Source organism: Paenibacillus sp. sgz302191 (genome assembly GCF_057749925.1).
This window is the reverse complement of record NZ_JBYLHY010000001.1, coordinates 519,382-604,222: the sequence shown is the minus strand read 5'-3', so window position 1 is coordinate 604,222 and position 84,841 is coordinate 519,382. Positions and strand designations below refer to the sequence as shown.

General features: G+C 50.2%; 75 protein-coding genes and 2 pseudogenes (1 of these 77 cut by a window edge). 42 read left to right on the top strand and 35 right to left on the bottom strand.

Annotated features, from left to right (window positions below; all coding sequences use genetic code 11):
• Positions 1 to 476: 476 nt before the first annotated feature.
• The 8 genes from AC3G2T_RS02650 (at position 477) to AC3G2T_RS02615 (ending at position 4,743) form a co-directional block, all read left to right on the top strand.
• Positions 477 to 896: a GNAT family N-acetyltransferase gene (locus AC3G2T_RS02650; RefSeq protein ID WP_488434417.1), complete on the top strand. Its 420-nt coding sequence runs from the start codon at positions 477 to 479 to the stop codon at positions 894 to 896.
• A 48-nt stretch (positions 897 to 944) separates the two neighbouring features.
• Positions 945 to 1,424, top strand: a complete 480-nt coding sequence (locus AC3G2T_RS02645) for a YfbM family protein (RefSeq protein ID WP_488434416.1) — start codon at positions 945 to 947, stop codon at positions 1,422 to 1,424.
• Positions 1,425 to 1,547: 123 nt separating this feature from the next.
• Positions 1,548 to 1,907: a VOC family protein gene (locus AC3G2T_RS02640; protein ID WP_488434415.1), complete on the top strand. Its 360-nt coding sequence runs from the start codon at positions 1,548 to 1,550 to the stop codon at positions 1,905 to 1,907.
• A 484-nt stretch (positions 1,908 to 2,391) separates the two neighbouring features.
• A complete protein-coding gene (locus AC3G2T_RS02635; RefSeq protein WP_488434414.1) occupies positions 2,392 to 2,625 on the top strand; it encodes a hypothetical protein in 234 nt (77 codons plus the stop codon).
• A 64-nt stretch (positions 2,626 to 2,689) separates the two neighbouring features.
• Positions 2,690 to 2,962, top strand: a complete 273-nt coding sequence (locus tag AC3G2T_RS02630; RefSeq protein WP_488434413.1) for a hypothetical protein — start codon at positions 2,690 to 2,692, stop codon at positions 2,960 to 2,962.
• A 35-nt stretch (positions 2,963 to 2,997) separates the two neighbouring features.
• Positions 2,998 to 3,330 (top strand): low molecular weight protein tyrosine phosphatase family protein, encoded by a 333-nt coding sequence (locus tag AC3G2T_RS02625; protein ID WP_488434412.1) that lies wholly within the window; start codon positions 2,998 to 3,000, stop codon positions 3,328 to 3,330.
• A 73-nt stretch (positions 3,331 to 3,403) separates the two neighbouring features.
• The gene (locus tag AC3G2T_RS02620; protein WP_488434411.1) at positions 3,404 to 4,153 is read left to right on the top strand and encodes a GNAT family N-acetyltransferase; all 750 of its coding nucleotides are present in this window, start codon (positions 3,404 to 3,406) and stop codon (positions 4,151 to 4,153) included.
• A 419-nt stretch (positions 4,154 to 4,572) separates the two neighbouring features.
• On the top strand, positions 4,573 to 4,743 hold the full coding sequence (locus tag AC3G2T_RS02615; RefSeq protein WP_474684107.1) for a hypothetical protein: 171 nt from the start codon (positions 4,573 to 4,575) through the stop codon (positions 4,741 to 4,743).
• A gap of 158 nt (positions 4,744 to 4,901) precedes the next feature.
• Here AC3G2T_RS02615 and AC3G2T_RS02610 read toward each other — a convergent pair whose 3' ends face one another.
• Positions 4,902 to 5,111 (bottom strand): hypothetical protein, encoded by a 210-nt coding sequence (locus tag AC3G2T_RS02610; RefSeq protein WP_474684106.1) that lies wholly within the window; start codon positions 5,109 to 5,111, stop codon positions 4,902 to 4,904.
• Between the two features lie 163 nt (positions 5,112 to 5,274).
• Here AC3G2T_RS02610 and AC3G2T_RS02605 point away from each other — a divergent pair, with 163 nt between their 5' ends.
• The 16 genes from AC3G2T_RS02605 to AC3G2T_RS02530 all read left to right on the top strand — a co-directional run bounded on the left by AC3G2T_RS02605 (position 5,275) and on the right by AC3G2T_RS02530 (position 24,672).
• Complete coding sequence (locus AC3G2T_RS02605; protein WP_488434410.1) at positions 5,275 to 5,604, top strand: HIT domain-containing protein; 330 nt, start codon at positions 5,275 to 5,277, stop codon at positions 5,602 to 5,604.
• 204 nt (positions 5,605 to 5,808) lie between these two features.
• A complete protein-coding gene (locus AC3G2T_RS02600) occupies positions 5,809 to 6,684 on the top strand; it encodes a serine/threonine-protein kinase (protein ID WP_488434409.1) in 876 nt (291 codons plus the stop codon).
• Positions 6,685 to 6,958: 274 nt separating this feature from the next.
• Entirely contained in the window at positions 6,959 to 8,107 is a 1,149-nt protein-coding gene (locus tag AC3G2T_RS02595; protein WP_488434408.1) for a response regulator, read from the top strand.
• Positions 8,104 to 11,151 carry an ATP-binding protein gene (locus AC3G2T_RS02590; RefSeq protein WP_488434407.1) on the top strand — a complete coding sequence of 1,016 codons (3,048 nt, stop codon included), beginning with the start codon at positions 8,104 to 8,106 and terminating at the stop codon, positions 11,149 to 11,151. The genes AC3G2T_RS02595 and AC3G2T_RS02590 overlap by 4 nt, the downstream gene beginning before the upstream one ends.
• 176 nt (positions 11,152 to 11,327) lie before the next feature.
• The gene (locus AC3G2T_RS02585; protein WP_488434406.1) at positions 11,328 to 16,586 is read left to right on the top strand and encodes an S-layer homology domain-containing protein; all 5,259 of its coding nucleotides are present in this window, start codon (positions 11,328 to 11,330) and stop codon (positions 16,584 to 16,586) included.
• Positions 16,587 to 16,939: 353 nt separating this feature from the next.
• A complete protein-coding gene (locus AC3G2T_RS02580) occupies positions 16,940 to 17,581 on the top strand; it encodes a hypothetical protein (RefSeq protein WP_488434405.1) in 642 nt (213 codons plus the stop codon).
• A 399-nt stretch (positions 17,582 to 17,980) separates the two neighbouring features.
• A complete protein-coding gene (locus AC3G2T_RS02575; RefSeq protein WP_488434425.1) occupies positions 17,981 to 18,145 on the top strand; it encodes an SEC-C metal-binding domain-containing protein in 165 nt (54 codons plus the stop codon).
• Positions 18,146 to 18,659: 514 nt separating this feature from the next.
• Positions 18,660 to 18,752: a putative holin-like toxin gene (locus AC3G2T_RS02570; RefSeq protein WP_474684101.1), complete on the top strand. Its 93-nt coding sequence runs from the start codon at positions 18,660 to 18,662 to the stop codon at positions 18,750 to 18,752.
• Positions 18,753 to 18,986: 234 nt separating this feature from the next.
• Complete coding sequence (gene ybiA / locus AC3G2T_RS02565) at positions 18,987 to 19,865, top strand: riboflavin biosynthesis intermediates N-glycosidase (RefSeq protein WP_488434404.1); 879 nt, start codon at positions 18,987 to 18,989, stop codon at positions 19,863 to 19,865.
• A complete protein-coding gene (locus AC3G2T_RS02560; protein WP_488434403.1) occupies positions 19,858 to 20,154 on the top strand; it encodes a hypothetical protein in 297 nt (98 codons plus the stop codon). The genes ybiA and AC3G2T_RS02560 overlap by 8 nt, the downstream gene beginning before the upstream one ends.
• A 467-nt stretch (positions 20,155 to 20,621) precedes the next feature.
• The gene (locus AC3G2T_RS02555; protein ID WP_474684099.1) at positions 20,622 to 21,047 is read left to right on the top strand and encodes a GTP pyrophosphokinase; all 426 of its coding nucleotides are present in this window, start codon (positions 20,622 to 20,624) and stop codon (positions 21,045 to 21,047) included.
• 25 nt (positions 21,048 to 21,072) lie between these two features.
• A complete protein-coding gene (locus AC3G2T_RS02550; protein ID WP_474684098.1) occupies positions 21,073 to 21,666 on the top strand; it encodes a GNAT family N-acetyltransferase in 594 nt (197 codons plus the stop codon).
• Positions 21,650 to 22,378 (top strand): ATP-grasp domain-containing protein, encoded by a 729-nt coding sequence (locus tag AC3G2T_RS02545; RefSeq protein WP_474684097.1) that lies wholly within the window; start codon positions 21,650 to 21,652, stop codon positions 22,376 to 22,378. Before AC3G2T_RS02550 ends, AC3G2T_RS02545 begins: the two co-directional genes overlap by 17 nt.
• Positions 22,379 to 22,396: 18 nt before the next feature.
• Positions 22,397 to 22,924, top strand: a complete 528-nt coding sequence (locus AC3G2T_RS02540; protein ID WP_488434402.1) for a DinB family protein — start codon at positions 22,397 to 22,399, stop codon at positions 22,922 to 22,924.
• A gap of 248 nt (positions 22,925 to 23,172) precedes the next feature.
• On the top strand, positions 23,173 to 24,459 hold the full coding sequence (locus tag AC3G2T_RS02535; protein WP_488434401.1) for a VWA domain-containing protein: 1,287 nt from the start codon (positions 23,173 to 23,175) through the stop codon (positions 24,457 to 24,459).
• A gap of 21 nt (positions 24,460 to 24,480) precedes the next feature.
• Entirely contained in the window at positions 24,481 to 24,672 is a 192-nt protein-coding gene (locus AC3G2T_RS02530) for a hypothetical protein (RefSeq protein ID WP_488434400.1), read from the top strand.
• A gap of 27 nt (positions 24,673 to 24,699) precedes the next feature.
• Here AC3G2T_RS02530 and AC3G2T_RS02525 read toward each other — a convergent pair.
• Positions 24,700 to 25,575: pseudogene (locus tag AC3G2T_RS02525) on the bottom strand (NAD(P)-dependent oxidoreductase); the annotation flags it as partial.
• Between the two features lie 60 nt (positions 25,576 to 25,635).
• Positions 25,636 to 26,232, bottom strand: coding sequence for a TetR/AcrR family transcriptional regulator (locus AC3G2T_RS02520; protein WP_474684093.1), 597 nt, complete (start codon positions 26,230 to 26,232; stop codon positions 25,636 to 25,638).
• A 146-nt stretch (positions 26,233 to 26,378) separates the two neighbouring features.
• Between AC3G2T_RS02520 and AC3G2T_RS02515 the strand changes: the two genes are divergently transcribed.
• Positions 26,379 to 26,786 carry a DUF6855 family protein gene (locus AC3G2T_RS02515; RefSeq protein WP_474684092.1) on the top strand — a complete coding sequence of 136 codons (408 nt, stop codon included), beginning with the start codon at positions 26,379 to 26,381 and terminating at the stop codon, positions 26,784 to 26,786.
• Here AC3G2T_RS02515 and AC3G2T_RS02510 read toward each other — a convergent pair.
• The 6 genes from AC3G2T_RS02510 to AC3G2T_RS02485 all read right to left on the bottom strand — a co-directional run bounded on the left by AC3G2T_RS02510 (position 26,781) and on the right by AC3G2T_RS02485 (position 39,090).
• Positions 26,781 to 27,419 (bottom strand): GNAT family N-acetyltransferase, encoded by a 639-nt coding sequence (locus tag AC3G2T_RS02510; RefSeq protein WP_488434399.1) that lies wholly within the window; start codon positions 27,417 to 27,419, stop codon positions 26,781 to 26,783. The two genes, AC3G2T_RS02515 and AC3G2T_RS02510, sit on opposite strands and share 6 nt — an antisense overlap.
• Before the next feature lie 3 nt (positions 27,420 to 27,422).
• Positions 27,423 to 27,977, bottom strand: coding sequence for a hypothetical protein (locus tag AC3G2T_RS02505; protein ID WP_488434398.1), 555 nt, complete (start codon positions 27,975 to 27,977; stop codon positions 27,423 to 27,425).
• Positions 27,978 to 28,083: 106 nt separating this feature from the next.
• Positions 28,084 to 28,686 (bottom strand): TetR/AcrR family transcriptional regulator, encoded by a 603-nt coding sequence (locus AC3G2T_RS02500; RefSeq protein WP_474684089.1) that lies wholly within the window; start codon positions 28,684 to 28,686, stop codon positions 28,084 to 28,086.
• 467 nt (positions 28,687 to 29,153) lie between these two features.
• The gene (locus AC3G2T_RS02495) at positions 29,154 to 34,364 is read right to left on the bottom strand and encodes an S-layer homology domain-containing protein (RefSeq protein WP_488434397.1); all 5,211 of its coding nucleotides are present in this window, start codon (positions 34,362 to 34,364) and stop codon (positions 29,154 to 29,156) included.
• Positions 34,365 to 34,886: 522 nt separating this feature from the next.
• Complete coding sequence (locus tag AC3G2T_RS02490) at positions 34,887 to 36,008, bottom strand: response regulator (RefSeq protein WP_474684087.1); 1,122 nt, start codon at positions 36,006 to 36,008, stop codon at positions 34,887 to 34,889.
• Positions 35,983 to 39,090 carry a hybrid sensor histidine kinase/response regulator gene (locus AC3G2T_RS02485; protein WP_488434396.1) on the bottom strand — a complete coding sequence of 1,036 codons (3,108 nt, stop codon included), beginning with the start codon at positions 39,088 to 39,090 and terminating at the stop codon, positions 35,983 to 35,985. Before AC3G2T_RS02485 ends, AC3G2T_RS02490 begins: the two co-directional genes overlap by 26 nt.
• Before the next feature lie 165 nt (positions 39,091 to 39,255).
• On the opposite strand from AC3G2T_RS02485, the gene AC3G2T_RS02480 reads away from it, so the two are divergent.
• Complete coding sequence (locus AC3G2T_RS02480) at positions 39,256 to 39,393, top strand: hypothetical protein (protein WP_474684085.1); 138 nt, start codon at positions 39,256 to 39,258, stop codon at positions 39,391 to 39,393.
• A gap of 54 nt (positions 39,394 to 39,447) precedes the next feature.
• Here AC3G2T_RS02480 and AC3G2T_RS02475 read toward each other — a convergent pair whose 3' ends face one another.
• The 3 genes from AC3G2T_RS02475 to AC3G2T_RS02465 are packed head-to-tail and all read right to left on the bottom strand — an operon-like array spanning position 39,448 to position 44,663.
• Complete coding sequence (locus tag AC3G2T_RS02475) at positions 39,448 to 39,672, bottom strand: hypothetical protein (RefSeq protein ID WP_474684084.1); 225 nt, start codon at positions 39,670 to 39,672, stop codon at positions 39,448 to 39,450.
• 13 nt (positions 39,673 to 39,685) lie between these two features.
• Positions 39,686 to 39,949, bottom strand: a complete 264-nt coding sequence (locus AC3G2T_RS02470; RefSeq protein ID WP_474684083.1) for a DUF5132 domain-containing protein — start codon at positions 39,947 to 39,949, stop codon at positions 39,686 to 39,688.
• 43 nt (positions 39,950 to 39,992) lie between these two features.
• Positions 39,993 to 44,663: a cation-translocating P-type ATPase gene (locus AC3G2T_RS02465; protein WP_488434395.1), complete on the bottom strand. Its 4,671-nt coding sequence runs from the start codon at positions 44,661 to 44,663 to the stop codon at positions 39,993 to 39,995.
• 170 nt (positions 44,664 to 44,833) lie between these two features.
• Between AC3G2T_RS02465 and AC3G2T_RS02460 the strand changes: the two genes are divergently transcribed.
• From AC3G2T_RS02460 to ppk1, 3 genes are all read left to right on the top strand, one after another.
• The gene (locus tag AC3G2T_RS02460; protein ID WP_474684081.1) at positions 44,834 to 45,043 is read left to right on the top strand and encodes a hypothetical protein; all 210 of its coding nucleotides are present in this window, start codon (positions 44,834 to 44,836) and stop codon (positions 45,041 to 45,043) included.
• Positions 45,044 to 45,154: 111 nt separating this feature from the next.
• Complete coding sequence (locus AC3G2T_RS02455) at positions 45,155 to 45,559, top strand: hypothetical protein (protein ID WP_474684080.1); 405 nt, start codon at positions 45,155 to 45,157, stop codon at positions 45,557 to 45,559.
• A 207-nt stretch (positions 45,560 to 45,766) separates the two neighbouring features.
• Positions 45,767 to 47,890 (top strand): polyphosphate kinase 1, encoded by a 2,124-nt coding sequence (gene ppk1 / locus AC3G2T_RS02450; RefSeq protein ID WP_488434394.1) that lies wholly within the window; start codon positions 45,767 to 45,769, stop codon positions 47,888 to 47,890.
• Here the strand turns inward: ppk1 and ytfJ are convergent.
• On the bottom strand, positions 47,884 to 48,288 hold the full coding sequence (gene ytfJ / locus AC3G2T_RS02445; protein ID WP_474684078.1) for a GerW family sporulation protein: 405 nt from the start codon (positions 48,286 to 48,288) through the stop codon (positions 47,884 to 47,886). The genes ppk1 and ytfJ overlap by 7 nt on opposite strands.
• A gap of 170 nt (positions 48,289 to 48,458) precedes the next feature.
• Here ytfJ and AC3G2T_RS02440 point away from each other — a divergent pair, with 170 nt between their 5' ends.
• Positions 48,459 to 48,563, top strand: coding sequence for a YjcZ family sporulation protein (locus tag AC3G2T_RS02440; protein WP_474684077.1), 105 nt, complete (start codon positions 48,459 to 48,461; stop codon positions 48,561 to 48,563).
• A gap of 56 nt (positions 48,564 to 48,619) precedes the next feature.
• On the opposite strand, the gene AC3G2T_RS02435 is transcribed toward AC3G2T_RS02440, so the two are convergent.
• Positions 48,620 to 49,879: a mannosyltransferase family protein gene (locus AC3G2T_RS02435; protein WP_488434393.1), complete on the bottom strand. Its 1,260-nt coding sequence runs from the start codon at positions 49,877 to 49,879 to the stop codon at positions 48,620 to 48,622.
• Between the two features lie 232 nt (positions 49,880 to 50,111).
• Between AC3G2T_RS02435 and AC3G2T_RS02430 the strand changes: the two genes are divergently transcribed.
• The 8 genes from AC3G2T_RS02430 (at position 50,112) to AC3G2T_RS02395 (ending at position 55,642) form a co-directional block, all read left to right on the top strand.
• Entirely contained in the window at positions 50,112 to 51,161 is a 1,050-nt protein-coding gene (locus tag AC3G2T_RS02430) for a glycosyltransferase family 2 protein (RefSeq protein ID WP_488434392.1), read from the top strand.
• The gene (locus AC3G2T_RS02425) at positions 51,158 to 51,607 is read left to right on the top strand and encodes a GtrA family protein (protein WP_488434391.1); all 450 of its coding nucleotides are present in this window, start codon (positions 51,158 to 51,160) and stop codon (positions 51,605 to 51,607) included. Before AC3G2T_RS02430 ends, AC3G2T_RS02425 begins: the two co-directional genes overlap by 4 nt.
• Before the next feature lie 2 nt (positions 51,608 to 51,609).
• A complete protein-coding gene (gene wsfD / locus AC3G2T_RS02420) occupies positions 51,610 to 53,037 on the top strand; it encodes a glycan biosynthesis hexose transferase WsfD (protein WP_474684073.1) in 1,428 nt (475 codons plus the stop codon).
• A gap of 148 nt (positions 53,038 to 53,185) precedes the next feature.
• Positions 53,186 to 53,479, top strand: a complete 294-nt coding sequence (locus AC3G2T_RS02415; protein ID WP_474684119.1) for an alpha/beta-type small acid-soluble spore protein — start codon at positions 53,186 to 53,188, stop codon at positions 53,477 to 53,479.
• A gap of 134 nt (positions 53,480 to 53,613) precedes the next feature.
• On the top strand, positions 53,614 to 54,060 hold the full coding sequence (locus AC3G2T_RS02410) for an Hsp20/alpha crystallin family protein (protein WP_474684072.1): 447 nt from the start codon (positions 53,614 to 53,616) through the stop codon (positions 54,058 to 54,060).
• Between the two features lie 107 nt (positions 54,061 to 54,167).
• Entirely contained in the window at positions 54,168 to 54,386 is a 219-nt protein-coding gene (locus tag AC3G2T_RS02405) for a hypothetical protein (protein WP_474684071.1), read from the top strand.
• Between the two features lie 5 nt (positions 54,387 to 54,391).
• Entirely contained in the window at positions 54,392 to 55,291 is a 900-nt protein-coding gene (locus AC3G2T_RS02400; protein WP_488434390.1) for a hypothetical protein, read from the top strand.
• Between the two features lie 3 nt (positions 55,292 to 55,294).
• Entirely contained in the window at positions 55,295 to 55,642 is a 348-nt protein-coding gene (locus tag AC3G2T_RS02395) for a hypothetical protein (protein WP_474684069.1), read from the top strand.
• Positions 55,643 to 55,748: 106 nt separating this feature from the next.
• On the opposite strand, the gene AC3G2T_RS02390 is transcribed toward AC3G2T_RS02395, so the two are convergent.
• The 5 genes from AC3G2T_RS02390 to AC3G2T_RS02370 form a co-directional block, all read right to left on the bottom strand.
• Positions 55,749 to 56,015 (bottom strand): hypothetical protein, encoded by a 267-nt coding sequence (locus tag AC3G2T_RS02390; protein WP_474684068.1) that lies wholly within the window; start codon positions 56,013 to 56,015, stop codon positions 55,749 to 55,751.
• Between the two features lie 11 nt (positions 56,016 to 56,026).
• Complete coding sequence (locus AC3G2T_RS02385) at positions 56,027 to 56,269, bottom strand: spore germination protein (protein WP_474684067.1); 243 nt, start codon at positions 56,267 to 56,269, stop codon at positions 56,027 to 56,029.
• A gap of 756 nt (positions 56,270 to 57,025) precedes the next feature.
• Positions 57,026 to 57,319: a hypothetical protein gene (locus AC3G2T_RS02380; RefSeq protein WP_474684065.1), complete on the bottom strand. Its 294-nt coding sequence runs from the start codon at positions 57,317 to 57,319 to the stop codon at positions 57,026 to 57,028.
• 190 nt (positions 57,320 to 57,509) lie between these two features.
• Complete coding sequence (locus AC3G2T_RS02375) at positions 57,510 to 57,734, bottom strand: DUF1128 domain-containing protein (RefSeq protein WP_488434389.1); 225 nt, start codon at positions 57,732 to 57,734, stop codon at positions 57,510 to 57,512.
• 94 nt (positions 57,735 to 57,828) lie between these two features.
• Positions 57,829 to 58,149 (bottom strand): hypothetical protein, encoded by a 321-nt coding sequence (locus AC3G2T_RS02370; protein ID WP_474684063.1) that lies wholly within the window; start codon positions 58,147 to 58,149, stop codon positions 57,829 to 57,831.
• On the opposite strand from AC3G2T_RS02370, the pseudogene AC3G2T_RS02365 reads away from it, so the two are divergent.
• Positions 58,125 to 58,582: pseudogene (locus tag AC3G2T_RS02365) on the top strand (glycosyltransferase); the annotation flags it as partial. The gene AC3G2T_RS02370 and the pseudogene AC3G2T_RS02365 overlap by 25 nt on opposite strands.
• Positions 58,583 to 58,692: 110 nt before the next feature.
• Here the strand turns inward: AC3G2T_RS02365 and AC3G2T_RS02360 are convergent.
• The 6 genes from AC3G2T_RS02360 to AC3G2T_RS02335 form a co-directional block, all read right to left on the bottom strand.
• The gene (locus AC3G2T_RS02360; protein WP_488434388.1) at positions 58,693 to 60,864 is read right to left on the bottom strand and encodes a CBM35 domain-containing protein; all 2,172 of its coding nucleotides are present in this window, start codon (positions 60,862 to 60,864) and stop codon (positions 58,693 to 58,695) included.
• Between the two features lie 135 nt (positions 60,865 to 60,999).
• Positions 61,000 to 62,487: a response regulator gene (locus AC3G2T_RS02355; RefSeq protein WP_488434387.1), complete on the bottom strand. Its 1,488-nt coding sequence runs from the start codon at positions 62,485 to 62,487 to the stop codon at positions 61,000 to 61,002.
• Complete coding sequence (locus tag AC3G2T_RS02350; RefSeq protein ID WP_488434386.1) at positions 62,475 to 64,229, bottom strand: cache domain-containing sensor histidine kinase; 1,755 nt, start codon at positions 64,227 to 64,229, stop codon at positions 62,475 to 62,477. Before AC3G2T_RS02350 ends, AC3G2T_RS02355 begins: the two co-directional genes overlap by 13 nt.
• A gap of 73 nt (positions 64,230 to 64,302) precedes the next feature.
• Positions 64,303 to 65,118 (bottom strand): carbohydrate ABC transporter permease, encoded by an 816-nt coding sequence (locus tag AC3G2T_RS02345; RefSeq protein WP_474684059.1) that lies wholly within the window; start codon positions 65,116 to 65,118, stop codon positions 64,303 to 64,305.
• The gene (locus tag AC3G2T_RS02340) at positions 65,118 to 66,032 is read right to left on the bottom strand and encodes a carbohydrate ABC transporter permease (RefSeq protein WP_474684118.1); all 915 of its coding nucleotides are present in this window, start codon (positions 66,030 to 66,032) and stop codon (positions 65,118 to 65,120) included. The genes AC3G2T_RS02345 and AC3G2T_RS02340 overlap by 1 nt, the downstream gene beginning before the upstream one ends.
• Positions 66,033 to 66,133: 101 nt before the next feature.
• Positions 66,134 to 67,459: an ABC transporter substrate-binding protein gene (locus AC3G2T_RS02335; RefSeq protein WP_488434385.1), complete on the bottom strand. Its 1,326-nt coding sequence runs from the start codon at positions 67,457 to 67,459 to the stop codon at positions 66,134 to 66,136.
• Between the two features lie 449 nt (positions 67,460 to 67,908).
• Here AC3G2T_RS02335 and AC3G2T_RS02330 point away from each other — a divergent pair, with 449 nt between their 5' ends.
• Entirely contained in the window at positions 67,909 to 68,424 is a 516-nt protein-coding gene (locus AC3G2T_RS02330; protein ID WP_488434384.1) for a YfiT family bacillithiol transferase, read from the top strand.
• Between the two features lie 1,146 nt (positions 68,425 to 69,570).
• Here the strand turns inward: AC3G2T_RS02330 and AC3G2T_RS02325 are convergent.
• The 3 genes from AC3G2T_RS02325 to AC3G2T_RS02315 form a co-directional block, all read right to left on the bottom strand.
• Positions 69,571 to 70,209, bottom strand: a complete 639-nt coding sequence (locus tag AC3G2T_RS02325) for a TetR/AcrR family transcriptional regulator (RefSeq protein ID WP_474684056.1) — start codon at positions 70,207 to 70,209, stop codon at positions 69,571 to 69,573.
• Between the two features lie 66 nt (positions 70,210 to 70,275).
• The gene (locus AC3G2T_RS02320; protein ID WP_488434383.1) at positions 70,276 to 70,914 is read right to left on the bottom strand and encodes a YigZ family protein; all 639 of its coding nucleotides are present in this window, start codon (positions 70,912 to 70,914) and stop codon (positions 70,276 to 70,278) included.
• Between the two features lie 157 nt (positions 70,915 to 71,071).
• Positions 71,072 to 72,427 (bottom strand): glucose-6-phosphate isomerase, encoded by a 1,356-nt coding sequence (locus AC3G2T_RS02315; protein WP_474684054.1) that lies wholly within the window; start codon positions 72,425 to 72,427, stop codon positions 71,072 to 71,074.
• A 136-nt stretch (positions 72,428 to 72,563) separates the two neighbouring features.
• Between AC3G2T_RS02315 and AC3G2T_RS02310 the strand changes: the two genes are divergently transcribed.
• Positions 72,564 to 73,856: an NAD(P)-binding domain-containing protein gene (locus tag AC3G2T_RS02310; protein ID WP_488434382.1), complete on the top strand. Its 1,293-nt coding sequence runs from the start codon at positions 72,564 to 72,566 to the stop codon at positions 73,854 to 73,856.
• A 48-nt stretch (positions 73,857 to 73,904) separates the two neighbouring features.
• Here the strand turns inward: AC3G2T_RS02310 and AC3G2T_RS02305 are convergent, their stop codons facing one another.
• The 7 genes from AC3G2T_RS02305 to tkt all read right to left on the bottom strand — a co-directional run bounded on the left by AC3G2T_RS02305 (position 73,905) and on the right by tkt (position 84,065).
• Positions 73,905 to 75,620, bottom strand: a complete 1,716-nt coding sequence (locus AC3G2T_RS02305) for a glycoside hydrolase family 2 protein (RefSeq protein WP_488434381.1) — start codon at positions 75,618 to 75,620, stop codon at positions 73,905 to 73,907.
• Positions 75,621 to 75,647: 27 nt separating this feature from the next.
• Positions 75,648 to 77,975, bottom strand: a complete 2,328-nt coding sequence (locus AC3G2T_RS02300; protein WP_488434380.1) for an AraC family transcriptional regulator — start codon at positions 77,973 to 77,975, stop codon at positions 75,648 to 75,650.
• Positions 77,976 to 78,056: 81 nt separating this feature from the next.
• On the bottom strand, positions 78,057 to 79,595 hold the full coding sequence (locus AC3G2T_RS02295; RefSeq protein WP_488434379.1) for an extracellular solute-binding protein: 1,539 nt from the start codon (positions 79,593 to 79,595) through the stop codon (positions 78,057 to 78,059).
• Positions 79,596 to 79,627: 32 nt separating this feature from the next.
• Complete coding sequence (locus AC3G2T_RS02290) at positions 79,628 to 80,515, bottom strand: carbohydrate ABC transporter permease (protein ID WP_488434378.1); 888 nt, start codon at positions 80,513 to 80,515, stop codon at positions 79,628 to 79,630.
• The gene (locus AC3G2T_RS02285; RefSeq protein WP_474684117.1) at positions 80,515 to 81,387 is read right to left on the bottom strand and encodes an ABC transporter permease; all 873 of its coding nucleotides are present in this window, start codon (positions 81,385 to 81,387) and stop codon (positions 80,515 to 80,517) included. Before AC3G2T_RS02285 ends, AC3G2T_RS02290 begins: the two co-directional genes overlap by 1 nt.
• Positions 81,388 to 81,658: 271 nt before the next feature.
• A complete protein-coding gene (gene ppnP / locus AC3G2T_RS02280; RefSeq protein ID WP_474684048.1) occupies positions 81,659 to 81,976 on the bottom strand; it encodes a pyrimidine/purine nucleoside phosphorylase in 318 nt (105 codons plus the stop codon).
• Positions 81,977 to 82,043: 67 nt separating this feature from the next.
• Positions 82,044 to 84,065: a transketolase gene (gene tkt / locus AC3G2T_RS02275; RefSeq protein WP_474684047.1), complete on the bottom strand. Its 2,022-nt coding sequence runs from the start codon at positions 84,063 to 84,065 to the stop codon at positions 82,044 to 82,046.
• Between the two features lie 259 nt (positions 84,066 to 84,324).
• Between tkt and AC3G2T_RS02270 the strand changes: the two genes are divergently transcribed.
• Positions 84,325 to 84,841 carry the beginning of a DUF1800 domain-containing protein gene (locus AC3G2T_RS02270; RefSeq protein ID WP_488434377.1) on the top strand. 788 nt of this gene lie beyond the right edge of the window, so the window shows 517 of its 1,305 coding nt (coding positions 1-517); it begins with the start codon at positions 84,325 to 84,327; its stop codon lies beyond the right edge, outside the window.

Here is an 84,841-nt window from a genome sequence, read left to right as displayed (position 1 = left end):
CTTCTTTTGTTCATCAGGAGTTAATTGGACGGCATACTCTCGTTTTTTCATAGTCGATTCCTCTTTTTTCTTCGACTATATCATAATTTCCACATATTGACTATTTTAAATCTGATGCTGTACTAGTCCTGCCTGTGATCATGGCAGTAACTTGTTATAACTTCGCTCTTGAGAAAAGACTTTATAATTACGCTCCCTACTTTATTATGTTCATACTAGTGGCTTATTTAGGTCAGTTTAAAAGTTATGAATTTTTTGATCAATTGCTTGGAAATAATATCAGTGACCCTGAAGATAATCTCTGGGCAAGTTCTGTTTTTCAGTTCAATTTAGTTTTTTTTATTTTATTAGCTAGTGTCGCTCAGATCTCTTTATTTAGAGAATACCGAAATTCAAAAAGTTTATAACAGAATTAACTATGGGGTCAACAAATTAATTAAAAGCACGAATTTATCCTAAGGGAGAAGGAATAATGGATGATTATTGAAATGGCACCGTCCAAGGATTTAGATAAGATTTGTAGTATTGATTTCATAGTTATTGGGAATCGAAGTCGGACAGAGTACCTGGCGAAGTCAATCGAAAATAAAACATGTCTTATTGCGTCAATTAATGAAAATAGAGCAGGGTTTGCAATATTTGATACTTCGTTTTTTGGCCATTACTTTATTTCATTAGTAATTGTAAACCCAGAATACAGAAGACGGGGAGTCGCAAAAAGCCTTATAGAATACATAGAAAATATTTGTCCAAAAGAGAAATTATTCACATCGACTAATGAATCAAATAAAGTAATGCAGTTGGTCTGCGAATCGCTTGGATATGTAAAAAGTGGCATTATTGAGAACCTCGATGAAGGTGACCCAGAAATAATTTACTTCAAACGTATGCGATAAGGCTTATAAAAGAGCAATTTAAAACAGGTTTCAAGGAGGAAAAGGACAATGTCTATGATAGGAAATTTCAAACAAGTATCATCTGAGTTTTTGGAGGAAATAAAAAAAGATCCTTCAATATTAGAATCAATAGTTTATTCAGCTGAAGAGGATAATAATGATTCAAATATCGATAAGGCTTGGCATGGAATACATTATTTGCTTACTGGTACTGCATGGGAGGGTGAACCTCCATTAGCTAATGCAATAATGGGGGGAACTGAAATTGGTGAAGATTTGGGATATGGAGCAGTTCGTTATTTAATACCTGATGAAGTGAGAGAAGTAACAGAAGCCTTATTGAAGATTTCAGATGAGGATTTGAAAAATAGATTTAAGCCAGAGGAAATGAATAAACTAGAGATTTATCCATCAATTGACTGGGTAGAGGAAGAATTTGGTTATTTATTAGGTTATTTTGAAGAACTTGTAGCTTATTATAATGACGCTTGTGATAAAGGAAATGTAATGCTCATTTATATAACTTGATTCTTTTACATAAAACATGGAATTTATAGTATGTAAACCTTAATTAACTGGATGAATTTGGTATAGCATATAGAACATAGGTTCCTACGATTATTTTCCTTAATTTGAAAGGTGATGATATTAATGTGGAAGAAAATTGAATGCGTAGCAATTTATACAGAGAGCATTGAAAAGTCAATAGAGTTCTACCAATCGTTAGGTTTAATAAAGACTTGGGAGACATTCTCAGATGAAGGAAAGAGTTACAAACTTATTGGTATGAGGTATCCTGACGGAAATTCTGAGTTGGTTCTAAAGAATGACCCGAATCGTAAATTTGCTGAAACAGAGATTATGGTTGATGATGTTCTTGTGACCTATGAATCACTAAAATCAAATCCAGAAGTGCAATGGATTCGCACCCCATTCCGTAACCCTGTTGGGGGACACGTAGCTGTAATGCAAGCACCAGACGGGAATGTATTCGTATTAGTTGGGAAATAAAATCAGCACAAACGGAGGTAGCTAAATCCAATAAAAGAGAAGTTTCATTAATCGAAGACTCTTTCTGGGCCTACTGTAGGAGTCATGAGAATTGCTTGCATTCGTTCAAGCAAAACAATGCAGGAGGACTTTATGAATAATAAAAATATAATATTTTACGGCTGCTGCTGTAGGGGATATCAAATATATATGGTGATTCATTTAAATTGAAGGGTTTCAAAAATAACTTTTCAAATTGGGGAATAGTACATAAACCCATTTATTCATTGGCCTATGTTTTTTTTAATGTTTCAGTATATAGTATTTTTGATCTGAAAAGCCGCAAGTTTCCCCGATTTTGGAAATATTTTAAATTAACTTATCATTTTGAGATACCAGTTACTTGGCTTGACGATCCAATCAATATGAACATGATATTAATTTATAAAGCAAAGCATGAAAAGGTATTGAAAAGATAATTTCATGTGCGTGGAGTGAAAAGAGAGTGGATGAGTGGACTACTAAGGTTGAAATAGATAAAATTATTTATACGATTACTGCGAATCGCGTATATTGCCCAACAATTGATGATTTTTATTTTGAGGTCAAGATTAGAATTATTTCTGAGATTTTCTACACTTCTGAAAAAAATCTTTATTCAAAAAATGAAGTTGAGAATTGGATCAGGGAAATATTAAATTGTGAAGGAAGAGAGTTTGATTGGGTAGCTAGTACATAAAATAAATTGTTGCCGCGGCCTACGAAGTGAGGGTGCGATGATAATTTTATGGGAGAAGAAAGTAATGAATAATAAATGTAATTTAAAATGGGCTGATTTAAGCGATTCAGTTAAAACGATAATAGAACACATTGATATTAATTGTTGTGATGAAGATTTTCAAGTTGGAACTAAGTTAAATATACCGTATTTTAAAGGGAGATTAACTCAAGAAATGGCAGATGCAATTCTCGAATATCAATATTCAACTGAATATTTAAACGAAAACTGTTATTCTGCCGAGCTACAAGATGGTGTAATGATGATAAAGTTCGTTAAGATTTCAGAGAGACAATGAAACAAATATTTTATTGGAAGCATGGGACGGTATAGATGGTAAAACTACTCTTTCTTTGCAGTAGAAATAAGTGGCGCAGTTTGACTGCCGAAAAGATTTTTCAGGGAATTAGTGGATACGATGTTAGATCAGCAGGAACAGAAGAAAATGCACGAATTAAAGTTACAAGTGGACATGTCGGTTGGGCTGATATTATCTTTGTAATGGAGAAGAAGCATGTTCGCAGGTTAAGAGATAAATTCTACAATGAAATCTCTAGTAAGAAATTAATCTGTTTAGATATACCTGATGATTATCAATTTATGGATGAAGAACTTATTGAAATTCTTAAGTCTAGAGTATCGGAATACATCGATGTTCCAGATTGATTGAGATAAAATAATACTTTCATTGTTTAACGAGCAGGTGAATGATAAAGGATTGATCAAGGAGGTGTGTAGAATGAGTTTTATGGAAATAACAAAACAAAATATTGATCGAGAACACATTTGTTGTGCATTAGGAGCCAGCCAGTACGAAAAAGCCGTGCTTGAAAAGAAACAGTGGCTTAAGGATCGGATGGAAGAAGGGTTAACGTTTTATCGTTTAAATGAACGTGCAAAGGTATTTATAGAGTACCTTCCAGCGGAAAAAGCGTGGATACCAATCAAGGCACCTAACTACATGTATATCAATTGTTTATGGGTTTCTGGAAGATATAAGAACAGAGGATATGGAAAACAATTATTAAATAAATGCAAGGAAGATGCAATGGCGTCTGGAATGGATGGCATTGTACATATTGTTGGGAAGAAGAAACTTCCTTTTTTAAGTGATAAGCGATACTTTGAATACATGGGTTTTGAAGTGGTGGATGAATCAGAGCCTTACTTTGATTTAATGGCATTGAGATGGAATGATTCTGCCGCTACCCCATCATTCAACATCTTTTCACAAGCTTCTATTACCAATGGAGTTCTGATCTACTATACAGCACAATGTCCATTTGCTGTTGGCGTATTAGAAGAACTAAAGGAAGTTGCAACTAATGGAGGAATTAATTTTTATACTTACTGTTTCCAAACTAGGGAAGAGGCTCAAAAGGCACCAAGTGCATGGACAACTTTTAGTGTTTTCTATAATGGAAGATTCATCACACACGAGATATTGAGTCCTAAAAAATTTGAAAACCTTTTAAAAGAATTAAAGTAAGTTATTTTGAACAGGTGCAACATTTTAGTGATAAAACAATTCTTTTATCATATAAAAGTGAGATGGCTTCAATGAGACACATGTCGAGTGCGTGGTAAGGATATATTGGGAAGATTAACTGAATAGACTATTAGGTTGTGAAGCACTCTTGATCGCAGAGAGGGCTATATTGAGGGGGTTAAATAGTAGTTTATTAAACTTCACTCCAAGCGAGTTGACACTCTCTTGGGACTTCTTTTATCCGCCGCTGTACCTCACTACAATGGAAATAACCGCTAGTAATGTTTTCGGTGATAGTACCCCATGCAAAATATCCATTCGCCTGACCTTGAGAAAATGGACAAAGGTGTCACGCTGTCTAAGGACGATTTGGTTACACAGCGGGATTTGTTAAAAATACAATATTGGAGGAATCTGTGTTGAAAGTTTATATCTATTGCGATAAATGTAACTATAAGACCAAAGAGCATGATGTAATGTTCTTGGCAATAGCAGAGGCTATTAAACAAGGGGCAACATATACTTACAAACATAACAATGATCGCTGTCCAAAATGTGGAGCGAAAAATTCATTAAAACAATCAAATTAATTTGACCCTAGCATACCATATTTACTCAGCCCTCCTGATCACAGAGAGGGTTATTTTCTATTCGCAAACGAGAAGATCACCCTTCTCTCGCCGGCGCATTTTGTTTTACCCTGAAAAGCGGACTGGAGATTGAGGAAATCATCGAGTAGTCTACAGTCTCAAGCAGCCGATTGCTGATATTGAACAGCCTCCTCCCATTCCATCACTATCACTAAAGCAGATTCATCTACTTGGCTTTTCAAATTCGGCAGTAATTTCGATGATTTCTCGATTATTGGAATAATGTGTTCCTGCTGCTCAACGATGAGCGATACATCATCAAACCTCTGACGCAAACCTTTAACAATCCATCCCAGCCAATCTTCCATGTGCCTCTCCCCTTCCCTTCTTCGAGTGTGTGTATGTTAACTCTAACGGGAGGGGATGACAAGTTCATTTTAATTCGATACTAAAGCATTTTTCGTTGGATTTAATGGTATAATGTACCAAGTTGGATTATGAGGGAAATGCTCATCGCTTGGAGGTTGATGTATGTCTGAGGACTTTTATTGTGAAAAGGTATTGAACGGCAAAACAGAAGTTGAGAAGGTTTTAGAGACGGATCATGTACTTGCTTATCATCATACTCGCCCTTATTACCCTGTTCATATCGTAGTAATTCCGAAAAAGCATATTCCATCATTAATTGCGCTTGAAGATAGTGATAATGCTCTTTTGTTAGAGTTGTTGGAGGTAATCAAAAAAGTGGCGGCAGATGTAACAAGCAAAAATGGTGCTTGTCGTGTGCTAACTAACCTTGGTAAGTATCAAGATTCCAAGCATTTGCATTTTCATATAGCTTTCGGGGAGCCATTAAGATAGCAACGAAAGAATGATTTTAATTGAATGAGGACTTGATTTGAATGTCTTTTTCGTATTTTCAATAATATGAGAGTATATTAATGCACTAAATGAAAGCATGAATTTATATAACAGGAAAGTTCATTTAAACATAAAGTCCCCATAGGAAGCAGCCAAAAAATCCAATAAAATGGAAATGTTGAATACTAAAATTGGGGGTAAATAATGAGTTCAACTACAATCAGTATAGATAATGTGTCTTTCCGCCTGAAAGAAAATCATGATTTTGATTGGCTGGCATCACTTGGCGAAGTATTTACCGTATTTGACGAACAAGATTCAGGGAATATATGCTTTGGTGTCAAAAGACACGGTATAAAAAAGTTTGTTAAATATGCCGGTGCAAGAACATTAGAGTATTCTGGCGAACCGCAAGAAGCAATTGAACGCCTAAAACATGCAACTTCTCTTTACCGGGAATTAAATCATGAAAACTTAGTCAAATTATTTGACTTCTTTGAAGTAGGAGATGGCTGCGCTGCTATTTATGAATGGTTTGACGGGGAATGCCTCCACCCGCATTGGTCTTTTCCGCCACCTGCAAAGTATGTTCATCCCGAGTCCCCTTTTTTTCGTTACAAACAATTACCAATTGAACTACGATTACGATCTTTAGATAGCATTTTTTCTTTTCATGTTCATGTTGAATCCAAAGATTTTGTTGCGGTTGATTTTTACGACGGCAGCTTGTTATACGATTTTAAAAACAACATAACGAAAATTTGTGATATAGATTTATATCAGAGAAAGCCATATATAAATTCAATGGGTAGGCTTTGGGGTTCGTCAAGATTTATGTCGCCAGAAGAATTTGAACTAAATGCAGTAATTGATTCAAAGACGAATGTTTTTAATATGGGTGCCGTAGCTTTCTGTCTTTTAGGTGGGGAATTAGATCGCTCATTTGAAAAATGGGAAGCAGGGAAAGAACTTTATGACGTAGTAGTACAGGCAGTGGAAACAAGTAGAGATAAGAGGTATTCATCCATTTCTGAATTCTATTCTGCGTGGGAATATGCACTTAAAAATCGAAATAGATAAAAGAGCAATTTTATAAATACGGGAGCAAACCAAATATGTTTAAATCCATTTAGTTGGCGATCACCTGGGAACAGCTCGCCCTAGTAAATAGCATGCGGAAACTAAGAATTGGCGGCGCTTGGGAAGACTATCCCTGCACCGCCATTTCACGTTTTCGATCCCATAATAGATTTTTGACGACAGAGATCAAAGGAATCGAATCGATCTTTGTCGAAAGTAAAAACTAGATTGGTGTCGATTTTCGGCGAATGAACAAATAAGGAGAAGAGTCCTGATGATTCGTGTGCTTCTTATAGATGATGAAGAAGATGCGCTGGATTTATTGGAAATTTTGCTTGAACAAATAGGAAATGTCAGGGTCGTCGGTAAGTATATCAATCCGATTGAGGCGATTGAAGCTTTAGGTAAATCTCCAGTCGATGCCCTGTTCCTCGATAATCAGATGCCGGGGATGAAGGGGACGGAAGCGGCAAGGAAAATCAGGCAAACGATGCCGCAAATGCCGATCGTGTTCACAACGGCGTATGCGGAGTACGCAGTAGAGGCGTTTGATATTCAATCGACCGACTATCTGCTGAAGCCATTTACGATGGAAAGGTTGCAGAACGCGGTCGCGCGCATTAGACAGTCCTTATCCGAGTCCGCATTTCGAGCTCTTCAGAACGCGAGCATCACCCCGACTGTTCATTGTTTGGGAGGCTTCCATATTTTATCGCCGGGAGACGGGAATAGGGTGCTTTCATGGAAAACGAAGAAGGAGAAGGAACTTTGCGCTTTTCTGATCCATCACGAAGGAAAGCCTGCCAGTACTGCATCGATCATTGAAGCGATATGGCCGGGGCACGATCTGAACAAGGCAAAGACGTATTTGTATACATGCCTTTCCTATTTAAGGAGAAGCTTGGAGAAAAATAATATCCCGATCCGTATAAACAAAGCCGATCACGGATTCGTAGCTGCATTGGACGGGTTGACGGTCGATGTAACCGAGTTCGAGCAATTGCTGAATAATACGGTACCCGAGGAGGAGATGGATGTACGGGTATACGACAAAATGAACCTGTTGTATAAAGGCGAATATATGGAAGCTTGTGATTTTACGTGGACGGCCGCCCGACAGATGGAGGTCAAAACTGCTTATATCCGCACGCTTCGCAAATGGTATGCACATTTCCGCAGTCAAGGCAATACTGCGCTTGCGGCCGACAGCATGCAGCGCATCTTGACGATAGCCCCCGATTCAGAGCTGGATGGACGCGAGTTGATCAAGCTGCACCTGGAGGCGGGCAATCGAAATGAGGCGTACCGTGTCTGCTTGCAGTTGGAGCAAGCGGTGCGTTACCAGCTGGCAGCCGAGCTGGAGGAAGAGACGCTTCGTCTGATCCAACAAACCAAGGACAAGGCCATATGGCAAGCCCGATGAGAAAAAAAGTTGCGGCGGCGCTTATCACGTTATCCTTGTTGATTGCAACCTATGGGATTCTGTTGACCTACTTCTCTTGGGATAAGAAGATAATGCCCGTAGCGGTAAACGGGGTCATGGACTTGCGCGAATGGCGATTCGAGGAGGACGGAGTCATCCGGTTGGATGGGCAGTGGGAGTTGTATCCGGACAAGCTGTTAACCGATCAGGACTTTATCTCTTCTGCCGCTGCAGGGGGATTAACGCCTGCGGTGATCCATGTACCGGGTTCATGGTCAACGTTGATGGATACGATTGGCATGGCGACCTATCGATTGCGGGTCCATATTGGCGATGCGAACGCGGTGTACGGATTGAAAACGGCGTCTATCCCCGTATCCAATCGGCTCATCGTTAACGGCCAAGTCGTCGGATCAAGCGGGAGTCCGGCCGAAAAGCACAATTATAAATCCTATAACAAGCCTTATGTCAGTTACTTCATGCTTCAGCCAGGCTGGAATGAAATTATGCTTCAGGTGGCCAACTATGAATTTTTTGCCAGCAGCGGGATTATCGAATCGCTTCTCTTGGGTAAAGCCGAGCAAATTGCCGGGCTTCGCGATAAAGCGATGGCTCATGATTGGATCGCGTTAACCGCCTTTCTGATCATGGGGTTATATTTTCTCGGACTATTCTCTCAACGCAGAAACGATCTTTCTCTTGCCGTATTTGGCATCGTTTGCGTATGCATCGCTATATTCACGAGCGTTAGTGGCGAAAGAGTGCTGTTCGAGGCGGCAGGTCCGCTTCCGTTCTGGCTTTCATTCCGCATCCAGATGGTTTCGGTAGTTGGCGTAGGCCTTGGATTTTTCCTTTACGTCTATACCGCTTTCCGACCCTACTGCTTCAAATGGCTTGTACGGGGCGGCCTGACCGCTGGAGCGGTATTTGCCGTGTTGCATGTCGGGTTCGTGAACCAGTTAACGACAGGGCCGATTCGCCAAATGACGTCGTTTTACGTCACCTTCTCCCTGCTGTACGCAACGTATGTATTCGTATTTGCGGCTCTCCACAAAGTGGCGGGCAGCCGGTATTTGGCCGTGGCCGCAATGGCTCTGAATGCGCTGGCGCTGAGCCAGAATTTGAACTTTTATTTCGGCGTGCCGATCTACTCGCTTCCGCCCATCGAGCCTTTTCTCGTTCTGCTGATGCTTGCCCTGCTAATGTCGCTCCGGTTCTCGAACGCTTTTCGTAAAATCGAAGAATTGTCCGGGCAATTGCTGCAAGCGGATAAATTGAAGGACGAATTTCTGGCCCGAACCTCGCATGAATTCAAGACGCCGCTTCACGGCGTGATGAATATTTCCCGGTCGATGCTGGACGATGCCGCTCAGCCGCCAACTGCCGAACAACGGGAGAAGCTGCAGTTGATTACCGACATTACGAGAAGACTTTCGCAGCTTGTTTACGATATCCTGGACTTGTCCAAGCTGAAGCAGGGCGAGCTCGGAATCGCTCCGGCGCCGGTCGACGTTCGTTCGGTCGCGGAGGTACAAGTGCGATTCTATTCCTATCTGTGTACGGAACGCCATATCCAGCTGGTAAATCATGTCCCTGCGCATTTGCCTTCAGCGCTTGCCGACGAAAGCCGCCTGAGCCAGGTGATCGGAAATTTGCTGGACAATGCAATCAAGCACACCGAGAACGGAAGTATCGTCGTAACGGGGACGGAGCGTGGCGGCAGGCTCGAAATTTCGGTGCAGGACACTGGAAAAGGCATCGAGCCGCACGACATCCCGTTCATTTTTGAACCGTTCAAATCTCTTGAGGGATCGCAGGGCCGCGGCTTCGGATTAGGCCTGTCTATCGCCAAGCAGCTGGTCGAGCTGCAGAACGGTTCGCTTTCGGTCGCTTCCACGCCGGGAGTCGGTTCGACGTTCACCTTCACGCTCCCGATCGCGGGAGAAGGAAGTGAAGCGATAGCGTCCCGGTCAGGCGCTCAGGTCATGCCCAAGGAAACCGAATATTCCTTTGCAACGCCTTACCATTCGAATAGCGACGGCAAGCATACGGTTCTCATCGTGGATGATCAATATGTCAACTTGAAAGTGCTGTTGGACGTGCTTCAAACCCTCGACTATCGCGTGATCGCCGTCAAGGACGGGTACGAGGCGCTGAATCAAGTGGATCAACCGGGCAAGATCGATCTCGTCATTCTCGACTTGATGATGCCCGGCATGTCGGGCTATGAAGTGTGCCAGGAGATTCGCAAGCGGTACTCGCTGCTGGAGCTGCCCGTCCTGATGGTGACGGCGGCCATTCAACCGCAGGATAAGGTAGCTGCCTTCCAGGCGGGAGCAAACGATTATTTGCCGAAGCCGTTCGATTTGGAAGAGCTAAAGGCCCGAATCGGCAGCCTGCTGGCGATGAAGGAATCGCTCGGCCGAGCGGTCCACCTGGAAGTGGCGTTTCTGCAATCGCAGATCAAGCCGCATTTTCTGTATAACGTGCTGAACAGTATTGTGGCGTCGAGCTATACGGACGTGGAACGCGCGCGAAAAATGATTGCCGATCTCGCCGATTACTTGCGAGGAAGCTTCAGATTCAGCAACGCGGAGGGACGCATCGGGTTTGCCGAAGAATTCAGCCTGATTCAAACGTACGTCGATATTGAGCGGGCCCGATTCAAAGATCGGATTCGCTTCAAATATGACATCGCAGAGGCTGCCTATAGTTTGCGGATACCTCCGCTTTTGCTGCAGCCGCTTGTAGAAAATGCGATCCGGCACGGCATCGGCGATCGAATGGAAGGAGGCACGGTGACGATGACGGCGCAAGAGTCGGATGGACAGTGGAGATTTACCGTGGCCGACGACGGCGTCGGGATCGCACCGGAGCGGTTGAAGTCGCTGCTCGATAGAGCCGAGACGATTGAGCCGCAAGGAGTAGGCCTGCTGAATATTAACAAGCGGTTGAAATACGAATATGGGATTGCGCTGGAACTGACAAGCGAGGCGGGACGCGGAACGAAGGTCACCGTGCGCCTCCCTGCCTTTTCGGTTTAACGCTTTATACGAATAAACGATTGAAATTAACAGGTTCTCATCGATTGACGATGGGGCCTGTTATTGTATTTGCGGAAATTGTCGATTTTTAAGGTTTCTTTAAGGTGTCATCGGATATGCTGAGCTGGAATATGAGAAGTGAGCAAATGAACCATGCTCAGGAAGGATGATGCAGATTGATTTCGAAATTCAGAAAAACGGTATATGTTTTTCTAGTCGTCGTGCTTATGCTGCCGATGCTATCCAGCGGCGGCGGAACGGCCTGGGCGGCAACCGATTGGGAGCAGGCAGACGGAGGCGGAACGAACGGGTTGAACGCGAATCCGTTACAAAACGCATATTCCCCCAGTCTGGCTGTATTCAACAATGAATTATATGCGGCGTGGTATGAATTGAACGGAAACGCTCAGCAGATTCGTGTTAAGAAGTATAACGGCAGTACGAGTTGGACGATCGCTGACAACGGCAGCGGTTTGAACATGAGTTCAACCCAAATTGCATCCAACCCTAAATTGGCTGTATCAGGCAACGTTTTGTATGCGGCGTGGACCGAGTATAACGGAACCGCCAGTCAGCTTCGCGTTAAGAAGTATAACGGTGGCACGGGTTGGACGAGCGTTGACGGAGACGGTACAGCGGGCTTGAACGTGAATGGGACTAGAAATGCCTACAGCATCAGTCTGGCTGCATTCGACGGCGCATTATACGTGGCATGGTATGAGCATAACGGAACCGCCAATCAACTTCACGTCAAGAGGTATACCGGCGGCTCGAGTTGGACGAGCGTTGACAGCGACGGGACGACCGGCTTGAATGTGAATCCGACGCGGGACGCAAGCAGTCCGACGTTGGCTGCGACGAAGGATGCCTTATACGCGGCATGGATTGAATTTAACGGAACCGCTAGTCAACTTCGTGTCAAGAAATATAACGGTTCGAGTTGGACGAGCGCTGATGGCGGTACGGTTGGCTTGAACGTGAATCCATCACAGAGTGCAAACAGTGCAGCATTGGCAGTCGTTAACGATGTCTTGTATGCGGCATGGACCGAACATAATGGCACCTCTTATCAACTTCGCGTCAAGAAGTATAACGGCGGTACGAATTGGACGAGCGTTGACGGCGACGGCACGAACGGATTGAATGTGGATATTTCACAAACGGCAGAGCGCCCTGTTCTGGCTGTATCTAACAATGACTTATATGTAGCATGGAATGAATATAAAAGAGTCACGGATCAATGGGGGATGCCTAGTTCCACACCTTATCAACTTCGCGTCAAGAAGTATAACGGCGGTACGAATTGGACGAGTGCAGATGGCGGCGGTACGACTGGATTGAACCTGAATGCCGCTAAAGGTGCAGCTTCTCCAAGTCTGCCTGCATTCGGCAGCAGTTTATATGCGGCGTGGCAGGAAACGAACGGAACCGCTAATCAAGTCCGCGTGGCGAAATATAAGACCGCCGCACCTCCGACATTGGATGGAGTAGGCACGATCGAAGAACCTTGGGAAATTAAGAGCGAGGGCGATTTGGCTTTAATCGGAACGGATGCGTATCCATTAACCGGCAACTATAAGTTGATGAACCCTATCGAGCTCGAAAACGAATGGATTCCGATCGGTTTTGGGGCCAACGCCGGCTTCAGCGGAACGTTCAACGGCAACGGTCATAAGATCAGCGGTTTGCATATCAACAAGCCTGAGGAGGACAATATCGGCTTGTTCTCCAAAATAACCAACGGGCATGTATTCAATTTAACGGTTGAAACGGATTCGGAAATCGGGGTTATCGGCAAGGAAAATGTCGGTATCCTTGCGGGAACGGCCGAACAAACAAACACCGACCGACAAACCTGGATTTCTCTCGTTACGGTTAACGGGAATGTAACTGGAGAACTCAATGTTGGCGGTTTGGCAGGATTTGCAAAAGGGAAAAATATAATATTTGCTTACGATCATATGGCTACGGGTACTGTAAAAGGAATGATCTACGTTGGGGGATTGTTCGGAGGCTTGAGTCAGGGAATGATTTACAATTCGCATTCCGAAGCGTCAATCGAAGCCGGAGAGGGAATGGGTGGGCTGCTCGGGTTTGCCAAAAACTCGAGGATAGCCAGAAGCTATTCGACGGGGGCGGTGAAGGCGACAACGCCTCGCCGAGACATGATTGGCGGCCTCATAGGCAGTTCAGTTGAAAATGAAATCCAAACTTCGTATGCCGTCGGTGATGTGGCGGGCTCCAATTATGTCGGCGGGTTGATTGGATACTCCTCCAAGGACATGATTAAACACAGCTATGCCGCAGGCCATGTTGACGCAACGGGCGCTTCCCATGGCGGCTTAATCGGCTATAATAATGGTTCGAACTCAAATGTTACCGCGTCTTATTGGGATATGACAGTATCCGGCGAGGCGGACGGGGATGAATCCGATGCCCCTCTGTACGGCATAGGGCGAAGTTCGTATGAAATGCAGGATGTCTCTACATTCACATCGACATCAGAAATTGACAAAAAATGGGATTTTTGGCATGTGTGGTACATAAAAGCCGACAGTTATCCGCAGTTATACGGCGGCATGGACATCAGCTTCAAAATAAGTCCACAATACGTGTCTGATCGGCAATCGCATGTACATGATATTACGATCAATACGGGTTCCAATTATGCAGCTCCGGGCCAGATGATCAGTGTCTATCATGTAACGGATGACGGCGACGAATTGGTCGGTACTTTTACCTCCGGCAAGCGAGCATCCCTGCCGTTCACGCTGGATACGACCGGGTTGAACGATGGATCGTTGAAATTGGATGGCTATTACTTGGTAGATCAAACCGGCAACAAAACGAGCGTCTTTTATCCCAGCATTGGAGTAGACAGCACGTCGCCTACTTGGGGAGACGGCGCTGCCATAACCGAGAATGAGACCGGCGGCAACGTCGTTTTGTCCTGGAATGACGCCATAGACACGGGCAGCGGTGTTGCTTACTATAATCTGTATGTCAACGGAGTAACTAACCAAGTTTACGGTACGTCTTATACTGTAACCGCCCCTTCTACACCCGCCATTTATGAAGTCGAGGCAGTAGACTGGGCGGGGAATAAGAGCACCAAGCTTTCCATCGGCAGAACGGCTTCGACAACGACGATCTCAGGTTTAGCTAACGTTACGATCGGTCAATCGCCTTACCCAAATTATACCGTCGCGGTCACGGGCGCTCCCTCCCACATGCAAGGTATGGGTTATGTGTATGGCGGAACAATAGCCATTTACGTGGACGGGGTTTTACAGCAGGATGGCGTGCCGATATCTGCGCCATTAACCGGAGTGTCTCCATTCTACTCGTTCTCCTATACGAATTTGATCGAAGGCGTTCATACGATCAAAGCCGTTTATTCCGGGTACACGGGTGATTTCCACGGGACGAATTATGCCGTACAATCGAGCGAGGCATCCTTCCAGGTAACGGTTTCAAGCGCGCCCGCCGGAGGAGTACCGGGTGCGCCAACCGGCTTGGTCGCTACGCCGGGAGATCAAGAAATCGACTTAAGCTGGAATCCTATTGCGGAAGCGATGGGCTACTATGTTTACATGGGGACAGCGCCGGGTGTCAACTCGGCCAATGCCGAAAGACAGGTGACGGTTACCGGTGCTACCTACGGGATGACCGGATTAACGAACGGCACGACTTATTATTATATCGTTACCGCTTATAATGGTGCGGGAGAAAGTGCCGCCTCCGCCGAACAGAGCGCTACTCCGCAGTCAGCGGGCGCGCAAGCTTCCGCTACGGCGTTGACCGCCGATCATACGACAATAAAGGTCGGCGAGCGTATCACGTTCTCGGCAACAATAACGGGCGCGCCGGAAGCCGAAATCCTGTCCGAAAAATATTATGCGGGCAATGTAACGTTCAAAGTCGACGGTACAGCCGCGCAGACAACCCAATTGGGTTCCAGTCCTGTTGCCGTGTATTCCACGAGCGGTTTGACGCTAGGTACTCATACGATCGAGGCTGTCTATAGTGGATTCGACGGAGAATTTCACGAGGAAGATTATAACGTTGCGGGAAGCAGCGCCTCCATTGTCGTGACGGTCAAGGAGGCGCAATCCAATAACGGAGGCGGTGGCGGTGGCGGAGACACTTACCAACCGACGACTCCGACCCCCGAAACGACGGACAACGGCGTAGACATCCTGGTTAACGGAAAGGCGCAAAATGCCGGAACGGCAACGAAGAGTATGCATAACGGCCAAAACGTGACCACGATCGCGATCGATCCGAAGAAGCTGGCGGACAAGCTGAAGGCCGAAGGCAACGGGTCGGTCATTACGATTCCGGTGGCTGCCGGTCCTGACGTCGTAATCGGCGAACTTAACGGACGAATGATCAAGGATATGGAAGCCAAGCAAGCGGTGCTGGAAATCAGGACGGACCGCGGGACGTATACACTGCCGTCTCCGCTGATCAACATCGACGCGATTTCCGGACAGGCGGGCAAAACGGTTGCGCTGGAAGACATCAAGGTGCAAGTCGAAATCGCTGCATCGACGGCGGATAAGGTTAAAATGGTGGAGAATGCGGCTGCGAAAGGCACATTCACGCTTGTCGTGCCGCCGGTTGACTTTACGGTTCGCGGAATTTATGGCGATAAAACGATTGAAATCGACCGATTTAACGCCTATGTAGAAAGAACCATCGCGATTCCGGATGGCATCGACCCGAGCAAGATTACGACGGGAGTGATCGTCGACCCGGACGGAACATCACGCCATGTTCCGACAAAAATCGCCGTTATCGACGGCAAATATTATGCCAAGATCAACAGCCTGACAAACAGCATATATACGGTCGTCTGGCATCCGCTCGAATTCGCCGATATGGCCAAGCATTGGGCGAAGGATGCGGTTAACGACATGGGATCTCGGATGGTTATTGAGGGGACTGGCAACGGCCTGTTCAGTCCCGACCGCACGATCTCGCGAGCCGAGTTTGCTGCGATTGTCGTTCGCGGTCTCGGGCTGAAGCTGGAAAAAGGGGCAACGACGTTCTCTGACGTGAAGGCATCGGATTGGTACAGCAGCGCGGTCAACACGGCTTATGTGTATCAACTGATTGGCGGTTTTGAAGACGGCACTTTCCGTCCGATGGATAAGATCACGAGGGAACAGGCGATGGCGATTCTCTCCAAAGCGATGAAGATTACAGGACTGAAAGCCAAGTTGTCTGTTCAGCAGGCAGATGCAACTCTTCGTATGTTTGGAGATGCGTCGGGGGTATCCGCATGGGCGCAAAACAGCGTTGCGGACATTATACAGGTTGGCATTGTATCCGGACGAAGCGCTGTTAGTCTTGCACCGAAGGATTACATGACCAGGGCCGAGGTTGCAACCATTATTCAAAGACTCTTGCAAAAATCTGATCTGATTTAGGTACAGAGGGGGCGTAGTTCGCCCCCTCTGTTTACTTTAACAGTAAGTAGATCGGCTGAAAAGGGTATTCCCGAACCGGAAGGATATGGCAAAACCCAAAAGACCTTACCGTTCTCAAATAAAGCCATTTCTTTTCAGCCCGATCGCTTCCTCCCACTCTAGCAAAACCACTAATCTTCTATAGTCCCTCTCCCCTTTCCCTTCTTCGAGTGGGGAATTTAATGGATATTTTAAAGCCGGGAATATATACTGAGGATGCGGGTATTAGTGACTAATCGTCTGAAATGATGAATGGATGTTTTATCTTTGAAAGAGTTCAAACAGTTGGTTTGTGAAGGAGAACGGCGCTTGAAATGATCGATAATCTGCTCTGTATTTCTATGTCTACACTTGAGATCGTATCTATATTTGCTTTTATGCTTTCTTTGTTTCGTTTCAAGCTTCTCCCTAATCTATTGCCGCTTCTTTATATAGCGATTCCGATGAGCATCGTTTCTTTATATATTCGACTTACACCTCCGCTGGAGTCCTTCAAACCCATGCTTATGTACTTATTGTTTTTCTTATCCGTAAAATTTTTATTTGGCCTTCGTATCTTGCCAACATTGCTCGTAACAATAGTAGGATATGTTGGATATGGATTTTTGCAAATCGCTCTCGTAAACCTTTTTGTTGCTGTAGAGATAATACCAATAGAAGATGTTACTAGAATTGGGTTTTCCAGTTTATTAGTACAATTTATCTCTATTGTCATTACTGCAGCAATTGTTATGAAAATTTCGCGGGAGAGATGGGGCTTTACATTTGTTGGTCAGCAGAAAATCGTTTTTAAAGATACGGTGCTGTATCGCATGATCATCATCAGTTTGCTTCTTTCAGCCACCCTTTTTTCTACAATGCTAAAAATAAATAATCTAATAATCGCGATGTTGGCACTTGCCGCTGATTTCTACTTCTTGCTTCTTTTTTTAATGAAGAAGGAGATTGAGGATTGATTTAGGAAAAGAAAACGATATTGAAGTGAGCAGGAAGCTTGATATAATAAAAATGCCTAATATGCCGGGAGGATCAAGTATAAGAAATGCTGCGGGAAGTAATGGGTTAAAATAAATATGTCGTAGTACAAAGGAGGCGATATTGCGTGCATTATGCATCATTAAATGAATATTTGCCGGAAATTGCCGACAAAGAAACCAGGTCGATTTGGCTAGATGCAGGCTCCACAAATAATGTTCCATCAGGACACTACGGGTTGGTGGAATATTATTGCAAGGATCCGAAATGTGATTGCAGAAGAGTGATGCTCCATGTCCTATCAGCGGAGAACAGAAGCTTAGTTGCAATCATTAATTTTGGATGTTGTTCGTAATGATGTTTTGAGAGACCATAACTATGTGAACAGACTCAAAAGACATTATAAGCTGTTTAAACGCCAGACCAAGATTCAAGATAATAACTCCGACAGTGTGAATGAAGTAAAGGCTTCAGTGAAGATCGGTCGCAATGACCCTTGTACTTGCGGAAGCGGTCAGAAATATAAGAAATGCTGCGGAAGGTAAAGTGAATCTGAATTAAGCCGAATATTAATCTCTACCTCCCCCATCACGCGGCGGAGTTTTTTTATGTATGTGAATACGCGTTTACAGAATTTTTTATTATAGCGTATAAATGTGGGTTATTTGGGAGTTAAGGCTATTTAGGCCAATGATCTAATGAGTTTGTTCTATAATGTGAGTTTTATCATACACGAAGCAGCTCATTAGCGACATCCGTAACGCGTTTCCAACGGTGAATTCCCCTTCTCATCTGGGGAAATTGCCCATTCTCCATGTATTCGACAAACACCAAGTTCATGGCTTCGTGATTTCAATGGAATGTTTGCACATTTCGCAAAATTTTTATGTGAAATTTGTCACAATCCCTTTGGAACAGTCATTTAAATCGAAATATGTAGACAACGCAAAGTCATAAGAACTAGTTCGAAGGACACTTCCACTTTTATCCATTTTATTTTATAATTTACAATAAGACGACTTGTACAGAGGCGGACACCTTACTGGAAAGGTGGAGGCTATGAGCATGGATATATTTCAATCTCTTTCAATCATGTTTGCATTTGGGTTGTTTATACTCACATTGCTAAGCTACATTGACAAGAGGAAATGATCTGAATTGGCAGGAAGTTTTGGTTTGAAACCATACTAATTAAATCCGCCAATTACAAGCCGCCGTACAGGTCAGGTCATCTTCTGTGATCTGACTCTTTTTTGTTTTGTAAACGACAACGGAAATTTGATTATAACTAATTTTTTCCTGTCATCTTGTCTTAAATTGGAGTAATCTTTAAATGGTGGCTACACGATTTTGGGGCTTAATTGAATGTTTCAGGGAGTGATGAGTTTGAATGTATCATTCGATATAGATAATCCTATGGCTCCTCCATGGCTAATGTATCCTTACATAGGAAGATACAGTATAGGCTGGAGAATGGGATATGGAGAGCATTATATTATGCAATTTGGAAAATGGTTTTCTACACTTAATATTGAGGAAAAGAATAAGTTTCGTCACATGTTTCCTCCTCCAAAAGGTTGGCTTGGTTGGTATGAAGAAGAATTTCTTGATGAAGACATTTACGATGATGACGGGAATTTGCTTTGGAATATAGATGGAAAACCAGCTTATTCCCTTGATTGGATAAACGAGAATTTACGGAAAGGTGAAAAATTTGAGTATTTGTTTTTCTGGGGGCACCAACCGAGTAGAGACGGTGCTATTACAAAAGCTTGTTTGAGCCAATGGTGGAAAGCGGAATTTGCTATTGACATAAATAGTTATTGCTGTATGGAGCAATATATGATGGCTGAGAAAGCAAGGCTTTTTGATGATGAAGAGATAGAAGCAAAAATTTTGAAGAACGAGAATCCGAAAGATATAAAGGAACTGGGAAGGAAAGTAAGAAACTTTAATGAAGCCATATGGTCAAGTAAACGATACAACATTGTTTTAAACGGTAATTTTGCCAAGTTCCTTCAAAACGAAAAGCTTATGCAATTTCTACTGGAAACAGAAAACAAAATATTAGTGGAAGCCAGCCCATATGATAGAATTTGGGGAATTGGCATGTCAGCCGAGGATAAGGGAGTTAACAATCCTTTTGAATGGAAGGGTCAGAACTTGTTGGGATTCGCTTTGATGGAAGTGCGGGATGAACTCAGGCGCATATGTCAAAATTATAACAAGGTAAAATGGCAAGAAATGCACCGGGAATTTGGCTAATATTGTGTGGCGGAGGAAAACATGCTGGGGAGCGGCCTTGAATCTCGGTGAAGAAGGACGGGAAAAGATTAAGGGAAACGATTTGAATTATTATGTAGATAAATTGAATAAAGTCAGAAATCGAACATTTGAATTATTCAAAAGCGTTGATGATGACTGGTTATATAAAGAAGAAAAGTTCTGGTATGAAAAACAAGCTAATCATTATTTTATGTGGTTTCACGTTTTTGAAGATGAAATCAATCACAGAGGTCAAATCAGAATGATAAAGAAGAGACTGAAGACATAACAAACTTCACGTGACGATCTGCGGCTGATAATTATATGGGACATGTGAATAGAGATTTAATGCAATAATACCATTTCATGCCACCACGCTTTTCTTGATCACCCATGCCTTCCTTCCACCTCTCAAATAAAGCCACTCTTTCTTTTTTAGCTGATTACTGATAATGATCTGCCTCTCACTCCAGCAATATTCCAAACAGATTCATCCGCTTGTTTTTGAACCTCTAACAAACCCTTCACAATCCATTCATGCCCATCTTCCATAGTGTCTCTCCCCTTCCCTTCTTCAAGTGTGTGTATGCTAATTTTGTTAGGAGGGGCTGGAAAGTTATTTCGTGAACTGTAGCTTTGGCAGGAGTTTAATGGATAATTTGATGTCGTGAATATATACTGAGGATGAGGGCATTAGCGATTATTAATCTGAACGAATGATTGTATCAATTCTTGTAATGGAAATGAGGGAACTACATGTCGACTTTATCTAAAGCAATTATTATTGCTACTCAGGCTCATGAAGGCCAAGTGGACAAGGGTGGAAATTCATACATACTGCACCCATTGCGTTTGATGCTGCTAGCCCCGGACAATGACTCCAAAATAGTATCCGTTTTGCATGATGCAATCGAAGATTCGGATGTAACGTTGGAACAACTTAAAGAAGAAGGATTTTCTAATGTTATTTTAGAAGCGCTTGATTGTCTGACCCGCAGAAGTAATGAGACTTATGAAGAATTCCTTCAACGAATAAAACCAAATCCTTTGGCGCGGTATGTGAAACTTTTAGATTTAGAAGATAACAGAGACGTTAGGAGAATTAAAAACCTTTCGGAAAAAGATTTTGAGCGATTAAAAAGATACAGTAATGCAGTAGATTATCTACTTTCTGCAACATAATCGATAATGAGGGGAATTGAATCTCATGCATTTTGGCAGATTAGAAGGCCTACGGATTAGTCTTATTCCTATGGAGTTAGCACATATTCAAAAATTGTACGAGTGCGCGTGTCATCCGGAAATATGGGCTCATTATCCCGCTGAAATAAAAACAATAGATGAGATGGAATCTTTTGTTACAAAAGCAATTAAGGGACGAGACAAAAAAGATCAATATCCGTTCGTCGTTTATGATAAAGAATTGAAAGAAGTCATCGGCTCTACGCGTTATCTGCGAATTTCGGATGAGAATAATAACTTGAGCATTGGATTCACTTGGTATACCCCCAAAGTATGGAAGACAAGGGTCAACACAGAGACCAAATATCTGCTATTAAACTATGCATTTGAATGCTTAAAAGTAGTGCGGGTAGAAATCATAACAACACCTGATAATATCAGGTCACAACGTGCAATTGAACGTATTGGGGCAATAAAAGAAGGACTATTCAGAAAAAAATATAACAATACCGACTACATCATTTATAGCATTATCGACTCGGAATGGCCTGACGTAAAGAAGCGGCTTGAAGGGTATCTCGATGATCATGAGGTGATTTTTTATGAAGGTGTACATTAGAAAAAGTTTTGATAACGAGATTGCAAGTCATAATTTTTATGCAGCTTTTGATGGATTTAAACAGATGGGATTTGAAATTCAATATTTTAAAAATATACATGAGCTATCTGATGATAAAAAAGAAGATATCATAGTCAGCTATGTTGATGATGTTCGAACAGCACTTTTTAAACATGGTATAGTCTCTCCTGAAATTGATTATCCGGAGGAATTAAACAACTACTTGGGCAGAAAGGTTTGGAAGTCCAAATTAAGTGTAATCGCAAATAACCCTGAGAACTGGAATGTATTTATTAAGCCTGTCGAGGATAAAAAGTTTACTGGCGTTGTAGTCAGAAGTACTAAGGATTTAATCGGATGCGGTACGTATGGCGAAGACCCGGAGATTTTATGTTCGGAGGTTGTAAATTTTGTAGCGGAATGGAGATGTTTTATCAGATACGGAAAAATATTGGACATTCGAAGGTACAGAGGAGATTGGAGAGCACACTTTGATTATAAAGTAGTTGAAAATGTGGTCTTGCAATTCAAATCTGCTCCCAAAGGGTATGCTATAGATTTTGGATTAACAGATAAAGGCGAAACATTATTAGTAGAAGTTAATGACGGGTACTCCTTAGGGCATTACGGATTATTTTCTTTGGATTATGCGAAGCTGTTATCGGCAAGATGGGCGGAGTTAACCAATACGACAGATGAGTGTAATTTTTAGCAAGAAAGGAGCAGTTAGATGAATCTTAATATGAAAGAAGCTATTGAGGTTCTGGAGCGAACGCCGCAAACGTTGGAGTATTTTTTATCGGGTTTGTCCGATGGATGGCTGCAATGCAATGAAGGCGAAGGAACCTGGAACGTCTCTGAAGTGATTGAGCACCTCATTGAGGGAGAGAAATTAAACTGGATACCAAGGCTGGAATTTATTTTGCAGGAAGGCGACAGCAAGCCCTTTCCCCCATTCGATCGTTATTCTCACTTAAATGAAAGCTCTGGAAGGTCGTTTGAACAAAAGCTGCTTGAATTCAAAACGATTAGAGCCTCGAACATAGCCAAGCTTAAGGATCTTATCGATCCTGAGCTGCATTTTGAATTGACGGGTTCCCACCCTGCGTTCGGTGTAGTGAAGTTAAGAGAGCTGCTCTCTACGTGGGTCGTTCATGATCTAACGCACATGGCTCAGATCGTACGGGTCATGGCTGAAAGGTACAGGACGGACGTTGGGCCTTGGATAGAATATTTAGGCATTTTGAAAAAGAAATGATGACATTCAGGAAAAAGATCAGATCCCGCATGCAGGCTTCACTGAAGCGGGGTTTGATCTTTTTTCATTGACGATCTCAGGGAATTTTCGACAAATTCCCCAACGTTTCTCTCGTTCCGATGCGAGATTTCATGATGTTGTGGTATAATTTTACTATTGTAACAATTGCAATGATCCCATAGGCCACAAGACCGACCAGCTATAGCCAGTACCCCAACCGATGGGGAACTATTTGGGAGATTGAATGGATGAACTTGCAAAAAGGACAAAAAGTCGATGTTACAAAACAATGGGGATTTAACGATATTTCTGTGCGGCTTAGTTGGAAATCAAGAAATCCGAACATGGAAGTCGATGCTTCCGCCTTCTTGCTGTCCGATTCCGGAAAGTGTGAGCGGGATGAAAATTTTATATTTTACGGAAACCCTTTAAGTGCGGACTCGGCGGTTTCTTATACCAAGCACGATCACGCAGAGCAAGGCAGTTTTAATATTAACTGGGCAATTCTAAAATCCCCCATCCATAGGATCGCTATCACCTTGACTATCCATGAAGGCGATCAATTAGGGTATTATTTTGATCAAATATCGCAAATCCGCTTGGAAATTAGGAATGCAGCAAATCCCCAGTCTCATTACACCTTTGAGTTTGGGTCCGAGCTGACTCGGGAAACTGCTGTAGTTGTCGGGGAATTTTACCTCCATAACGGAGAGTGGAAATTCAACGCGATTGGCAGCGGCTTTTTTGGCGGGTTAGCCGATCTTTGTACAAATTACGGATTAGAGGTCGAGTCTTCTGCTCCGCCGGCCCCTCCTGCCCCGCCGCCCCCTGCCGCTCCGCCTAAACCGGAACCCACAATAAATTTAAGTAAAATCGATCTGCTTAAAGAAAAGGTTAACGTATCTCTGGGCAAAAAAAATATTGCCGGGCAGAAAGCCCGCGTCGCGGTCGTGTTTGACGATTCCGGTTCCATGTATGATTTGTATGAGAGCGGGGTTGTCCAACGGGCATTTGAAAAAATATTAGCCATTGCTGCGAGTATGGATGATGACGGACAGCTGGATGTTTGGTTTTTTGCCGATGAATGCAAGCGGGCAGGTAGCGTAAGGGCAGCCGATTATAAAAATTACATTACCCGCACCCACAGAACGGGCAGTCTCGGAAATGGAAATGACGAGTCTGTTGTTATGAAAGATGTCATAAAAAAATATACTGTAGAATCACGCAACAAAAAGCTGCCCGCATATATTATTTTTTTCAGCGACGGAGGCATATATGATACAAGAAGAATATCCAGCTTATTAATTGAAAGCTCGAAGTTCAACATATTCTGGCAATTCGTCGGTTTAGGATTTGGAGGTTATGGAGTCTTGGAAGAGCTGGACAACTTGCCTGGAAGAGTGGTTGATAACGCCAGTTTTTTTGCTCTGGATGACTTCGATTCCGTTAGCGATGACGAATTATATGACAGGTTGTTCCAGGAATTCCCAAGTTGGCTTGAGGCGGCTCGGAAAAAGCGAATTTTAAAGAAATAGTACCCTAAGGAGGAACTATCCATGAAAGAAAATGATGGTTGCCCTAGATGCGGGGGGAAGTCCGTCGGTTTGGGCGAGCTAAAAGGAGATGCGAGGCTTTATCCCGTAAATAAGTTTTTCACTACCGGATCCAGGTTAATCGCAACGGTTTGCTTGGCATGCGGCGAAGTTATTTCTTGGAAAGTCGAAGAGCCTGAGAAATTTGGAGGTTGACAGCATTCCCGTAGAAGGGGAGCAAAATCAAGGCTCCTCCAGACAGCGGATCAGCGCCGTCCAGTCCAATTCGCCGTAGCCGCGGGCTATGCCTTCGCCAAAATGCGCCTGCAGCAGACGGCCCAAAGGCAGCGGAGCATCGACGGCAGCGGCGGCCTTGACGGCCAACTCGACGTCCTTCAAGCCCAGCTTCATCTTGAAGCCGGCTGGCTCGAAGCGGCGTTCCGTCATGATGGCGCCGTAATTTTGATACACCGGTGATTGGAAGAGCGCATTCACGACGTTCATAAATGCGGCAGGCTCTACGCCGTGCTTTTGCACCATTACATGCGCTTCCGACAAAGCTTCCAGCATGGACGCGATAAGGAAGTTCACGCCGATTTTGACGGCGTTCCCGCTTTCGCTTTGATCGCCGATCACGAATATGTCCTGCCCCAACGTTTCCAATATCGGAATCGCACGCTGCCGCGCTTCTTCAGGGCCGGCCACAATGATCCGCAGTTTGGCCGCCTTGGCCGCATCCGGGCGTCCGAGCACTGTCGCGGATACAAAATATTGCGACCTCTCTTCATGCGCCGCCGTCAACTTCCGCGCCATATCCACGCTGATCGTGCTTGCGGACAGATGAACGCCTTTTTCCGGCAGTCCGTGCATAATTCCGTCCGGCCCCATCACGACCTGCTCCAAAGCGGCATCGTCGGCAAGCATCGTGATGACTATATCGCTCTCTTTTGCCGCTTCCCGCGGTGTTTCGGCATACTGTGCCCCCTGCGCAATGAAGGGCTCCACTTTGGCATAAGTACGATTGTATACGATTAATTCGTGGCCTGCGTTCAGCAAGTTTTGTGCCATGGGAAAGCCCATATTGCCAAATCCGATACATGCTATTTTCATGTTTGCATCATCTCCATTCTTTTTGTACGCCCAATAACGGAACGATCATTCCTGAATAACCAAAAAAAATTATAGCTTACTGATAACCATATCGATCATTTGTTTAATGGCTTGCTCATCGGCATCCACCCTGGCCATCACATTAATGCTGTGATTGAGATGAAGCAGTAAGCACGCTAGCGCCCGAGTGTCGGTGTCTTCGCCGACTTCCCCGGATTGCTGTCCCCTTTGCAGAAGCTCGTAAAAAGATTGCTCCAAATTTACAAAGCTTTCTTTGACCAGCTTGTTTATCCGTTCATCCGGCGAGTCCATCGTTATGGCCGTATTCGTGACGAAGCATCCGCCCGGACGGCCCGGATCGAATGCCATTGCGATGTGCCGCGCAAAAAATTGCCTGATCCCCTCCTTCACGCCGGATGCGCGCTCAAGAATTTCCCGCTTGTCGAAGCTGATTTTTTTGTAATGTTCGAGCGCGGCAATGTACAGAGCGTGTTTGTCGGAAAAAGTGTCGTAAAGACTGGAACGGCTCAGCCCCATAGCTTGCAGCAGGTCGGGGATGCTTGCCGCCTCGTATCCTTTCTTCCAAAACAGCAGCATGGCTTGGTGAAGCGCTTGGTCTTTGTCAAATTCTTTTGTCCTGGCGATGGATTTCACCTCCTCTGCCATTAAGCTTACCATATACGGAACGATCAGTCCAGATATGCGAAAGGAAGCCTCCGTTTCTTGTATCCGGTCAGGCCTCCGCCTGTTTGAGGTCTTTCAAATGTTGTATAATATAGAAGATTGAAAACGCCTCTTAAAGGAGAAACGACATGTCCGCTGAAAAAGGAACGAAAGAAAATCCGTGGAAGCTGCAAACTCCACCCCAAACATCCGAATATGAAATGTACAAAGCCGAAAAGGACGGCAGCGAAATTTTAGTTTGCACAGTCGGCAAAACAGTGCTGCACTATGACTACCGCTGCATTGCCGATCTGCACGCGATGCTTAAAAACCACGGTGACTGGATGGAACTTGGCAGCGCGGACGAGCAAAAGCCCGCCAAAGAAGGCACCGTCGAAGCATGGGGCCGTTCGGCCGATAATCCGATCGGCGGCTGGTACGGCTTGAAAAAAGGGTTTCGCGGCCGCTTTGGCATGTATGTGCCTCCTTTGCTCGAAGAGCTGGGACTGGCTGAGGTCGAGCACAACCCGAGGAACAATCGCATGCGGGCTCTATGATTTGGGCCTGAACATGCAGTAAACGGTAATGTCTCCGAGCTTTTTGCTGTCGACCTCCCGGTATCCGAAGCGTTCGTACAGCTTGACGTTTTCCGGATTTTCCGTATCAAGGCCGTTACCTGTGGAAGACGGGTCGTTGTCTGCGAGCTCGTGGATGTGATTTAAAAGCATTTTGCCGATCCCTTTGCCCTGATACCAGGGGTCGACTCCAATGCATACCAGGTAATGATGAGGCTCCTTCGGCCGGACGGATTCGGTGAACTGCATGTAGGATTGGATGAAAGCGAACGATCGCTTCGGAATTTGATAAGAAAGTTGTATGGACCGCCACATGAACGACGGCTTCAGCAGAAATCCCGCACCCTTTGTCCGGTTCGGCTGTTCGACGCTGGCCGCGCCAATCGGCACGCCTTCTTCCGCAATGCCGAGAAGCGTTTCTTTCAATAAAAAACTTTTATCAAATATATAGTCAAAAAAGTGCCGCATATACATGGCATGCTGTTCGCCCGGAAACAGGTATTGGAACATGGGATCATGGCTAAAAGCTTGCGACCATATGTCCAATGCCTGGGGCTTATGCTTTTTTTCCAAACGCATGACTTCTCGGGTGACGGATCGGTTCCGAATGTCCATCGTCTATACTTCCCTCCCGGCATAATGATCGACTGCAAAGCTGTAAATGACCTTGAACATAAACAAAAGCAATATGACGAGCACGAATTTCGGAACGGATGCAAAAAACAACAGCAGTCCGCAGAACCCGGAGGCCGCAAAAACGGAAGCGATCGTTCGCTGGGCCGGATGCTTGATGAGCGCATTTACTATAAAAGATGAGGCAATCGTGTATCCCCAAGCAATCAGGCAGACGGCAAAATGATTCCACAACACGCAAGCCAAAATAATCGGCTGCACGTGAATCAGAATAAATACGATCCGCGCTCGCGGGCTGGCTTTGTAATGATTATTCGTAGAGAGTGTAAAATTGGCAATGACTCCGCCGGTAATATCGAGCGCCAGAAGTACGATGACGATCATTTTCCAAGCTTCGAGCCCCTCCCACTCCGCATGTGTGAATACAAGCAGCAGTGCGCTCATGCCCACCCCAAAAAATAGAGTTAAAACAAGCTCCAATACTGTGGACCTTTTCCCGAATACTTCATGAAAAAATTTTGGAATTTCAACGTTTTTCATTTTGATTGCCTCCGATTTTTTAATTTATAAAACTAACCGTACATGCGGTCAGTTTTATATCCATAGATACCCATCCTGGATGGGTATTTTACCACATAAGAATGGCTCACGGCTCTGATAAAAACTTTCCGATCAACTGTACCTGAATCCGCCATGCCTCTTCATACCGGGCGTCGTTTCCGTTCAGCAAGCAGTGCAAGCCCATGCCGTCCGTCAGCGTTAATAGCAGCGTCGCCACCGGCTTGAGCGCTTCTTCCGTAAAGGGCTTGGGGGACAAACGGACAAGCTGTTTGCAAATGAGGTCCGTAATTTGGTCCGTGCATGAAGCCAGCGCTTTTTGATATTCGGGATGAAACATCCCCTCGTGGTAAAACGAGAAAAAAGCTTTGAAAATGTTGCGATACTGCTCCGGCACATGGGCGGCGGATTGCCCCAACGTATCCAAAAATCTGTCCAAGTCCAGGTATTCCGCAGACATCGGTGCAAGGAGATCGTCGAAGATAATATGCAGCACGCTCATTAGTATTTCATCTATAGACTTGAAATGGTGGAAAATGTTGCTTTTGCTCACACCTGTGGCGGTTGCCAGCTTGGCGGCGGATACTTCTTTAATGCCGCTCTCGGCAATGATGGTTATGGCCGCGTGCAAAATGCGCGTTCGCGTCTGCTCGCCTTTTTCCATGCGCTTATCGACTGTTTTTGCTGTCATTTGTATCCTCCTTTCACCGCCATTATATAACTGACCGCACGGACAGTCAATAATTTTTTAGTGAACAAACGCTTCTGACAACAAAAAGTGGGGCCGTCTTTCAGCATCATACCTGCCTTCAGACGGCCCCGCTTAACGCTATCTGTCTGTTATTTGGAATTTCTGTTGTCGATCAGCTTGGCCTTCATCAGCATCCGCTGCACGATCGATAGGATTCTACGTTTTCTGCCTATCCTGTATAAGCGCCTTAAAAACGCCCAGAAGGACACAAACAAACAAAATGATGCCCACGATGATCCACCAAGGATTTAGACTATTGATCACCAAAAATCCCCCTTAGCTATTTCAACATAGTCCCTATATGATGAATTAGGTCAGAAGTTCCATAATAAGAACAAAATGGGCCGAGAATATAATCCTCAACCCATTTTGCCGGCAGTCTCTAAACATTTCCGAGCAGCCTTGTTTTACTTGTTCGGAGTGGATAAATGCTCTTCGTTGCCACCCAGAATATAGTCGTGATCCCGGGAAGCTTCCTCGACATGTCCAAACGCCCAGTGATTTTGAGGAACGTCAGACCAAGTCGGATTCGTAACCCCTACTAATGGACCACGGCCTGTCAATCGATTCATTATGGTGACGACTTCGGCACGTGTCGTTTTTGCTTTTGATCGGAATCCGCCATCCTCGTAGCCTTTCATAATGCCCGCTTGTGCTGCAGCATTAATGGCTTGACGAGCCCAGCTATCCGCCGTATCCGGGAATGCATTCGCTTCGCTTCCCTTCAAATGCTTCAGACGCGCTGCAACACTCGCCATTTCTTCTCTTGTAATTTGGTTTTTAGGCAAAAATGAGCCATCGGGATAGCCATCCATGAAGCCTGCTTTCGTCACCGCTGCGATGGCTTGAGCACTCCAATCCGCAGCTGTTACGTCCGAGTAATGAATGTCGTTTAATGCTGCCGTACCCGCCAAATGATAGAGGCGATATAGAATCATCGTAAGTTCTTCACGGCTCACATTGCGCTCCGGACCAAATGTTCCATCCGGGTATCCTTCGATATACTTCTCATGATGACCGGATTCTTTTGCTGTAGTCATCTCAAGGGCTTTGGATGGTTGCGATTCGGAACCATTGACCACGGAAGTGACTGTAAACTTATGATTCGATCCGGCAAGCAGCCCGGTCAGTTCATATGTTGTACCTTTGACGCCGGAAGCAATCAACTTCCCATTGTCATAGATGTTATATGAAGTTGCACCGGTTACTGCGTTCCAACTCAATGTTGCGCCGGTGGAAGTGGCACCGCCGGCCGCTAATCCGCCAGGCACGTTACTTGCAGTTCCATCTCCGCCGCCACTTTGCGCGCTGCTTGACGTACCGCCGCTTGATCCTCCGCCGGAAGTCGATGTTTGACTCATCGTGAAGTTTAATTTGACGATGTCTTTTCCGACGTGAATGATGCCGTCCTTAATATAGCTGTCGGACCCGGCATCCGCCGGTTGATTCACCTTGGCTGATACCGTGCTGTAATCGTCGAACCCTGGTTTTTTCGCTACAATGTAATAATCTCCTTCCGGGAATACCATCCATGCATATTCACCGGCTGCATTCGTTACTTGCGGGTTTTTGTTTTGATTCGGTTCAAAGTTCGGCAGCGTCGGAAGGTCTACCCATGTATGAGGGGTACGACCTTTATCTTTGTTGAGCTGCGTATCCGCCCAATACAGGTTCATGCTGACACCGCTCACCGGCTTACCGGCCGCATCCGTTACAACGCCATAGGGGTCGATCAAAGAGTATACGACTCCCGTCTGCCCGGCATTGTCTGTCAACGTAACCGATACCGAAGGACCGACTAACGTTTTGTCCCCAGCCTCAATCAGAAACGTAACTTTATACTGGCCTTGCGGAACATTAGTTACGGAGAAATTTCCGCTGTTATCCAGCGTGACCGTTGCAATGTCTGTTTTATCATCCCCGGCTGGTCGTACCACCGCACTTACTTTCCCTGCGCCAAACATCTTTTCTAACGTTTGGTCTTGCGGATCGGTACCGTTCGAATTCCCATGGTTGACTCCTAGCTGTCCGCTAATGCGATTTTCGGGTTTGAACGTTTGACCCGTCCCATTCAATTCGCCGACTTTAGCGTTTTGCGTAGTCGTTACGGCTACCGTTTTGTCTTTCACCTTGAGTGAGGTCTGAATCGTCACCTTGTACTCTACGTTTCCATCAGTAACCGGGATACGATATTTACCGTCCGGTCCCGTTTTCACCGTAACGACAAATCCGTTTATGCCCTCGACGGTAACTGTTGCGTCTGTGACCGGTTTGCCTTCGTGATCCGTTACCACCCCTGCAATTTCTGCCGGTGTGTAACTCAGATCTATCTTTTCAGACTGCGTAATGTTGGACACAGGGTCTTTAGCCGTTGCCGCGATCGTTTCAGTCATTGGCTTGGTGCTATGCGACGCCGGTGCGGTAAAGGTGAGAATGGCTACACCTTGTTCATCTGTGGCAGCCGTTTGATCGGCCAATGTCCCGTTACCAAAATGGAAGACGACAGGAACGCCCTTCACAGCCTCTCCCGTAATGGCTGACTTCACGGTTGCGCGCAAGGTTACTTGCGATTTGCCATCCGCGACTACAGAGCTAGGCGTCGCTGCAAGAGTCATATCATATGGCGCATCAACGACTGTAATCGTTTTGGAAACGGTCTTCCCGCCATACTTCACAGTGATCGTTGCGGTGCCTTTGCCTTTGATCTGAATGCGTCCGGTTTGATCTACAGTAACCACCGACGGATCGGAGGACTCGTAGGTTGCTTTGCCGGTAACATCCTCAGGCTTCGCCGGCGGAACATATACCGCAGTTACGATGCAATCGTACGTTTTACCTTTGATAGGATAGTCCGGGATGTCCAGTACCAAGTGGTCCAAATCGCCCGCAACGGTTACATGAGCCTGGAGCGTCGTCTTGTTTCCGGACGCATCCGTATATACCGCTTGAATGACCGTCGTTTGTCCGCCGCCTACGGCTGTGACAAGCCCAGTAGTGCTGTCTACTGTTGCTGCTGTCGAGTTACTCGATGTAAATGTGAACATGGAGGTAACATCGTGTACCGTGCTGTCCGAGTCAACAACGCTCACGACGGTTTGATGCTTCTCGCCGACGTTAAGCTGGTATTCGGTTGAATCCAGGTAAGGCACGCCTAACGAGAGCAGTGTTGCAGACACTTCACCGGAACGCTCCGATTGAACATTATCTTCAGACACCGCTGCGACGCTGAATTTGTGTTCCGATCCTGGCGGCGTGAGACCTGTAAGTACCGCATTAGGCGTTGTTGTAACTGGGGACGTTGGTTTGCCATCCACATACACGATGTACTTCGCCGCACCTTTTACCGGACTCCAACTGATCGTCACGCTATTTGTTGTTACGTTGCTCGTTTTTACATCCGTTGGTGTATCAAGAAGGACTGCGGCTCCCGTTGTAAAGCTCCACACGGTTTTATCGTTTATGCCTGCGTAGGGTTTTCCCGCTGCTGCATCCGTAAACGCGCCCTCATCAATCTGCACGTAATACTGTGTGTTGTATGCCAAATATCCTGCGCTGTCAGGCACCATCATGTTCGGATTGATCGTTACTTTCTTTCCGGACACATTGACTTTTGTAATATCATTCGCAGTAAGTGTATAAGCAACACTATCATCGCTTGATTTATGGATATAAATCTTTTTGCCGACTGCCGCTTTCACATCTCTGCTAAAAGTAATCGTCAAATCGCTGTCGATCAGCACATTCGCCGCATGGTTGACTGGCGAATACGCTGTTACTGCGGGCGAAGTTGCTGCCGTCACCGTTCCGCCGGCACTATTGGAATTCTCGCTGCTGCCTTCTGCATTGACCGCTTTCACCACGAAGTAGTAGGTGTTTCCATTGGTCAAATCTTTCACATCAAAGCTCAATTCTGGCGTTGACGCTATTTTCACATATCCCCCTGGTTCTTGTTGATAAATCTCGTAGGAGGTTGCGCCTGCTACCCTATTCCACTCCAGACTGATTTGTCCGTACTCCGGAACCGGAGTTGCTACTAGCTCTGGCGGAAGAAGGAATATTGCGCTCGCTTCATTGGAATTCTCGCTGCTTCCGTCTTCATTGACCGCCTTCACCACGAAATAATATTTCGTCCCGTTGTCCAAGCCGGTTACTTCCACGCTCGTCGTCGTTCCATCTGGCGTTGTCGCTACTGCCTCATTGCCATATTTCCCTGGTTCTGTCCCTTGATAAATCTTATAGGAAGTCGCGCCTACTACCCCTTTCCAGTACAGCGTCGCTTTCTTGTCTCCCGCCGTTGCCGTAAGCTCCGTCGGAGCGCTTGCTCCCTCTTGCGGCGTTGCCGCTGCAACTTTTGAAACCCCTGGATCTACACCATTACTAATAGCCATCGCCATATAATGATACGTCTTGCCATTAATCAAACCCGTATCCGTAACAGCTGTCAATGTAGTATTTGACACCACTACTCCCTGTGCCGATTGACTTGGATCCAGCTCGTTTCCTTGCTTGTCTACAGATTTCTGTCCTGTCTCATTAACCCGATAAACCCAATATGACGTTGCACCGTCTACAGCATTCCAGCTTAGCTGCACCTGCTTGTCGCCTGCCGCTGCAGAAAGTACAGGCGCTTGAAGCGGAGCGCCTACCACTCGAACAGTAACCAATGTCGACTTATAATAAGTGGCCGGATAGCTAACCAATACAGTAGCATTCCCAGGTTTCACGCCTGTGATCAACCCGTTTTGATCGACCTTAATGATGCTGTCGTCAAACGTATCGCCATCCGCTGAAGGAGTGTATGTCGGCTTTTTATTGCCTAAGTTGCCAAGGATCGGGTCATCCGCTTGTACATACGAATTCTCAGATAACTGCAGCCCTTTCCAATTGATTTGCGCCGTTTCCCCAACAGATATCTGGTAAAAAGTTTTATCGACTGCAGCATTTACCGGGATCGGCAATTTCAACGTATTCGTTGCAGCCGACTCAATATCACTATTCGACATCCGCACCTCATAGGCCGTGACATAGACATCTTGCGTGGGATTCTTTGTCGCCGGATTTAAGGTATAGTATATCGTGCATTTAAAGTCGTTCGGGCAGTTAGATTGGGATAAAGCACCCTTATAAACTTGTACTCCATTGACATATATCTTATAGCCGCGACTTGACCCTGTAGCACTTACTATGTCATCGAATTGAATCCCCGTTTCTCCTATACCAACGGTTGCAAATCGCAGGTTTTTCGGCGGAACTAATGTTGTACTTACTATCACATCCGCTTTAGCCGTGAAACCGTTGTAAGTCGCAGTAAGCTTCGTCGTGCCTGGCCATATTCCTTTCACGCTGGTACCAACTATCTCAGTATATATGCCCGTACTCCTATCGTCTGACAAAGTACTGGAAGCCGTTACATCGTCACCCGTTGAACCGTCCGAAAGTACGGTCATAACCTGAAGCGGCTTGTATTCCCCCAAGTCCACCGAATAGCTTGACTGGGTAAACTTGATTCCCGTTACAGCAGGGGCTGCTTTCACAATCATTTCCTGGTTCAAGTTGAGCAAAGAAAATAGCAGCATCAATGACACGATCACTCGAATGGTCGCAATACACTTTTTCATCAAATTTCCTTTCTCCTCCTTCTGATGCATTATTTGATAAACGGTTAACTTACTTGTTCGAATGCCTCAGTCCCAATACGCCCTCCCGCCTCCCTGTTCGGAGATATAGCTTCCGGTAACTATCTGCTTTAGGACAAATCTCACTCGTTAAAAAAATGTCGAATTAGAATTTCCACAACTTCCCAGATAGTGCATTGTTCCTAGGCATTGTATCAAAGACTTCTCACAAGATTCTCACAAGAAATAAAGACTGGAGCTAACAAGGGGGACAAACTGCCGGCTGACATCCCATATTCCGCAGAGCGGTATGGTATATATCCGTCGTCCAGGCTCACCGCAACTCGTACTCCTATCCTTGTCCTTCATAGCTCTGCACCCTCCCAGCAGACTAAAAACCTACAATCAGTCTCGCGAGTTACGCCTCAGTTCGACATTATAACTTATCGTTTTTGAACCGAGTTTGAACAAAAGCAAAAAGGCCCTCGCCGTCCTGCAGACGGGAGAGCCGCTCGCGCTTCCATACTAAAACACAGCCAAGGGATTCAGAGCCAAAGCCCTTGTATCGATATCCGGCGGAACGCCCAATTCGCCGGCAAACAAGTCCTTCATCTTCTTTTCATACGCCGCAGCCGCCTCCTTGTTGCCCATCAGCAAGTGCAGCGCGATAATTTTGGCGTGAATCCGCTCCGTGAACGGCTGAAGATTCGCCCATTTTTGCAAATACGGCAAGGCTAGCTCGAACCGATGCCGCCGCGCCTCGCAGTCGGCAATGCGCTCCAGCAGCTCGACATACCTCAATTCGAGCTCGCTCCGCTTCTCCTCCGCCCAATCGTATCCGTTCTCCGTCAAATAACCGGCCTGGTACAGCTCCAGCGCCCTTTGCGCATCGGCAATATCATTACTTTCTTTGAACCGCCGGTACAAGCTCTCAAATTCGTCGCAATCCCAAACGTCCGGGGTCCACAATAACCGATAGCGCCCCCCTCCGGCGCGAGTCTGCTCAATCACCTCGAACAGCCCGAATGCTTCCAACTCTTTGCGAAGCTGATACGCCGTCGTATACAGGATGGACTGAGCCCGCTCGGCGTCCCGGTCCCCCCACAGAGCATCCATGATGTTCTCCATGGAAACCGGCTGCCCCCGGTAGTGAAGAAGAAACGCAAACAGTTCCTCGGTCTTTGCCCTGCGGAATTTCAACTTCCGACCCTGCCCGGTTTCCACGCAAAAGCGCCCGAAGCTTCGGACCAGCATGCCCTTCGGCTTCGCTCCCTGCAGCTCTGTTCCCCGCTTCTTGGCGAACCGATCCAGCGTTTTGCGCAGCCGGTCCGCCGTCATCGGCTTCATCACGTAGTCAAGCGCTTCCGTCTCGAAGGCGTCGACCGCATAATAGTCGTAGGCCGTCACAAAAACGATCGCGACATCCGGTCTGCGCTCCTGAATCAATTCGGCCAGTTCCAGGCCATGCATGCCGGGCATCTTCATATCGACGAAAACCATGTCCGCTTCAGCCGTAAGCAGACATTCCAACAGCTCCTCAGGGTCGTGAAAAAGACCGCAGATATTCACGTCGTCGAACGTCCGCAGCACGCTTTCGGCCATTTTCAAAGCCGGAAGCTCGTCATCGACCGCCATTACTTTGATCATGTATGTTTTCCCCCTTCGGAATGCGAATTGTTGCCGCCGTACCGCCGGCCGCCTTGCTTGCGATGTCAAAGCCGCGGCCGTACATCCGAAGCAGACGCTTGCGGATGTTTGTCAAGGCTACGCCGCTGCTCGCCGCCTCGCTGTCCGCCTGTCGCTTCGCGGAAAGAGAATCCTTGAGCCCTATACCGTCGTCCTCCACCGTTATGACCACATCGCGTTCGCTAGCGCGAACGGAGATGGCCACCGTACCGCCCTGCTTGCGGCCGGCCAGGCCGTGCTGCACCGCATTTTCTACCAGCGGTTGAATGACAAGCGGCGGCAGCAGGCAATCCGCATCGCCGTCAATATCGTACACGACGCGCAGCCGCTCCCCGTAACGGGCCTTCTCGATGGACAGGTAAGCTTCCACAAGCTCCAGTTCCTTGCGCAGCGGCACCAGCCGGTCCAGATTTCTGAAATCAAAGCTGCCGCGCAAATATTGGCTGAGCCTGGCCAGCAAATCCCGCGCGGCCTGCGGATCGTCCAGCGAGAATGCGGAGATCGTATTCAGCGCATTGTACAGAAAATGAGGCTTGATCTGCGCCTGCAGGAAAGCCATCTCGGCGCTGATCGATTCGCTGGCCGACATTTTCATCTTCAGCAGCGTCCGGATGCGCGCCTTCATTTCGCCGGCCTCGACAGGCTTGCCGAGAAAGTCGTTCACTCCCGCGTCGAACGCCGCCATCATTTCCTCCGGCCGGTTTCTGGCCGTGAGCAGCAGCACCGGGAGCTCAGACAGCGAGTATCCCTTGCGGATGCTCCGGCACACCTCATACCCGGACATGCCGGGCATCATCAGATCGACAACCGCCAGATCGATGCGCCGGTTCAGCTCAAGCTGGCGCAGCGCTTCCATCCCGCTGGATACGGCAATAACCGTATACTTCTCTACAGACAAGAGGTTGAGCAGCACCTGCCGGTTCGCGGCGTCATCGTCGACAACGAGAACAGTAAACGTTCCGCCGCCTTCCAGCCGGACTGTGTCCGCCGGGAATGATTGCAGGGAAGCGGCTTCCCGCAGCGCGTTCACCCTTTCTTTCCCCGTCTCGGCGGATTCCCAGGCCGCCCCGCCGGCAAGCGGCACCGTAAACGTCAGTACCGCGCCTTGCCCGGGTTCGGACTCCGCCCAAATCTTGCCGCCGTGCAATTCCACGAGCCGCTTGGCGATGCTGAGCCCAAGTCCTGTTCCTCCGTACTCTTTCGCAATCGCCCTCCCGGCCTGTTCGAACGATTCGAATATGGCCCCCAGCTTATCGCGCGGAATCCCGATGCCGGTATCGGAGACGGATATCGCCAGCCAGCCGTTCTCCTCCCGCGCCGAGACGGCAATCTCGCCAGCCGCCGTAAATTTCAGCGCATTGCCGATCAGATTGTTCAAAATTTGCGTCAGCCTGTCTTCATCGGCATAAACCAAGTGCCGGTCGCTCAAAAGATCAATAAACCGAACCGGCTTGACTCCGGCCAAATGGCGGAACATCTCCAGGATCACGCGCACGACCGGGCGCAAAGCAACGGCTTGGCGGTTCAAAACAAGCTCTCCGTTCTTCAATTTGGAAAAATCGAGCAAATCCCCGACCAGATTGGTCATCCTTTTGCCGGTATCCACAATCATCGCCAAGTTCTGCTCCTGCTGCGGCGTCATTCGGCCTGCCGCTCCCTCAATCAGCGATTGGGCAATGTTGATGATCCCGTGAAGCGGCGTTTTCATCTCATGGGACGTATTGGCCAGAAATTCGTCCTTCAAACGGTCCATGGAGCTCAGCCGTTCCGAAAGCTTTTGAACCGCAGCAAACGCATTTATAAACCTTTTGGATAATAACATCACTTGAGCCGCAACAAAGCACATCCATGCGGTCATTTGAACGGAAAAAGCCGCCGACATTCCCAAAAACTCCATTAAAGATACCGCTACCATGACCAGCAGCGACAATGCACCGATCAGCATATAAACCGAGCCTTCCATCCTCCGCACGGCGCCGGCGAACATCACGTATATGACATAGAGAATCGCCGCAAACGCCACTGCGAAGCTCACGATGCTTGACGGAGTAAAGACCGATGCCGGGGTTAACAGAACGAGGAGCATCAGCGCCGCGATCACCGCCCCGAACCCTTTCATCACGGCTTTCTTGAACAGATTGGGAAAAGAATGCATCGCATACAGCAGCAAAAACAATACCCCCGCCAAGCCGGAAAAGTCTTGTATTTTTGTAAACAGCTCGTAAGGAATTCCCGGCAAGAACAGCGTCGTGATTTTCTCGCCGTGCGTCGCTGTAAACACGCACATCAACACACAGCCCAGGCCAAAATAGAGCCAGGAACGGTCGCCTCTCCGCATCCAGAACAGCGCTATGAAATAGGCGCCCATTAGCAGAAAAGAGGACGCCGCGAACAAGTCCTTCGCCACTGCAAACTCCCGGGCATACAGGATATCCGCCTGATAGCCCAGAACAATAGAATGGGTGATTCCTCCCTGGAAGTATCGAAAGTTGGCGACCTGCACAATGATATCGGCGCTGCTGCCGTCAATCGAAAAAAAACCGACATAAGGCGCATTGACGGAAACCGTCTCTTGCAGATTCGTGCCCGGGACGCCCCGTGCACCGACCTCCCGGCCGTTCACGAACAATACATGGGCAGTTTTTATATTCGTCTGCCTGATTCCAAAGCTCCGTCCGGCTTCGGCCGGCAGTTTAACATGCATCCGGAATGTCGCGTAGCCATAGGGGGGCGGCTTCCGCCCTTGGAGCACAGTGTAGTTCTCCCATTTGTCCGGCACGTGAACGTAGCCTGTCAGCTCCGGCGCCCTGCCGTCCGGCTTAAAATCATCCGGCGTCAGGAGGCGGTCCCGGTAATACTCCCATTCGCCATCCAGGGGCACGATCCCGCTGACGGCAAAGTTCCACCCGGTTAAATCCATGATTCCGTTCTCCGCTTTGGGGACGCTTTCGGCAGCCGGCCGATTGTTCAAAAACCAGTTCAACGCAACAAGAATGAGTGCAGCACAAAAAATAATGTAGGCAACCGCCGTTTTTCTACGCATTGTTTTCCCCTTATATGAAAGGCAGTTTGATCGAATAGTATTTCGACAGTGTCGGGCAAAATCCTACATATTCGGTCTTATGCCATGAAGGTACTCAATGGGCGCGAATAATTTTACAGGTGTAATCCATAATACGGATGTATCGTTTCGGGGAGGTGATCGTCCATGAGCATGTTGAAAGATTCGGTTCTGTTTTTAGGAGGTTTTCTGAAAGTTGGCGTTGGGGTCAGCATATTGGTACTCTTTTTCATCGTCCGCTATGCCGTCAATCGAAGAAAGAAAAAATCAGGCTTCCTGAAATAAGCTTCAGCCTGAAGCGGTCTACTGCCTGCTTCAGGCTGCATAGGCGTGAATTCGCTAGCGGATTCGCGGAAACGTAATCCAGCCGAGCAGATTTAACCTCGACTTCTTTCCTTTTTCCCTAACTTGTCCTATAAACTCCCCAAGAAATTGCTCCCATTTCAAACCTATTTCTTTTTTCGCGTTATCGTTCTCAAGCACGCATCGTACGCTTTGGTTTAAAGCCGACTCCAGATGCGCCAAAGCTTCGCGCAAATGATTATCTATATTTTGCTCGGTCATCCATCCGTTCTCCTCACTTTTCGGCATCGTCATACTGGGCAATTTCCCGGTCAAGCTGCTTTTTCATTCTTTCGAACTGAGCTTCGGCAATAATATCCTCCACTTCCTGCCGCGCGTATTCAATAAGCGCTCTGCCGCGGTTCAGCAAACCGGCGCCGCCTTGCATGCCGGGTGCGGCAAGCGGGCGGAACGTCGCTTTGGCAATGGGCAGCAAAGCGGCTGCCGCTGCGGCAAGCGCAGCGCCGATAATGATTTTGTCCATATTCTTCTGAATCATTTGCGTTCCTCCTAATGGGGTTCATGAGTGAGACTGCGGCTGTTTAAGCCGCAGCATAAGCGTCCGCCGCCGGGAGAGCCGGGAGGGCCCGTTTTTTGGAAATCAGGGCCAGCACCGGTTTGGACAAGAGGGATACCGAACCGGCTACGCCAAGGATGGGAATCCAGTAGACCAGCGGCAGAGGAGCGGTATGGAAAAACCCTGCCAGCGGCGGAATGTACAACGCTCCTATCAGAGCCAGCCACGACACGCATATAGCGCCGACGAAGAAGCGGTCCTTCGTCCAATCGCGCATCGTTTCTTCCGAGCCTTCCTGCCGCCATGAGAATGTCTGGATCAGTTGGCCCGAAATCAGCGTCGCAAAGGCAACGCTTTGAGCTACCGCTACAGGCGCACCGACCGCAAGGCTTGCGGCAAATAAACCGAGCGTGCCCAATCCGAGCAGCGAGCCTCTCGTCACCAATTTCCGGTACAGCTCCTTATCGACGAATTCGACTTGTTGCTGCTTGTTCTTATGGCCCGGATTCACGGCCAGCACCATCGCGGGCAGAGCGTCGGTCAGCAAATTCATGAGCAGAATTTGAATAGGAACCAAAGGAATCGGCAGGCCGACCATCACGGCGGCGCTGGTGACGATAATCTCGGCCAGGTTGCCGGTCAGCAGACAGCCGAGCGCTTTGCGAATATTGCCGATGATCGTGCGGCCTTCTTTGACCCCTTCGACAATCGTGCCGAAATGATCTTCCGTCAGCACCATATCCGCGCTTTCCTTCGTAACTTCCGTCCCGGTTCGCCCCATTGCGATACCTACGTTGGCCTGTTTGATAGCAGGCGTATCGTTGACGCCGTCGCCGGTCATCGCGACGATATATCCGCGTTTTTGCAAAGCCGTTACGATGCGCAGCTTATGCTCAGGCGTGACACGGGCAAAAATGGACACTTGATCCGCCATCCCAAGCAGCTCTTCGTCCGACATGCGGTCAAGCTCATGGCCGGTGACGACGCTCTGCGCATCGCTGTAAATACCAAGCTGCTTCGCAATCGAAATCGCGGTGATCGGGTGGTCGCCGGTAATCATTACAGGCTTAAGCCCGAGCGCAAAAGCTTCCTGAATATTTCGCTCCACTTCTGGCTTGGGAGGGTCCATCATGCCGGCCATGCCGACATAAATGAGCTCCCGCTCGTCATCAATGGGCTCGTCGCCGTCGATCTCATCCAAAGGCCTGTATGCAAAAGCAAGCACGCGCAGCGCATCGGCCGAAAATTTTTCGTTTTGCTGCAAAATGTGCTGCTTCTGTTCTTCGGATAACGGCAGTACATCCCCGTCCCTCTGGTATCGGTTGCAATGGCGGAGAATCGTCTCGACGGCCCCTTTGGAGAAAAGATAGCATTCCCGCTCCGTCTGGGAATCTTTGCACACGACGCTCATTTTTGCGGTTTTGGAATCGAACGGGATTTCGTGCCCGCGGTGCCAGTGGGTCAAATCTTTGAGCCACAGCCCGTTTTTGGCTGCGAGCGTCAGAAGCGCGCCTTCGGTCGGGTCCCCTTTGGTCGTCCAGTGCCCGTCATGCTGCTCAAGCTTGCTGTTATTGCACAGCACGCCGATTTGCAGCAGCCGGTTCAAATCAGGGTGAGATACCGGGCTTCCGTAATGTTCCTGTCCCTTCTGTTCCGCGGCTGCGGCGGCAACCTCGGGAACAAACTCGTGCAGCACTCCCGTCGGTTCATAGCCGTTGCCCGTTACCGTCCAACCGCGATCCACGGTGGAAATCGCTTTTACCGTCATTTCATTTTTGGTTAACGTGCCTGTCTTGTCCGTGCAAATGACCGTCGTTCTTCCTAACGTTTCCAGAGAGGAAAGCTTGCGGACCAACGCGTTTTTCTTCGCCATACGGAAAATCCCCGCGCTTAGCGCGATCGTTATCGTCACGGGAAGTCCTTGTGGGATGGCTGATGCCGCAAGCGTGATCGAAGTTGTCATCATTTGCGAAATGGGAATGCCGCGCAAAATGCCGGCTGCGAAGACAAGTCCTCCCGCGATAAGGGCGCCTTTCACAAATTTTTTGCTGATCGACGTTACTTTTTCCTGCAGCGGGGTTACTTCTTTTTCCTGCTGTTTCAACAGGGACACCAAATGGCCCATTTCGCTATTCATCCCCGTCTGCACGACAACGCCTATCCCCTTGCCTCCGCACACGTCCGTTCCCATGAAAAGCATATTGCTCCGCTCGGATAAGGCGCATTCCTCAGGCAAAGCGGACTCGCTCTTTTCGACGGGAAGCGATTCCCCGGTCAAAGCCGCTTCGTTGACGCGCATGTTCCATGCGCTGATCAAGCGGATATCCGCCGGAACGCGGTCACCCGCCTCCAGGCAAACGATATCGCCGGGTACCAGCTCGGCGGCGTTCAGCTCCGTTTGCCGGCCGTCTCTGATTGCTTTGCAGGCCGGAGGCTGGAACTGGTTCAACGTTTCCACCACTTTTTCCGCTTTGCGTTCCTGAATCGTGCCGATTGCGGCATTGGCGAGCAAAATGGCCCCCATGGCGATCCCGTCAAAAAGGCCGCCGGTAAACAGAGCCAGCACACTTGTGCCAAGAAGAATCAGCGTCGTAAACTCCTTGAATTGGCCCAAGTAGGATACGAGCCATGGCGTAGGCTTTTTGCTGTCAAGCCGATTCGGGCCATACCGGTTTCTCATCGCCGCAACCTGATCCTGGGACAGTCCGTTGTGAAGGTTCGTCTGCAACTCCCCGATGGCCCGTTCGCTCGGGAGGTGATGCCAGGCCCAAGCTTCGGAAGCGGCGGCGGCCTCGTCCTTAAACGCCATTTGCGGCGGGGACGGCAGGGCTTCGCTCCTGATTTTCGTTCTGGACATAAATACGAGCGATAAAGCGTCCCCGATCAAATTGGCGGCCGGCGCGCTGATCATGCCCAGCGTAGCGAGAGCGGAGCCGAAAATGTTCCATTTTTTGGCGATTTGTGCGTGTTCGGTTACGGTTTGATCCGTTCTCACGGCGTACCAAGCGCTCTCCCGGACACGCTGCAGCTCATGGATGGAAATCGACGGCACCCCGGCTTCTTTATAAAACCGATTGAGCGGCGTTGGCTCCTGAGCAGCGACAAACAGCACTTCTTCCCCTTGCTGCTTGAGCCCGGCAATCCGCTCGATCACTTCGCCCCGCTCCAGGGATGACCAGCTCGTGTCCATCCGGTACCGGGAAATCTCGTCATCGCCGATGTGCAGGCTGTTGTTCAGCAGTCCAAGCCGCCATCCTTTATCGCTGAAAGATGCGGCAGCGGAGCCGTATTCGTTGACCGGCGATTGCCGGTGTCTGGCCATGAAGCCGAGACATTCGTTTTTGGCATTTCCCTGCTTCCCGACAAAAAGAACGTCAAAGCCTTTTCTTGCAAGCCTTTTTGCTTTAAGCTCATAGGCATCGCAGTCAATTCCGTTCGCTTGCATATATTTGGAGCCGCCAATGAAAATCCGGCTATCATTGACTTTGCCTTTTATTCCGTGTCTCTCTTCTTCCACATGGAAAGCGGTGCGGATCGTCCGGCAAGTTTGTTTCGCCTTGCTGCGCACATCTTCTTTCCACGGATGGCTGCTTTTTTCCATCAGCGAAGCGGCCAAACATACCGCTTTATCCGCATCCTGCTCCTTCTCCGCGATGCAGCTGATTTCTTCCAACTCAGGACGGTTAAACAAAAGCGACGAATCTTCGAATAAAATCGTTTTCGTTCTGGCCAGTTGGGATAACGACCCCTTTTCCGGAACTACGTATTCTCTTTCTCCCGAAACAAGCTCTGCCTGATTCCAGGCGTATTGCGCGGGTACGGTCATCGCCCGCGGATTCGCGGCCAGAAGCACGGCGATGGCGCGGAGCGGACTGCGGGTCACGGCCAAAGTCAAACCGGCTGCGACGAGCCCCAATTTGCCCGCCTTTTCGCTGTACGCTTGAATTTCCGGCGACATCACGGACTCTTGCTGCCCGTTCGATATGAAGCGGCTTCGCTTCCAGTTCACATATTGCAAAATGCTGAGTCCTGCCAGCACGACCAAATTTTCGCGCATGAGCGCGAGGGCGAGAGCGCTTGTGCCTAAAAGGAGATCCGAATTTATTTGTCTCTTTTCGGAATATACTTGAACTCCCCGTTTGAGAAAAGGGTAGCCGGTCACGACCGAGACGAGCGCCGATAAATAAAAAGGCGCCGGGCTTCCGGCCAGGGCGGAACGCCCGAACAAAGCCTGCTTGATGCCCAGCACGGCCAAACCGCCCATGGAAAGCGCCAAGGCGATGGGCACTTTTTCCGCGGGCTCGCCCGTACCGGGCCCTCGCGGCGCCGGAAGAGCCAGCGGCTCGCGGGCAGGCCCGGCCTCATGCGCAGCCGCGGCTTCCTGCTCCGCCTCTCCCGGCCCGGCGGCCGGGTCCAAAGCCTTCGCTTCGGCCTCCGGGTCCGGAGCGCCGATCCGCTCTTCGACTTCGCCGATCAGGTCGAACATGCGCTGCGCGGTTATCTGCTTTGCATCATACAGAAGCAGCATCCTGCCCGTAATCGTGCAAGGCTCCGCTTTATAAATGCCCACGCAAGCCGATAATTTGGCTGCGAGCAGCTCCGCGGTCCGTTTGCTGCCCTGCAGCCCGCGAATTTCAATGCGTATCCTCCCCGGCAGGATGTGAAGAAACCTGTTGTCATTTCGTAACGCTATCATCCATAACTCTCCTTCATCCATGCTAACCACAAAAAAAGTGATTTGGCTATTATTCGCAATGTTAGTTGAAATATGCATCGATTTTTCGTGACCAAATGTTCGAATGAAGTATAAATATTTCATATTTTGGAATTATTTTATGTACAACCTTTATATAAGGAGAGGATATTGTGGCCAAATCACCGCTTGGCATCATCTTTGCCGCGGCTGCCGTCGCGCTTGCCGTGTCCCCGGAAGCCCGGAAGGCCGCGCGCAAACTGGCCGTCAAAGGGGCAGGCGTGCTGCTCGAAATCAGGGATCAAATCAAAGACGGAGCCTCAGGGCTCCGGCCGGCCATGCATGAGGACGAAAACAATACGGAGCCTTCCACGCTCCCATAATTCGGATGAACTTGAATAGAACATTTGGCGGCTTGGCGACGATTTAAAAATCGTACAATGGGGAACTACTATCCCGTAGCAACAAAATAAAACACACAAGGAGTGATCCGTATGTTTCAAGGCGGTTCTTTATGGGGAGGGCTCATATCCGGAGGTATTTCCCAATTACAGGACACGATGAGCTTGACGAGAGGCCAATTGGGTAAAAAAGATTATATGGTTCATACGACGGGCAATGTGACGGGCGCATTCGGCGTTATGGCCGGCATCGAATACGGGGCTATCCTTGGAACTTCGCTGATGCCGGGAGTCGGCACAGTCCTTGGGTCGGTTGTCGGCGGACTGCTTGGCAACACCTTGGGCCATACGCTCGGAACGCAGGCCGGCAATGCGCTTGTCAACAGCAGTCTGGCCGCTAATATTACGAATAGAGTTTCCAATACGGTTTCCAATATCACCGAATCGGTAACGGATACCGTTGCGAATGCCGTACAGCCGGCAGCGCAGCCCGAATAACCCGGAAATTCAACAACACTCGCTAACTGTCAATTAGCGAGTTTTCCCTATCTTTAATAGCGAAAGGAAGAAGAGGCTATGTCTTATAACGATAACGAACATGTGCCCGGCCCCGTTACGTTTCGACCCAGCGCTACATGGCAATTGTTTCAAAAAGTCGGATTCCTGTTATTCAGAAAAAAGCGATGAGGCAGATGGAGGCGCGCCGTGGATTATATCAATCGTGAAATTAGCTGGCTGCAGTTTAACAGGCGTGTTCTTCAGGAAGCCCAGGACGAGCGCACTCCGCTGCTCGAGCGGACAAAGTTCATATCGATCGTTTCTACCAATCTGGATGAATTTGTAAGTGTTAGAGTCGCCGGCATTATGGATAAAATCAGAGCGGGCAACCAGGAGGCCGATTTCACCGGCTTTACGCCGCAGCAATTGCTGGAAAAAATCATCGTCATGATCGAGCAGCTGGTGGCCGAACAATATGCGGCCAATGAGCGGATTCTCCGGCTGCTGGAGGAGGAAGGTCTTGTTTTTACCGGTTATCGCGAGCTGGAGCCCGAACAAAAGAAGGAAATGGAAGCCTATTATTTTCAAAAAGTATTTCCCGTGCTGACTCCCTTGGCTATCGATAAAAGCCGGCCCTTTCCGCTGATTCGCACGAAAAGCGTATATGTGGCCGTCGTTCTGAAACCGACTTCCGATGCGCAGCACAAGGAAACTTACGTGGCCTTGGTCGAAATTCCGCCCAATCTGCCACGCTACATTGAAGTTCCTTCTCTGGAGGACCAGCATGTGCGGCAGTTTGTTTTACTCGAAGATTTGATCAAGCAGCACATTCATACATTGTTTACGACGTATTCACCGGTCACCTTCCATACATTCCGTTTGACCCGCAACGCCGATCTCGATCCGAACGAGGAAGAAGCCGAGGATCTGCTCGATGAAGTGGAAAAAGTATTGCGCGCCAGAAAATGGGGCACCCCGATTCGTTTGGAAATCGAAAGAGGGTTCGACCCGTTTGCATTGGAACTGCTAAAAAAAGAACTGGAAATCGACAGCCAGTTTCTGATTACGAACGACGGTCCGGTTGATTTGAGCTATTTCATGTCATTTTCCAATTCCATTCAAGGTTTCGAGCATCTCCAGTATTCGAGATTCGAACCCCTCTATCCGCGGGAATTTACGAAGACGGACAACTTTTTTTCAGTGCTGCAAAAAAGAGATGTTCTTTTGTTTCTTCCGTACGAGTCGTTTGACGCCGTCAATGATTTTATCGGGCAGTCCGCCGCCGATCCTTCCGTCATGGCGATTAAAATGACCTTATACCGCGTCAACGGCAATTCACGCATTATCCGGTCTTTGAGCCGCGCCGCCGAGGCGGGCAAGCAGGTGACTGTAGTCGTCGAGCTGAAAGCCCGGTTTGACGAAGCCCGGAACATCGAATGGGCCAAAGAACTGGAAAAAGCCGGGTGCCACGTCGTATACGGCCTGCCCGGGCTGAAAATTCATGCCAAAATGATTTTGGTCGTGCGCAAGGAAGCGGATTCCCTCAGGCGTTACGTCCACGTCGCCACCGGGAATTACAACGAAGTGTCGGCGCACATATTTACGGATGTCGGACTGTTCTCATCCGATCTGGAAATCGGCGAAGACGTATCCAATTTGTTCAACAAAATTACGGGGTTTTCCGCCCCGAACCAGTGGCATTTTCTCAGCGTAGCCCCGACGCATTTGAAGCAGCGCTTGCTGGACTGCATTCAGCGCGAAGCGGAGCACGCCGCCGAAGGCAAGCCTGCAAGAATAATCGCCAAAATGAACGCGCTGTCGAATAAACAGCTCGTCGACGAACTGTATGCCGCTTCCCAGGCGGGCGTCCGGATCGATCTGATCGTCCGCGGCATCTGCTGCTTGCGTCCGGGCATCCCCGGCCTAAGCGACAATATTACCGTCCGCAGCATTGTCGACCGGTTCCTGGAGCATTCGCGGATTTTTTATTTTGAAAATGCCGGCTCCCCGCAAATATGGCTGTCCAGTGCGGACTGGATGACCAGAAACATGGATAAACGCATCGAACTCATGTGTCCCCTTCTGAACGAAGACCATAAGTCCGCCGTTATTCAATATTTGTCGCTGCTGCTGAACGATAATGTGAAAGCCAGGCTGCTGCTGCCAGACGGCCGGTACGCGATGGCGCATGATGAACAGCCTCCCTGCCGCAGCCAGTTTGAGGCCAGAGATCTAGTAGTCCGGAAAAACAACTCCGTTCATATTCCGAACGACTACATAACCTCATTGGCTGCTTCCGCCTACAAAAGCGAGTCGGACCTCGTTCACTGACTATGTTCTTCCCCCGCATCGGATTGCCGAATCAGATTGTTCAATTTGTCAAAAAGATGCGGAGCCATATCCAAAATTTTGTCGTACACGGTGGGAGAGTTGTCCAGATAAACCGTTTGGACGCCCATTTTGCCTACGATCAAAAAAGCCAGCGGCGTTACGGACACGCCTCCGCCCGTACCGCCGCCAAATGGCGGCATGACTCCGGCGGATTCCGGGCTGCGCCTGCCCAAATCGCTTCCCCCCGCGGCAAACCCGTAGCTTACTTTGCATACCGGTATAATAAAGGTGCCGTCGGGCGCTGCAACCGGCTCTCCGATGGTCGTATTCACATTGACCATTTCTTTCAAATGATCCATTGCCGTTGTGACAAAAGATTGCAAGGGGTGCTCTGTCATTCAATCACCTTTCGCTGCTATGTCCTTAGATGTCATTGTGGTCATGATTGAAAAAGAATAAACGGCGCCGGATTCGGACATGATCCCAAGTTTTTTTGAAAAAGCGGGACATCTATCTATACTGCGCATAGACAAACGACATATAGTGTGGTGTGAAGGGAGGGATTGGCATGGGTGGCGCATATGGAGCATTTCATCATACCAGCACGGCTGTAATCCTTGTATTATATATTCTGCTTGTCATCGTCCTCAGCACTTTCGGTTTTGGACTGTAAAATAGAAGCGGCCGGTACGAAGTAAGCTGTACCAGCCGCTTTTTTACATAAAATCATTAAATGACGAAATAATAGCCGTTGAAAAACCCGATCGTAATGATGACATGCAAAATCAGAAACAGCATCACGTACAGCAGCCTGGCGTTTTCGCGGTTGTTCGTCAAGCTTACGATATAGATGTAAAAAGGAATGCTGACCATGATGTAGCGGACTACGCTGACCAGGAACAACGGCTGGCTGGAAAACGGAATGACGATCAGCAGCAGGCCGTAGCCAAAAAACAGCAGTTCCTTCCAATCGCGGACCATCTTCTTGAGATGAACGAGGAAATAGATGATAAATACGACAAATACAGCCGTCGATATCGTAAAAGCGATCAGTCCGTTATCCCATCCGTCCGGAGTGGAGAAATACGGGTTTTTCAAAAAACCGAAATAATTCTTAAACGGCGTCGTCGTATAGCGGAACCAGTGCAGGCTTTGCTCGTGAAAAGGCGCCAGCCAATCGCCGGTAACCAGCTTCATATGAAGCAGGTACAATCCCATCGGAACGAGCGACAACAAGCTGTACGCGGCCCATCTGACGTACCGCCACGTCCATTTGAAGCCTTCGTCCAGGCAGACGGTGCCTATGACAAAAGCGAGGTTGATAAAGCCCGGCACCCTTGTCACCGTTGACAAGCTTGCCGCCAAAAACGCCAGCGCATACTGCCTGCTGCCCGCATGATAGATCGCTGCCGCCGACAGCATCAGGAACAAGCTCTCCGTATAAGGAATCGAGTAATACAGCGACGAAGGGTAAACCAATATAAGTAAAAGCACGGTTCCCGCCTGGCGCTCGCTTAACCCGCGCTGCAGGGCGATCAAGTACACATATATAAGAGCTGCAAGCAAAAACAGGTTGGACAGCACCATGCCGACAATCGACGGATCGAGCCAAATGATTTTGCCGAACAAATAAATCAATAGCGGATACAACGGGAAAAACACCCAATTGGCCGCCGTATGCGGCTCGTCCATCCGAACCTGGTCATAGCCTTCGGTGGCGATTTTTAAATAAGAATATGTATCGAACTTGATAAAATCTTCAAGCTGCAGCTTTCGCGTGCTTTCCAGCTCTTCGGGCAACTGCATTTTCCATTCGGAAAAGCTTCCGGGAGGGGTTTGCACATATGTGGGTACAGCCGCATAATCGTTGAACAAATTCAAACCTACGTACCCCGTAAACAGCATCAGCGCGCGGCTAATAAGCACAAGCAGCACCACGGACAGAACAAGCTTGAGCGTCAGCGGCTTCTTGAACAATTCCGCATTCATTTCTACACTTCCCTCCAGGGCGGGTCGGTTTCTTCTTCTAATTGACCACTTTAAATTTACATGAAGAATACATTAATAACAATTTAAGGATTTGTAAAGAGGGGAATGTTATGGAAACATTTTCCCGGTTTAATTCGTCTACATTCATGGACGAAACAAACGGGCAAAATGTTTAAATTTCGTTAAATATTAAATTTGTGTGAGGATTACGTTATAATGAGGCATAAAACGTATGCAACCAACTTTCCTTGCAGGATGGAGACGAATAACTGTGGCTAACCCTGTTTTGGCAATTGTAGTTCCTTGCTACAACGAAGAGGCTGTGCTGCCGGAAACGGTATTCCAGCTTAGCGGCGTTCTGGATTCTTTGATCCAGGATGGCCTTATATCAAGCTCCAGCACGATGCTTCTTGTCGATGACGGCAGCAAAGACACAACATGGGGGCTGATCGAGCGGTTCCATGAGGCCAATCCGTTCGTTACCGGACTGAAGCTGGCCCGAAACGCCGGGCACCAAAACGCGCTGCTGGCCGGGCTGATGAAAGCGAAAGCTTACGCGGACTGCGTCGTTTCCATCGATGCCGACTTGCAGGACGACGTGGAGGCCATTCGCGAGTTTGTCGTCAAATACCGCGAAGGGTACGACATCGTGTACGGAGTCAGGCAAAGCCGCACGACCGATACCTGGTTCAAGAGAGCTACCGCGCAGGGCTTCTATAAGCTGATGACCCGCATGGGCGTGAACATTCATTACAACCATGCCGATTTCCGTCTTATGAGCAAACGCACGCTCGATGAAATGGAAAAGTTTCGCGAAGTGAACCTCTTTCTGCGCGGGATCGTGCCGCTGCTCGGCTTTCCGTCTACTAAAGTATATTACGACCGCAAGGAGCGCTTCGCCGGGGAGTCCAAATATCCACTGAAAAAAATGCTCGCGTTTGCGTTTGACGGCATCACCTCGTTCAGCGTCACGCCGATCCGATTTGTCACCTTGATGGGTTTCGTCCTGTTTGCGCTCAGCGTCGTCGCCGCGCTTTACGCGATTATAGGCAAATTGCTGGGGGCCAACGTTACAGGCTGGACTTCGCTGGTTTTGTCCGTATGGTTCATCGGCGGCGTGCAATTGCTGGCGTTAGGTTTAATCGGAGAATACATTGGGAAAATTTATAAAGAGGTGAAGCACCGCCCTCTTTATGTGATCGAAAAAGAGGTGACGGCACATACGCGGGAGCTTGCCGCAGCCCCATCCGTTAGCGCCAAGATCGGCGGGCAAATGACATGAACCGTATGCGTACATGGCTTACGGGCAGCTTTGCCCGGTTTTTGCTCGTCGGCTTGCTGAATACGCTGATCGGGCTCGGGACCAGCTTCGCGCTGTACAACTTGCTGCACCAAAATTACTGGGTTGCGACCTTTACCGGCAACACTGTCGGGGCCGTCGTCAGCTACGTCCTGAATCGCACGTTTACGTTTCGTTCGAACGCAAGCGTGAAGAGCAGCTGGTGGAAATTCGCCGTAGTCATAGCGGTCTGCTACGGGCTTTCTTACGGAGCCAGCTGGCTGCTGGCGGAAGCCGCTTCCAGGCTTCTTCCTTTCTTGAGCGCGGGACTGCTGCATAACGCGGCGATTTTGGCGGGGAACGGCCTCTACACGATCGCAAATTATGCGGGGCATAAATATTTTACGTTCCGGACGGCCGGATCAAGGAGCTTGCCTACGAGGAGCTAGGAATGAGCAGGTTCGACAAATGGAATTCGTTCGCATTGCTCGCAGCAAGCGGGATACTCAGCTTTCTGCTGTTTGTGAAGCCGATTCTCGGCGTTGCCGACAATGGCGATTTTCTCCGCATCATGGGTTCCGCAGGGCTTTCTTACCTGAGTGCTGCGGAACCGCCACAGGATCATTACTTTGCTTTTATGCATAAGCAATATGCCATGGATGCGCCCTTCGCGGGCGGGTACGTCTCGTCGCAAATCATCCTGGTGTTCGCCGCATCATGGATCGCGAAGCTGCTGTATGATTGGCACGTTTTCGACATCCGCTTTCTCGGCGCCCTCTACAGCTTGCTGCTGCTAACCGCATTCGCTCTGCTGCTGAGGCTGCGGATGCTTGCCTCCCCTGTGACGAAATGCGTGTTCACCGTTTTGTTTTTGCTTGTCTTTTTCGATGTCGGGTATACGGCTTACTTCAACTCCTTCTTCGGGGAGCCGATGGCGCTCGTGTTTTTGCTGCTGACGATTGCCGCCGCTTTGCATATGGCCGAACGCCAACAACCGCGAACCGCATGGTTCGTATTTTTTATCGTTTCTGCGATCTTCCTTGCCGCCTCCAAAATCCAAAACTCGCCGACGGGAGTCATCCTGGCGCTGCTGGCGCTCCGGCTGCTGCCCTTATTGGGCGCGGCAGGCCGTAAAAAGACCGGCTTCGCGCTGACTGCCCTGCTGCTTCTCGTGTCGTGTGCGATTTATGCGACGGCACCCCGCGAGCTTCGAACGGTTAACCAATACCAATCGGTGTTTTACGGTATTTTGAAAGACTCGCCGTCGCCGGAGCGGGATTTGGACGAGCTGGGCCTCGATCCCGCGCTCGCGCGCCTTGCGGGCACGCATTATTTTATGCCGGACACGCCTATTCCCCAGCAGAGCGACACGCTGAAACAATCGTTTTATCCCCGCATCAGTCACGGGAAGATCGCGATGTTTTATTTGCGGAACCCGGGCAGATACTGGGACAAATTGGAAGTAACCGCTAGCAAAGCCATGACCATTCACATCGGCTATCTGGGCAATTACGAGAAAAGCGCCGGACTTCGCCCGGGAAGCGTCTCGACCGCCTTCGATACGTGGAGCGTGATCAAAGAGCGGGCGCTGCCGCATTCGATCTGGTTTTTGGGCGGATTTGCCGCGGTTTATTATGCGGTTATCTTCGCCCTGTATGCGAGGGAGCCTGCGCGCGGGGCGAAAGCGGCGTACGAAGTGTTCATGGCCGTAGGCTTGATCGGAGCGGTCGCCTTTCTCGTGCCGGTTATCGGCGACGGCGAAGCCGACATGGAGAAGCACCTCTTCCTGTTCAACGTCTGCTTCGACGTCATGTGGACGGCCTCGCTCGTATGGCTTGCACAGCGGGCTGTTAATTTCGTCAAAGCCAGGGCATCCTAGAGTCTGTCCGATGAACCGCGTAGAAGGTATATGTATGCAAAATGACGGTATTCATGCAGCGTGAGCGGCATATATGCAGTCATTATTCAGTGGGTATGCACAAACGCAACTCCGTCGGACTGACTCCTAGCCGTGAGGTGATGAAATGATGGCTCGCAGAAGAAGCAACCGGGCTGCCGTGCCCGGATCGGAGCATGCCCTAAGCCAGCTCAAAGCGCAAGTGATGAAAGCCCAGGGCTACAACGTCAACCCGGATCGGCCCGATCTGGTCAAATACGAAGTAGCCCGCTCGCTTGGCGTGCCGCTGCAGCCCGGCTACAACGGGCAGCTTCGCTCCGAGGACGCCGGCAAGGTCGGCGGCCCGATCGGGGGCGCCATGGTGCGCGAACTCGTGCGCATGGCGCAGCAGCAGCTCGCGCAGCAGCGCCCGCCGCAAAGATAAGAGGCGGAGGCAGACGGGAGTCTGCAAAAGTAACTAAGCCTGTCAGACTCCTTAAGTGCCATAATCCGCCGCGGGCTCACATAAGCTAGAAGCAAGCAGTTTCGCTGCGAGATTTTAGTCAGAAGGTGATGCCCTTGAAGCCGAATCCCAGCAACCGCACGCCCAAAACCGACTGGAAAGGGCTTCATGCACAAGCCGGCGATGTGCTGGGGCCTGATTTCTGGCAGGATATTGCCGGTTTGCTCCCGCTTTCCGGACCTAGAATTGATATGTATGAGACGGGCAGTGAGGTCGTCGTCGTTGCCGAAGTGCCCGGGCTATTATCCCCCGAACACGTCCAGCTTTCCATCCGCGAGCATTTCCTCGTCATCCGGGGGACGCTTGTCCGCCCTTATCAGGTCATCGATGAACAAATGCTGCTGTCGGAACGGTTTTTCGGCGCTTTTGAACGGCGGATTCGCCTGCCTGACACAGCCTTGACCGAACGCATGCAAGCCCAGTATCATAACGGCCTGCTGATCATCCGCATTCCGACGGGGCCCGAAGCCGGTGAAACGCCGGTTCCCATAAAATTCACCTGACGCTCGGCCGCTCCGGCCGGGCGTTTATTCGTTTGAAGAAAAGGGAAATATGCTCCGTTTGTCCCCATATACATAATAATATCAGAACAATGGAGGAGGTACTTTCCATGGTACGCATTCGGTTTCAATCCATTCATATCGATTCCGTCGCCAATACGTCCAGCATCAACAAAGGAGAGAATCGAATTATAGGGCGCAAGCATGCCATAAAATCAAACGATGGATTAGGCGAAGTATCCGGGGACGGCAACGTAGTGACCGGCGGCAACCATCTTGTCCTCGATTCGGACACTATCGACGTTCCTCCGCCCAAGCGCAAAGGCTGAGCTTTATGGGATGGTGGTTTTTCAGGGATAAGCCGTCGCCTCCTCCGCCGGTTCCCGCTCAGCAGCCTGCCGCGGCGGATGCCGGCGCCGCTGCTTCTTCCGCCGTCATCGCGCAGTTGGAAGCCCGGCTGCAAAAACTGGAAGAGCACCTTGCAAGCATGGCTGCAAAAAGGCCGGAAATCCGCATCGATAACGTGCATATTCATCAGCCTGTTTTGGAAAATTTGACATTTCGCCTGGATCAACTGGATATAAAAGAATTAAGCGGTTCGCTTAATCTCGGGAACAACTTTGGGGCCAAAACGGATCACAAAGCGCACGGCGGCGCTATCGCGGGCGGCGGCACAGCAGGTGCACACGGCGGCGCTGTCGCGGACAGCGGCAAAGCCGGTGTACACGGCGGTGCGTCCGCAGAAGGCGGCAAAGCCGGCGGAATTGCCACGAGCGGCGGCAAAGCCGGTGTGCACAGCGGCGCGTCCGCAGAAGGCGGCAAAGCCGGTGTGCACAGCGGTGCGTCCGCAGAAGGCGGCAAAGCCGGTGTGCACGACGGTGCGTCCGCAGAAGGCGGCAAAGCCGGTGTGCACGGCGGTGCGTCCGCAGAAGGCGGCAAAGCCGGTGTGCACAGCGGTGCGTCCGCAGAAGGCGGCAAAGCCGGTGTGCACGGCGGTGCGTCCGCAGAAGGCGGCAAAGCCGGTGTGCACGGCGGTGCGTCCGCAGAAGGCGGCAAAGCCGGTGTGCACGGCGGTGCGTCCGCAGAAGGCCGCAAAGCCGGTGTGCACGGCGGTGCGTCCGCCGCTTCTACGGCTGCTGACCATGCTGCGGCTGCGGACCATTCCACTCCCGAGCGGACTTCGACCGGTTACCGCTACACAGTCCAGCCTAAACCGAACACAGGAGGTGCTTAGCCCGTGCCGTCTTTCATGTCGCCCAATTTCATTATCGGCTCGATCCGGATCGGCTCCGTAGAGAGCGCGTCCTGCATCAATATGGGCAACAACTGGCCCACAGCTTTCGAGAGCACGCAAAAAACCGTCCAAGGCTTCGGCTCTGTCGCCGGAGACCACAATCAGCTCGTCGGCACCCGCTCCTTGCTGAACGACTCCGACTTCCTCGACATGCTGAACATCGAGGGCTCGGAGGCGCCAGAGTGGCTGCAAGATATGATTGCCGGCTCCGTGCAGGCAGCCGGCTTTTCCGCCCCCGGCGAGGAGGAGCCTGCGCAGGAGCAGGAAACGAGCGAAGCGGAAGTCAAGTGACGGTCTGAAAGTCTGTCCGACGGAGCCGTTTTGTACATTGGGCGGTCTCTTAGGAGTCTGTCCGAGGAATTCATGCGGGAGGTAAGCAACTCCGCCCGCCAGACTCCTAGCCGCAGCCCCGGCTGATCAAAAAATCGCCTTTCGTATAAGGCGCATCGATCACATCATTATCATATATCGTATTGATATTATGATTCACATGATTTTGCTCGCCGCTGACAGTACCCAGCCCGTTGTTCTCTTTATTGCTGACCGACCATAACAGCTGAGTATTCGTACCGACAAAAATACCCGAAGCGTTGGAAATGGAATTCACCTGAATTTGGTCGAAATGAATGATGGGCCGGTCCAATTCGGGCGTTCGTCTCAGCATCGCGATCACCTCTAAACCTGGTTGGTCACTGCGGGTTTGAAGTCCTGATCATTGATCGGCGCGTCGATAAAGTCATTGTCAAAAATAAAATTGGCTATGTTGGCAAAGATCGTATTTCCATAATTTTGGCCTGTGGCAACATTATTTTTGCTGTGCGAATCCCAGCTTGATTGCGCATTCTCCCCGATTCCGATCGTTGCATTCGTATTCAGCGAGTTGACGTTGATCATGTTAAACACTATGGAACTCGGCATGCTTCACACCCCTATCCGCCGTCAGGCCTGTCGCCCTGGCATTGAATCCTGTATGTTAACCTATTCGGCGCAGGCGGGAAAGGTGCCGAAAATCACAAAACCGGAACGGCACCACCGTCGAACAACTCCAACACAGCAAAAATTTAGGTAACTCCGCGATCCTTTTTTTGTGCGAGAATCTGTCTTTCGAGGTCGCGGTGGTGCCGATCCCGCCGGTTACTTGGCGGAGGGAGACGGCACGACCGGTTATGGTGCGGCTGCCAGCCGGGCCAGCCTGCAATCGTGTAGGCTTTTACGAGGGAAGCGCGTGCGGGCGCCCGTTTGGACGAAAAGCCTGCAAAAGTGCAGGTTTTTTCAGTGCAAACGGCCATTTTCGGGGAAAAGCCTGCGATTGTGCAGGAATTTTCGGTGAAATGAATCTGAACCCACCTTCACGGCGAAAAGCCTGCACATTTGCAGGAATTTGTCGTTGCTAGCGCTACGTTTGTTCAGAAAATTGCCGCCTATTGCCGACATTCCGCGCGCTGCCGGTGACGCGCCAATTGCGGCAAATTTTCTACACATCACCAACGGCTCCCTGGCGAGCAAGTTTGGGAAACCAACGCGCCGCGAAGGCGTTTCTGACCAGCCCGGCCGCACGCTCTGCCTAATGCACAGCAAAAGACGCCTCCATCCCCACTTGCAAAAGTGGTTTTGGCGGCGTCTTTTCGCTGCATTTGGGGCTGGCTCACTCACAAATGCGGCGGAGCAGCGGTCTTACCAAAAGAATGGGCCTGGGAAACCGCCGAAACCGCCGAAGCCTGGGCCGAAACCTGGGCCAAAGCCGCCGAAACCGAATGGCGATGTGCCGATAGCCAGAAGGTCAAACAAAACAAGCGGAATAACCGCTTTTGTTTGAACTCCCTTTTTCCCTTTCGGGGAAGCTACAAACAAAGTATTGCCGCTGATTCGAACCAATTTGCCTGTAACTTGAGTTCCGTCTTTTTTCAGCGCAAAAATCTCTTTTCCTAGCAATTTGTGGACATCTTTTTTGCGAATCGCAGTTGACATGAGTGCGCACCTCCTTCAGAAAGCAGGGATTCATTACTCTACAGTGTACGTCCCGTCAATTCTTTGCGATTGGATAGTTGTCCGAGGCAAAATCCAAAATACGCAGGAGTCTGCTCAACACAAAAAACGGCCCCCCTTCGCTTCAAGAAGAGAGTCCGTTCAAATGACCGCAGCCGTGCGCTGCAGCTTGCTAGGCTTTGCGCAGCTTGCCGAGTTCCGATGTAATCGCATCGATCTCGCTGATGCTGAATTTGTCTTTGCTCATCACCATATCGTATAAATCCTTCAAATCCTCGTAGGCATCCTGCTTCAAAGCCGAAGCTTTGATGGACCCGCCGGTTGCCATGCGGAGCTTTTTCTTAATTTCTTCAAACATATATTCCACATTTTCCTCAGACCAGTTGCTCAAATCCATCGGCACAGGTTCATCCTTTCTCCAGGCGTTTGCCCTTCCTGTACCTCATTGTAATGGAGTGCGGCATTTTTGTAAATTGTCCTAATGGACATCGTTAGTATTTAAAAAATGATGCGGCAGCTAATGTCATGACATGTTGTGGAGGCATACCCATGAGTACTCTTCCATATAGCTCCAGTCCTGTCGATGCTGTAGTCAGCGCATGATTGGAACCGCCTCTAATATCCCGGAAGATCTGGGACAAGCGATTGGAATCGGCGATGTTTTTCGGAATGGAAATTCGAAGAATAAGCTCCTGCAAGCCGCAAATAATCCACTGTATAAAATAAGCTATCTCAACCATAATAAAAAAGCATATTTTATTCCAAAACGACAGAGGAGCAGATGAATGTGAAAAACAAATGGCTGCTGTCATTACTGTTAACCTTGGCGTTCGTTTTAACATGACGCCGGCAGCGGTGTCCGCGCAAGCGAAGGTGAGCGAGAAGAAGGATTCAGCTTGCCTTAGTCCCCGAATGGTATAGCTGAAAACCTATATGCAGAAGGTTTGGATCGATCATACGATATGAACGAGAAGTTATATTACCAGTGCAATATCCAACCGTCAAGATCAGAAGGACGTATTGGACCGACTTTTACGGAACCAGCAGGACATAGGCAATGTGATCAAGCCTTATTACGGAGAAGCCACCGGTAATAAACTGGCTGATCTTCTGAAGGAGCATATTTTGATCGCAGGGAAAATTGTAGCTGCTGCCAAAGCGGGCAATCAGACGGATGTGAAAAAGCTAGAGGCGGATTGGCATATAAACGCCGACGATATCGCCAAATTTTTAAGCGCAGCGAATCGATTGCTCACCCAACCAAAAGCACAGCAAAAGACGCCGCCATCCCCACTTGCATAGTGGGTTTGGCGGCGTTTTTCCTTTCAGGGAAGCTGCGTATTTTTGTAAAATACCTAATTAACGCTCGCGGCAATTTGAATTTTGTCGATATTGGGCGCATACCCCGACGAACTGTTCGAGAATTTGATCGTGTTATTGCCCGCGTTCAGGGCGACATCCACAACCATTGTACGGTAATTGGACCAGCCAAGCGTGTTTCGGAAATACGCTTTCTTCGCGGCGCCGCCGTTCACGCTAATGTCTGCATAACGATCAACGACATTGGTGTTATAGTTCGACGCGCCCGGTCCCAGCTCGCCGTTGGCGTAAGTGACGACCATCCGGTACACCCCGGCCGTGGAAACATTTACATTGTTAAACTGTAAGGTGTTCGCCGCGCCCCCACCGAGCCACCCGACATATTTGCCGCCGGATGCGGCGGCATCTCCGATGGCGGCTGCCGCGCCGGACAGCGTATTGCCGGACGCTTCGGCTTCATAAGCTGCGATCGGCCCCGTTGCAGGGGTCACGTCGATATAATCGATATTCGCGGCATCTGAATCATCATTGGTGAAAGCATTCATTCCGATCCGGTTAATGCCCGCGGTCAAGAAAACCTTGGTCGTCGCGTTCGCCCAGGTGCTCCAATCGGCTGTGCCGGCCAGCGAAATATCCTGCAGCTGCGCGCCGTTCAGCGTCATTCGCAGCTTGCGGTTAGCCGGAGCGCCTGCAAAAGGCCCTGCGGAATACCGCAGCGTCACATTGTAATACCCGTTCGACGGCGCGGTGACGACGAAGTTCGTGCTGGCGTTGCTGCTTCCGCCATATCCCTCCACATACGATGTACCGGAATAGCCCGTATTGTTTCCGGTATGAACGAAAGCCGAGCCGGACAGGCTGGCGTATTCCGCCTCGTACCGGGTCGCAGCGTTGGCTGGCGACAGATCCCTGTTCGGAGTTATGATCATATGATAAGCCGACAACGCTTTCATATTACTGACCGGAACGGTAATCTGCCCGCCGGTAACGGCATAATCGCCTTCCTGGACGAAATAAGGCCCGCTCGACGCATTCAGGCCCGAGTTATCCACTCCCCATACGATAGCGTGCACCGTATTTCCGAAATACGGGGCCGAACCGAAGCCCTTCACGACGACATCCGTGGCAAATACGTCGGTGCTGTTCTGCGACCCGCCAAAAATAACTCTCGCCTGCTGTTTGTTGTTATCCAAAGCGGCCAGCCCCTGCAGAGAGCCCGAAGGATTGGGAGGCGTCACTGTCACGGTATTGCCGGTCAATTCGCCGTACCACTTGTACAGCCACCAGCCGCCGGTCGCCTTGTTGTTCTCCGTAACCAGATCGTTCAGCGTTCCCGCCGTCGTCCAATAAGCCAGGCTGCCGTATACTTTGCTGTTTTCAAACCTGGAAACAAACTGCACCAGGTTGCCCGGAACGCCAAGGTCGGTATTTATCCTTCCATATTCGTTGATCGAAATCGGTCTCTGCGAAATGCCCAGATTGGATTCAATGCTTCTGTAGTTGTTGTAATGATTTTGCCAATTCGCGAAAAAATCGTTGCCGAGTTCATGCCAGGTGATAACGTCCGGCAAGCAATTGTTATTTTTGGCAAAAGTCATAAACTGTTGATATACCGAACTGTCATAATAGGCGAAATTAATGCCGCCGATTTTCGCATTCGGGTCGATGGAACGGATTTTTTGGTAAATCGTCTTCCAATCGTTAAAAAAAGTCTGCAATTTATCGCTGTTGTTGTACCAGATCCAATTCGGCTCGTTAAAAGGGACATAGACGTAATTGTTATGGTTCGGGTCCGCCGACAGCTGCCGCACCATCGTATCCACTTTGGCCAAATAATCATTGATGCCCAGATTGTCATAGGGCCAATTCTTGTAAATATCCTGCATAATAATTTGAATCTGTTTCCCGCCGGTTCTGAAAAACTGATCTTGCACATCGAAGACGTCCCCATTCGGGTGCTGCAGGCCGCCCGGCGGTTTTTGGCTGGCATACTGCGTTTTTAGAGGAGCCAGCATATTGTCGGTAGGAATCCCGTCGTTGCCTAACCCGTACAAATATCCCGTCGCCCCGTACAGCAGGTTCCCCGTGTTCGAGGATAAATCAACAACCATTTGAGGATTGGCCGCGAAGCCCGCATTCGGAACGGCCGCAATAGAAAGAAGCAAAGCAAACGTTTGGACAATGGCAAACTTTTTCTTTTTCAACACGTTTTTGCACCTCCGCAATTCATGGTCATACATTGACAATCACGTCAACTCCTTTCGAAATCAAGCACACATGCAAACGCTTACAAGTTACTCACCTCCTTTCAATCCCCTTGCGGAAGCGGTACGGATAGTTGCTTATGATAAAATGCTTTTCTTGAAATCCGAAGGGTATACGCCCACAATCTCGGTGAACAGCTTCGTAAAATGGCGTGTGCTGTAATAGCCCACCTGCTCGGCGACTTGCTGGATGTTCAGCCGGTTCTCCATAAGCAGCTCCTTGGCCTTCATGATGCGCATACGGGTTAAATACTTGACAAACGGGGTCCCTGTTTTTTTGTGAAACAACGTGCTTAGATAACTCTGCGTAACGTTGAGCTCTCCGGCTATTTGCCCAATGCCGATATTGTTCATATAATTGCGTTCCATGAACACGAGAACCTGCTCCACCAAATCAAACGTGTGGGGCTCGTTCTGTTTATGCAGCAAAAACTGGTCCCCTATTTTCCGCAGCTGCCCGATCAGGCCGGGAATGCACGCTTCGCCGTCGCAGCTGGCCTGAATTGGAAAAACGGTTTGCAAGTAGTACTGCAAACGGCTCATATCCACCGTTTCTTTGAGCAAATGGCTTTCCAGTTCTTCCAGCGTTTTTTGATAATTCATGTACAGCTTGTTTTTGTATTCCTGAGCAAGCTGCAGCATATGTTTGCCCGCTTTGAAAGCCGCGCTTTGCAGCGTGGCGACGGAGGCCATTTCGCCGATCGCCCATTCGCGGTTCATCCCGGCGGCGACCCGGCAGCACGCCAGCTCCTGGATCCGCCCTATCTGGCTTTGAAACTCCATGAAATCGCCCGTTTCCTCCGTCTGAATCAAAGTAAATGCCGCTGACTCCGAGCGGAACCGGCTCATCACGCTTCTCACAGCGTTCAGATACGAGTCGAGCTGGCTGCGTGCTTCCGGCTTGCTCGGGTCCCAGACGCCGATCGCCGCAATTTCGCCGCGCGGCAAAGCGATGAGCGCAAGATGAACGCCGTACGCGACATGGTTCTGCATACACTGCCGGACAGCGAGGATGAATTTGCTGTGCAGCGCCTCCAGCTCTTGGGGGGATGCGCAGGCGTCGATATAAAGCACCGAGCCTTGAAACCTCCCGCTTCGCAGCAAGCTGTCTTCAGGCTCCGCTTCCCAGGGCACCAAACCGTGCATGAGCGAAAACAGCTGATATTCGAACTGCTGATTGAGCTGCTGCAAATACTGCTTGTTGTCCTTGCTGATCATGGCGATCGCTTTTTCCAGATCGGACGGGTTCACCGGCTTGAGCAAATATTCGGATACGCCAAGCTGGAGCGCTTGTCTGGCGTACTGAAAATCCGAATATCCCGATAAAATAATCCACTTCGTCCGTGGAGAGACGGCTTTGGCTCTGCAGATCGCCTCGATGCCGTCCATTCCGGGCATCCGGATATCGACGATTGCCGCTTCCGGCTTATACTTGGCCACCATCTCCAGCAGCTCTTCCCCGTCCGCCGCCTCCCCCACGACTTCCCAGGACGTTTCCATTTCATGGATCATACTGATCAGTCCGATTCTTACCAAAGGTTCGTCATCTGCAATCACGATATGCATCCGATCTTCGCCTCCTTAAAGGGAATCTGGATTTCCACGATCGTTCCTTCGCCTGGAACGCTTTGCAAAGAAAACCGGGCTGCCGGGCGAAACAGCAGGAGCCTTTCCCGAACATTGGGAATCCCTACGCTGTCCGCTGCGAGGTACGGATAAAATCCGACGCCGTTATCGGCGATCGATATGTGCACCGCCTTCCCTGTACTCCCTTCGGCATCATCCAGAATACGCACCCGAATCGCAAGCTCTCCCTGGCGTTTCAGCGGTTCTATGCCATGAATAATCGCATTTTCCACCAGCGGCTGAAGCAAAAGCTTAGGCAGCTGCACCGGCTCGGCGCGCGCATCCATATCGATCGCGACATGCAATTTGACGCCGAAGCGGATCTGCTGCAGGTCGCAATATTTTTGCAAAAATGCGACCTCCTCTTTCACCGTCGCCATATCCTGATGCTCCAGCATGTACCTCAGCATACTGCTGAGGGACAGTATCGCTTTTTCCAGCAGGCGGCTTTGACCGGACCTGTTCAATCCGATAAACCCGTTCAACGTGTTGTACAGAAAATGGGGGTGAATTTGCGCCTGGAGCGCGCGGTATTCCGCATTCCGCTGGCCGAGCACGGCCCGGTATTCGCGGTCGATCGTCTCTTTCAACTGCGCGATCATCATGTTCAACGTCATGCCGAGCTGGGCGATCTCATCCCGGCCGCGCACGTTAAGCCGGCGGTCCCAATTGCCGCGCTGCACGCTTTTCATAACGTGGACCATATCCCGGAACGGTTTGACGATCCACTGCGACAGCGATATGTTCAAAAACAGCGTAAGCAGCGTGCCCGCAGCGGCGAACAGGGCCCCGATCCAATATATCCACGTCAGCTGCGATTCGAATTCGCCGTTGGAAAACAAGACGGCAATGCTCCAGCCCGATTGGTCCATCGTCTTGACAACGACCCGGTACGTATCCCCGTCTCCCGCCACCGTAGATTTGCCGGCCGCCAGCTGCGCGCGCATCTTTTCATTGAGAGGCTGATTGGAATAAAGCGGCTTCTTGTTTTCATCCAGCAGCGCAATGATCGTCGTGACGTTAAATTTGACCTCGCTTAACATTTTTTCCAGAACGATATTTGCCGCATCCGTCATGATCACGCCCAGCGGCTTGCCGGAATCGGGGTCCTTCAGCAGCCGGGAGATGGAGAACACTTCCCTGGGATTGTCCGTCTGCAAATAATCCTGCTTGTGATTGCTGATATAGGCGACCTTGCCGTCCAGTTCCAGCGCCTTCAAGTACCACGATTGCTCCTTGTAACGGTAATTCGGCGCGGGATCGGATGTGTTCTCGGAGGTGATGACATACACGGAGCCGTCTTCAGGCAGAAGGATTGTCCCCAGAATATCTTTCCGCGTGTTGATTAGCTGCCTGGGCAGCGCGTATCTCAGTGCTTTTTCCGCCATAAACCGGGAGTATTCGCTGGATTGCGCGTATTGATCGCTCGCTTTCAACTTCAGCCCCACCATCACATCATCGTTCAAATAGGGGGTGATCGTCAGCCGTTCCAGATCGTCCAAATACATTTCCACGTTGCGGGTCAGCGAAGTCAGCGTGCCTTCGGACAGTAGCGTCGTCTGTTTGACGAACAAGTTTTTGTAGTAATAGGGAAGCACGAAAATAATGATAACGACAGGCACAATGACCGTCAGCAAATACAAAATAATCAGCTTCGAGCGAATGGACATCGCCGACCTCATAGCAGCACCTCTTCCCCATTGTATCCGTAACCCCATCTTAACCCAGGCGGATAAAGCAGGGAAGCGGGCTTGTTTACCCTTTTACGGCACCGGAGGCCATCCCGCTAATGAAATACCGCTGCAGGAACAAATACACGAGAATGATCGGCACGGCGCCCATTAGCGATCCGGCGGCTACCCAACCGATATTGTTGTTGTATTGGCTGAAAAAGCCCGACAGCGCGACCGTAATCGTCCGGGTATCCGTTTTTTGCAAAAAAAACAGCGAGAACTGAAAGTCGTTCCATATGTTGACGCAGTTCAAAATGATAACGGTAGCCGTAATCGGCTTCAGCAGAGGCAGGATGACGCGGTAAAACAGCATAAAACGCCCAGCCCCATCGATCAGCGCAGCTTCGTCAATTTCATACGGAATGGAGCTGATGAACCCCGTATACAGAAAAATCGTCATCGGCAGGCTGAATGTAACGTGCAGTAAAATAATGCCCCAATAATGGTTCATCGCCCCGATATCCACCATCACCTTGTAAAGCGGCACCAGAGTCATGAGCGGAGGCACGATCAGCGCCGAGATGAATACCGTATACATCATTTTGTTGAGCCTGGTCTGGTGTCTGGACAGAGGGTACGAAGCGATGGAGCCAAGCACGACAATAAGAACGCCTGCGCTGAACGTAACGATAAAATTGTTCATAAAAGCCGTGCCCAGATGGGCTTCATTCCACGCGTTTATAAAATTGTCCAGATATACGTATCCGGGAGATACCCATTTGGATGTCAAATCGTCGGCAGCTTTAAAAGAGGTCGTGCACAAGATATAGAAAGGCAGCGCATGGATGAGACAGATCAGGAGAGCCCCTGTGCCGAGCCAAAAAGAACGCTTCTTCATTATGCCGCTACCTCCCTGCGTCTTAAATAAAACAGCGTCGTGATGCTGACGACGGATATGATCGCAAACATGAGAATACCGATTGCAGCCGCGTATCCGGCGTCCTGACGACCGAAATACAGCTGATAATTGAGCGTGGACAACGAGGCGGAAGCATACCCCGGACCGCTATTGGTTAAAGCTACAATGACATCGAACAGCTTCAGCCCGCCAATAATATTCAGCACGATGCTGATCGTTACCGAAGGGGCCAGCAGAGGCCAAGTGACGTGGAGGAACCGGAAGACGGAACCGGCGCCGTCGATTTTGGCAGCTTCATAGTAATCTTTGGGAATCGTTTGCAGCCCTGCGAGATAAATGACCATGGCAACGCCTACAAACTGATACGTGTTGACAAAAGTGATGATCCAGACGTTAAGATTCGTAATCCCCAGCAGGTTGACCGGCTGATCGGCGAACAATAAAATGATATCGTTAATGGCCCCTCCCCTGTATTGAAAGAAGAAATACCAAATGTATCCCATAATCAACGGGCTTATAATCGCCGGCAAATAGATGATCGTTCTCGCCAAGCCTTTGAGGCGGATCTTCTGATTTAAAAACAGCGCATAGGCGAGGCCGATGATGTTTTGAAAAAGCGTGCTGCCCAAACCGTAAATGAACGTATTCCGGATGACTCTGGCGATGTCAGGATCGGAGAACATGCGCCCATAATTGCTTGCGCCAACCCATTTATAGTCCTGAGAGTAACCGTCCCAGTTCGTGAAGGAAATCTGTATCCCTTTGAAAAACGGATAAAAAATAAAGATGCAAAACAGCAGCAAGGCCGGGAGATACAAAATATTCAAAACGGAAGCGGAACCGAGCGATTGGCCCAAACGGCTTTGCCGATTCCCCTTCACAGCGGCCGGCATTTGCGCTTGAACGATTTCTTTTACCGACAAATTCACTCCCCCCTTATATGTGGAGAACGGGGGACCACCGCTGCCGCATCGCCCCGCTCCCCGCCGATGCCTTATTTGTTCCTCAATCGTTCGACTTCCTGCTTCATTTTGTCGGAATACTGCTGCGGGGTCACCTGGCCGGCCAGAAGGGCTGTTCCCGTTTTGCACAAAACGTCCCACATACCGTTCGGCAAATACACCCTGTCAAAATAAGGGAATACGCGAACATTGGCATATTTATCGTAATACTCGGTAAATTCGTGCTTGGCCGTCACGCCTTTCAGGCCCGGAGGAAGCTTGGTCACGTTGGCAAACTTGCTCATATTGTCAGGCTTGGCAAAGTAGGCGACCAGCTTTTTCGCTTCATCGATATTTTTGCTGTCCTTAAAGACGCCCATCGTCAGACGCTCGCCGCCTGAGAAGTTGGGCTCGTCACCCGGCATCATCGCCGGAACCGGCATAAACCCGATTTTCACATTCGGATTCACTTTGTGCACTTCATCCGCAAAAGAAGGTCCGAGCAGCGTGAAAGCTACTTTGCCCTGAGCGAACAGCGAGGACAGATCGCTGTATTTTGCCGTGAGAACGTCCTTGTTGGCGTAACCTTTCTTCGATATTTCCAGGAATTTCTCCGGCAGCGGGTCCCATTTCCGCCAATCCATTTTATTGTCGAGCAGGTTTTGCGCTTCGTTCTGTTTCGGACTGATCAGGAGCGATGTCGCAAAATAATCGAAAAACTGCCCGATCATCCAGTCGTCGATCCCCGAGAAGTAAAACGGCGTCACCTCGCCCTTGCTTTCCGTCTTTAATTTGTCCGCCGCCGCCAACAGCTCGTCAAACGTTTTCGGCGGTTCGATGTTGTACTTTTTCAACAGATCGGCGTTGTACGTTAAACCGTCCTTCGCCTCGCTCAACACGAGCGCATGCACTTTGCCGGTTTTATCCGTGACGACATCTTTAATCGTGTCGGTCAGCTGCGGCACCCACGGCTGATCCCTCAGATCGGCCAAATATTTGCCGTACCGGATCACTGCCCACCCGTGCGTATCGAAAATATCCGGCAAATCGTTCGCCGCCATTTTGACCTTCATCATGTTTTCGTACTCAGTGCCCGGAAATTGCAGGTCTACGTCGATATTCGGATTCTCCTTATTGAAATCGCTTACGATTTGTTTGTACACTTCCTGCACCGGCTTATCCGACGACGCGCTGTACACCGTAATTCGCTTCTTGTTCCCGCCGCTCGCCTCCTTCGCCGCCGCCGTGCTTGCAGCCGCTTCCGTCTGTTTCGCCGTATCCGACGACTTGGCTGAGGATTCCGGTCTCTGGGAACAACCTGTCAATGCCAGCGACAAGGTCAACGCCGACAGCACGACTGCGCTTGATAGCTTTTTCATACTGCTTGAACCTCCCTGATATAAGTTGTAGCATCAACATCTCTGTTCTGTTGATATTTTCATGCTATCACATTTGGTTGCGCTTACATATGCCATGAATATTAAGTCCGTGCGCTCATTTATTTACTGCCTAAGCGAGCGCACGTCACTTTTTTACTTTTACAGGCATCGCGGGTCCGCATTATCTGTCCATAATTAATTGCGATCCTCCTGGTATTGTTTGTGAACAGCACGAATGCCAAAAAATACCTGACTCCGCCTGCTTGTTAGCAGTATAATGAGACAGACGCCGAATTACAAGCCCAAACCTAACGCGCCTCTCCCGGCGCCCGTTGCGACGCTGCACCGTAGGTGGGCCGCATGTGCTCGACCGACCGCCGTCATGCAGCGCAACACCACGCGCTGGGAGCTTCGCGCGGTATAATTACATGTTGGAAAGAGGCGAGCCTATGGATCCATACCGTTACCCGATCGGACAGTTCGAGCCCTTGCGGAACCCAACCCCTGAACAACGCAGCCGCTGGATCGAGGACATTCTCGAAATACCGGCACCGCTCAGAAGGACCGTGCAGCACCTGACTCCGGTGCAGTTGGACACGCCATACCGCCCTGGCGGTTGGACCATTCGGCAAGTTGTCCATCATATGGCCGATAATGACATGAATGCCTATATTCGTTTCAAGCGAGCACTCACTGAGTATAATCCCACGGCCAATTCGTATCGGGAAGATTTGTGGGCGGAATTAAGCGACTATCAAGCGCCTCTCGAACCGTCGCTGCTTCTCCTGGAATCGCTTCACAGCCGATTTGCAGAGCTGCTCCGTTCGCTGTCCCCTGCGGACTTTCAAAAAACATTTACGAGCCCCACCCACGGCCTCATGAGCCTGGATGTCGCCGCCCAAAGATACGCCTGGCACAGCCGACATCATATCGCACAAATCGCTTCACTCCTGGAACGTATGTGAAAAAAAGAAAGGGCTTCCCAAAGTCCGATGACTTATGGGGAAGCCTATTCCGGTAAACCTTCAGCCTGCCCCCCGATTAGGGATGGCAGGGAAATGCAATCGCTTCGCGACTGTGGCGCGAAGCCGCCTGCGAACGATGCACGGCATCGTTCGGATGCGGATGCCGAGCGCACCCCTCGGGCTCGCCGACGCATGCTGCGATGCTTGGCATCGGTAGAGACGCGCGGCCCGTTTCGGTTCCGCTTGCGCATACATCGATGCTCGGCATCGTTCGGACGGGTGCCGAGTACGCCTCTCGGGCTCGCCGACGCATGCTGCGATGCTTGAGAAACGCCGAAAAGCTCCGCAACAGCACAATTTTCGTGCTCCTAGACGGCTCCGCCGCGGCAAAGCCTGCAATTGTGCAGGCTTTTTCGAAGAAAACGGCTCGTTTGGAGGAAATTCCTGCAATTGTGCAGGAATTTCCGATCGTGAGAGGGCTAAGCCTCAAATTTTAGAGAAAAACCTGCACTTTTGCAGGAATATTTCTTGGTGAGCATACGAAGGAGCAAAAAGCTGCACTTTTGCAGGCTTTTCACTCCTGGCCAAATAATCGTGCCGCTTCCACCGGGCAAGCATTCGTCAGCTCCGCGGTCAGCTAGACTCCGCGCGCTTGTCCTGCAATGCATCTTTGCCCGCGAGCTTTGCGAAGGTCTCACTTTTGCTGGCTTGCTGCTCCTGCCAAATAGTCGCGCCGCTTCCACCGGGTAAGCATTCGTCAGTCTCGCAGTCAGATAGACTCCGTGCGCATGCCCTGCGATGCCTCTTTGCCCGCGAGTTTTGCGTCGGTCTCACTTTTGCTGGCTTGCTGCTCTTGCCAAATAGTCGCGCCGCTTCCACCGGGCAAGCATTCGTCAGTCCCGCGGTCAGCTAGACTTCGCGCGCACGCCCTGCGATGCCTCTTTGCCCGCGAGCTTTGCGTCGGTCTCACTTTTGCTGGCTTGCTGGTCCTGCCAAATAGCCGCGCAGCTTCCACCGGGCAAGCATTCGTCAGCTCCGCGGTCAGCTAGACTTCGCACGCTTGCCCTGCGATGCCTCTTTGCCCGCGAGCTTTACGACGGTCTCCCTGGTATCGCAGCCAGGAGACCGCCCCGACCCGGCGCGTGACTAGGCCGACTCGGGGCTGATCAGCGTTACGTGCGGCCGCTGTTCGTGCCCTTCCAGACCAAGGCTCACGCAGATTAGCCGGACATGCTCTTCGGCCAGCTTACGTACTTCTTCATAGCTTTGCCCGAATTGAATGCTGTAAGAAATAAGACCGTGCATGGACATGAACAAGTTCCAGGGAAGCGTATACTTTCTGCTTTCCGCTCCCGGCTCGCCGGCCATCACCTGTCGGATGACAACCGCAAACATTTCGAGGCATTGCGCTTGTTCGGTTCGGGAATACTGCTGAAGCTCCGGCTCATGAATCATGAACATCATTTCATAGTGATTAGGATTGTTAAGACCGAACCAGATAAACTCCAGCATCAGCTTTTGAAGCAGATTCACGCTGAAGCCCTGCTCGCGCAAAATCATCTCTCTCTGCCGCTGCAGCAGCAAGGAAAAGTCGTCTTTAATCAATGCATAGAACAGTTCCGCTTTTTCGTTAAAATGATAATATAATGCTCCATGACTGTAGCCCATTGCTTTAGCGATGCTTCGCATCGTTAAAGCACGATAGCCGTAAGTATTGAATAAATCCCGCGCTTCCGTCAGAATTCTTTCTCTGCTTAGCTCCTGCGCGACTGCTTTCCTCGCCATTCCAATCCCTCCGAATCCTTAGCCGTATGCGGTTATGTGTGTACTCCGAATCCGAGAACCCGCCCCTTAGGGCAGGCTCTTGTGTATAATGTACTCGTTCTCTCCTGAAAGAATGACACCTTGACCTTGCGTTATATCCGTGAGCCAACCAATAAAAGAATCCGCCTGATCCGCGATCGGGAAGCACGTCACAGACACTTTATCCGTGAAAGCGATCTCCCCGAGCAGCATGCCCTGATTCCTCAGCTCGTTCTCCAGCTTGCCGTACCACGTATAATCAACCTCTACCAGCACCCTCCGGTGGTTGACCTTGTAGATCGGCTTCGCCGCTTCAATGCCCGCCACGGCTCCATCCGTATACGCACGGATAAGTCCGCCCGCGCCGAGCATAATGCCGCCAAAATAACGGGTGACGACAACCGCGACATTTTTGAGCCCCTGATGCTTAATGACTTCCAGAATCGGCTTGCCCGCCGTGCCGCTCGGTTCTCCGTCATCAGACTGCTTTTGTATCTGATCCCTTTCTCCGATCATGTACGCCGAACAGTTGTGCGTGGCCGAGGCGTGCTGCTTTTTGATAGCTTCAATAAATTCGATGGCCTCTTCTTCCGATTCCACCGGCTTGGCATGTCCGATGAAACGCGATTTTTTAATGACAATTTCCGCCGATCCGTACGACTCAACAGTTTTAAAATGTGCTAACATAGCCGACCTTTCTTGGTAGAAGGGAAACATCTGTTTCATTTCATTCTACACACATCAGTTTGCTTCTACAATATGGAAAGAAAATTTACTACATAAATATTGGTAAATCGCCTATAAAAAAACGATCGATCCCTAAGGATTGATCGTTTTTTGTCCGTTATTTTTGCAAGCGCGCTTCGAGCTCCGCTTTTTCCTGCTCATAGCCCGGTTTGCCGAGCAAAGCGAACATGTTCTTTTTGTACGCTTCGACGCCCGGTTGGTCAAAAGGATTGACGCCAAGCAGGTAGCCGCTGATACCGCATGCTTTTTCAAAGAAGTAAACCATATAACCGAATGTATACGGGGAAATGTCCGGCAGCGTCACGATCAGATTCGGAACGCCTCCGTCCGTATGGGCGAGCATGGTGCCTTCGAACGCTTTTTTGTTGACGAAATCCATCGTTTTGCCGCTCAGGAAATTCAATCCGTCCAAATCCTCGCTGTCGGTGCCGATCGTAATTTGCTCAGCGACCTGATCGACCTGAATGACCGTTTCGAACAAAATGCGGTTGCCCTCCTGCACGAACTGTCCCATGGAGTGCAGGTCCGTGGAGAAATCAACGGAAGCCGGGTAAATCCCTTTGTTATCTTTGCCTTCGCTTTCGCCGAACAGCTGCTTCCACCATTCCGAAACGAAATGCAGTGCAGGCTCATAGTTGACGAGAATCTCGATCGTTTTGCCTTTGCGGTACAGCGCGTTGCGCACAGCTGCATACTGATAGCTCAAGTTCTCGCTCAGGTTCGGGTTCGCGAACTCCTTGCGCGCGTCCGCCGCGCCTTTCATCATCGCTTCGATGTCGATGCCTGCAGTCGCGATCGGCAGAAGACCTACCGCTGTCAGAACGGAGTAGCGTCCGCCTACGTCATCGGGAATGACGAACGATTCGTAGCCTTCCGCCGTCGCCAGCGTCTTCAGCGCGCCTCGCGCTTTATCGGTCGTTGCGTAGATGCGTTTGCGGGCCGCTTCCTTGCCGTATTTTTTCTCCAGCGCTTCACGGAAAATGCGGAATGCAATGGCAGGCTCGGTCGTCGTCCCGGACTTGGAAATCACGTTGACGGAGAAATCTTTGCCTTCCAGCAGCTGAAGCAGATGGGTAACGTATGTAGAGCTGATATTGTTGCCGACAAAATATATTTCAGGCGTTTTGCGGGCGCCTTTTGGAAGTATGTTGTAGAAAGAATGCGACAGCATTTCGATCGCGGCGCGGGCGCCAAGGTAGGAGCCTCCGATTCCGATTACTACGAGGGCATCCGAGTCCGATTGGATTTGTTTGGCGGCTGCTCCAATGCGGGCAAACTCTTCGCGGTCGTAGTTCTCCGGAAGATCCACCCATCCCAGGTAGTCGGAACCCGCTCCGCTCCCGTTGTGAAGCTGCTCGTGGGCAACTTTCACCTGCGCGGCCAAATAGTCGACCTCATGCTGGGAAATAAAGGATAACGCCTTGCTGTAATCAAAATGAAGTTTAGTACTCATTATTCTCTCCTCCACTCTATTTTTTTCCTCTACCTAGCATACTTATTTGCTCGTACAAATGCAAGTCGATCAGGCATTCACAGGGCATGCTCCGCATGATAAAATGATTGATAAAATATAGCTTGAGGTGATGGTCATGAAGCGTATTGGATTCATCGGACTTGGGACTATGGGTAAACCTATGGCCGCAAACCTGATTAGAAAAGGTTATACCGTAACGGTATATAATCGGACTGCCGAAAAAACGGACGAGCTTGTCAGTCTCGGCGCAGATCTGGCCCGGACACCTGCGGACGCAGCCAAAGATTCGGATGTTCTTTTCACCATGATCAGCAACGACGCGGCTCTTCTGGAGACGTTTTACAGCGAGCAAGGCGTGCTCAGCGGCCTTCATCCGGCGCTGACGATTATCGATTCCAGCACGGTCGCTCCCCAGACCAGCCAACGGCTGGCCGAAGAGCTTGCCGCGCATTACGTCGACTTCCTCGACGCCCCGGTTACGGGCAGCAAGCCGGCCGCCGAGGCGGGCACGCTGACGTTCATGGTGGGCGGCAGCAAGGAAGTGTTCGACGAGCACTTCGACCTGTTCATGGCGCTCGGCAGCAAAGCCCTCCATCTCGGGCCTTCGGGCGCAGGCTCGTATGCGAAGCTGGCCCACAATACGATGGTGGGCATCAATGCGGCAGGCCTTGCGGAAGGCCTCGCCATCGCCACCAAGGCAGGCGTCAATCCTGCCCAGTTCCTGGAAATCGTACGCGCCGGCGCGGCGAACAGCAGACAGGCCGAGCTCAAGGGCGACAAAATCATCGACCGCGATTTCAGCAATCAGTTTTCGCTGAAACTGATGCTCAAAGACTTGCTGCTGGCCTCCGACCTGACCGGCAAGTTCCAACTGCCTTCGCCGATGCTGCACTCGGCTACCGCGCTGTTCCAGATGGGGCTCAGCAAAGGGCTCGGCGAAGACGATTTGTGTGCGGTCGTTCAATGCTACGAGGACTGGATCCAGCAGCAGGTCGCAAGACCGCACGAAGAAACCGCGGCAGCCGAAGCGAAGCCGGCTTCCCCGCTGTCAGGACACGAACGCCGGCGCAACACGCGCGTGAAGCTGGACATCAAGCTGATGCTGTCCGTCTACCAGTGGGAGCAGGAGGGCTCCTTCTCCGGGCAAAACATCGAAGGAACGCTGTACGATCTGTCGGAAAGCGGCCTGCAGATTGCGTCCGGCTTCCCGCTCGCGCAGGACATGTTCATCGTCATCCACTTCCCGCGGGAAGCGGATCTGCCTCCGATTACCGGGCGCGTAATCCGCGTCGAATCCAAACCGGGCAGCGACCAATTCAGCTACGGCTGCATGCTGTCCGGCCTGCCGCCTTTTGTACGAATCAAGTTGGAGCAGTACATCGAGCGAAACATCGAAAAAGCTTTGTAAAAACAAACAGCCAGCCGATCTATTCGCATAGAAGGCTGGCTGTTTATTTTATTGCCGCGACGGCTTGAAGTATTGCTGCACGACGGAGTAGGCCAGCTTCGGCCGGCGGTAGCGGTCGACGATTCCTTTGCTGTTCTGCGTGCCGGCCCGCGCCAGCAGCCAGCCGGTGCCTTCGGTCACCCGGCAGTCGCAGAACTGCCAAATGAACATCCCGGAAAGATAAGGCCGGGATGTATACGCCGCCAGATTCGCTGCGATAATATCGGCCTGCCGCTCTTCCGTGCCGCGCACCCGCGTCGGATTGCGGTGGCCGTAATGCCCGTCTCCGCCGAATTCGCTCATGATCATCGGCTTGCCTGAGCCGCCGGCCGCATTGGCCCAGCCTCTAGCCTGGTCGCATAGCTCGCCGGGGTCTTCATCTCCGTACCAGCCCGGGTACAAGTTAAACGAGACGATATCCGCCAGATCGAAGCACAGCTCCTTGTCCCGGTGATGCGAAGCGAATGTCAGGGGACGGCTGGCGTCAAGAGCACGGATTTGTGCGAACTGCCTTTTGTAGTGTTCCCTGCCTTCCTCCGTATCGCTCGCGCACTCATTCAAAATCGCCCAGATCGCAATCGACGGATGATTGCGGTGCTGCTCCACCATTTCCCGGTTAACCTGCCCGCACTGCCGGACGAAATTCGGGTTGCGCATTTGCTCCAGGTTGAATCCCCGCGCATGATTTTCCTCCCATACGAGAAAGCCTCTTTCGTCGCACAGATCGAGAAACCGCTCATCGTTCGGATAATGACTGGTACGCACGGCGTTCGCTCCCATGTCGGCCATCAGATCGAGATCCTGGGCCATAAGGGCAACCGGAAATGCCGCTCCGACCAGCGGATGATCCTCGTGCCGGTTAAACCCTTTGAACACGACGGCTTCCCCGTTAATCCGTATGCTTCCCTGTTCCACCGTAACCGTGCGGAATCCGACCCGTTCGATCAGATCGTCCAAAGGCTCGGCATGACCTTGAGCATACAGCTTCACGTCCAGCTCATAAAGGCGTGGCGCGCCAGGAGACCAAGCCTCCGCCCGGGGGCACGCATACTCGCCGCCCCACACAGCTGCAGCTCCCGCTTCCATCACGGCCGACCCGAGGTCGAATTCCTGCCCGGCCAGCGTGCCGCGCAGCATCACTTCGGCCGCCTCGGTCCCCGTGTTGCATAGCGCAACGCGGATGTCCGCCTTCCAGCCGCCGCCACTCTCGCTGTCGCCGGCATCCCGGCTCGGCGTAAAAGCGATTCGCCCGATCCGGACATCGGGAACCTCTTCCATAATGGCGGGACGGATGAGGCCTCCGTATGTATAATAGTCGTTCGGCACATGCAGAGAGGACGCTTCGCCGAACGAATTGTCGGCAACGACGACCAGTTCGTGTTCGCCGGCTTCCACACCGCGTACGAAAGCTTCGAAAGCGGTATACGCATTATAATGCTCGGCAATTTGCACACCGTCCCAATAAATCCGGGCCGTATGGCTGACCCCTTTGAACTCGAACCGCAGGTTGGCGCTGCGGTCAAGCGTCACTTTTTTCCGGTAAGCCCCGACTCCCCGGTACGTTGCAAAATGGGGATGCGTCTCCCAACAACCGGGGACGATCAATTGATAACCATATGACAGGGAAGCGGTATCGGTAAAATCCCCTTCAACCGGCGTAAAATCCCACGTCCCGTCCAACTCCGCGATGCGGCGAACCTTATGTGTTTGAAACAAGCGAATCATGATAGGCGGCCTCCTCCTGCAAACTGCTTATTTTTCTCGAAACTGGTTGCGGTACTGCGTCGGGGTCAGTTGTGTCTCCCCTTTAAAAATTTTATTGAAATACGAATGCTGATAACCAACCCGCTCGGCAATTTCATTGATCTGCATTTGCGTCGTCGTCAGCAGTTCTTTCGCTTTGTCCATCCGCAGCTTCATGATGTAATCGACATAATTGATCCCGAGAACCTGCTTGAAGGAACGGCTGAGCGTGTACGGACTCGTATGAAACTGCTCGGCGCATTCTTCCAGAGAAATATCGTGCATATAGCGAGTGCCCAACATCTCGGCGGCCTGCTCGACCAACCTTCTGGAGCTGATGTTTTGGACCTTGCCGAATTCCTCCAGATAGGGGGCGATCACTTTTTGGCGGAACCACTTTTTGAGCGCGGCCGGATCGCGAAGCCCAAACATTTCCTCATACAGCTGAACTTCGTTAAACAGCGGAAGCCGGGTAAAGCCAAGCTCGATGAGCATATGTCTCGTACCCCCAAGCAGTTGCAAAATCGCCTGCTGAACGAGCACTTCGCTGTCGCTGAGCCGTTCCGCTTCGTCCATAAAGGCCGAGAAGGAAGCATACGCTTCCTCCTCCAGTCCAAGCCGCATCACATGCAAAAACTGCTTTTCCTGGGCAAAAGGATACTGCACGCTGGACGGATAAGGAGGTTCGTACGCCTCCAGGTCAATGACTTGATGAACTTCCTGCAGCCCGCGAAAACGCGACGCCTGCCGAGCCTCTTCCAGCAGCAGCGGAACCCGGCTCACCTGCCCGATCCATGGGCAGACGATCACTGTTACATGCATGCGCAATATTTTGCTCAGAACGGCAATGAATTCCTGCGACAACTCGTGCAGCATTTTTCGGGATGCTCCGGTATCCGTCCCGGGGTCCGCAATGCACAACAACCCGACGGATAAATCCTGAAAATTAATCGCATGCGCCTGCATCAGCCTTCCCGCCGACAGCTCCTGGGCAATATTGGCTGCGGCAAATGAGACGAGCTGCCTGTCCTGTTCCATGAATTTGCCCGGCCCTTCGTGAAATCCCGAAAGCTGAATCAGCAGCACGGTAAATCGGCGTCCTTCCGTTTCCCAGCCCAAGTGCTCCATCCGCTGACGCAGGCCGGCCTCGTTCGTCGCGTACAAATGCCCTTGCGCGAGCTGCAGCAAAAAGCCTTCCCGAAGCGAAGGTACCGCTTGCTGCAAGCGTTCCTGCAGCGTGCTTCTTTCGCGGGTAAGCGAAGCCCACTGCTGCTCGATAAACTCAATCTCGTGCTTGGCTTCGCCCTTCGCCCCTTCCTTGCCTGCGCCAAAAAGCGCAACGAGCCGTCCGATCGGCCGATACAGCCGGCGCGAAGCGAGCCAGGCGAGCAGCAGCGCCGCCGTCAGGCCCGCCAAGCTGCAGGCGAGGATCCATCTGGAGGTGAGCAGAACGGGCTTCGTCAGCTCGGATAACGGGCTGGCGGTCACATAGATCCAGCCTGCCCGGGTTACATCTCCGAACGATACGATGTACGTCTCGCCGTTCCATTTGAAAGGAAACGACTTGACGTCGTGCCCTTTGTCCAGCACCTGCTGCTTCAAGGCTAACGAGAAATCCAGCACTGTCTCTTTGGGCTCCAGCACCCAGTCGCCCGATTGCTGCATCAGGAATGTCGTCCCTTTATCGCTGCTGGACTGCATGTAGCCGATGGTCCGCTCAAGCTCGTCCCGGTTCAAATTCAATACAAAAGCGCCGAAGGGCTGCTCCGAATGCCACGGCAGCTTGAAAATGATCGATACGGGGAACGTTCGCCGCCCGTTGCCCGACGGAAGCCCGTAAGTCAGAAACAAGCCTTCCTTTTTTTGCAGCAAAGTTTGATACCGCTTCAATCCGTCGCCGCTCAAATAATCGATCCCTGCTGCCGTAACCAATGCCTGCTGCCGGTTCAGGAACAGGTCGGCTTCATCGACCAGAACGTTGGAGCCGCCTACCACGAGCATCGATTGCATCAGCTTCTGCATGTCATCGATATGCTCGATAAACTCGTACTGGTCCAAATAATCGCCAAAAAGCGGGTTGTTCGACCATCGGCTCATCACCATCGAAATTTGATCGAACTGCTTGTTCATAATTTCCGAGTATTGCTCGATTTTGTATTGGTGGGATTTAAACACTTCCTTCTCCACTTGATTAATCCCGATCGCATAGTTGCTGGCAGCGATAAAAAGCGAAGGAATGCTTGTGATCAGCAGGACAAGAACCAGACTCCTTCGAAAATATTGGCCTTTTTCGGCCGAATCCGGCTGCTTAAGCCGTTCCCGCAGTCTCTGTCTCATGAATCCACCTCCGGCACCCAACCGCAAGTATGCAGATGCCCCCACAGCCTCTATGCAGAGCCGTAAGGGCATTTCCCCCCATTATTTGGCTTTGGTGCGCTCCTGATAAGCTTGGTTGTACTCATCTAATATTTTCATATAATTGCTGTCCGTTTTCAATCCTTCGACGAATGTATCCCACTCTTCAAGGGATGTTTTGCCCATAATCACTTTGGTTTTCAAATCCTGAATTTTCTTGTCGTAATCGCTGCCCAGTTTGGAAGCCGTCTCGGACGAAAGCCCGGAGATTGGGCTGGCGATGCTCACATCGGCGGCTTGATCGATCAGCTTTTTCTCCGCCTGCAGTTTATCAGCCGAAAGGCCCGTCCCGAGGTTCGCATATTTATCGAATTTCATGAAAATGTTTTGCATGAACTGAAAGCTCGGATCTTTGCCCGCTTTTTCCGTCAGGACATAGGCGCCGTCTTTTTTCGTAAAATCAACGCCCTCGATACCGTAGTTGGCCAATTCGTGCCCTTCATCCGAAGCGCCGTAGTCAAGGAACGCCAGCAGTTTTTTCACCTTGTCCTGCGGTACTTTTTTGCTAATGACGAACATCCCGAAATGCCCGTTACCTTTGCTCGCATACTTGCCGTTCGGCCCGCTCAAAACGGGAATCCACTCCAAATCCGCATCGGTTTTCCCGGATTTTTTAATTTCCCGCAGCATGCCCGGAATCTGGTTCGGTTTATCGGCGAAGATGCCGGCCTTGCCCGCGAACATCAAATCCTTCGCCTGATCGAGTTTGAGCAAACCGAAATCCTGTGGAATCAGCTTTTCGTCGTAAGCTTTCTTCAGCCATTCCAGCGACTTGCGCATGCCGGGATCGAACGTGACGTCGACCAGCTTGTCGTTAACGGCCTTATACTTACCGCTGCTGCCGGTAAATACGTCCTGAACGAAGCTCAACTGGCCCATATCGGCCTGGTTGACAAACCCGCTCAAGCCGACGGTGCCGGCCTGGCCGTCGGGAGCTTTTTCCTTAAACGCTTTCATCACGCTGTAGAGCTCGTCCATCGTTTCCGGCGCCTTCAGATTGAGCTGCTTCAGCCAATCCGTGCGAATGAGCGGCTGGGCGTTGCCTTCCGTCGGCCGGACCCGCGGCACACCGTACAGCTTGCCGTCGATCAGGTTGTTCCGGAACGTAATATCCGGAAATTTTTTAAAATTTGGATACTCCTTGATCAAGTCGGTCAAATCCCAGAACGCCCCCTGCTTGGCCATATTGCGGAACGCCGCATTGCCAGTATCCGTGACGAGCATCAAATCGGGCAAATCGCCGGAAGCGAGAGTCACGTTCACTTTTTCGTTGAAATTGTTCGGTGTGATCCACGTAATGTTCAGCTTCGTATTCGTACGCTTTTCCACTTCTTTGAGGATCGCATTGTCGGGTGCGGGCGGTTCCTTTTGGTAAAAAATGGACATGATGCTAATTTCCGTCGGCTTATTCTGCTCCGCGTCTTTGTTCGTATCCGCAGTTCCTCCTGCCCCGCTGCCGCAGCCGGCAGTCACAAGCGTCACGCCAAGCAGCGCGGCGAGCGGGAACGTCAAGCGCGCCCCTGTTCTCTTTTTCTTTTTCATACGTTCGGCCTCCCTATTGTTCATTATATGTCTCATTCCTTGACCGAGCCAACCATGGCTCCTTTGGCAAAATGCTTTTGCAGGAATGGATATACCAGCAATATCGGCAGTGTCGAAATGATGACAGCCGCCATCTTTTTCGTCTGCGAGGGGATCGATTGCACCGCCGAGTCGGCGACGGCCCCCGCGCCCATCGATGTGGATGAATCGATCAGCATATTTTGCAGCAAAATTTGCAGCGGCCACTGCTCGGGCTTGTTGATGTAAAGCACAGCTGTGAAAAATGTGCTCCAGTAAGCTACCGCATAGAACAAGCCGAAGGCGGCCAGCGACGGCAGCGACAGCGGCAAAATCACTTTGATCCACACCGTCAGGTCGTTGCAGCCGTCGATCCGCGCCGCTTCCTCCAGGCTGGCCGGGATGGAATCGAAAAATCCTTTCATCAGCAGTACATACCAGCCGCTTGTCAGCACCGGTATAATTAACGACCAGATGCTGTTGATCAGCCCCAAATCCTTGACCACCAAATATCCCGGAATAATCCCCGGATTGAACAGTGTCGTCAGCAAAATGAGCAGCATGAGTATTTTTCTGCCTTTCAACCTTTTTCTCGACAGACCGTAAGAGAGCGAGGAAGTAACGACAAGGCTGCAGGCCGTGCCGACGACCGCCAGGAACGCGCTGACTCCCGTCGCCCGGAGGAACGTATTGGTAGAGAGCAGGTATTCGTAGGAAGCGAGCGTCCACGTTTTGGGAAACAGCAGCAGTCCTCCCTGCCGGTATTCCTCCGGCGTAGCAAACGAGATGACAAGCACATAGTAAAAGGGGAACAAGCAGGCGATGCCGATCAGCAGCAGCATAACGGTGTTCACCGTATCGAACACGCGGTCGAAGAGACTTTTCGCAGCGGTTATTTTCATCAGTACACGCCCTCCTCGCCGAATTTTTTCGAAAGCTTGTTCGCGATAATGACCAGCACGAGGCCGACGATTGATTTGAACAAACCGACCGCAGTGCTGTAGCTGAACTGCCCCTGCAAGATGCCCACCCGGTACACGTAAGTGTCAAATACTTCTGCGACCTCGGAGACGGCGCCGTTCATCATGAGGTAAACCTGCTCGAAGCCGACGTCCATAATATGGCCGATCCGCAGGATCAGCAGGATGACGATGACGTTCCTGATTGCCGGAAGCGTGATGTGCCACATCTGCCTGAGGCGTCCCGCTCCGTCCAGCTTGGCTGCCTCGTACAACTGGGTGTCTACTCCGGCCATGGCCGCCAGGAAGATGACCGTCCCCCAGCCGACTTCCTTCCAGATGGACTGCAGCGTAAGCAGCGCCCAGAAATACCGGGGCTCGGTCAAAAAGTCCACCCGCGCAAAGCCAAGGAATTCAAGCAGTTGATTGACGACCCCTTCCGACTGGGAAAGCAGCAGAAAGCTCATCCCGGCGATAATGACCCACGACAGGAAATGGGGCAAATAGACGATCGATTGAATCGTTTTCTTGTACCATTCCTTTTGGGCCTCATTGAGCATTAGCGATAGGATGATCGGAATCGGAAAAAAGAACAGCAGGCTCAGCGCATTGATCGCCATCGTATTCCGCAGCATTTTGTAAAAATCCGGGCTGGCAAACAGCCTCGCGAAATGTTCGAAACCGACCCATTCGCTATGCCAGAAGCCCGTGTATGGCGAATAATTTTGAAACGAGATCAGTACCCCCCACATCGGCACATATTTAAATACGAGAAAATACAGAAGCCCTGGCGCAACCAATAAGTATAAAAACATATCCTGCTTTATCGCGGCCTTCACATCCCCACACTCCTTTCTTCTACAACTGCATCTGTTCGCTGGGGAAAATTCAACTTGACTATAGGGGAAGCGCCGCTTGAATGCATTAAAAAAATCTTGCCGCGCGCTTTGACCGGCTTTGCACTTTATTGCAGCAAAGCCACTATCCGCCCCCGGCGGGGGCAATTAAAAAAAAGACCTCCCGGTCTCGTCCGTGGAACAATCCACTTCGGAGACCGGAAGGTCTTTTGCTGCTTGCCCTTTCAGCTTACTCGCTAATGTAAGAGCAAATATAGTCGCTGACGGTTTTCACGTCGAGCTTGAATTTGGCATTCGCCGGAACGGTGAACTCGCCTTGTCCGCTGATGGAAATCCATTCGCTGCTGCCCGGAAGCAGAACGTTCAGCTCGCCGGCTTGAATTTCCATAATTTCTTTCGTGTCGGTGCCGAACTCATACTCCCCCGGGAGCAAAATGCCGAGCGTTTTTTTCGTTCCGTCGGCAAATACGACGGTGCGGCTTGTTACTTTGCCGTCGAAATAAACGTTGGCTTTCGTAAGTACAGTTACATTTTCAAAGCTGGACATCGGTAGCGGTTCCCCCTATACGATACGTGTAAATAATCCCATGAGCGGTCGGCTGCTGCAGCTTTGCTTAAGCCAACAGCGCTTTGACTCTGGCTACGACATTCTCGACGGAGAAGCCGTATTCTTTCAGAACTTTATCTCCAGGCGCAGAAGCGCCGAACGTGCTGATGCCGAGGATCGAGCCTTGGTCGCCTACGTATTTTTCCCAGCCGAGCGGGTAAGCCATCTCGACGGCGAGACGTTTTTTCACGTCAGGCAGGATGACGGAATCTTTGTAAGCTTGCGGCTGTTTGTCGAACAGCTCCAGGCTCGGCATGCTGACGACGCGGACGTGGATGCCTTCCGCCTGCAGCTGCTTCTGAGCCGCCACAGCCAGCTGAACTTCGGAGCCGGTCGCCAAAATTTGCGCGTCAGGCTTGCCGTTAGCCGCATCGGCGATGACGTAAGCGCCTTTGTCGATGTTCGCTTTCGCCAGTTCCGCGGAGCCTTCCAGAATCGGCAGGTTCTGACGAGTCAGTACCAGCGCGACCGGACCTTCCTGCTGGGCCAGCGCATAGCGCCACGCTTGGGAAGTTTCGTTCGCATCCGCCGGACGCAGAACGGTGATGCCAGGGATAATGCGCAGCGCAGGAAGCTGCTCGATCGGTTCGTGCGTCGGTCCGTCTTCGCCGACGGCGATGCTGTCGTGCGTCAGGACGTAGACGACAGGCAGCTTCATCAGGGCAGCGAGGCGGATCGATGCGCGCAGGTAGTCGGAGAATACGAAGAAAGTCGCTCCGTACACTTTCAGACCGCCGTGCAGCGCCATGCCGTTCATCGCCGTGCCCATGCCGAATTCGCGCACGCCGAACCACAGGTTGCGGCCCGCATAGCTGCTGGCGCTGTAGTTGGCTTCGCCTTTGATCATCGTGTTGTTCGAGCTGGCGAGGTCGGCCGAACCGCCGATCAATTGCGGCAGCTTGCCTGCAATCGCATTGATCGCGTTGCCGGAAGCCGCGCGGGTCGCCAGAGGCTTGTCTTCCGTCGTATATACGGGAAGCTCCGCATCCCAGCCTGCAGGCAGCTCGCCGCCGACAGCCATATTGAACTGAGCACCAAGCTCAGGATAAGCTTTGACGTAGTCAGCAAGCAGCGCGCTCCAAGCTTGTTCGGCTTTGCTTCCGTTTTCTTTAACTTTCGCGTAGTGCGCTCTGACTTCGTCCGGCACGAGGAAGTCCGGCTCTTCAGGCCAGCCGTACGCTTGCTTGGTCAGCTTGGCTTCTTCCGTTCCGAGCGGGGAACCGTGAGGGCCCGCATGTCCGCCTTTGCCGCCTTTGTTCGGGCTGCCGAAGCCGATTGTCGTCTTCACTTCGATCAATGTCGGACGGGTCGTGTCCGCTTTCGCTTCTTCCAGCGCTTTGGAAATCGCGGCCAAATTGTTTTCCTCTTCGACGCGCAGCACTTGCCAGCCGTAAGCTTCAAAGCGCTTTTGCACGTTTTCGGAGAAAGCCATGTTCAGCTCGCCGTCCAGCGAAATGTCGTTGGAATCGTAGAGCATGATCAGCTTGCCGAGCTTCAGGTGCCCGGCCAGGGATACCGCTTCGGAAGATACGCCTTCCATCATGTCCCCGTCGCCGCAAATCGCATATGTATAGTGATCGATGACAGGGAAATTATCTTTATTGTAAGTTTCTCTCAGGTGAGCTTCAGCCATAGCCATACCGACAGCCATGCCGATGCCTTGTCCGAGAGGACCCGTCGTAGCGTCTACGCCGGCCGTATGGCCGTACTCGGGATGCCCTGGAGTTTTGCTTCCCCATTGGCGGAAATTTTTAATATCGTCGATCGACAGGTCATACCCGCACAGGTGAAGCAGGCTGTAGAGCAGCATGGAGCCGTGTCCCGCGGACAAAACGAAGCGGTCGCGGTTGACCCATTTCGGATTCGCCGGATTGTGCTTCATATGCTGGGTCCACAGCACGTAGGCCATCGGTGCGGCGCCCATCACCATGCCGGGATGTCCGGATTTCGACTTTTCAATCGCATCGATACCGAGTGTGCGGATCGTGTTTACAGCAAGCTGGTCGATGTTTTGGTTCGTAACTGTCATCAAAGTTTCCCTCCTATATGTGGTTCTTTCTGCTTGTTTCCCCTACTTGTACATACAAGTCAGTCTTCTCACTTGAATTATTGTACCATTTGCTTTGAGGCATTGCCACAATAAACCGTTAAAATCTTCATGACCGTGCGGATGGAGCTTCATTTTCGGAAAAAAGAGCCAAATTTTTCGTCAATTTTCGAAACAAAACGTATCGCCCACGCGTCTAATTACTATAGATACCCTAAATGTGCCTTAGGAGGTGCCCATCGTGCCGACCGCCTGGACGGAACGTGAAGTGATTCATTTGTTAAACCGCACCGCATTTAGCGTTAACCCGGCAGCCATCGAAGCCTGCTTGTCCTTCGGCAAGGAGGAAACCGTAAAGCGGCTTATCGCCGGCAAACCGCTGGTCTCCGCGGCAGCCCCTCTGTCCGCCATCAATGAGTTGAAATCGGGCGACGGAACACTGCAAGCAAAGCTGCTGGACGACCAGATTGTGTACTGGCTGTACCGGATGATGAATTCCACAGCTCCCCTGATCGAAAAAATGACGTTGTTTTGGCATGGGCATTTTGCCACATCGTTTTACAAAGTCCAAAGCATGCCGCTTATGCTGCAGCAAATCGAGACACTCCGCACCCACGCCCTCGGCCCCATCCGCGACCTGCTTATTGCCGTCAGCAAAGATCCGGCCATGATGCTTTGGCTCGATGCGGGCTATAACAAAAAAGGAAACCCCAACGAAAACTATTCGCGCGAGCTTATGGAATTGTTCACACTGGGAA

Bases quoted from the DNA above. Each gene is read 5' to 3' on its own strand.
- AC3G2T_RS02370 (WP_474684063.1), bottom strand. From the start codon at position 58,149: ATGACAGCAGCCATTTGTTTTTCACATTCATCTGCTCCTCTGTCGTTT.
- AC3G2T_RS02515 (WP_474684092.1), top strand. From the start codon at position 26,379: ATGTCCGCTGAAAAAGGAACGAAAGAAAATCCGTGGAAGCTGCAAACT.
- AC3G2T_RS02350 (WP_488434386.1), bottom strand. From the start codon at position 64,229: ATGAGGTCGGCGATGTCCATTCGCTCGAAGCTGATTATTTTGTATTTG.
- ytfJ (WP_474684078.1), bottom strand. From the start codon at position 48,288: ATGACAGAGCACCCCTTGCAATCTTTTGTCACAACGGCAATGGATCAT.
- AC3G2T_RS02385 (WP_474684067.1), bottom strand. From the start codon at position 56,269: ATGCCGAGTTCCATAGTGTTTAACATGATCAACGTCAACTCGCTGAAT.
- AC3G2T_RS02500 (WP_474684089.1), bottom strand. From the start codon at position 28,686: ATGACAGCAAAAACAGTCGATAAGCGCATGGAAAAAGGCGAGCAGACG.
- AC3G2T_RS02630 (WP_488434413.1), top strand. From the start codon at position 2,690: ATGAATAATAAATGTAATTTAAAATGGGCTGATTTAAGCGATTCAGTT.
- AC3G2T_RS02605 (WP_488434410.1), top strand. From the start codon at position 5,275: ATGTCTGAGGACTTTTATTGTGAAAAGGTATTGAACGGCAAAACAGAA.
- AC3G2T_RS02430 (WP_488434392.1), top strand. From the start codon at position 50,112: ATGCAACCAACTTTCCTTGCAGGATGGAGACGAATAACTGTGGCTAAC.
- AC3G2T_RS02325 (WP_474684056.1), bottom strand. From the start codon at position 70,209: ATGGCGAGGAAAGCAGTCGCGCAGGAGCTAAGCAGAGAAAGAATTCTG.
- AC3G2T_RS02340 (WP_474684118.1), bottom strand. From the start codon at position 66,032: ATGCCGGCCGCTGTGAAGGGGAATCGGCAAAGCCGTTTGGGCCAATCG.
- AC3G2T_RS02290 (WP_488434378.1), bottom strand. From the start codon at position 80,515: ATGAAAATAACCGCTGCGAAAAGTCTCTTCGACCGCGTGTTCGATACG.
- AC3G2T_RS02640 (WP_488434415.1), top strand. From the start codon at position 1,548: ATGTGGAAGAAAATTGAATGCGTAGCAATTTATACAGAGAGCATTGAA.
- AC3G2T_RS02595 (WP_488434408.1), top strand. From the start codon at position 6,959: ATGATTCGTGTGCTTCTTATAGATGATGAAGAAGATGCGCTGGATTTA.
- AC3G2T_RS02295 (WP_488434379.1), bottom strand. From the start codon at position 79,595: ATGAAAAAGAAAAAGAGAACAGGGGCGCGCTTGACGTTCCCGCTCGCC.
- AC3G2T_RS02540 (WP_488434402.1), top strand. From the start codon at position 22,397: ATGAATCTTAATATGAAAGAAGCTATTGAGGTTCTGGAGCGAACGCCG.
- AC3G2T_RS02380 (WP_474684065.1), bottom strand. From the start codon at position 57,319: ATGTCAACTGCGATTCGCAAAAAAGATGTCCACAAATTGCTAGGAAAA.
- AC3G2T_RS02505 (WP_488434398.1), bottom strand. From the start codon at position 27,977: ATGAAAAACGTTGAAATTCCAAAATTTTTTCATGAAGTATTCGGGAAA.
- AC3G2T_RS02620 (WP_488434411.1), top strand. From the start codon at position 3,404: ATGAGTTTTATGGAAATAACAAAACAAAATATTGATCGAGAACACATT.
- AC3G2T_RS02570 (WP_474684101.1), top strand. From the start codon at position 18,660: ATGAGCATGGATATATTTCAATCTCTTTCAATCATGTTTGCATTTGGG.
- AC3G2T_RS02405 (WP_474684071.1), top strand. From the start codon at position 54,168: ATGGTACGCATTCGGTTTCAATCCATTCATATCGATTCCGTCGCCAAT.
- AC3G2T_RS02310 (WP_488434382.1), top strand. From the start codon at position 72,564: ATGAAGCGTATTGGATTCATCGGACTTGGGACTATGGGTAAACCTATG.
- AC3G2T_RS02455 (WP_474684080.1), top strand. From the start codon at position 45,155: ATGTTTCAAGGCGGTTCTTTATGGGGAGGGCTCATATCCGGAGGTATT.
- AC3G2T_RS02345 (WP_474684059.1), bottom strand. From the start codon at position 65,118: ATGAAGAAGCGTTCTTTTTGGCTCGGCACAGGGGCTCTCCTGATCTGT.
- AC3G2T_RS02375 (WP_488434389.1), bottom strand. From the start codon at position 57,734: ATGGATTTGAGCAACTGGTCTGAGGAAAATGTGGAATATATGTTTGAA.
- AC3G2T_RS02355 (WP_488434387.1), bottom strand. From the start codon at position 62,487: ATGCATATCGTGATTGCAGATGACGAACCTTTGGTAAGAATCGGACTG.
- AC3G2T_RS02285 (WP_474684117.1), bottom strand. From the start codon at position 81,387: ATGTTTTTATACTTATTGGTTGCGCCAGGGCTTCTGTATTTTCTCGTA.
- AC3G2T_RS02485 (WP_488434396.1), bottom strand. From the start codon at position 39,090: ATGCGTAGAAAAACGGCGGTTGCCTACATTATTTTTTGTGCTGCACTC.
- AC3G2T_RS02470 (WP_474684083.1), bottom strand. From the start codon at position 39,949: ATGATTCAGAAGAATATGGACAAAATCATTATCGGCGCTGCGCTTGCC.
- AC3G2T_RS02390 (WP_474684068.1), bottom strand. From the start codon at position 56,015: ATGCTGAGACGAACGCCCGAATTGGACCGGCCCATCATTCATTTCGAC.
- AC3G2T_RS02580 (WP_488434405.1), top strand. From the start codon at position 16,940: ATGATCGATAATCTGCTCTGTATTTCTATGTCTACACTTGAGATCGTA.
- AC3G2T_RS02555 (WP_474684099.1), top strand. From the start codon at position 20,622: ATGTCGACTTTATCTAAAGCAATTATTATTGCTACTCAGGCTCATGAA.
- AC3G2T_RS02625 (WP_488434412.1), top strand. From the start codon at position 2,998: ATGGTAAAACTACTCTTTCTTTGCAGTAGAAATAAGTGGCGCAGTTTG.
- AC3G2T_RS02645 (WP_488434416.1), top strand. From the start codon at position 945: ATGTCTATGATAGGAAATTTCAAACAAGTATCATCTGAGTTTTTGGAG.
- AC3G2T_RS02425 (WP_488434391.1), top strand. From the start codon at position 51,158: ATGAACCGTATGCGTACATGGCTTACGGGCAGCTTTGCCCGGTTTTTG.
- AC3G2T_RS02435 (WP_488434393.1), bottom strand. From the start codon at position 49,879: ATGAATGCGGAATTGTTCAAGAAGCCGCTGACGCTCAAGCTTGTTCTG.
- AC3G2T_RS02400 (WP_488434390.1), top strand. From the start codon at position 54,392: ATGGGATGGTGGTTTTTCAGGGATAAGCCGTCGCCTCCTCCGCCGGTT.
- AC3G2T_RS02465 (WP_488434395.1), bottom strand. From the start codon at position 44,663: ATGATAGCGTTACGAAATGACAACAGGTTTCTTCACATCCTGCCGGGG.
- AC3G2T_RS02480 (WP_474684085.1), top strand. From the start codon at position 39,256: ATGAGCATGTTGAAAGATTCGGTTCTGTTTTTAGGAGGTTTTCTGAAA.
- AC3G2T_RS02650 (WP_488434417.1), top strand. From the start codon at position 477: ATGATTATTGAAATGGCACCGTCCAAGGATTTAGATAAGATTTGTAGT.
- AC3G2T_RS02495 (WP_488434397.1), bottom strand. From the start codon at position 34,364: ATGAAAAAGTGTATTGCGACCATTCGAGTGATCGTGTCATTGATGCTG.
- AC3G2T_RS02415 (WP_474684119.1), top strand. From the start codon at position 53,186: ATGGCTCGCAGAAGAAGCAACCGGGCTGCCGTGCCCGGATCGGAGCAT.
- AC3G2T_RS02530 (WP_488434400.1), top strand. From the start codon at position 24,481: ATGAAAGAAAATGATGGTTGCCCTAGATGCGGGGGGAAGTCCGTCGGT.
- AC3G2T_RS02490 (WP_474684087.1), bottom strand. From the start codon at position 36,008: ATGATCAAAGTAATGGCGGTCGATGACGAGCTTCCGGCTTTGAAAATG.
- AC3G2T_RS02520 (WP_474684093.1), bottom strand. From the start codon at position 26,232: ATGGCAGAGGAGGTGAAATCCATCGCCAGGACAAAAGAATTTGACAAA.
- AC3G2T_RS02320 (WP_488434383.1), bottom strand. From the start codon at position 70,914: ATGTTAGCACATTTTAAAACTGTTGAGTCGTACGGATCGGCGGAAATT.
- AC3G2T_RS02330 (WP_488434384.1), top strand. From the start codon at position 67,909: ATGGATCCATACCGTTACCCGATCGGACAGTTCGAGCCCTTGCGGAAC.
- AC3G2T_RS02510 (WP_488434399.1), bottom strand. From the start codon at position 27,419: ATGGACATTCGGAACCGATCCGTCACCCGAGAAGTCATGCGTTTGGAA.
- AC3G2T_RS02590 (WP_488434407.1), top strand. From the start codon at position 8,104: ATGAGAAAAAAAGTTGCGGCGGCGCTTATCACGTTATCCTTGTTGATT.
- AC3G2T_RS02600 (WP_488434409.1), top strand. From the start codon at position 5,809: ATGAGTTCAACTACAATCAGTATAGATAATGTGTCTTTCCGCCTGAAA.
- ppnP (WP_474684048.1), bottom strand. From the start codon at position 81,976: ATGTCCAGCTTTGAAAATGTAACTGTACTTACGAAAGCCAACGTTTAT.
- AC3G2T_RS02550 (WP_474684098.1), top strand. From the start codon at position 21,073: ATGCATTTTGGCAGATTAGAAGGCCTACGGATTAGTCTTATTCCTATG.
- AC3G2T_RS02315 (WP_474684054.1), bottom strand. From the start codon at position 72,427: ATGAGTACTAAACTTCATTTTGATTACAGCAAGGCGTTATCCTTTATT.
- AC3G2T_RS02475 (WP_474684084.1), bottom strand. From the start codon at position 39,672: ATGACCGAGCAAAATATAGATAATCATTTGCGCGAAGCTTTGGCGCAT.
- tkt (WP_474684047.1), bottom strand. From the start codon at position 84,065: ATGACAGTTACGAACCAAAACATCGACCAGCTTGCTGTAAACACGATC.
- AC3G2T_RS02535 (WP_488434401.1), top strand. From the start codon at position 23,173: ATGAACTTGCAAAAAGGACAAAAAGTCGATGTTACAAAACAATGGGGA.
- AC3G2T_RS02335 (WP_488434385.1), bottom strand. From the start codon at position 67,459: ATGAAAAAGCTATCAAGCGCAGTCGTGCTGTCGGCGTTGACCTTGTCG.
- AC3G2T_RS02545 (WP_474684097.1), top strand. From the start codon at position 21,650: ATGAAGGTGTACATTAGAAAAAGTTTTGATAACGAGATTGCAAGTCAT.
- AC3G2T_RS02300 (WP_488434380.1), bottom strand. From the start codon at position 77,975: ATGAGACAGAGACTGCGGGAACGGCTTAAGCAGCCGGATTCGGCCGAA.
- wsfD (WP_474684073.1), top strand. From the start codon at position 51,610: ATGAGCAGGTTCGACAAATGGAATTCGTTCGCATTGCTCGCAGCAAGC.
- AC3G2T_RS02440 (WP_474684077.1), top strand. From the start codon at position 48,459: ATGGGTGGCGCATATGGAGCATTTCATCATACCAGCACGGCTGTAATC.
- AC3G2T_RS02610 (WP_474684106.1), bottom strand. From the start codon at position 5,111: ATGGAAGATTGGCTGGGATGGATTGTTAAAGGTTTGCGTCAGAGGTTT.
- AC3G2T_RS02305 (WP_488434381.1), bottom strand. From the start codon at position 75,620: ATGATTCGCTTGTTTCAAACACATAAGGTTCGCCGCATCGCGGAGTTG.